The sequence below is a fragment of the Pseudomonas sp. RL genome (assembly GCF_000647775.1).
GTDB lineage: Bacteria > Pseudomonadota > Gammaproteobacteria > Pseudomonadales > Pseudomonadaceae > Serpens > Serpens flexibilis.
Window position 1 is genome coordinate 1 of the sequence record NZ_JBOY01000008.1, and the last position, 87,804, is coordinate 87,804.

At 66.7% G+C, this 87,804-nt stretch carries 77 protein-coding genes and 1 pseudogene; 35 read left to right on the forward strand and 43 right to left on the reverse strand.

Annotation, left to right across the window (positions count from 1 at the left end; genetic code table 11):
• The 4 genes and pseudogenes from AS93_RS20505 to AS93_RS0102205 all read right to left on the reverse strand — a co-directional run.
• Window positions 1–131, reverse strand: a pseudogene (locus AS93_RS20505) (acetyl-CoA C-acetyltransferase); the annotation flags it as partial.
• Between the two features lie 15 nt (window positions 132–146).
• A complete protein-coding gene (locus AS93_RS0102195; protein WP_027589057.1) occupies window positions 147–914 on the reverse strand; it encodes an SDR family NAD(P)-dependent oxidoreductase in 768 nt (255 codons plus the stop codon).
• Window positions 915–984: 70 nt separating this feature from the next.
• On the reverse strand, window positions 985–2,028 hold the full coding sequence (locus AS93_RS18585; RefSeq protein WP_051587311.1) for an AraC family transcriptional regulator: 1,044 nt from the start codon (window positions 2,026–2,028) through the stop codon (window positions 985–987).
• Window positions 2,025–2,915, reverse strand: coding sequence for a LysR family transcriptional regulator (locus AS93_RS0102205; RefSeq protein ID WP_027589058.1), 891 nt, complete (start codon window positions 2,913–2,915; stop codon window positions 2,025–2,027). Before AS93_RS0102205 ends, AS93_RS18585 begins: the two co-directional genes overlap by 4 nt.
• Before the next feature lie 116 nt (window positions 2,916–3,031).
• Here AS93_RS0102205 and AS93_RS0102210 point away from each other — a divergent pair, with 116 nt between their 5' ends.
• A complete protein-coding gene (locus AS93_RS0102210) occupies window positions 3,032–3,811 on the forward strand; it encodes an enoyl-CoA hydratase (RefSeq protein ID WP_027589059.1) in 780 nt (259 codons plus the stop codon).
• Window positions 3,812–3,855: 44 nt separating this feature from the next.
• On the opposite strand, the gene paaY is transcribed toward AS93_RS0102210, so the two are convergent.
• The 8 genes from paaY to AS93_RS0102250 form a co-directional block, all read right to left on the reverse strand.
• Complete coding sequence (gene paaY, locus AS93_RS0102215; protein WP_027589060.1) at window positions 3,856–4,455, reverse strand: phenylacetic acid degradation protein PaaY; 600 nt, start codon at window positions 4,453–4,455, stop codon at window positions 3,856–3,858.
• Window positions 4,456–4,513: 58 nt separating this feature from the next.
• Entirely contained in the window at window positions 4,514–5,524 is a 1,011-nt protein-coding gene (locus AS93_RS0102220; protein ID WP_027589061.1) for a branched-chain amino acid ABC transporter permease, read from the reverse strand.
• A 2-nt stretch (window positions 5,525–5,526) separates the two neighbouring features.
• The gene (locus AS93_RS0102225; RefSeq protein ID WP_027589062.1) at window positions 5,527–6,414 is read right to left on the reverse strand and encodes a branched-chain amino acid ABC transporter permease; all 888 of its coding nucleotides are present in this window, start codon (window positions 6,412–6,414) and stop codon (window positions 5,527–5,529) included.
• Window positions 6,415–6,490: 76 nt separating this feature from the next.
• Window positions 6,491–7,705 carry an ABC transporter substrate-binding protein gene (locus tag AS93_RS0102230; RefSeq protein WP_027589063.1) on the reverse strand — a complete coding sequence of 405 codons (1,215 nt, stop codon included), beginning with the start codon at window positions 7,703–7,705 and terminating at the stop codon, window positions 6,491–6,493.
• 86 nt (window positions 7,706–7,791) lie between these two features.
• A complete protein-coding gene (locus AS93_RS0102235) occupies window positions 7,792–8,508 on the reverse strand; it encodes an ABC transporter ATP-binding protein (RefSeq protein ID WP_027589064.1) in 717 nt (238 codons plus the stop codon).
• Window positions 8,505–9,275 carry an ABC transporter ATP-binding protein gene (locus tag AS93_RS0102240; RefSeq protein ID WP_027589065.1) on the reverse strand — a complete coding sequence of 257 codons (771 nt, stop codon included), beginning with the start codon at window positions 9,273–9,275 and terminating at the stop codon, window positions 8,505–8,507. Before AS93_RS0102240 ends, AS93_RS0102235 begins: the two co-directional genes overlap by 4 nt.
• 162 nt (window positions 9,276–9,437) lie before the next feature.
• On the reverse strand, window positions 9,438–10,031 hold the full coding sequence (locus AS93_RS0102245; protein WP_027589066.1) for a peroxidase-related enzyme: 594 nt from the start codon (window positions 10,029–10,031) through the stop codon (window positions 9,438–9,440).
• 68 nt (window positions 10,032–10,099) lie between these two features.
• On the reverse strand, window positions 10,100–11,782 hold the full coding sequence (locus tag AS93_RS0102250; protein ID WP_027589067.1) for an AMP-binding protein: 1,683 nt from the start codon (window positions 11,780–11,782) through the stop codon (window positions 10,100–10,102).
• Window positions 11,783–12,003: 221 nt separating this feature from the next.
• Between AS93_RS0102250 and AS93_RS0102255 the strand changes: the two genes are divergently transcribed.
• The 6 genes from AS93_RS0102255 (at window position 12,004) to AS93_RS0102280 (ending at window position 19,132) form a co-directional block, all read left to right on the forward strand.
• On the forward strand, window positions 12,004–13,167 hold the full coding sequence (locus tag AS93_RS0102255) for an isovaleryl-CoA dehydrogenase (protein ID WP_027589068.1): 1,164 nt from the start codon (window positions 12,004–12,006) through the stop codon (window positions 13,165–13,167).
• Between the two features lie 81 nt (window positions 13,168–13,248).
• A complete protein-coding gene (locus AS93_RS0102260) occupies window positions 13,249–14,856 on the forward strand; it encodes a carboxyl transferase domain-containing protein (RefSeq protein WP_027589069.1) in 1,608 nt (535 codons plus the stop codon).
• A 58-nt stretch (window positions 14,857–14,914) separates the two neighbouring features.
• Window positions 14,915–15,715, forward strand: a complete 801-nt coding sequence (locus AS93_RS0102265; RefSeq protein ID WP_027589070.1) for a gamma-carboxygeranoyl-CoA hydratase — start codon at window positions 14,915–14,917, stop codon at window positions 15,713–15,715.
• Window positions 15,712–17,622, forward strand: a complete 1,911-nt coding sequence (locus AS93_RS0102270; RefSeq protein ID WP_027589071.1) for an acetyl/propionyl/methylcrotonyl-CoA carboxylase subunit alpha — start codon at window positions 15,712–15,714, stop codon at window positions 17,620–17,622. Before AS93_RS0102265 ends, AS93_RS0102270 begins: the two co-directional genes overlap by 4 nt.
• Window positions 17,623–17,750: 128 nt before the next feature.
• A complete protein-coding gene (locus tag AS93_RS0102275; RefSeq protein ID WP_027589072.1) occupies window positions 17,751–18,650 on the forward strand; it encodes a hydroxymethylglutaryl-CoA lyase in 900 nt (299 codons plus the stop codon).
• A gap of 92 nt (window positions 18,651–18,742) precedes the next feature.
• Window positions 18,743–19,132 carry a MerR family DNA-binding transcriptional regulator gene (locus AS93_RS0102280; RefSeq protein ID WP_027589073.1) on the forward strand — a complete coding sequence of 130 codons (390 nt, stop codon included), beginning with the start codon at window positions 18,743–18,745 and terminating at the stop codon, window positions 19,130–19,132.
• 21 nt (window positions 19,133–19,153) lie between these two features.
• Here AS93_RS0102280 and AS93_RS0102285 read toward each other — a convergent pair whose 3' ends face one another.
• Together AS93_RS0102285 and AS93_RS0102290 are read right to left on the reverse strand one after the other, a co-directional pair.
• Window positions 19,154–19,873, reverse strand: a complete 720-nt coding sequence (locus tag AS93_RS0102285; RefSeq protein WP_027589074.1) for a ferritin-like domain-containing protein — start codon at window positions 19,871–19,873, stop codon at window positions 19,154–19,156.
• 10 nt (window positions 19,874–19,883) lie between these two features.
• Window positions 19,884–21,056, reverse strand: a complete 1,173-nt coding sequence (locus AS93_RS0102290; RefSeq protein ID WP_027589075.1) for a hypothetical protein — start codon at window positions 21,054–21,056, stop codon at window positions 19,884–19,886.
• A 189-nt stretch (window positions 21,057–21,245) separates the two neighbouring features.
• Here AS93_RS0102290 and AS93_RS0102295 point away from each other — a divergent pair, with 189 nt between their 5' ends.
• The 7 genes from AS93_RS0102295 to AS93_RS0102325 all read left to right on the forward strand — a co-directional run bounded on the left by AS93_RS0102295 (window position 21,246) and on the right by AS93_RS0102325 (window position 27,205).
• Window positions 21,246–21,755, forward strand: coding sequence for a demethoxyubiquinone hydroxylase family protein (locus tag AS93_RS0102295; protein WP_027589076.1), 510 nt, complete (start codon window positions 21,246–21,248; stop codon window positions 21,753–21,755).
• Window positions 21,756–21,853: 98 nt separating this feature from the next.
• Window positions 21,854–22,471 carry a hemolysin III family protein gene (locus AS93_RS0102300; protein WP_027589077.1) on the forward strand — a complete coding sequence of 206 codons (618 nt, stop codon included), beginning with the start codon at window positions 21,854–21,856 and terminating at the stop codon, window positions 22,469–22,471.
• 135 nt (window positions 22,472–22,606) lie between these two features.
• On the forward strand, window positions 22,607–23,620 hold the full coding sequence (locus AS93_RS0102305; protein WP_027589078.1) for an ABC transporter substrate-binding protein: 1,014 nt from the start codon (window positions 22,607–22,609) through the stop codon (window positions 23,618–23,620).
• A gap of 43 nt (window positions 23,621–23,663) precedes the next feature.
• Window positions 23,664–24,464 carry an ABC transporter permease gene (locus tag AS93_RS0102310; protein ID WP_027589079.1) on the forward strand — a complete coding sequence of 267 codons (801 nt, stop codon included), beginning with the start codon at window positions 23,664–23,666 and terminating at the stop codon, window positions 24,462–24,464.
• Window positions 24,464–25,231: an ABC transporter ATP-binding protein gene (locus AS93_RS0102315; RefSeq protein ID WP_027589080.1), complete on the forward strand. Its 768-nt coding sequence runs from the start codon at window positions 24,464–24,466 to the stop codon at window positions 25,229–25,231. Before AS93_RS0102310 ends, AS93_RS0102315 begins: the two co-directional genes overlap by 1 nt.
• Before the next feature lie 11 nt (window positions 25,232–25,242).
• The gene (locus AS93_RS0102320) at window positions 25,243–26,376 is read left to right on the forward strand and encodes a glycerate kinase (RefSeq protein WP_027589081.1); all 1,134 of its coding nucleotides are present in this window, start codon (window positions 25,243–25,245) and stop codon (window positions 26,374–26,376) included.
• Window positions 26,377–26,518: 142 nt separating this feature from the next.
• Window positions 26,519–27,205 (forward strand): cytochrome b/b6 domain-containing protein, encoded by a 687-nt coding sequence (locus AS93_RS0102325; RefSeq protein ID WP_027589082.1) that lies wholly within the window; start codon window positions 26,519–26,521, stop codon window positions 27,203–27,205.
• Between the two features lie 99 nt (window positions 27,206–27,304).
• Here the strand turns inward: AS93_RS0102325 and AS93_RS0102330 are convergent, their stop codons facing one another.
• From AS93_RS0102330 to ahpC, 3 genes are all read right to left on the reverse strand, one after another.
• Entirely contained in the window at window positions 27,305–27,772 is a 468-nt protein-coding gene (locus AS93_RS0102330; protein ID WP_027589083.1) for a cytochrome c, read from the reverse strand.
• A gap of 184 nt (window positions 27,773–27,956) precedes the next feature.
• Window positions 27,957–29,510 carry an alkyl hydroperoxide reductase subunit F gene (ahpF, locus tag AS93_RS0102335; RefSeq protein ID WP_027589084.1) on the reverse strand — a complete coding sequence of 518 codons (1,554 nt, stop codon included), beginning with the start codon at window positions 29,508–29,510 and terminating at the stop codon, window positions 27,957–27,959.
• Window positions 29,511–29,752: 242 nt separating this feature from the next.
• Window positions 29,753–30,316, reverse strand: coding sequence for an alkyl hydroperoxide reductase subunit C (ahpC, locus tag AS93_RS0102340; protein ID WP_027589085.1), 564 nt, complete (start codon window positions 30,314–30,316; stop codon window positions 29,753–29,755).
• A 230-nt stretch (window positions 30,317–30,546) separates the two neighbouring features.
• On the opposite strand from ahpC, the gene AS93_RS0102345 reads away from it, so the two are divergent.
• From AS93_RS0102345 to AS93_RS0102370, 6 genes are all read left to right on the forward strand, one after another.
• Window positions 30,547–32,361: an ATP-binding protein gene (locus AS93_RS0102345; protein ID WP_027589086.1), complete on the forward strand. Its 1,815-nt coding sequence runs from the start codon at window positions 30,547–30,549 to the stop codon at window positions 32,359–32,361.
• Window positions 32,358–33,746, forward strand: coding sequence for a sigma-54 dependent transcriptional regulator (locus tag AS93_RS0102350; RefSeq protein WP_027589087.1), 1,389 nt, complete (start codon window positions 32,358–32,360; stop codon window positions 33,744–33,746). Before AS93_RS0102345 ends, AS93_RS0102350 begins: the two co-directional genes overlap by 4 nt.
• Before the next feature lie 246 nt (window positions 33,747–33,992).
• A complete protein-coding gene (gene dctP, locus AS93_RS0102355; RefSeq protein WP_027589088.1) occupies window positions 33,993–34,985 on the forward strand; it encodes a C4-dicarboxylate TRAP substrate-binding protein DctP in 993 nt (330 codons plus the stop codon).
• A 140-nt stretch (window positions 34,986–35,125) separates the two neighbouring features.
• Window positions 35,126–35,764, forward strand: coding sequence for a TRAP transporter small permease (locus tag AS93_RS0102360; RefSeq protein ID WP_027589089.1), 639 nt, complete (start codon window positions 35,126–35,128; stop codon window positions 35,762–35,764).
• A complete protein-coding gene (dctM, locus tag AS93_RS0102365) occupies window positions 35,764–37,047 on the forward strand; it encodes a C4-dicarboxylate TRAP transporter large permease protein DctM (RefSeq protein WP_027589090.1) in 1,284 nt (427 codons plus the stop codon). The genes AS93_RS0102360 and dctM overlap by 1 nt, the downstream gene beginning before the upstream one ends.
• 261 nt (window positions 37,048–37,308) lie before the next feature.
• Entirely contained in the window at window positions 37,309–39,216 is a 1,908-nt protein-coding gene (locus AS93_RS0102370) for a beta-ketoacyl synthase (RefSeq protein WP_027589091.1), read from the forward strand.
• A 112-nt stretch (window positions 39,217–39,328) separates the two neighbouring features.
• Here AS93_RS0102370 and AS93_RS0102375 read toward each other — a convergent pair whose 3' ends face one another.
• The 3 genes from AS93_RS0102375 to AS93_RS0102385 are packed head-to-tail and all read right to left on the reverse strand — an operon-like array spanning window position 39,329 to window position 45,015.
• Window positions 39,329–40,744: an efflux transporter outer membrane subunit gene (locus tag AS93_RS0102375; RefSeq protein WP_027589092.1), complete on the reverse strand. Its 1,416-nt coding sequence runs from the start codon at window positions 40,742–40,744 to the stop codon at window positions 39,329–39,331.
• Complete coding sequence (locus AS93_RS0102380) at window positions 40,741–43,872, reverse strand: efflux RND transporter permease subunit (protein WP_027589093.1); 3,132 nt, start codon at window positions 43,870–43,872, stop codon at window positions 40,741–40,743. The genes AS93_RS0102375 and AS93_RS0102380 overlap by 4 nt, the downstream gene beginning before the upstream one ends.
• Before the next feature lie 21 nt (window positions 43,873–43,893).
• Window positions 43,894–45,015: an efflux RND transporter periplasmic adaptor subunit gene (locus AS93_RS0102385; protein ID WP_027589094.1), complete on the reverse strand. Its 1,122-nt coding sequence runs from the start codon at window positions 45,013–45,015 to the stop codon at window positions 43,894–43,896.
• A gap of 186 nt (window positions 45,016–45,201) precedes the next feature.
• Here AS93_RS0102385 and AS93_RS0102390 point away from each other — a divergent pair, with 186 nt between their 5' ends.
• A complete protein-coding gene (locus AS93_RS0102390; RefSeq protein ID WP_027589095.1) occupies window positions 45,202–45,840 on the forward strand; it encodes a TetR family transcriptional regulator in 639 nt (212 codons plus the stop codon).
• Window positions 45,841–45,888: 48 nt separating this feature from the next.
• Here AS93_RS0102390 and AS93_RS0102395 read toward each other — a convergent pair whose 3' ends face one another.
• Together AS93_RS0102395 and AS93_RS0102400 are read right to left on the reverse strand one after the other, a co-directional pair.
• Entirely contained in the window at window positions 45,889–46,464 is a 576-nt protein-coding gene (locus AS93_RS0102395) for a YceI family protein (RefSeq protein ID WP_027589096.1), read from the reverse strand.
• Window positions 46,465–46,487: 23 nt separating this feature from the next.
• Window positions 46,488–47,042 (reverse strand): cytochrome b, encoded by a 555-nt coding sequence (locus tag AS93_RS0102400; RefSeq protein ID WP_027589097.1) that lies wholly within the window; start codon window positions 47,040–47,042, stop codon window positions 46,488–46,490.
• Window positions 47,043–47,200: 158 nt separating this feature from the next.
• On the opposite strand from AS93_RS0102400, the gene AS93_RS0102405 reads away from it, so the two are divergent.
• Both AS93_RS0102405 and AS93_RS0102410 read left to right on the forward strand, forming a co-directional pair.
• Entirely contained in the window at window positions 47,201–48,607 is a 1,407-nt protein-coding gene (locus AS93_RS0102405) for an adenosylmethionine--8-amino-7-oxononanoate transaminase (RefSeq protein ID WP_027589098.1), read from the forward strand.
• 201 nt (window positions 48,608–48,808) lie between these two features.
• A complete protein-coding gene (locus AS93_RS0102410) occupies window positions 48,809–49,528 on the forward strand; it encodes a 16S rRNA (uracil(1498)-N(3))-methyltransferase (RefSeq protein WP_027589099.1) in 720 nt (239 codons plus the stop codon).
• 148 nt (window positions 49,529–49,676) lie between these two features.
• On the opposite strand, the gene AS93_RS0102415 is transcribed toward AS93_RS0102410, so the two are convergent.
• From AS93_RS0102415 to pilG, 8 genes are all read right to left on the reverse strand, one after another.
• A complete protein-coding gene (locus AS93_RS0102415; protein ID WP_027589100.1) occupies window positions 49,677–50,147 on the reverse strand; it encodes a chemotaxis protein CheW in 471 nt (156 codons plus the stop codon).
• Between the two features lie 12 nt (window positions 50,148–50,159).
• Window positions 50,160–51,161 carry a chemotaxis protein CheB gene (locus AS93_RS0102420; protein WP_027589101.1) on the reverse strand — a complete coding sequence of 334 codons (1,002 nt, stop codon included), beginning with the start codon at window positions 51,159–51,161 and terminating at the stop codon, window positions 50,160–50,162.
• Window positions 51,158–57,988 carry an Hpt domain-containing protein gene (locus AS93_RS0102425; protein ID WP_027589102.1) on the reverse strand — a complete coding sequence of 2,277 codons (6,831 nt, stop codon included), beginning with the start codon at window positions 57,986–57,988 and terminating at the stop codon, window positions 51,158–51,160. The genes AS93_RS0102420 and AS93_RS0102425 overlap by 4 nt, the downstream gene beginning before the upstream one ends.
• Before the next feature lie 11 nt (window positions 57,989–57,999).
• Entirely contained in the window at window positions 58,000–58,860 is an 861-nt protein-coding gene (locus AS93_RS0102430; RefSeq protein WP_027589103.1) for a CheR family methyltransferase, read from the reverse strand.
• Between the two features lie 57 nt (window positions 58,861–58,917).
• Entirely contained in the window at window positions 58,918–60,966 is a 2,049-nt protein-coding gene (locus AS93_RS0102435; protein ID WP_027589104.1) for a methyl-accepting chemotaxis protein, read from the reverse strand.
• 78 nt (window positions 60,967–61,044) lie between these two features.
• Window positions 61,045–61,581 (reverse strand): chemotaxis protein CheW, encoded by a 537-nt coding sequence (locus AS93_RS0102440; RefSeq protein ID WP_027589105.1) that lies wholly within the window; start codon window positions 61,579–61,581, stop codon window positions 61,045–61,047.
• A gap of 46 nt (window positions 61,582–61,627) precedes the next feature.
• A complete protein-coding gene (gene pilH / locus AS93_RS0102445) occupies window positions 61,628–61,993 on the reverse strand; it encodes a twitching motility response regulator PilH (protein WP_027589106.1) in 366 nt (121 codons plus the stop codon).
• 40 nt (window positions 61,994–62,033) lie between these two features.
• Window positions 62,034–62,441: a twitching motility response regulator PilG gene (gene pilG / locus AS93_RS0102450; protein ID WP_027589107.1), complete on the reverse strand. Its 408-nt coding sequence runs from the start codon at window positions 62,439–62,441 to the stop codon at window positions 62,034–62,036.
• A 241-nt stretch (window positions 62,442–62,682) separates the two neighbouring features.
• Here pilG and gshB point away from each other — a divergent pair, with 241 nt between their 5' ends.
• From gshB to AS93_RS0102485, 7 genes are all read left to right on the forward strand, one after another.
• The gene (gene gshB / locus AS93_RS0102455) at window positions 62,683–63,636 is read left to right on the forward strand and encodes a glutathione synthase (RefSeq protein ID WP_027589108.1); all 954 of its coding nucleotides are present in this window, start codon (window positions 62,683–62,685) and stop codon (window positions 63,634–63,636) included.
• A gap of 97 nt (window positions 63,637–63,733) precedes the next feature.
• A complete protein-coding gene (locus AS93_RS0102460; protein WP_027589109.1) occupies window positions 63,734–64,621 on the forward strand; it encodes an energy transducer TonB in 888 nt (295 codons plus the stop codon).
• 117 nt (window positions 64,622–64,738) lie between these two features.
• Window positions 64,739–65,305: a YqgE/AlgH family protein gene (locus AS93_RS0102465; RefSeq protein ID WP_027589110.1), complete on the forward strand. Its 567-nt coding sequence runs from the start codon at window positions 64,739–64,741 to the stop codon at window positions 65,303–65,305.
• Window positions 65,302–65,727 (forward strand): Holliday junction resolvase RuvX, encoded by a 426-nt coding sequence (ruvX, locus tag AS93_RS0102470; RefSeq protein WP_027589111.1) that lies wholly within the window; start codon window positions 65,302–65,304, stop codon window positions 65,725–65,727. Before AS93_RS0102465 ends, ruvX begins: the two co-directional genes overlap by 4 nt.
• 37 nt (window positions 65,728–65,764) lie before the next feature.
• A complete protein-coding gene (pyrR, locus tag AS93_RS0102475) occupies window positions 65,765–66,274 on the forward strand; it encodes a bifunctional pyr operon transcriptional regulator/uracil phosphoribosyltransferase PyrR (protein WP_027589112.1) in 510 nt (169 codons plus the stop codon).
• Window positions 66,275–66,285: 11 nt separating this feature from the next.
• The gene (locus AS93_RS0102480) at window positions 66,286–67,305 is read left to right on the forward strand and encodes an aspartate carbamoyltransferase catalytic subunit (protein ID WP_027589113.1); all 1,020 of its coding nucleotides are present in this window, start codon (window positions 66,286–66,288) and stop codon (window positions 67,303–67,305) included.
• The gene (locus AS93_RS0102485; protein ID WP_027589114.1) at window positions 67,305–68,579 is read left to right on the forward strand and encodes a dihydroorotase; all 1,275 of its coding nucleotides are present in this window, start codon (window positions 67,305–67,307) and stop codon (window positions 68,577–68,579) included. The genes AS93_RS0102480 and AS93_RS0102485 overlap by 1 nt, the downstream gene beginning before the upstream one ends.
• Before the next feature lie 100 nt (window positions 68,580–68,679).
• On the opposite strand, the gene AS93_RS0102490 is transcribed toward AS93_RS0102485, so the two are convergent.
• From AS93_RS0102490 to AS93_RS0102515, 6 genes are all read right to left on the reverse strand, one after another.
• The gene (locus tag AS93_RS0102490) at window positions 68,680–69,078 is read right to left on the reverse strand and encodes a TM2 domain-containing protein (RefSeq protein WP_027589115.1); all 399 of its coding nucleotides are present in this window, start codon (window positions 69,076–69,078) and stop codon (window positions 68,680–68,682) included.
• Window positions 69,079–69,141: 63 nt separating this feature from the next.
• Window positions 69,142–71,103, reverse strand: coding sequence for a dynamin family protein (locus AS93_RS0102495; protein WP_027589116.1), 1,962 nt, complete (start codon window positions 71,101–71,103; stop codon window positions 69,142–69,144).
• 93 nt (window positions 71,104–71,196) lie between these two features.
• A complete protein-coding gene (locus tag AS93_RS0102500; RefSeq protein ID WP_027589117.1) occupies window positions 71,197–71,487 on the reverse strand; it encodes a DUF167 domain-containing protein in 291 nt (96 codons plus the stop codon).
• Window positions 71,487–72,080, reverse strand: a complete 594-nt coding sequence (locus tag AS93_RS0102505) for a YggT family protein (RefSeq protein ID WP_027589118.1) — start codon at window positions 72,078–72,080, stop codon at window positions 71,487–71,489. Before AS93_RS0102505 ends, AS93_RS0102500 begins: the two co-directional genes overlap by 1 nt.
• 10 nt (window positions 72,081–72,090) lie before the next feature.
• Entirely contained in the window at window positions 72,091–72,909 is an 819-nt protein-coding gene (gene proC, locus AS93_RS0102510; protein WP_027589119.1) for a pyrroline-5-carboxylate reductase, read from the reverse strand.
• Window positions 72,910–72,920: 11 nt separating this feature from the next.
• Window positions 72,921–73,616 carry a YggS family pyridoxal phosphate-dependent enzyme gene (locus AS93_RS0102515; RefSeq protein ID WP_027589120.1) on the reverse strand — a complete coding sequence of 232 codons (696 nt, stop codon included), beginning with the start codon at window positions 73,614–73,616 and terminating at the stop codon, window positions 72,921–72,923.
• A 68-nt stretch (window positions 73,617–73,684) separates the two neighbouring features.
• Between AS93_RS0102515 and AS93_RS0102520 the strand changes: the two genes are divergently transcribed.
• Window positions 73,685–74,719, forward strand: a complete 1,035-nt coding sequence (locus AS93_RS0102520) for a type IV pilus twitching motility protein PilT (protein WP_027589121.1) — start codon at window positions 73,685–73,687, stop codon at window positions 74,717–74,719.
• A gap of 157 nt (window positions 74,720–74,876) precedes the next feature.
• Entirely contained in the window at window positions 74,877–76,013 is a 1,137-nt protein-coding gene (locus AS93_RS0102525) for a PilT/PilU family type 4a pilus ATPase (protein WP_027589122.1), read from the forward strand.
• Between the two features lie 118 nt (window positions 76,014–76,131).
• Here AS93_RS0102525 and sutA read toward each other — a convergent pair whose 3' ends face one another.
• The 4 genes from sutA to glnK all read right to left on the reverse strand — a co-directional run bounded on the left by sutA (window position 76,132) and on the right by glnK (window position 79,691).
• Window positions 76,132–76,446, reverse strand: a complete 315-nt coding sequence (gene sutA / locus AS93_RS0102530) for a transcriptional regulator SutA (protein WP_027589123.1) — start codon at window positions 76,444–76,446, stop codon at window positions 76,132–76,134.
• Window positions 76,447–76,641: 195 nt separating this feature from the next.
• On the reverse strand, window positions 76,642–77,895 hold the full coding sequence (locus AS93_RS0102535; protein WP_027589124.1) for an ammonium transporter: 1,254 nt from the start codon (window positions 77,893–77,895) through the stop codon (window positions 76,642–76,644).
• 95 nt (window positions 77,896–77,990) lie between these two features.
• Window positions 77,991–79,313 (reverse strand): ammonium transporter, encoded by a 1,323-nt coding sequence (locus AS93_RS0102540; protein WP_027589125.1) that lies wholly within the window; start codon window positions 79,311–79,313, stop codon window positions 77,991–77,993.
• A 39-nt stretch (window positions 79,314–79,352) separates the two neighbouring features.
• A complete protein-coding gene (gene glnK / locus AS93_RS0102545) occupies window positions 79,353–79,691 on the reverse strand; it encodes a P-II family nitrogen regulator (protein ID WP_027589126.1) in 339 nt (112 codons plus the stop codon).
• A 422-nt stretch (window positions 79,692–80,113) separates the two neighbouring features.
• Between glnK and AS93_RS0102550 the strand changes: the two genes are divergently transcribed.
• Window positions 80,114–80,368, forward strand: coding sequence for an accessory factor UbiK family protein (locus AS93_RS0102550; protein ID WP_027589127.1), 255 nt, complete (start codon window positions 80,114–80,116; stop codon window positions 80,366–80,368).
• Window positions 80,369–80,428: 60 nt separating this feature from the next.
• Window positions 80,429–81,922 carry a YifB family Mg chelatase-like AAA ATPase gene (locus tag AS93_RS0102555; RefSeq protein WP_027589128.1) on the forward strand — a complete coding sequence of 498 codons (1,494 nt, stop codon included), beginning with the start codon at window positions 80,429–80,431 and terminating at the stop codon, window positions 81,920–81,922.
• 60 nt (window positions 81,923–81,982) lie between these two features.
• Here AS93_RS0102555 and AS93_RS0102560 read toward each other — a convergent pair whose 3' ends face one another.
• On the reverse strand, window positions 81,983–82,957 hold the full coding sequence (locus AS93_RS0102560) for a cytochrome-c peroxidase (RefSeq protein ID WP_051587312.1): 975 nt from the start codon (window positions 82,955–82,957) through the stop codon (window positions 81,983–81,985).
• A 257-nt stretch (window positions 82,958–83,214) separates the two neighbouring features.
• A complete protein-coding gene (locus AS93_RS0102565) occupies window positions 83,215–84,435 on the reverse strand; it encodes an OprD family outer membrane porin (RefSeq protein WP_027589130.1) in 1,221 nt (406 codons plus the stop codon).
• Window positions 84,436–84,903: 468 nt separating this feature from the next.
• On the opposite strand from AS93_RS0102565, the gene dibA reads away from it, so the two are divergent.
• Window positions 84,904–86,841 carry a phosphodiesterase DibA gene (gene dibA / locus AS93_RS18590; RefSeq protein ID WP_037008421.1) on the forward strand — a complete coding sequence of 646 codons (1,938 nt, stop codon included), beginning with the start codon at window positions 84,904–84,906 and terminating at the stop codon, window positions 86,839–86,841.
• 237 nt (window positions 86,842–87,078) lie between these two features.
• Here the strand turns inward: dibA and AS93_RS0102575 are convergent.
• A partial coding sequence (locus tag AS93_RS0102575; protein WP_027589131.1) for an ATP-binding domain-containing protein occupies window positions 87,079–87,804 on the reverse strand: 726 nt, incomplete at its 5' end.

The following is an 87,804-nucleotide window of genomic DNA, read 5'->3' on the forward strand; positions in this document are numbered from 1 at the left end:
CCGCTGCGCTCGACCGCCGCGCGGATGGCGGCGGCGCCCAGTTGCGGGGCGCTGAGGCTGGCGAGGTCGCCCTGGAAGCCGCCCATCGGCGTGCGCGCGCTGCCAAGAATTACTACCGGATCGCTGTGCATGGGGCTCACCTCTCTTTATTTCGCGGCCATGCGCAGGGCGCCGTCCAGACGGATCACTTCGCCGTTGAGCATGTCGTTCTCGACGATCTGCCGCACCAGGGCCGCGAACTCGGCCGGACGGCCCAGGCGCGGGGGAAAGGGCACACCGGCGGCCAACGCATCGCGCACCTCCTGCGGCATGCCGGCCATCATCGGCGTCTCGAACACGCCCGGCGCGATGGTCATCACCCGGATGCCGTAACGCGCCAGTTCGCGCGCGGCGGGCAGCGTCAGGGCGACGACGCCGCCCTTGGACGCCGCATAGGCCGCCTGCCCGATTTGACCATCGAAGGCGGCGATCGATGCGGTGTTGATGATCACCCCGCGATTGCCCTGCGCGTCCGGCGCCCCCTCGGCGATCGCCTCGGCGGCCAGGCGCAGCATGTTGAAGCTGCCGATCAGGTTGAGGCCGATCACCCGGGCGAAGCTGTCCAGGCCATGCGGCCCCTGGCGACCGAGGATGCGCTCGCCGCTGGCCACCCCCGCGCAGTTGACCAGGCCGTGCAACGCGCCGAAGTGCTCCCGCGCCGCGTTCACCGCGGCCTGGGCGGCCGCCACGTCGCACACATCGGTGACCACGCCGCGCGCATGGGCGCCCAGGGCGCGCACGCGCGCATCCAGCGCCTCTGCGTTGATGTCCGCCAGCAGCACCCGGGCGCCGGCCGCCAGCAACCCTTCGGCCGCCGCTGCGCCGAGGCCCGAAGCGCCCCCGGTGATCAGGAAAACCTTGTCCTTGATGTCCATGGCACCGCCCTCGCAATCAGGTCCGCGTCATCTTCGGCAGCCCCAATGGCGCGGACAATGGTCGCTCGTCTCAATCTGCCTGACCGTTTTCGCCAATCGGCGCGCCGAGGATCAGTGCGCGGTACTGGCCCGGATTGGTGCCGGTCCACTTGCGAAACGCCCGGTAGAACGAGCTGGCCTCGGCAAAGCCCAGGCGCTCGGCGATCTGCGTGTAGGTGAGCGTCGCATCGGCCAGCCACAGCGTGGCCATCTCCTGGCGCACCAGGTCCTTGATCGCCTGGTACGGCAGGCCGGCTTCGGCGAGGCGGCGACGCAGGGTCGAGGGCGACAGGCAGCACTGGCGCGCCAGTTGCTCGCCGCTCGGCCACTGCTCGGCCGGCAGGGCGCGCAACTGCGCCTTGATGCGGCTGGCCAGGCTGGTGTTGTCGCGGTAGCGGACCAGGATGTTGGCCGGCGCCTGGGCCAGGAAGGCCTGCAGTTCCGCTTCGCTGCGACGCACCGGCAGGTCCAGTGCGGCGGCGGCGAAGATGATCCGCGTGCGGCCCTGGGCGAAGCGCAGGTTGTCGGAGAACATCACCCGATAGTCGTCGGTGTAGGCCGGTTCGGCGCAGCGCAATTCGACGGCCAGCAGCGGGATGCGCCGCCCGGTCAGCCAGCAGGCCAGACCGTGCAGGAGCATCCAGAAGGTGAAATAGCCGAACGCGCGCAGCGGCCGCTCGTCAGCCTCCAGCAGGACGACCTCCGCCAGGCTCTGGCTGCGCTGCAGGTCGGCGCGGAAGCGCTCGAAGGCCAGGGCGAAGAACTCCAGTGCCACCCGCAGCGCGCGTTCCAGGGTCGGCTGGCCCATCGCCGCGCGGCAGACGAAGGCGAAGCTGCCCGCGCGCAGCCGCCGCGCATCCATGCCGAAGAACTCGTCGTCGAAGTGCCGCGCCAGTCGGCGCCACAGCCGGCTGTACTGCGCCACCTCGACCCGCGCCTCGGCGTCGCGCAGGTCGATCGACGCCAGCCCAAGCTGGCGCAGCAGGTCCTCGGCCGACCGCTGCGGCGAGGTGAAGGCCAGCAGCGCCTGATCCACCAGCCGCACAGAAATGCTGCCCCTGCCGTCGCGGCTCATGCGCGGCCCATCATCAGCTCGTGGCTGCTGGCCGCGACGTCGCGCAGGAAGTCCCAGCACACGCGCATGCGCGCCAGGTCCTTGTTTTCCACGGGCATGAGCATCCAGAAGGTGCGGGTGAACTCGATCTCGTCGACCAGCACGCCCTTGAGCAGCGGCTCGCGGCGCGCGGCGAACGCCGGCAGGATCGCCAGCCCGGCGCCGGCGGCGACCGCCTCCTGCTGGGCGAGGATGCTGGTGCTGCGCAGCGAGTGCTGGCGCGGCCGGACGATTTCGTCGAGGTAGAACAGCTCCTTGCTGTACAGCAGGTCCTCGATGTAGCTGACGAACACGTGCTCGCCGAGGTCTTCGCGGCTGCGGATCGGCGGGTGGGACGCCAGGTAGGCTTCCGAGGCGTACAGGCGCAGCACGTAGTCGGTGAGCTTGGTGATCACGTAGGGCCCGCGTTCGGGGCGCTCCAGGGTGATGACGATGTCCGCCTCGTTGCGCGCCAGGCGCACCGAGCGCGGCACCGCCAGCAGGTCCACGCCCAGGTGCGGGTAGCTGCGCGTCAGGCTGGCCAGGTGGCCGGCGAGCATCAACGTGCCGTAGCCCTCGGTGGCGCCGATGCGCACCTGCCCGGAGAGGCGGTCGGCGCTCAGGCTCGGTTGCTCGATGGAGGCGACGGCGCTTTCCATCGCCTCGGCCTGGGCGAGCAGTTCACGTCCCGCTTCGGACAGGCGATAGCCGGCCTTGGCGCGGATGAACAGCTGGCGGTCGAGGGCCTTCTCCAGCGCCTGCACGCGCCGCGCCACCGTGGTGTGGTCGACGCCCAGGCGCCGCGCGGCCGCGGTCAGCCGGCCGGCACGCGCCAGTTCGAGGAAGTAACGCAGGTTGTCCCAATCCACAGCCGCCTCCGAATACCATCCGTGCAAAAACGCAGATTACCTCTGCGTCCAGCACCGTGGGTTTACGATTTTCCCGCTGCTAGCATCGGGCCTCGACCTCATCCCAAGGAACCGCCATGAGCCCAGCCAAGATTCAGCTCGCCATGCACGGGCACACTGCCCTGCTGACCATCGCCAACCCGCCGGCCAACACCTGGGACCGCGAATCGCTGGCCGCCCTGGAGCAACTGATCGGGCAGCTCAACGACGACCCGAATGTCTACGCGCTGGTCGTCACCGGCCAGGGCGACAAGTTCTTCTCCGCCGGGGCCGATCTCAAGCAGTTCGCCGACGGCGACAAGACCGCCGCCCGCGAGGTCGCCGAGCTGTTCGGCCGCGCCTTCACGGCGCTGAGTCAGTTCCGCGGCGTATCCATCGCCGCGATCAACGGCTACGCCATGGGCGGTGGCCTGGAATGCGCGCTGGCCTGCGACATCCGCATCGCCGAGGAGCAGGCGCAGATGGCGCTGCCGGAGGCCAGCGTCGGCCTGCTGCCGTGCGCCGGCGGCACCCAGAATCTGCCCTGGCTGGTGGGCGAAGGCTGGGCCAAGCGCATGATCCTCTGCGGCGAGCGCGTCAACGCGCAGAAGGCCGAACGCATCGGCCTGGTCGAGGAAGTGGTGCCGCGCGGCGAGGCGCTGGCGTTCGCCCTGCAACTGGCCGAGCGCGTGCACGCACAGAGTCCCTCCTCGGTCAGCCGCTGCAAGCGCCTGGTGATGAACGCACGCAGCGCGCCGCACGCCCAGGGCTGGGCCGCCGAGCGGGATCTGTTCGTCGAGCTGTTCGACACCCGCGACCAGCGCGAAGGCGTGAATGCCTTCCTGGAAAAGCGCAGCGCGCGCTGGCAGAACGCCTGAGCCCGGCGCAGCCCCGCCACCGCGGGGCTGTCTGCCCGCCGGCATCAGGGCTGCCGTTCCGCCTTCGGCCGCAACTCGCTTGACCAGACATGCCGGCGCCCCGGCTCCGGCGCGCTCAACGGCTGGCATTCCACCAGGCTCTGGCGGCAGCGCTGGGCGAGCAGCTGATACTCGCGCGTGGCGGCCTGCTTCCAGGCGACTTCCTCGTCGCCGAGCAGGCGCTTAACGCTGGCCGGCGTGCCCATCACCAGCGATTGCGGCTCGCAGGTGAAGCCCGCCTTGACGAAGGCCGCGGCCGACACGAACGAGCGGGCGCCGATCGAGGCGCGATCCATCACCACCGCGTTCATGCCGATCAACGCATCGGCGCCGATCCGGCAGCCGTGGATCACCGCGCCATGGCCGATATGGCCGTGCCGCTCGACCACCGTGTCGCTGTCCGGGAAGCCGTGCATGACGCAGGTGTCCTGCAGGTTGGCGCCCTCCTCCAGGACGATGCGCCCGAAGTCGCCGCGCAGGCTGGCCAGCGGGCCGACATAGCAACCGGCGCCGACGATCACGTCGCCGATGAGTACCGCGGTGGGGTGCACGAAGGCGCTGGGATGCACCACCGGCGTCAGGCCATCGAGGCTGTAACAGGGCATGGCGATTCTCGTCTGCCAGGGGGATCGACGAACCGCGCCGGCGCCAGCCGGCGCCGGCTCACTTGAAGTTGCGCTTCACCAGCCGCTCCAGCCAGCCGACGATGCCGGAGCGGAACAGCAGCACGCAGAGCACGAAGATCACCCCGAGGATCACGTGCACCCATTCGCCCAGCGGGCCGTTGGACAGCGAACTCTGCAGGGTGACCACCACCGTGGCGCCGACCAGCGGGCCGAGCAGCGTGCCCACGCCGCCGAGCAGGGTCATCAGGATCACCTCGCCGGACATGTGCCAGTGCGCATCGGTGAGCGAGGCCAGCTGGAACACCACGGTCTTGGTCGCCCCCGCCAGGCCGGCCAGCGCTGACGAGATGACGAAGGCCAGCAGCTTGTGCGCATCGACGTTGTAGCCGAGCGACACGGCGCGCGGCTCGTTCTCGCGGATCGCCTTGAGCACCTGGCCGTAGGGCGAATGGATGGTGCGCTGGATGACCGCGAAGCCGAACACGAACACCGCCAGCACGACGTAGTACAGCGCCAGGTTGTTCTGCATGTCGATCAGGCCGAACAGGTGGCCGCGCGGTACGCCCTGCAGGCCGTTCTCGCCGCCGGTGAACGGCGCCTGGACGAAGACGAAGAACACCATCTGCGCCAGCGCCAGGGTGATCATCGCGAAGTAGATGCCCTGCCTGCGGATCGCCAGCAGGCCGAAGATCAGCCCCAGCAGCGTCGAGGCCAGCGTGCCGGCGAGGATGCCCAGCTCGGTGCTCAACCCGCTGTACGTGCTCAGCATGTGACCGGTGATGTAGCCGCCACAGGCGAAGAACGCCGCGTGGCCGAAGGACAGCAACCCCGCGTAGCCGAGCAGCAGGTTGAAGGCGCAGGCGAACAGGGCGAAGCACAGCAGCTTCATCAGGAACACCGGGTAGATGGCCAGCGGCGCCAGCAGCGCCAGGCCCAGCAGCGCCAGGTAGAACAGCTGCCGGCGGCGCGTCGCGGCACGCCGCCGTTCGCGTTCGACATTGGCCCGTACCGCCAGCGGCACCGCTGCAACGCTTTCTTGACTCGACATGCTCACGCCTCCTTACCGAACAGGCCCGCCGGACGCACCAGCAGCACCAGCACCATGATCACGAAGATCACCGTGTTGGCGGCCTCCGGGTAGAACACCTTGGTCAGGCCTTCGATCAGGCCCATGGCCAGACCGGTGATGATCGCGCCCATGATCGAACCCATGCCGCCGATGACCACCACGGCGAACACCACGATCAGCAGGTTGGCGCCCATGCCCGGCGTCACCGCATAGATGGGCGCGGCCAGCACGCCGGCGAACGCCGCCAGGGCCACGCCGTAGCCGTAGGTGAGGGTGACCAGCAGCGGCACGTTGATGCCGAACGCCTGCATCAGCTTGGGGTTCTCGGTGCCGGCGCGCAGGTAGGAGCCCAGCCGGGTGCGCTCGATCATGTACCAGGTGGCGAAGCACACCAGCAGCGCGGCGACGATCACCCAGGCGCGGTAGGTGGGCAGGAACATGAAGCCCAGGTTGTAGCCGCCCTTGAGGGCCTCGGGCATCGGGTAGGACGAGCCGGACACGCCGAACAGCTTGACGAAGCTGCCCTCGACGATCAGCGCCAGGCCGAAGGTCAGCAGCAGGCCGTAGAGGTGATCCTCACCGGCGATGCGCCGCAGCAGGCCGCGCTCGATGGCCATGCCCAGCAGGCCGATCAGCAGCGGCGAGAGCAGCAGCGCCGCCCAGTAGTTGACGCCCAGGTAGTTCAGGCCGAGGAACGCGGCGAAGGCGCCGAGCATGTACTGCGCGCCATGGGCGAAGTTGATGATGCGCAGCAAGCCGAAGATGATCGCCAGGCCAAGGCTCAACAGCGCGTAGAACGAGCCGTTGATCAGGCCGAGCAGCAGCTGCCCGAGCAGCACGCTCAGGGGGACGCCGAAAACGAGAGTCATGATTCACCACCGTCGTGAAGTTCCGCGGCACCCGCCGGCCTCTGACGGCCGGCGGGTGGGCTGGCTCAGCGCTCGCTCAGTTCTTGGCCACCAGCTTGCACTGGCTCTCGGCGAGCGGCCGGAAGGCTTCGTCGCCCGGGATGGTGCGGACCATCTGGTACAGGTCCCATTCGCCCTTGGACTCGGCCGGGGTCTTGACCTTGACCAGGTACATGTCGTGGACCATGCGGCCGTCCTCGCGGATGCGGCCGTTCTTGGCGAACATGTCGTTCACCGGGGTCTTGGCCATCTGCGCGCGCACGGTCGCGGTGTCGTCGCTGCCGGTCTGCTTCACCGCGTTCAGGTAATGGGTGGTGGCCGAGTAGATGCCGGCGTGCACCATGGTCGGCTTGCTGCCGACGCGCTTCTGATAGCGCTCGGCCCAGGCGCGGGTTTCCTCGTTCATGTCCCAGTACCAGCCGGTGGTCAGCATCAGGCCCTGGGTCACGTCCAGGCCCATGGCGTGGATGTCGTTGAGGAACACCACCATGCCGGCGAGCCGCTGGCCGGATTGCGTCACGCCGAATTCGCTGGCGGTTTTCAGCGAGTTGACGGTGTCGGCGCCGGCGTTGGCCAGGGCGACCACGTCGGCGCCGGAACCCTGCGCCTGCAGGATGTAGGAGGAAAAGTCGCTGCTCGGGAACGGGTGGCGCACGGCGCCGACCACGCTGCCACCCTCGGCCTGGACCACCTTCTTGATGTCGGTTTCCATCGAGTGGCCGAAGGCGTAGTCGGCGGTCAGGATGTACCAGCTCTTGCCGCCGTCCTTGAGCACCGCGTTGGCGGTGCCGTTGGCCAGGGCGAAGGTGTCGTAGGTCCAGTGGATATGGTTGGGCGAGCAGTGCTCGTTGGTCAGGCTGGAGGCCGCCGCGCCGGAGATCAGCGCCAGCTTGCCGCCCTGCTCCACCACCTTGCTCGCCGCCAGCACCACGGAGCTGGCGACCAGGCCGGTCACCATGTCGACGTTGCGCTCGTCGATCCACTGGCGAACGGTGTTGGCGCCGACGTCCGGCTTGTTCAGGTCGTCGGCGTTGAACAGCACGATCTTCTTGCCGTCGACCGTGCCGCCGAAGTCTTCCACCGCCATCTTCAGCGCCTCCAGGCCGCCGGGGCCGGAGAGGTCGCGGTAGGTGCCGGACATGTCGGCGAGGTAGCCGATGCGGATTTCGTTGTTGCTGATCTGCGCCTGGGCGGCTGCGGCGATCAGGCTGGAAGCCAGGATGGCGCTGGCGCTGTTGCGGACAAAGTTCATGGCTCAAATCCCTCACGATTGTTTTTATTGTTTTACCGGCCGCATCCCGTGCGGCCGCTTGCTGCCTGCCTCGTCGAAAGCAGGGTTCACACCCCCAGACAACTGTTGAGAAAGTCCTTTCTGGCGTCCAGGTCCGCCGCCTTGATCTCCTCGATGATGCGGCCGTGTTCCATTACGTAGTGCCGGTCGGCCAGCGGCGCGGCGAAGCGGAAGTTCTGCTCCACCAGCACGATGGTCAGCCCGCGCTGCTTGAGCTTGATCAGCACCTCGCCGAGCTTCTGCACGATCACCGGCGCCAGGCCCTCGGTGATTTCGTCGAGCAGCAGCAGGTTGGCGCCGGTGCGCAGGATGCGCGCCATGGCGAGCATCTGCTGTTCGCCGCCGGACAGCCGCGTGCCCTGGCTGAAGCGGCGCTCGTAGAGGTTGGGAAACATCTCGTAGAGCTCGTCCAGGCCCATGCCGCCGCTGCGCACGGTGGGCGGCAGCAGGAGGTTTTCCTCGACGCTGAGGCTGGCGAAGATGCCGCGTTCCTCCGGACAGTAGCCGACCCCCAGGCGCGGGATCTGGTGCGCCGGCATGCCGATGGTCTCGTTGCCATTGACCAGGATCGAGCCGGTACGCCGGCCGACCAGGTTCATGATGGCGCGCAGGGTCGTGGTGCGCCCGGCGCCGTTGCGCCCGAGCAGCGTGACCAGCTCGCCGCGTCCGACCACCAGATCGACGCCGTGCAGGATGTGCGACTCGCCGTAGAAGGCGTGCAGGTCGCTGACCTGCAGTTGATGACGCTCGGCCGTCGGCTTCATGGCTGGGCCTCCACGGCGGCTTCGCTGCCCAGGTAGGCCTCGCGCACCTGCGGGTTGGCCGAAACGCTGTCGTAGTCGCCCTCGGCGAGCACCGCGCCGCGCGCCAGCACGGTGATGCGGTCGCACAGGCGGCTGACCACGCTGAGGTTGTGCTCGACCATCAGCACCGTGCGGTTGACGGCCGCGCGACGCACCAGGGCGACCACCATGTCGACGTCTTCGCTGCCCATGCCCTGGGTCGGCTCGTCGAGCAGCAGCACGACGGGGTCCAGCGCCAGGGTGGTGGCCAGCTCCAGCGCGCGCTTGCGGCCGTAGGGCAGCTCGATGGCCAAGGTATCGGCGAAGGATTCCAGGTCCACCTCGGCGAGCAGCTGCATGGCCTGCTCGTCGAGGGCGTGCAGGCTGCGCTCGGATTTCCAGAACTGGTAGGAATTGCCCAGCTTCTGCTGCAGGGCGACGCGCACGTTCTCCAGCACGCTCAGGTGGCCGAACACCGCGGAGATCTGGAACGAGCGCACCAGGCCGAGCCGGGCGATCTCGCTCGCTTTCATCGCGGTGATGTTCTTGCCGCGATAGAGGATCTCGCCACGGGTCGGCGTGAGGAACTTGGTAAGCAGGTTGAACACGGTGGTCTTGCCGGCCCCGTTCGGGCCGATCAATGCATGGATGTGCCCCTGACGGACTTGCAGATCCACGGCGTCCACGGCGGTGAAGCCGCGAAACTCCTTGGTCAGGCCGCGCGTTTCCAGCACGAACTGCGATTCCATGGGATGCCCTCTAACCTTGATTGTTGTTGTTGGTTATGGCGCAGCCAGATACCCTTTACGTAAACGATAACAACCGGTTTCCGCGGCCAGCAAGCGGCATTTTCAAACGCTCGACTGATTGGTCAAGAGATGACGCACCAGGTCGAGAACTGCGCCCCGCTCTCAGCGGGCGACCGTCCTGGGCACGCGGCCCAGCAGGTAGAACTCGTCGTTGGGCGGCGTGCGCGCCATGGACACCAGGCGGTTGGACAGCCCGAACAGCGCGGCGATGGCGCCGATGTCCCAGATGTCGTCGCGACTGAAACCCTGTGCTTCCAGGCGCGCCTGCCAGGGGTCGTCGAGCACGCCGCGCCCGGCGGCCAGGTGCAGGGCGAAATCCAGCATGGTGCGCTGGCGTGCGGAAATCGGCGCGGTGCGGTAGTTGACCGCGAGCTGGTCGGCCAGCTGCGCGTCCTTGGCCAGGATGCGCAGGATCGCGCCATGGGCGACCACGCAGTACAGGCAGCCGTGGTCGGCGCTGACCGCCACCACGATCATTTCCTTCTCGGCCTGGGTCAGGCTGTCGGACGCGCGCTCCATCAGCGCGTCGTGGTAGGCGAAGAAGGCGCGGAACTCCGCCGGCCGATGGGCCAGCATGAGGAACACGTTGGGGATGAAGCCGGCCTTTGCCTGCACGGCGAGGATCCGTTCGCGCAGGTCGGCGGGCAGTGCATCGAGGCTGTCGGGCAGCGGAAAACGACTGATCGGCTGAGGCATGGAGCAGCTCTCCGTGGGAGTGGATCGACGTTGAACCTGCTGGCCGGGCAGAACCCGGCCAGTGCCGGTCAGTGCTGTTCGCTGATGCCCAGTTCGACCACGCTGATCTCGCGCATGCGGAACTTCTGCACCTTGCCGCTGATGGTCATCGGGAAGTCGTCGACGAACTTGATGTGGCGTGGCGTCTTGTAGTGGGCGATGCGCCCCTTGCAGAACTCGCGCAGCGCCTCGCACTCGACCTGATGACCCGGGTGCAGCTTGACCCAGGCGACGATCTCCTCGCCGTACTTGCTGTCCGGCACGCCGATCACCTGCACGTCGGCCACCGCCGGATGGGTGAAGAGGAATTCCTCGATCTCGCGCGGATACACGTTCTCGCCGCCACGAATGATCATGTCCTTGTTGCGGCCGACGATCTTCACGTAGCCCTCGTCGTCCATCACCGCCAGGTCGCCGGTGTGCATCCAGCGCGCGCCGTCGATGGCCTCGCGGGTCGCCTCCGGGTTGTTCCAGTAGCCGAGCATCACGCTGTAGCCGCGGGTGCAGAGTTCGCCGATCTGCCCGCGCGGCACGATGGCGCCGTGCTCGTCGACGATCTTGCTTTCCAGGTGCGGCTGGGTGCGGCCGACGCTGGTCACGCGGCGCTCCAGGTCGTCGTCGGCGCTGGTCTGGGTGGACACCGGGCTGGTTTCGGTCATGCCGTAGGCGATCTGCATTTCGGCGAGGTGCATGTCGTCGATGACGCGCTTCATCACCTCGATCGGGCAGGTGGAGCCGGCCATGATGCCGGTGCGCAGGCTGCTCAGGTCCAGCGACTGGCGCTCCGGGTGGTCGAGCATGGCGATGAACATGGTCGGCACGCCGTACATGCCGGTGGCCTTTTCCTCGGCCGCGGCCTGCAGCGCCGCAAGCGGCTCGAAGGCCGCGCTCGGGTAGATCATGGTGGTGCCGTGGGTGACGCAACCGAGGTTGCCCATGACCATGCCGAAGCAGTGGTACAGCGGCACCGGGATCACCAGGCGGTCGTGCTCGGTCAGCTTGAGGCTCTCGCCGACCATGTAGCCGTTATTGAGGATGTTGTAGTGGCTGAGGGTGGCGCCCTTGGGAAAGCCCGTGGTGCCGGAGGTGTACTGGATGTTGATGGGATCGTCGAATTGCAGGCGCTCGCCGCACTGGCGCAGCTGCTCGGGGCCGACCTGCTCGGCCATCTCCATCAGCGCCGGCCAGGGCAGCATGCCGTCCAGCGGCTGGCGGCCCAGACTGATCACGCCGCGCAGCTCCGGCAGCATGTGGCTCTGCAGCGCGCCGAGCGCCGCGTTTTCCAGCTCCGGCAGCAGCTCGTGGAGCATGGCGTGGTAGTCGGAGGTCTTGAAGGCATCGGCGCAGATCAGCCAGCGGCAGCCGGACTGCTTGAGCGCGTATTCCAGTTCGCTGAGCCGGTAGGCCGGGTTGATGTTGACCAGCACCACGCCGATCTTCGCCGTGGCGAACTGGGTGATGCACCACTCGGCATTGTTCGGCGACCAGATCCCGAGCCGCTCGCCGGCCTGCAGGCCGAGCGCCAGCAAGCCGCGTGCGCAACGGTCCACCGCCTGCGCCAGCTCCGCCCATGTGTAACGCAGTTGCTGATCGCGTACCACCAGGGCCTCGCGCCGGGGAAAGCGCTCCACGGTGCGATCGAAGGCCGCGCCGATGGTCATGGGCAACAGGGGTTTGCTCTGCGGTCCGCAGGTATAACTCGGAAGACTCATGGCGAATTTCCTCAGTCTTATGTTTGTTATGAGGCGTTGCTTCCCAAGTGCCCGTGGTGTTGACAGTTGTCCAGGGGCAGGATTACGTTAACGTAAAGGTGACTACCCCGACAACCCGTTCCAAAAGTCGAAGGACAGCGGGCCGGGGTGCCGGAAAGAGTGGCGCAATCGCCGCCGCCGCAACCCGAACATAGAACAACTACAAGACAGCAGGTGGCCCCATGAACTATTCCAGCCTCAACTTTGCCCTCGGCGACACCATCGACATGCTGCGCGAACAGGTGCAGGCCTTCGTCGCCGCCGAGCTGGCACCGCGCGCCGCGACCATCGACCAGGACAACCTGTTCCCGGCCGACATGTGGAAGAAGTTCGGCGAGATGGGTCTGCTCGGCGTGACCGTCTCCGAGGAGTACGGCGGCGCCGGCCTCGGCTACCTGGCACACGTGGTGGCGATGGAAGAGATCAGCCGCGGCTCGGCCTCGGTCGCCCTGTCCTACGGCGCCCATTCGAACCTGTGCGTCAACCAAATCAACCGCAACGGCACGCCCGCGCAGAAGGCCAAGTACCTGCCCAAACTGATCAGCGGCGAGCACATCGGCGCGCTGGCGATGAGCGAGCCCAACGCCGGTTCCGACGTGGTGTCCATGAAGCTGCGTGCCGACAAGAAGGGCGACCGCTTCGTGCTCAACGGCAGCAAGACCTGGATCACCAACGGCCCGGACGCCAACACCTACGTGATCTACGCCAAGACCGACCTGGACAAGGGCCCGCACGGCATCACCGCGTTCATCGTCGAGCGCGACTGGAAGGGTTTCTCGCGCGGCAACAAGTTCGACAAGCTGGGCATGCGTGGCTCCAACACCTGCGAGCTGTTCTTCGATGACGTCGAGGTGCCCGAGGAGAACGTGCTGGGCGTGGTGAATGGCGGCGTGAAGGTGCTGATGAGCGGCCTGGACTACGAGCGCGTGGTGCTGGCCGGCGGCCCGACCGGGATCATGCAGGCCTGCCTCGACGTGGTGGTGCCCTACATCCACGACCGCAAGCAGTTCGGCCAGAGCATCGGCGAGTTCCAGTTCATCCAGGGCAAGGTGGCCGACATGTACACCCAGCTCAACGCCAGCCGCGCCTACCTCTATGCCGTCGCCCAGGCCTGCGACCGTGGCGAGACCACCCGCAAGGACGCCGCCGGGGTGATCCTCTACACCGCCGAGAACGCCACGCAGATGGCCCTGCAGGCGATCCAGATCCTCGGCGGCAACGGCTACATCAATGAGTTCCCCACCGGCCGCCTGCTGCGCGACGCCAAGCTATACGAGATCGGCGCCGGCACCAGCGAGATCCGCCGCATGCTGATCGGCCGCGAGCTGTTCAACGAATCCAAGTGAGCCTGCCCACTCGTAGGGCGGAAAACCGCGAAGCGTTTTCCACCGCAGCGCCATCCACGACGGAATGAACCGGAGCCGACCATGGCCATCCTGCACACCCAGATCAACACCCGCTCGCCGGAGTTCGCCGCCAACCGTGCGGCGATGCTCGACCAGGTGAACGAGCTGCGCGCCCTGCTCGGCCGCGTCAGTGAAGGCGGCGGCGCGACCGCCCAGCAGCGCCACGTGTCGCGCGGCAAGCTGCTGGTGCGCGCACGCATCGACACGCTGCTCGACACCGGCTCGGCCTTCCTCGAACTGGCGCCGCTGGCCGCCCACGAGGTGTACGGCGAGGACGTCGCCGCCGCCGGCGTGGTCGCCGGCATCGGCCGCGTCGAAGGCGTCGAGTGCATGATCATCGCCAACGACGCCACCGTGAAGGGCGGCAGCTACTACCCGCTGACGGTGAAGAAGCACCTGCGCGCGCAGACCGTGGCGCGCGAGAACCGCCTGCCGTGCATCTACCTGGTGGATTCCGGCGGCGCCAACCTGCCGCGCCAGGACGAGGTGTTCCCGGACCGCGAGCACTTCGGCCGCATCTTCTTCAACCAGGCGAACATGAGCGCCCTGGGCATCCCGCAGATCGCCGTGGTGATGGGCTCGTGCACCGCCGGCGGCGCCTATGTGCCGGCGATGGCCGACGAAACCATCATGGTGCGCAACCAGGCGACCATCTTCCTCGCCGGCCCGCCGCTGGTGAAGGCCGCCACCGGCGAGGTGGTGACCGCCGAGGAGCTGGGCGGCGCCGACGTGCACTGCAAGACCTCCGGGGTCGCCGACCACTACGCCGAGAATGACGAACACGCGCTGGCCCTCGCCCGCCGCTGCGTGGCCAACCTCAACTGGCGCAAGCTCGGCCAGCTGCAGAGCCGTGAGCCGCGCGCGCCGCTGTACGCGGCCGAGGAGCTGTACGGGGTGATCCCGGCGCAGGCCAAGCAGCCCTACGACGTGCGCGAGGTGATCGCGCGCCTGGTGGACGGCAGCGAGTTCGATGAATTCAAGGCGTTGTTCGGCACCACGCTGGTCTGCGGCTTCGCCCACCTGCACGGCTACCCGATCGCCATCCTCGCCAACAACGGCATCCTGTTTTCCGAGGCGGCGCAGAAGGGCGCGCACTTCATCGAGCTGGCCTGCCAGCGCGGCGTGCCGCTGCTGTTCCTGCAGAACATCACCGGCTTCATGGTCGGCCAGAAGTACGAGGCCGGCGGCATCGCCAAGCACGGCGCCAAGCTGGTCACCGCGGTGGCCTGCGCCCAGGTGCCGAAGTTCACCGTGCTGATCGGCGGCAGCTTCGGCGCCGGCAACTACGGCATGTGCGGACGCGCCTACGACCCGCGCTTCCTGTGGATGTGGCCCAACGCGCGCATCGCGGTGATGGGCGGCGAACAGGCCGCCGGGGTGCTGGCCCAGGTCAAGCAGGAGCAGAGCGAACGCGCCGGCAAGCGCCTCGGCGACGACGAGGTGGCGGCCATCAAGCAGCCGATCCTCGAGCAGTACGAGCGCCAGGGGCATCCTTATTACTCCAGCGCGCGGCTGTGGGACGACGGCGTGATCGACCCGGCGCAGACCCGCGAGGTGCTGGCGCTGGCGCTGTCCGCCGCGCTGAACGCACCGATCGAGCCGACCCGCTTCGGCGTGTTCCGCATGTAAGTCGCGCCACGCCGGCGCGACACGCGCGGGCGCCTGCAGTCGCATCGAGGATGCCGAGATGACCGCTTTCCAGACCATCGAACTGAACAAGGATGCGCGTGGCGTGGCCACCCTGTGGCTGAACCGCGCGGACAAGCACAACGCCTTCGACGCCCGGGTGATCGCCGAACTGAACGCGGCGCTGGCCGAGGTGGGGGATGACGCGAGCATCCGCTTCCTGGTGCTGCGTGGGCGCGGCAAGCACTTTTCCGCCGGCGCCGACCTGGGCTGGATGCGCGAATCGGCGCGGCTCGATTACCAGGCCAACCTGGACGACGCCCACCAGCTCGGCGAGCTGATGCAGCGCCTCCACCAGCTGCCGCAGCCGACCCTGGCCGTGGTGCAGGGCGCGGCGTTCGGCGGCGCGCTGGGGCTGATCGCCTGCTGCGACATGGCCATCGGCGCCAGCGACGCGCTGTTCTGCCTGTCGGAGGTGCGCATCGGCCTGGCCCCGGCAGTGATCAGCCCGTTCGTGGTCAAGGCCATCGGCGAGCGCGCCACCCGGCGCTACGCGCTGACCGCCGAGCGCTTCGACGGCACCCGCGCCCGCGAGCTCGGCCTGCTCGCCGAGACCTATCCGGCCGCCGAACTGGACGCCGCCCTCGAGCGCTGGGTCGACAACCTGCTGCTCAACAGCCCGCAGGCGCTCAGGGCCTGCAAGGCGCTGTTGCTGGAGGTCGGCGATGGCGATTACGACGCCGCGCTGCGCCAGACCACCGAACAGGCCATCGCCCGCCTGCGCACCAGCCCGGAAGGCCAGGAGGGCCTGAGCGCCTTCCTGGAGAAACGCACCCCCGCCTGGCAGGAGAACCAGCCATGAACCGTTCCATCGATACCCTGCTGGTGGCCAACCGTGGCGAGATCGCCTGCCGGGTGATGCGTACCGCCAAGGCCCTGGGCCTGACCACCGTCGCCGTTCACAGCGCCGTCGACGCCAGCGCCCGTCACGCCCGCGAGGCGGATATCCGCATCGACCTGGGCGGCGCCAAGCCGGCCGACAGCTACCTGCGCATCGACAAGCTGATCGACGCGGCGAAAGCCAGCGGCGCCCAGGCCATCCACCCCGGCTACGGCTTTCTCTCGGAAAATGCCGAGTTCGCCCGCGCCATCGAACAGGCCGGGCTGATCTTCCTCGGCCCGCCCGCCTCGGCCATCGACGCCATGGGCAGCAAGTCCGCGGCCAAGGCGCTGATGGAAGCCGCCGGCGTGCCGCTGGTGCCGGGCTACCACGGCGAGGCCCAGGACCTGGAAACCTTCCGCGCCGCCGCCGAGGTGATCGGCTATCCGGTGCTGCTCAAGGCCACCGCCGGTGGTGGCGGCAAGGGCATGAAGGTGGTCGAGCGCGAGGCGGACCTGGCCGAGGCGCTGGCTTCCGCACAGCGCGAGGCGCAATCCTCGTTCGGCGATTCGCGCATGCTGGTGGAGAAGTACGTGCTCAAGCCGCGCCACGTGGAGATCCAGGTATTCGCCGACATGCACGGCAACTGCCTGTACCTGAACGAGCGCGACTGCTCGATCCAGCGTCGTCACCAGAAGGTGGTCGAGGAAGCCCCGGCGCCCGGCATGACCCCGGCGCTGCGCCGCGCCATGGGCGAAGCGGCGGTGAAGGCCGCCCAGGCGATCGGCTATGTCGGCGCCGGCACCGTGGAATTCCTGCTCGATGCCCGTGGCGAGTTCTTCTTCATGGAGATGAACACCCGCCTGCAGGTGGAACACCCGGTCACCGAGGCCATCACCGGCCTCGACCTGGTGGCCTGGCAGATCCGCGTCGCCCGGGGCGAGCCGCTGCCGATCAGCCAGGAACAGGTGCCGCTGCGCGGCCACGCCATCGAGGTGCGCCTGTACGCCGAGGACCCGGACAACGATTTCCTGCCGGCCACCGGCACCCTCGACCTGTACCGCGAAGCCGCCGCCGGCCCGGGCCGCCGCGTCGACAGCGGCGTCGCCGAGGGCGACACGGTGTCGCCGTTCTACGATCCGATGCTCGGCAAGCTGATCGCCTGGGGCGAGAACCGCGAGGAAGCGCGCCAGCGCCTGCTGGCCATGCTCGACGAAACCGCGGTCGGCGGCGTGCGCACCAACCTGGCCTTCCTGCGCCGGGTGGTCGGCCACCGCGCCTTCGCCGAGGCCGAACTGGACACCGGCTTCATCCCGCGCCACGAGCGCGAGCTGCTGCGTCCGGCCGGCGAGCTGTCCGAGGCCTTCTGGCAGCAGGCGGCCGAGTGTTTCGTTCGCAGCGCGGCCGCCCGCGTGCGCGACGACGACGCGCATTCGCCGTGGTCCCGGCGCGACGGGCTGCGCTTCGGCCTGCCGGCGCAGATCAGCCTGCACCTGCAATGCAACGGCGAAAGCCGCCGGTTGACGGTCGATCCGACAGCGCAGCCGTCCGGCATCCGCGCCCCCAGGGCGATCCGCCAGGGCGAGGCGCTGTATCTGCAATGGAACGGCGAGTGGCTGGCGGTCACCGCCTTCGACCCGATCGCCGAAGCCGAGGCCAGCCACCCGCAGCACGGCGGGCTGACCGCGCCGATGAACGGCAGCATCGTGCGCGTGCTGGTCGAGGCCGGGCAGCGGGTCGAGGCCGGCACCGCGCTGATCGTGCTGGAGGCGATGAAGATGGAGCACAGCATCCGCAGCGCCCAGGCCGGCGTGGTCAAGCGCCTGTTCTGCAGCGAGGGCGAGATGGTCAGCGAAGGCGCGGTGCTGCTGGAGATGGAGGAGGCCTGAACCCAGGCGGACAAGGCTGCGCCGTTGTCCACCCTACGCCCGAACGCAACACCGTAGGGTGGAAAACTCGCGCAGCGATTTTCCACCGATACACGCAACGGCGTCGCCATTACCCCTGGAGGATTCATATGAGCCTGCCCAAACAGGTCCGTCTGGTCGAAGTCGGCCCGCGTGACGGTCTGCAGAACGAGCGCCAGCCGATTAGCGTGGCCGACAAGGTACGCCTGGTGAACGACCTGAGCGCCGCCGGCCTGTCCCATATCGAGGTCGGCAGCTTCGTGTCGCCCAAGTGGGTGCCGCAGATGGCCGGCTCGGCCGAGGTGTTCGCGCAGATCGAGCGCAAGGCCGGCGTCACCTACGCGGCGTTGACGCCGAACCTGCAGGGTCTGGAAGCGGCCATCGCGGCCGGGGTGCGGGAAGTCGCGGTGTTCGCCGCCGCGTCCGAGGCCTTCTCGCAGAAGAACATCAACTGCTCGATCGCCGAGAGCCTTGCGCGCTTCGCGCCGCTGCTGGAGGCCGCGCGCGCGCGGGACATCCGCGTGCGCGGCTACGTGTCCTGCGTGCTCGGCTGCCCCTACGAGGGCGAGGTGGCGCCGGGCAAGGTCGCCGAGGTGGCCGGCGAGCTGCATGCCATGGGCTGCTACGAGATCTCGCTGGGCGACACCATCGGCACCGGCACGCCGGGCAAGGCCCGCACGCTGTTCGACACCGTGGCCCGCGCCGTGCCTCGCGAGCGGCTGGCCGGACATTTCCACGACACCTACGGCCAGGCGCTGGCGAACATCTATGCCAGCCTGCTGGAAGGCATCGCGGTATTCGACAGCTCGGTCGCCGGGCTCGGCGGGTGTCCCTATGCCAAGGGCGCCAGCGGCAACGTGGCCAGCGAGGACGTGCTGTACCTGCTCGATGGCCTGGGCATTCACACCGGCGTGGAACTGCCGGCGCTGATCGCGGCCGGCCAGCGCATCAGCGAGGTGCTGGGCCGGCCAAATGGCTCGCGGGTGGCGCGGGCGCGTCTGGCGCAATGACACAGATGCCAACAAGGCGGCCGCATGTGCATAAAATAGCCCGCCGGCCGGGGGCTCCCTGCCAGGCACCTCCAACGAGTAGTGGAATCACCATGTCCAAACAGACCTACCGGATTTCCGACCTGGCCAATGAGCTGGATATCACCACGCGGGCCATCCGCTTCTACGAGGAACAGGGCCTGCTGTCGCCGACCCGGCGCGGCCAGGAGCGCATCTACTCGGCCAAGGATCGCGTCGCGCTCAAGCTGATCCTGCGCGGCAAGCGCATCGGCTTCTCGCTGGCCGAATGCAAGACACTGATCGAGCTGTACGACCCCCAGGCCGGCAACCAGAAGCAGCTCAATATCATGCTCGGCATGATTGCCGAGCGCCGACAGCAGCTCGAGCAGCAGTTGCTGGACATCCAGCAGATGCAGCTCGAACTGGACACCGCCGAAGAGCGCTGCCGCTCGGCCCTGCAAGCGCTGCAGGAGAAGCGCTGAGCAACAGCGCTCGCGCCGCCGCTACACCTGCCCCAATACCTCCTGGCTCAACCATTCCTTCACCGTCTGCATGTGCACCTGCTCCTGCTGGAGCGCCTTGCCGAAGGAGTTGGCGATGTCGCCCTGGCCGGAGGCGTTGGCCAGGTCGATGAGCAGTTCCCAGCCGGCGTTGTCGCTGAGCTCGGCGGTGAGCAAGGCGTTGAGGCATTGGGCGAGGCTGGTGCGCGGGTCGGCGATGGTTTCCATCACGCCCATGTTGATGCAGCCGGCCACGTCGGCGCAGGGGGTCATGGCGGTGGGGTCGGCGCCCAGTTTCTCCATGGCGGCGGTAACCAGGCCCAGGTGCTCGGCCTCTTCCTGGCGAAAGTGCTGCAGGGTCTGCAGCATCGCTTTGTCCAGCGTGTCGATGGCCTTGGCCTTGGCCAGCAGGGCGTCATAGAGGCGCACGCCGCCGCGCTCGAAGGCCAAGCGCTCGCCGAGCTTGTCGATCAGCACTTCCGGGCTGACGCCGACCAGCTTGTTGACCGCCGTTTTCAGCATGCCCTTGGCCGATCCGGGAACCGGCACCGAGCCGATGGAGTCGGCCTTCGCCGCTTCCCGGGTGCGCACCAGGGCGAGTTTTTCCGGGCCGCCCGGTACGTCTGGCGGTACCTCGCGGGTGGCCTTGAGTTGCGCTTCGCTATCCTTGGGCGACATCTGCGCGCCGGTGACGTTGTGTCCCATCTTGACTGCGGTCTGCATGGTGAGGTCCTCAGGAGGCTTTCTTCAGACTGAGTTCGGTTCCCGGCGTCCATTGGTAGCCGGCGGATACGGTTTCCGAGGCGACGCCATCGGCGTGCAGCTGCTTGCGGTAGTCCTTGCTGGCCTTGCCCTCGTCCTTGCGATCGACGAACTGGTGGCCTTTGGCGCGCAGGTCGATTTCCGCGGCCAGGGTCTTGCGCACGAACTCGCGCTGGCTCTTGAACTCGATGAGCCTGGGAACCGAGCCCTGGAGCACTTCGGCCGGGTCGCGCCCCTCGTGCTTCTTGAACAGCTCGCTGACCAGGTTCAGGTGGCCCAGCTCGTAGTCGACGAAGCGTTCCCAGATCGCCTTGATGCGCGGGTTCTCCTCCTGCTCCATGCAGCTGTGGTAGGCATAGATTTCCATGGCCTCGTGGATCAGCCATTTCTCCAGGAAGCTTTCATCCGGGTCCTGCAGCGAGCCGTACTGGGTGACGTGCTGCTCCTCCACCGAGGCGATCTCGGCGTACAGCTGGCGGGCCAGCGGATCGGAGAAGGTCGGCCCGATGGTCATGTAGTAGTCGTGGGTCTGGTATTCGGCGGCAGTGATCATCGCCGCGTGGATCTTGGTGATCAGCGCGGCGCTGTCGCGCTGGTAGGAGTCCCGCAGGTCGTCTTCCGGGGCGCGATGGTGATCGGTGGTCGGCCGGCTGGGGATAATGTCGGTGTAGCCCTGCAGGATGTTGTTGGCGTCCTTGCCCTCCAGGCGGTCGAGCATCGCCGAGTAGCGATACAGGTGGTCGAAATCCTCCAGCAGGCCGAAGCGGTAAGTCTGCGCCTGGTAAGGATCGGGCTCGGTCTGCGCCACGGCGGCGGTGACCTCGATGGCCACCTGTTCGTAGGCGACCGTGGTTTCCAGCGGGGAGTGGTCGGCCGAGAGCAGCCAGTTGACCATGGTCGCCTGGTGCTGCTCGGCGCGTCTTACCTGGGCGAGGGCTTCGCGCAGCGGGCCATGGAACCGCGCGCCGATGTTCTTCAGGCGCAACGCATCCATCTCGATGCCGTTCATGAGGATGATGCGCACCCGGGTGAAGGCATCGTCATCAAGCTTGCTGATGGGCCTGGTCGCCATTTCCCGCCAGGTGAATTTCTGTTTGGCCAGGGGCGTACCCTTGCCGTCGAACAGGCTGGTCAGGGTATCCATTCGTACCTCCGGTTTGTCAGGGAGCCGCCGTGAGGGGCACCTTTCCCTGATTCAGCCGCGGGGAGGGAGTTGCAGCCATTCGATGGGCGGCACTCGCGGCCGGCCAGGCGCTCCATCTGTCCTCTTTCCTGAACACCCCGGGGCACCACCGGCTCTCAGAAGCTCACCTGCATCGGGAGGCGCGAAGCAATGGCTACCCCACAAGAAAACCTGCTCGACTGGCTGCGCGATGCGCATGCCATGGAACAACAGGCCGAGACAATGCTCACCTCCCAGGTCGAGCGGCTGGAGCATTACCCGGAGCTGCGTGCCCGCATTCAGCAGCACCTGGAAGAAACCCACCACCAGCGGGCCCAGCTGGAAACCTGTCTGCAGCGTCTGGGCAGCAGCCCGTCCACGCTCAAGGACATTTCCGGCAAGGTCATGGCCTTCGGGCAGGGCATGGTCGGCATGATGATGAGTGACGAGGTCATCAAGGGCGCCATGAGCGGCTACGTGTTCGAGAACATGGAAATCGCCTCGTACACCGTGTTGATCGAAGCCGCGAAGGTCGCCCAGGACACCGAGACCCACCGGGTCTGCGAGGCGATCCTGCAGCAGGAAATCGCCATGTCCGACTGGCTGCGCCAGCATCTGCCGGAACTCACCCAGGCCTTCCTGCGCCGTTCCGCAGCACCGGAAACGGAGGCCAAGCGCTAGGCCGGAGGACATCGCCGTCAGGGATGACGACCGAAACCGTCACTGCCTGTTCACGGCGGCATGCTTATACTGGCGGCGCACGGACAAGGAGAAACGGCATGTATCACGGTGAACGCTTCAACGCCTGGAGCCACCTGGCCGGGGCCCTGCTGGCCCTGACCGGCTCGGTGTGGCTGATCGTGCTCAGCAGCCTGGATGGCGATCCCTGGAAGATCGTCGGGGTGTCCATCTACGGCGCCACGCTGCTGCTGCTCTACACCATCTCGACCGTCTACCACAGCGTGCGCGGACGGGCGAAGCGCATCCTGCGCAAGCTGGACCACCTGTCCATCTATCTGCTGATCGCCGGCAGCTACACGCCCTTCTGCCTGGTAACGCTGAATGGCGCCTGGGGCTGGACGCTGTTCGGCATCGTCTGGGGTCTGGCGATCATCGGCATGCTGCAGGAGATCAAGCCACGCTCGGAAGCCCGCGTCCTGTCGCTGGTGATCTACGCGGTGATGGGCTGGATCGTGCTGATTGCCATCGGCCCGCTGCTGCGCAACCTGGGCGGCGAAGGCTTCGCCTGGCTGCTGGCCGGCGGCGTGGTGTATACGGCGGGCATCGTGTTCTTCGTCTACGACACACGCTTTCGCCACTGGCACGGCATCTGGCACCTGTTCGTGGTCGGTGGCAGCTCGCTGCACTTCGTGGCCATTGGCGGATATGTGATCTAGTTCCTTGCATGAAGTGACCCGCATCGCTCCCGCCGCGATGCTCTGGCACGCTATTTCCCGCCGCTTTCCCGTAGAATGCTTCGCGCATGCGCAGCCCCCGGTGCGCATAACCTGACTTCCATTCGCGGAGCATCGATGCCCATGTCCATCCTGTCCCAGCTGCGAAACCTTGCGGCCAGCGCCAGCCTCGCCCTGCTGGCAGCGCCGGCGATTGCCGCCGCCCCGTCCGCCGATCTCAAGCCGGAGAGCGGTACCGTCAAACTCGGCATGCAACCCTGGCTGGGCTATGGCCAGTGGTATGTCGCCGACGAGCAAGGCCACTTTGCCGCCAATGGTCTGCAGGGGGTGGAGCTGATCAACTTCAACGAAGACAAGGACATGAACGCGGCGCTGGCCAGCGGGCGCATCGACGCCGGCAACCTGGCCACCCACACCGCCATGGCCATGGTCTCCGCCGGCCTGCCGGTGAAGATCGTCATGCTGCTGGACCAGAGCACCAGCGCCGATGCGCTGATCGTCGATCCGTCCATCAAGACCCTGGCCGATCTCAAGGGCAAGGCCGTGGCCTACGAGGAAGGCACCACCAGCGACATCCTGCTGCACAGCGCGCTGGCCAAGGCCGGCATGACCCTGGCGGATATCCGCCCGGTACCGATGCCCGCCTCCTCGGCCGGCAGTGCGCTGATCGCCGGCCAGGTGCCGGCCGCCGTCACCTACGAGCCGTACCTGAGCGTGGCCGCCCAGCAAAATCCGAACATCCGAACCCTGTACCAGGGCTCCGACGATCCGGGCCTGATCAGCGACGTGCTGGTGGTGCGCGACGAGATGCTGCAGAAACGTCCCGGCCAGGTACTGGCGCTGCTGCGCAGCTGGGAAGCGGCCTACCGCTTCTACCAGGCCAACCCGCAACAGGGCCAGGCGATCATCGCCCGTGGTGTCGGCGCCAGCGCCGACGAGCTGGACAGCGCGTTCGCCGGGGTGAAGTTCTACTCGCTGGCCGACAACCAGCGCGACCTGCAGGTGCAGGGCGAGTTCATCAACACCAGCATGCGCCACATCACCAAGGCCGCCGGCGACGCCGGCCTGCTGCCGCAACCGGTATCTCCTGCCCAACTGCTCGACACGCGATTCGTCGAAGCCCTGAAGTGAGCCCCCGCACCGCCCCGCCGGACTGCGGGGCGGTGTTCTCGACATGACTCAACGCTCCTCCCTGTTCACCATCGGCCAGCCCCCCGGCCGCCGCAGCTACTGGCTGATCGGGCTCGGCGTCTTCGTCCTGCTCGGACTGGCCTGGTACCTGTCCACCGCCTCGGGCCTGGTGCCCAGGCTGTTCCTGCCGGCCCCGGCGGACGTCCTGGCCCGCATGCTGTCGCTGGCAGCCGACGGCACCCTGTGGGCCGACCTGAAGGTCAGCCTGTACCGCATCGGCGTGGCCTTCCTGATCTCCTCGGCCATGAGCATCGTCATCGGCACCCTGGCCGGTTGCTACGGCTTCTGGAAGGCGGCCAGCGAGCCGCTGGTGGACTTCATCCGCTACATGCCGGTGGTGGCCTTCGTGCCGCTGACCATCCTCTGGGCCGGCACCAGCGATGTGCAGAAATTCCTGATCATCTGGATCGGCACTTTCTTCCAGCAGGTGCTGATGATCATGGACGCGGTCAAGCGCGTGCCGCCGGACTTCATCGGCCTGGGCCGCACCTTGGGCATGCGCGATCCGGCCATCCTGCTGCGCATCGTGCTGCCCAGCGCCCTGCCCGGCATCTGGGATGCCCTGCGCATCAGCCTCGGCTGGGCCTGGACCTGGCTGGTCCTGGCCGAGCTGGTGGCGGCGACTTCCGGCCTGGGCTACCGCATCACCGTCTCGCAGCGCTTCTTCCAGACCGACACCATCATCGGCTACATCCTGCTGCTGGGCCTGCTGGGGCTGGTCACCGACCAGCTGATGCGCGCCGCAGAGCGCGTGCTGTTCCGCTACAACCGGAGACGTCGCTGATGGCCACCCTGGAAATCCGTGGACTCAACAAGAGCTTCCCCCACGGCCGTGAGCAACGTCAGGTGCTGCGCGACATCGAGCTGACCCTGCACGACAACGAATTCGTCTCGCTGGTCGGCACCTCCGGCTGTGGCAAGAGCACGCTGCTGTCGATCGCAGCCGGCCTGGAAGGCTTCGACAGCGGCCAGGTGCTGGTGGATGGCGAGGCGATTCGCGGCGCCGGCCTGGACCGCGGCGTGGTGTTCCAGTCCTACACCCTGCTGCCCTGGTTGAACGCGCGGGAGAACATCGAGTTCGCCCTCAAGGCCGCGGGTCGCACCCGTGGCGAGTGCCGGCGCATCGCCGACGAGCACTTGCAACTGGTGGGCCTGAACGATTACGCCGAGGCCTACCCGAACGAGCTGTCCGGCGGCATGAAGCAGCGCGTGGCCATCGCCCGGGCGCTATCCTACCGGCCGAAGATCCTGCTGATGGACGAGCCCTTCGGCGCGCTGGACGCCATGACCCGCCATCAGATGCAGGAGTTGCTGACGCGCATCTGGGAGCATCATCGCCTGACGGTGATGTTCGTCACCCACGACATCGAGGAGGCGGTCTACCTGTCCGACCGCATCGTGGTGATGGGCCGTGGCCCGGGGCACATCAAGGCCAGCTTCCCCGTCGAACTGGGCCGCCCGCGCCACGAGGAGATGGCGACCAGCACCGCCTTCATCGCGCTGCAGCGCCAGGTCCTCAAGGCGATTCGCGAGGACGAGCGCCAGCCCTAGCGGAGTCGCCCATGAAGATCGTCATCGCCCCGGACTCGTTCAAGGAAAGCCTCGCCGCCGCACAGGTGGCCGAGGCCATCGCGCGAGGCTGGCGAGCGGTGTTCCCGGACGCCGAGTGCCTGCTGCGACCGATGGCCGACGGTGGCGAAGGCACGGTGGACGCGGTGCTGGCGGCATTGGGTGGCGAACGGCGCACCTGCACGGTCAGCGGCCCGCTGGGCACGCCCGTCGAGGCCCATTGGGGCTGGCTCGCGGACGACACCGCAGTGATCGAGATGGCGGCCGCCAGTGGTCTGCATCAGGTGCCCCCGGAGCAGCGCGACATCCTGCGTGCCTGCAGCGCGGGGACCGGTGAGCTGATTCGCCAGGCCCTGGACGCCGGCGCGCAGCGCATCATCCTCGGTCTGGGCGGCAGCGCCACCAACGATGGCGGCGCCGGCCTGCTGCGCGCCCTGGGTGTGCGTCTGCTGGACAGCGCCGGGCAGGCGCTGGCGCCCGGTGGCGCGGCGCTGGCCCAACTGGCGGAAATCGATCTGTCCGGGCTGGACCCGCGCCTTGCCCAGGTGGCGGTGCTGGTCGCGGCGGACGTGGACAACCCGCTGTGCGGCCCGCACGGTGCCTCCGCGGTGTTCGGCCCGCAGAAAGGTGCCAGCCCGGAGCAGGTTTGCCTGCTGGATGCGGCGCTCGCCCATTACGCCGCGCGGATGGCTGCCGCGCTGGGCACGGATCATTCGACCGAGCCGGGTGCGGGCGCGGCCGGCGGTTTGGGCTTTGCGGCGCGCGCCCTGCTGGGTGCCCGCTTCCGACCCGGCATCGAGGTGGTCGCCGAGCTCTGCGGCCTGGCCGACGCCATGCAGGGTGCTGCGCTGGTGATCACCGGCGAGGGTCGCCTGGATGCGCAGACCCTGCACGGCAAGACCCCGCTGGGCGTGGCCCGTATCGCCCGCGCCGCCAGCGTGCCGGTGATCGCCCTGGCCGGCAGCCTGGGCGAGGGCTACCAGCGCCTGTACACCGCCGGCATCACCGCGGCCTTCAGCCTGGTGCCCGGCCCGACCACGCTGGAGCAGGCCTGCACCGATGCGGCCGGTCTGCTGCAGGCCCGCGCCACCGATATTGCCCGACTCTGGCAGGCTGCCCGCCACTGACGCATCCGGGCCACTCCATGGCCCGCTGAGGCACTCTGTCACGCACTCGCACTGCTCCGCTCCGAGCCGAGCGGATACCATGTCGCCCGCCGGCAATCCCCATTCCAGACGCCGGCGCACGCTGGATGTCGAGGAGTCGAACATGACACAGAGGGTTTGGGACCTGCCGCTGCGGCTGTTTCACTGGTTGCTGGTGCTGAGCGTGACGGGTGCGATCGCGACAGGCTTGGCCGGCGGCAACTGGATGAGCTGGCACGCCGATCTGGGCATGCTCGTCGCCGGCCTGCTGGTGTTCCGCCTGCTCTGGGGCCTGCTGGGCTCCACCTATGCCCGCTGGAGCGCCATCGTCAGCGCGCCGCTCGCGATGGGCCGCTACCTGCGCGGCGAATGGCGCGAGCCGGGTCACAACCCGCTGGGCGCGCTGTCCGTGCTGGCCCTGATCGCGGTGCTGATCGCCCAGACGGCAACCGGTCTGCTGGCCTATGACGACATCGCCCTGCGTGGCCCGCTGGCCCGCCTGGTGGACACCGAAACCAGCCTGTGGCTGACCGACATCCACCGCCAGCTGAAGAACCTGCTGATGCTGCTGGTCGGGCTGCATATCCTGGCCATCCTGGCGTATCAGCTGCGGGGCAAGAAACTGGTGCAGGCCATGCTGCATGGCCGTGACACGGAGATGGCACCGGAACAGGCCGCCCGTGGCGGCAGCCTGGTTGCGTTCCTGTTCGCCCTGCTCATCAGCCTGGCGGCGGTCTGGGCGCTGCAGCAGGCGCCACAGTGGCTGGAACCGCCGAAACCGGCCACCCCGCCGCCGGCGTTGAGCTGGTAACGCGGTCGGCGCTTTTTCCGGCCGCCGCAACCTGCACGGGACATCCCAAACAAAAAGGCCGATCGAATGATCGGCCTTTTGCGTAACGCTGCGTTCCGCTTACTTGGCGCGGAAGTTGTCATGGCAGGCCTTGCAGCCGGCACCGACGTCACCGAAGGCCTTGCGGATGCGCGCCTGGTCGCCGCTGGCGGCTTCGCTGGCCAGGGTGTTGGCGGCCTGCACGAACTGGCCGCCGATCTGGCCGGCCTTTTCCAGGTTCTGGAAGAATTCGGGCTTCAGGCGGGTCTTCACCGGGGCCTTGCCCTGCACGCTGTCCGGGCTGTACAGCGCGCCCATGCCGGAGTTGGCCAACGCGGCGATGGCGTTGGCGGAAGCCTGCACCTGGGCGGCGTCGAACGGCACGCTGCCGTCGATGACCTGAGCCTTGATCTTGCCCATGTTCCAGGACATGAACTGGTAACCGGCCTTGCGGTACTGGATCTGGTCCTCAACGCTCAGTTGGGCGTTGGCGGTCAGGCTGGCGGCGGCGAGTACGGCACTCAGGCTGCCGATGACAAGAGCTTTCACGGTGTTCTCCTTTTGGGTAACAGCACGACCCCATGGTCGAAGCGCCAATGGTCGCCTTCCGTCGGGTTGGACACAACCTTCACCTTCGATACCCAGGGGCGTATGGAAACACCCTGCAATAAAAAACCCCGTGGCTTTCGCCACGGGGTTCGCCCGTTTGCACGCAGGCATTTTTTCTTTGTGATCAGCCCTGACGGATCAGGTGATCGAAAGCGCTTAGAGAAGCCTTGGCGCCCTCGCCGACCGCAATCACGATCTGCTTGTACGGCACGGTGGTGACGTCGCCGGCGGCGAACACACCGGGGATGTTGGTCTGGCCCTTGGCGTCGACCACGATCTCGCCGAAGCGGTTCAGCTCGACGGTGCCCTTCAGCCAGTCGCTGTTGGGCAGCAGGCCGATCTGCACGAAGATGCCTTCCAGCTCGACGGTGTGCAGCTGCTCGGTAGTGCGGTCCTTGTAGACCAGGCCGGTCACCTTCTGGCCATCGCCCAGCACCTCGGTGGTCTGCGCCAGGGTGTGGATGGTGACGTTCGGCAGGCTGCGCACCTTGGCCTGCAGCACGGCGTCGGCACGCATGCTTTCACCGAACTCCAGCAGGGTCACGTGGGACACGATGCCGGCCAGGTCGATGGCAGCTTCGACGCCGGAGTTGCCGCCGCCAATCACCGCCACGCGCTTGCCCTTGAACAGCGGGCCGTCGCAGTGCGGGCAGAAGCACACGCCCTTGGCCTTGTACTCGGCCTCGCCCGGCACGTTCATTTCGCGCCAGCGGGCACCGGTGGAGAGGATCACGGTCTTGGCCTGCAGGCGGCCGCCGTTCTCGAATTCCACGGTGTGCAGGCCGTCGGCGCCGGCCGGAATCAGCTTGCTGGCGCGCTGCAGGTTCATGATGTCCACGTCGTACTGCTTGACGTGCTCTTCCAGGGCGCGGGCCAGCTTCGGACCCTCGGTCTCCTTCACGGAGATGAAGTTCTCGATGGACATGGTGTCCAGCACCTGGCCGCCGAAGCGCTCGGCCGCCACGCCGGTACGGATGCCCTTGCGCGCCGCATACACGGCGGCGGAAGCACCCGCCGGGCCGCCACCGACCACCAGCACGTCGAAGGCGTCCTTGGCGTTCATGGTGTCGGCGGCGCGGGAGGCGGCGCCGGTGTCCAGCTTGGCGAGGATCTGCGCGACGTCCATGCGGCCCTGGCCGAACACTTCGCCGTTCAGGTAGATGCTGGGGACGGACATCACCTGGCGGCTTTCGACTTCGTCCTGGAACAGCGCGCCGTCGATGGCGACGTGGCGGATGTTCGGGTTCAGCACGGCCATCAGGTTCAGCGCCTGAACGACATCCGGGCAGTTCTGGCAGGACAGGGAGAAATAGGTCTCGAAGTTGAATTCGCCTTGCAGACCCTTGATCTGTTCGATGACGTCCTGGCTTTCCTTGGACGGATGGCCGCCGACCTGCAGCAGGGCCAGCACCAGGGACGTGAATTCGTGGCCCATCGGCAGACCGGCGAAGGTCAGGCTGATGTTGCCGTTGATGCGGTTCAGGGAGAACGAGGGCTTGCGGGCATCGTTGCCGTCGGTGCGCAGGCTGATCTTGTCGCTCAGACCGGCGATGTCCTGCAGCAGGCCCAGCATCTCCTGGGACTTCGCGCCATCATCGAGGGACGCGACGATCTCGAACGGCTGGGTGACCTTTTCGAGGTAGGCCTTCAACTGGGTTTTAAGATTGGCGTCCAACATGGTGTGCGGTACCCCGTGTAATAAATTCCGGAAACAAAACGCCCGGGCGGATCGCGCCCGGGCGTCGGGCTAGAGGGGAGCCGGTAAAAACTCCCGTAGCGTAAAACGGATGGCAAAGCAGGTCAGCGAAGCCGAGGCAAGGCGCAATCAGGCGAGGGCGCGGAGTTTACGAGCTGTAAATGAGCAGCCCGAGCCTGATTGCAACGCCGCATCGGCGATGCTGAGCGGCTTTGCCGCCGTTTTTAGATCTTGCCAACCAGATCCAGGGACGGAGCCAGAGTGGCTTCGCCTTCCTTCCACTTGGCCGGGCAGACTTCGCCCGGGTGGGAGGCGACGTACTGGGCGGCCTTGACCTTGCGCAGCAGGTCGGAAGCGTCACGGCCGATGCCTTCGGCGGTGATTTCCACGGCCTGGATGATGCCTTCCGGGTCAACGATGAAGGTACCGCGGTTGGCCAGGCCCTGGTCTTCGCGCAGGACTTCGAAGTTGCGGCTGATCTGCATGGTCGGGTCGCCGATCATGGTGTACTGGATCTTGCCGATGGTTTCGGAGCTGTCGTGCCAGGCCTTGTGGGTGAAATGGGTGTCGGTGGACACGGAGTAGATCTCGACGCCCAGCTTCTGGAACTCGGCGTAGTGGTCAGCCACGTCGCCCAGCTCGGTCGGGCAGACGAAGGTGAAGTCGGCCGGGTAGAAGAAGAAGACGGCCCACTTGCCCTTCAGGTCGGCTTCGGTGACTTCGATGAACTTGCCCTGCTTGAACGCTTGAGCTTTGAACGGCTTGATCTGGGTGTTGATAACGGACATTCACTGACTCCTTGGAGGGTGGGTTGCAACGTTTGGATGGGGGCCATCTTAGCCGATTGCCCCACAAGCACTAATTTATTAACTAAATCCTGCTAATAGACTCAGCCAATAACGGCCATCTCATAAAGGATGGGGACAGTCGTCCGACCCTTCAAGCGCTCCGTCCGTCGCGCTTGAACCGCGCCGGCGTTCCGGCGACCCTATGGCCTTGCCGAATCACACCAAGCCGCATGACCCAACCTTCCGTTTCCTCGAACAGGCCGCGCTGGCGCAACCTGGGCATCCTCGCCCTGCTGCTGGCCCTGCTGCTCTGGCCGCTGCATGAGCTTGCCGAACGCTATTACAGCGCGCGTCTGGCCGAGCAGAACCGCCAGACGCTGGACCTCTACGTCGCCAATCTGCTGGGCACGCTGCGCAGCTACGAAACCCTGCCGGGCATACTTGGCAACCTGCCGGTGCTGCGTAATGCGCTGCTGAGCCCGAGCAACAGCGCCTCGCTGGAGCTGGCGAACCACCAGTTGATGCGCCTCAAGCATCAGACCGGCGCGGACGTGATCTACCTGATGCGCGCCGACGGACTGACCATCGCCTCTTCCAACTGGGACCAGCCGGACTCGTTCGTCGGCCGCAACTTCGCCTTCCGCCCCTACTTCCTGGAAGCCATGGACGGGCGCCTGGGACGTTTCTTCGGCCTGGGCAACACCTCCGGCAAGCGCGGCTACTACTTCGGCCAGGCCATCGAGCATGGCCGCGAACGCGTCGGCGTGCTGGTGGTGAAGCTGGACCTGGACCGCACCGAAACCCTGTGGGGCAATTCACCGGAGCGCCTGCTGGTGACCGACAGCCAGGGCGTGGCGATTCTCACCTCCTACCCCGGCTGGCGCTTTCGCACCACGCGGCCGCTGCGTGCCGAGGAGCAAGAGGCCATCGCCCTGCATCGGCCCTACCCGACCCTCGACCTGCAGCAGCTCGAGCTGGACCCGGTGCTCTGGCTGCAGCAGAGCCGCCAGCTGGACGAGATCGGCTGGACGGTAAGCATCCTGACCCCCGCCAGCCAGCTGGATCGCCCGGTACAGAGCATCCTGGCCGGGGGCGGCATCGCCCTGCTGGCGATCCTCGCCCTCTACGGCCTGTGGCTGCAGCGCCAGCGTCACTACCTGGATCGCATCGCACTGAGCACCCGCGCACAGCGCGAGCTGGAGGCGCGGGTGCTGGAGCGCACCCGAGACCTGGAGAGCCTCAACAGCCGCCTCAAGCAGGAAGTGCTGGAGCGCGAGCAGGCCCAGCAGGAGTTGGTGCGCGCCCAGGACGAGCTGGTGCAGGCCGGCAAGCTGTCGGCGCTGGGCACCATGAGCGCCAGCATCAGCCATGAACTCAACCAGCCGCTGGCGGCGATCCGCAGCTACGCCGACAACGCCCGCATCCTGCTCGAGCATCAGCGCCACGACGAGGTGAATGCCAACCTGCAGCAGATCAGCGCGCTGACCGCCCGCGCCGCGTCGATCATTGCCCACCTGCGTGCCTTCGCCCGCCGCGATCGGCATGCCCCGGAGAGCATGGCGCTGCAGCCGGCGCTGGACGACGCCCTGGCCCTGCACGCCCAGCGCCGCCGCACCCTGGACGTCGAGCTGATCCGCGACCTGCCGGATGCGCCGCTGTGGGTGCAGGCCGGCGAGACCCGCCTGCGCCAGGTGCTCAGCAACCTGATTGCCAACGCCCTTGACGCCCTCGCCGAGCGACCACTGCCCCGCAAGCTGTGGATCGCCGCACGCCATGATGAACAGGGCGTGTCCCTGAGCCTGCGCGACAACGGCCGTGGTTTCAGCCAGGAGGCGCTGAATCATGCGCTGGAGCCGTTCTTCACTACCAAGACCAGCACCCAGGGCCTCGGCCTGGGCCTGGCGATCTGTGACAGCCTGATGCGCGCGTTGGGCGGCGAGCTGCAGATCGGCAATCATCCCGAGGGTGGCGCGCAGCTGATCCTGCACCTGCGCCTGGCCGAACCCGGAACCAACCCCTATCCGCCGGAGGATCTGTCCGCATGAGTCCGGAAGCCGCCATCGACAACCAGATCCAGGTCCTGCTGATCGACGACGACCCCCACCTGCGCTTGGCCCTTAGCCAGACCCTGGACCTGGCCGGCCTCAGGGTGCTGGCCCTGGACAACGCGCAAGGCGTCGCCGCGCGCCTGGGTCGCGACTGGCCGGGCGTGGTGGTCAGCGACATCCGCATGCCCGGCCTGGATGGCCTGCAGCTGCTGGCGCAGATCCACGAGCGCGACCCGGAGCTGCCGGTGCTGCTGATCACCGGCCACGGCGATGTGCCGCTGGCCGTGCAGGCCATGCGCGCCGGCGCCTACGACTTCCTGGAGAAGCCCTTCGCCAGCGAACAGCTGCTGGAGAGCGTGCGCCGCGCCCTCGACCTGCGCCGCCTGGTGCTGGACAACCGCAGCCTGCGCCTGGCCCTGGCCGACCGCCAGCAGCTGGACGTGCGACTGCTTGGCCGCTCACCGGTGATGCAGCGCCTGCGCGACCAGATCGCCGCGCTGGCCGCCACCTCCGCCGACGTGCTGATCCTCGGCGAAACCGGCGCCGGCAAGGAAGTGGTGGCGCGCGCCCTGCACGACTTGTCCGCCCGCCGCGACGGCCCGTTCGTGGCCATCAACGCCGGCGCGCTGGCCGAGTCGGTGGTGGAAAGCGAGCTGTTCGGCCACGAGGCTGGCGCCTTTACCGGCGCCGCCAAGCGGCGCATCGGCAAGTTCGAGCACGCCAGCGGCGGCACCCTGTTCCTCGATGAGATCGAGAGCATGAGCCTGGACGTACAGGTCAAGCTGCTGCGCCTGCTGCAGGAGCGTGTAGTGGAACGCATGGGCTCCAACCAACTGATTCCCCTGGATATCCGGGTCATCGCCGCCACCAAGGAAGACCTGCGCCAGGCGGCGGACCAGGGGCGCTTCCGCGCCGACCTCTATTACCGCCTGAACGTCGCGCCGCTGAAGATCGCCCCGCTGCGTGAGCGTGGCGAGGATGCCCTGCTGCTGTTCGAGCATTACGCCAGCGCCGCCAGCCAGCGCCATGGCCTGCCGGTGGTACCGCTCAGCGCCGCGCAGCGCGCCCAGCTGCTGCGCCACACCTGGCCGGGCAACGTGCGGGAGCTGCAGAACACCGCGGAGCGCTTCGCCCTCGGCCTGGGCCTGGGCCTGGAGGTCGAGACACCGGGGCCGGCGACCGGCACGCCGGGCGGCCTCAGCGAACAGGTGGAAGCCTTCGAGCGCGCGCTGATCGCGGCCGAACTGGCGCGTCCGCACAATTCTCTGCGCAGCCTGGCCGAAGCGCTGGGCATTCCACGCAAGACGCTGCACGATAAGCTTCGCAAGCACGGCCTGGCAGTTCACGACGCTGGCGGGAATCCGCCAGAAGCTCTCGACTGACCGGCGGAAACCCGCCAAAAGTCGCCTGTCATGCAGCCTGCGCCGCCTTCCCTGTAGTCCGCCCGCAGGGGCACTACAGGATTGCGGGTATTTGGCATACCAATTGCTAGTCGCCTTGTCGCCGTTTTCGGTCCAAGCTCTGCCCGTGTTCGCGTCGAGAAGTTCCAACAACCAGACGCGAGCATGGCTGACCGAGTTCAGCGTCATCGCCTAGCGATACACACAACAAAGAGGATGTACCCAACCATGTTCAAGCTAACTGCCAAGGCTGTCGCCTGCGCACTGTCCCTGAGCGTCGCCGGGCTGGTCCACGCGGCCGATCCGATCACCATCAAGTTCTCCCACGTCGTGGCGGAAAACACCCCGAAGGGTCAGGGCGCGCTGATGTTCAAGCGTCTGGCCGAAGAGCGCCTGCCGGGCAAGGTGAAGGTCGAGGTCTACCCGAACTCCTCGCTGTACGGTGACGGCAAGGAAATGGAAGCGCTGCTGCTGGGTGACGTACACATCATCGCCCCGTCGCTGGCCAAGTTCGAGCACTACTCCAAGGCCATCCAGATCTTCGACCTGCCGTTCCTGTTCGACGACATCGAAGCCGTTGACCGCTTCCAGAAGAGCGAAGGCGGCCAGAAGCTGCTGGCTTCCATGCAGGACAAGGGCATCACCGGCCTGGGCTACTGGCACAACGGCCTGAAGCAGCTGTCCGCCAACAAGAAGCTGGTCGAGCCGAAGGACGCCCGCGGCCTGAAGTTCCGCGTACAGGCTTCCGCCGTGCTGGACGAGCAGTTCAAGGCGCTGAAGGCCAACCCGCGCAAGATGAGCTTCGCCGAGGTCTACCAGGGCCTGCAGACCGGCGTGGTCAACGGTGCCGAGAACCCGTACTCGAACATCTACTCGCAGAAGATGCACGAAGTGCAGAAGTACATCACCGAGTCCAACCACGGCCTGCTGGACTACATGGTGATCACCAACACCAAGTTCTGGGAAGGCCTGCCGGCTGACGTGCGCACCGAACTGCGCAGCATCATGGACGAGGTGAGCGTCGAGGTTAACCGCCTGGCCTACGAGCTGAACGAAGGCGACAAGCAGCGCATCCTGGCTGCCGGCACCACCGAAATCATCACCCTGACTCCCGAGCAGCGTGCCAAGTGGCGTGAAGCCATGCAGCCGGTGTGGAAGAAGTTCGAAGGCGAAATCGGCGCCGACCTGATCAAGGCCGCCCAGGCCTCCAACCAGAAGTAAGCCTTCTGGCCCAGCGGGCACGCTTCGGCGTGCCCGCTCCGATGCCGCGGGACCTGCGGTAATAACAAGACTGAAAACTGCCAGGTACGGCTTCTGGTCGCTCTCGCGACGTTTGTTCAACCCATCGGGAGATGTCATCCATGAACGCCCTGCGGCGCATCTGGGACCACTTCGAGGAGATGTTCATCGCATTTCTCCTCGGCGCCATGACGCTGGTGACCTTCGTCTATGTCGCGCTCAACAACCTGTACACCATGTTCTACTGGTTCGCCGAGAAAATGCCGAGCCTGGAAGACTTTTGGTTCAATGTCGGCGACGCCATCCTGTCCATGGCCCAGGCCATGACCTGGAGCAACGCGCTGACCAAGGCGCTGTTCGCCTGGCTGATCTTCTTCGGCATCGCCTACGGCGTGCGCACCGCCGGCCATATCGGCGTCGACGCCATCGTCAAGCTGTTCAAGCACAAGACCCAGCGCGCCATCGGCATCGTTGCCTGCCTGATCTGCCTGGGCTATGCCGGCCTGCTGGCCGAGTCCAGCATGGAGTGGGTGGCCACCCTGATGAAGGCGCAGATCGGCGCCGAGGATCTGGGCCACTTCGGCATCATGCAGTGGCACATCGCACTGATCGTGCCGCTGGGTTTCACCCTGTGTTTCATCCGCTTCTTTGAAATCTTCGTGCGCATCCTGCGCGGCCAGCAGACCGGCCTGGGCCTGGCTGACGAGGCCGCCGAAGCGGCACATCTGGCACAGCACGACGACACCGAGGAGCGCAAGTAATGTCCATCCTGTTCCTGTTCGCCGTCCTCTTCGCGCTGATGTTCGTCGGCGTGCCGATCGCCGTGTCCCTCGGCCTGGCCGGCTCGCTCACCATCATGATCTTCAGCGAGGACTCGGTCCGTTCGCTGGCCATCAAACTGTTCGAAACGTCCGAGCACTACACCCTGCTGGCCATTCCGTTCTTCCTCCTGGCCGGCGCCTTCATGACCACCGGTGGCGTGGCCCGCCGCTTGATCGACTTCGCCAACGCCTGCGTCGGCCACATCCGTGGCGGCCTGGCCATCGGCGCAGTGCTGGCGTGCATGCTGTTCGCCGCACTGTCCGGCTCCTCGCCGGCCACCGTGGCCGCCGTGGGCTCCATCGCCATCGCCGGCATGGTGCGCTCCGGTTATCCACAGGCGTTCGGCGCCGGCATCGTCACCAACGCCGGCACCCTGGGCATCCTGATTCCGCCGTCGGTGGTGATGGTGGTGTACGCCGCCGCCACCGAACAGTCGGTGGGCAAGCTGTTCGTCGCCGGCGTGATCCCCGGCGCCCTGCTCGGCCTGGCGCTGATGGTGGCCATCTACATCGTCGCGGTGAAGAAGAACCTGCCGGCCATGCCTCGCGCTTCGCTGCGCCAGTGGCTGAGCACCGGCCGCAAGGCGCTGTGGGGCCTGCTGCTGATGGTGATCATCCTCGGCGGCATCTACTCCGGCATGTTCACCCCCACTGAAGCCGCCGCCGTGGCCGCCGTCTACTCGGCGTTCATCGCGATCTTCGTGTACAAGGACCTGACGATCAAACAGGTCCCGCAGGTGATCCTGGAGTCCGGCAAGCTGAGCATCATGCTGATGTTCATCATCGCCAACGCCATGCTGTTCGCCCACGTGCTGACCACCGAGCAGATTCCGCAGCAGATCACCGCCTGGGTGGTCGAGCTGGGCCTGCAGCCCTGGCAGTTCCTGCTGGTGGTTAACATCGTGCTGCTGATCGCCGGCGCCTTCATGGAGCCGTCCGCGGTGATCCTGATCCTGGCGCCCATCCTGTTCCCCATCGCCGTGGAGCTGGGCATCGATCCGATCCACCTGGGCATCATCATGGTGGTGAACATGGAGATCGGCCTGATCACGCCACCGGTGGGCCTCAACCTGTTCGTCACCTCGGCGGTGACCGGCATGACCGTACCGCAGGTGATCCGCGCCGCCATGCCCTGGCTGTGCCTGCTGCTGGTCTTCCTGGTGATCATCACCTACGTGCCGGCCGTCTCCCTGGCGCTGCCGAACTGGCTGGGCATGCCGTAAGGCGCTTCACCCTCTCCCCAGCCCCTCTCCCATCAGGGGAGAGGGGAAACCCAACCGAAAGCCCGGCCCCGCGCCGGGCTTTCGCGTTTCTGCCGCCCGGCGGGGAACTCCGACCAATGGGTGACATCCGTGACTTCATGGTCAGACACTGCGTCAAGCAAGGCAGTCCACAAGAACGTGCCTCGTCGTCTGCAGGCGCGACAAATTCCCGGTCAGCGCGTCCCACCGCGCCGACCCTTTGCGTGAGGAGTATCCCGGGTCATGTCTCGCTTACCTGTCATAGTCGGTTTCGGTGGTTACAACTCGGCCGGACGCAGCTCGTTCCATCACGGCTTCCGGCGCATGGTCATCGAATCCCTGGACAGCGAAACCCGCCAGCAGACCCTGGCAGGCCTGGCGGTGATGATGAGGCAGGTGAGCTACAGCGAAGGCGCCTACCGTGACGCCGACGGACTGATCATCACCCCGGCCGAAATCGAACAGCGCTTCGGCGCATACATCCTCGAGCACACCCTGATCCGCCGCATCGAGAAGCAGCACCTGGATGTCGACGCCGCACACTGGCAGAAGAGCCTGGTGCTGGACAGCGTCGAGGGCCAGCCGCTGAGCTTCGTCACCAGCCGCAAGCAGCTGCCCGAGCCGCTGCCGGCCAACTGGACGGTGGAACCGCTGTCCGGCAGCCAGGTGCGGGTTTTCCTGCAGGGCAGCTGCGAGGTCAAGGTGGACAGCTACCGGCCGCTGCCGGTGAAATCCGCCGGCCAGCTGCCGACCGGCTTCGAGCCGGGTGAGCTGTACAACTCCCGGTTTCACCCGCGCGGCCTGCAGATGACCATCGTTGGCATGACCGACGCATTGCGCTCGATCGGCATCGACTGGGAACGCATCACCGCCAGCGTGGCGCCGGACGAGATCGCCGTGTACGCCGGCAGCATCATGAGCCAGCTGGACGAGAACGGTTATGGCGGCCTGATGCAGGCGCGCCTGAAGGGCGGCCGGGTCACCTCCAAGCAGCTGCCGCTGGGCCTGAACACCATGCCGGCGGACTTCATCAACGCCTACGTGCTGGGCAGTGTCGGCAGCACCGGCGCCATGTCCGGCGCGTGTGCGACCTTCCTGTACAACCTGCAGAAGGGCATCGATGCCATCCAGAGCGGCCGCGCCCGCGTGGCGGTGGTCGGCAACAGCGAGGCGCCGATCACCGTCGAGTGCATCGACGGCTACGGCGCGATGAGCGCCCTGGCCACCGAGGAAGGCCTGCGCCACATCGAAGGCAGGGACGAGGTGGACTTCCGCCGCGCCAGTCGCCCGTTCGGCGAGAACTGCGGCTTCACCCTGGCCGAGTCCTGCCAGTTCGTGGTGCTGATGGACGATGCCCTGGCGCTGGAGCTGGGTGCCGACATCCACGGCGCCACGCCGGAAGTGTTCGTCAACGCGGACGGTTTCAAGCGCTCCATCTCCGCCCCCGGCCCGGGCAACTACCTGACCCTGGCCAAGGCCGTGGCCAGCGCCATGCAGCTGGTCGGCGAGGACGGCGTGCGCCAGCGCAGCTTCGTGCATGCGCACGGCTCCAGCACCCCGGCCAACCGGGTCACCGAATCCGAGCTGATCGACCGCATCGCCGCAGCCTTCGGCATCCAGGACTGGCCGGTAGCGGCCGTGAAGGCCTATGTCGGCCACTCCCTGGCCCCGGCCAGCGCCGACCAGCTGGTGGCTGCGCTGGGCACCTTCAAGTACGGCATCATCCCCGGCATCAAGACCATCGACCGCGTGGCCGATGATGTGCATCAGCAGCGCCTGCGCATCGCCACCCGCGACCTGCAGCTGGGCGAGCAGGCGATGGACGTCTGCTTCCTCAACTCCAAGGGCTTCGGCGGCAACAACGCCAGCGCCTACGTGCTGGCGCCCCACGTGGTCGAGCGCATGCTGCGCAAGCGCCACGGCGAGGCGGCCTTCGCCGCCTACCAGGAGCGCCGCGAGGCCACCCGCGCCGCCGCCAGCGCCTACGACCAGCAGGCCCTGCGCGGCCAGCTCGACGTGCTCTACCGCTTCGGCGAGGAAATGATCGACGAGCACGCCCTGCAGATCGACGACCAGGGCGTGCAGGTCCCCGGTTTCGCCTTGCCGGTGCGCTACTCCGCCAAGAATCCCTACCGGGACATGGTGGAGTAACCTGCCCGTAGGGTGGACAACGCCTTCCTTGTCCACCATGGCCCCGGCACGGGGCCCGGCACCAACAAAAACGCCGCCCCGAGGGGCGGCGTTTTGCATTGCAACGAAGCAATCAGCCCTGTGGCTCGTCGGCCAGCCAGCCGCCGCCGAGGGCCTTGTACAGGTCCACCTCGCTGACCAGCTGCGCCAGGCGGTCGCCGATCAGTTGCTGGCGCGCCGCGAACAGCTGGCGCTGGGCGACCAGCAGGTTCAGGTAGCTGTCCACCCCGCCCCGGTAGCGACGATCGGCGAGCTGGTAGTACTCCTCACTGGCTGCAAGCAGGTTGCGCTGCGCGTTTACCTGATCGCTGTAAGTGGCACGCGCGGCCAAGCCGTCGGCCACTTCGCGGAAGCCTACCTGGATGGCCTTCTCGTACTGCGCCACCTGGATGTTCTTCGCCACTTCGGCATAGTCGCGGTTGGCGCGCAGGCGGCCGGCGTTGAAGATCGGCACGCTGATGCTCGGTGTGAAGCTCCAGTAGTCCGCATCCGAGCTGAACAGATCGGACAGCTCGCCGCTGGCGAAGCCGGCCGCACCGGTCAGCCCGATGCGCGGGAAGAACGCCGCCCGCGCCGCACCGATGTTGGCATTGGCGGCGCGCAGCTGGTGTTCGGCCTGCAGGATGTCCGGGCGATTCCGCAACAGGTCCGAGGGCAGGCCGGCCGGCACTTCGGCCAGCAGGTCGCTCTCCAGGGCAGTCGCCTCCAGCAGCTCTTCGGGCACTGGGCCACCGAGCAGTTGGGTCAGGGCGTTGCGGTCCTGGGCCACCAGGCGGCTGTACACCGATACGGCACCACGGGTGCTTTCTACGGCGGTTTTGGCCTGGCTCAGGTCCAATGCCGAGGCGACGCCCACGTCGAAGCTGCGCTGGGTCAGCGCCAGGCTTTCCTCGTAGGTCTTCAGCGTGTCGCGGGCCACCTGCAGCAGGGCCTGGTCGGCCTGCAGCGCGAGCCAGGCGTTGGCCACCGAGGCCACCAGGCTGATCTTCGCGCTGCGCTGCGCCGCCTCGCTGGCGAAGTACTGCTCCAGCGCCTGGTCACGCAGGCTGCGCACCCGGCCGAACAGGTCCAGCTCCCAGGACAGCCCCAGGGTGGCGCTGTACTGGGTGCTGGTGCCAGCGGCCAGCGGATTAACCGTTTCGGGCGTATGGCTGCGGCTCATGGCGGCATCGGCGCTGACACCCGGGAACAGGTCGGCGCGCTGGACACGGTACTGGGCGCGGAACGCCTCGACGTTGAGGGTGGCGATGCGCAGGTCGCGGTTGTTCTCCAGGGCAATGCCGATCAGCTGCTGCAGACGGGCATCGCGGAAGAACCCCTGCCAGCCCAGCTCGGCGGCCGGCACGTTGGCTACCTGGCCGGCGTCGGCCTGCAGCGCGGCCGGGGTCCAGCGCTCCGGCAACCCCGATTCGGGGCGCTGGTAGTCGGGAGCCAGGGAGCAGCCTGCAAGCGCTGCCGCCAGCGCCAGTGTCAATGCGGACTTCTTCATCGTGCCTCTCCGTTGCGCTCAGTCTTGCGCGGGGTCTTGAACAGCGCGGTCACCCCGACAAAGAACAGGGGCACCCAGAAAATCACCAGCACGGTGGCGGTGAGCATCCCGCCGACCACGCCGGTCCCGATGGAATGCGCGCTGCCGGCACCCGCACCCGTGGCCAGGGCCAGCGGCACCACGCCCATGGTGAAGGCCAGCGAGGTCATGACGATCGGACGCAGACGCATGCGGCAGGCTTCCACCGCCGCGTCGACCAGGTCCATGCCCTGGTCGTAGAGGTCCTTGGCGAACTCGACGATCAGGATGGCGTTCTTGGCGGTCAGGCCGATGGTGGTCAGCAAGCCCACCTGGAAGAACACGTCGTTGGTCAGGCCGCGTCCCAGGGTGAACAGCACGGCACCGATCAGGCCCAGCGGCACCACCAGCATGACCGCGAACGGGATCGACCAGCTCTCGTACAGGGCGGCCAGGGCCAGGAACACCACCAGCAGCGCCAGGCCGAGCAGGATGGGCAGCTGGCTGCCGGACATGCGCTCTTCGAACGACAGGCCGGTCCAGCTGATGCCGATGCCGTTGGGCAACTGGGCGGCGATCTCCTCGATGGCCGCCATGGCGTCACCGGTGCTGTAGCCCGGCGCGGCGCCGCCCTGGATCTGGATGGATTCCACACCGTTGTAGCGCGACAGCTTCGGCGAGCCGTAGGTCCAGGTACCGGTGGCGAAGGCGCTGAACGGCACCATCTCGCCCTTGTTGTTGCGGATGTACCACTTGTCCAGGTCTTCCGGGTTCATGCGCGCATGCGCCTCGCCCTGCATGAACACCTTCTTCACCCGACCGCGGTCGATGAAGTCGTTCACATAGGCCGAACCCCAGGCGATGGACAGGGTGTTGTTGATGTCGTTCATCGACAGGCCAAGCACCTGCGCCTTCTCGTCGTCGATGAGGATCTGGTACTGCGGTTCGTCGTTAAGGCCGTTGGGCCGCACACCGACCAGGGCCGGGTGCTGCGCGGCCATGCCGAGCAACTGGTTACGGGCGTTCATCAGCGCCTCGTGGCCGAGACCCGCCATGTCCTGCAGGTAGACGTCGAAGCCCGAGGCGTTGCCCAGTTCGATCACCGACGGCGGGACGATGGCGAAGGCCATGGCGTCGCGGTATTGGAAGAAGCGAGCCTGGGCGCGCTGCTGCAGCGCGAACACCGCGTCCTTGGCTTCGGGACGCTTGGCCCAGTCCTTCAGACCGACGAACATCATAGCGGCGTTCTGGCCACGACCGGCGAAGCTGAAGCCTTGCACGCTCATCACGCCTTCCACCGCATCGGCTTCTTCGGTGAGCAGGTAGTCGCGCATCTGGTCGACCATCTTCTCGGTGCGCTCGAAGGACGCACCTACCGGCGCGACCACCTGGACGAACATCACGCCCTGGTCTTCCGGCGGCAGGAACGCGGCCGGCACGCGGAAGAACAGCACGCCCACGGCCACCACGATGGCGACCCAGATACCCAGGAACGACCAGCGGTTGCGCAGCACGCGCCGCACGCCACCCTCGTAGGTGTGCACGCCGTTTTCGAAGGTGCGGTTGAACCAGCCGAAGAAGCCGCGCTTCGCTTCATGATGGCCCTTGGCGATTGGCTTGAGCAGGGTCGCGCAGAGTGCCGGGGTGAAGATCAGCGCCACCAGCACCGACAGCGTCATGGCCGAGGCGATGGTGATGGCGAACTGGCGGTAGATCACGCCCACGGAACCGGCCATGAAAGCCATCGGCACGAACACGGCGGACAGCACGATGCCGATACCCACCAGCGCGCCCTGGATTTGCCCCATGGACTTGCGTGTCGCCTCGCGGGGCGGCAGGCCGTCCTCGACCATCACCCGCTCGACGTTTTCCACTACCACGATGGCGTCGTCCACCAGCAGGCCGATGGCCAGCACCATGGCGAACATGGTCAGGGTGTTGACGCTGTAGCCGAACAGATACAGCACGCCGAAGGTACCCAGCAGGACCACCGGTACCGCCAACGTGGGGATCAGCGTGGCGCGGAAGTTCTGCAGGAACAGGTACATCACCAGGAACACCAGCACGACGGCCTCGAACAGGGTCATCACCACGCTGGAGATGGACGCCGAGATCACCGGGGTGGTATCGAACGGATACACGACTTCCATGCCTTCAGGCAGGAACGGCTCCAGGCGCGAGATGGTGTCGCGCACCGCTTCGGCGGTGGCCAGGGCGTTGGCGCCGGTGGCCAGGGTAATGGCGATACCCGTGGCCGGCTTGCCGTTGTACTTGGCGGAGATATTCTCACGCATGGCGCCCATTTCGACGCGCGCCACATCGCTCAGCCGCACCTGGGAGCCATCCTGGTTCACCTTGAGCAGGATGTTGCGAAACTCTTCCGGGCTCTGCAGGCGGGTCTTGCCGATGATGGTGGCGGTCAGTTGCTGGCCGGGAACCGCCGGCAGGCCACCGAGCTGGCCGGTGGAGACCTGCACGTTCTGCGCCTTGATGGCGTTGCTGACGTCCATGGGCGTCAGCGCGAAGCTCACCAGCTTGGCCGGATCGAGCCAGATACGCATGGAGTAGGAAGAGCCGAACACGGTGAAGTCACCCACGCCCGGGGTCCGCGACAGCGGATCCTGGATGTTGGAAATCACGTAGTCGGACAGGTCGATGTTGCTGTAGCGGCCATCGCTGGACACCAGCGCCACCACCATCAGGAAGCCACCAGCCGCCTTGGTGACGCGGATACCCTGCTGCTGCACTTCCATCGGCAGCAGCGGGGTGGCCAGCTGCAGCTTGTTCTGCACCTGAACCTGGGCGATGTTCGGGTCGGTGCCCTGCTCGAAGGTAATCTTGATCGAGCCGGTGCCGTCGTTGTTGGCTTCGGCGGACATGTAACGCATGCCATCCAGGCCGCTCATCTGCTGTTCGATGACCTGAATGACGGTGTCCTGCACGGTCTGCGCCGAGGCGCCCGGGTAGACGAGACTGATGTTCACCGAGGGCGCGGCGATGCTCGGGTACTGACTGACCGGCAACTGCAGCAGCCCTAGACCGCCGGCGAGCATGACCACCAGGGCGATCACCCAGGCGAAGATTGGGCGGTCAATGAAGAAATTAGGCATGACGAATATCCCTGGGCCGACTTACTGTTGGTTGGCAGTGAGGTTACCGGCCTGCTTGGTCTGCACTGAGATACCGGGCTGGATGTACTGCAGGCCTTCAGTGATCAGCCGGTCGCCCGGCTTGAGACCGGCGCTGACCAGCCAGCGGTTGCCTACGGCACGCTCGGCCTCGACGATGCGCGCCTCGACCTTGCCTTCCATGTTCACCACCATGGCCATCGGGCGACCGCGCGGGTCGCGGGCGATGCCCTGCTGGGGGGCCAGGATGGCGTTTTCCAGCACGCCGCTGACCAGTTCAGCCTTCACGAACATGCCCGGCAGCAGCAGCTTGTCCGGGTTGGGGAACAGCGCGCGCAGGGTCACCGAACCGGTGCTGGCGTCCACGCTGACTTCGGAGAACTCCAGCTTGCCGGTGTGGGCGTAGGTGCTGCCGTCTTCCAGCTTGAGGCTGACCTGGGCAGCGTTCTCGCCGGCCTTCTGCAGGCGGCCAGCGGCCAGATCCTTGCGCAGGCGCAGCAGTTCCGAGCTGGGCTGGGTCACGTCGACGTAGATGGGGTCGAGCTGCTGGATAGTGGCCAGCGGCTGGGCCTGGCCGTTGCTGACCAGCGCGCCCTCGCTCACCGAGGAGCGACCGATGCGGCCATCGATCGGCGCCAGCACCTTGGTGTAACGCACATTGATGCGCGCTTGTTCGAGGTTGGCCTGGGCCTGCAGGTAGGCGGCACGCGCCTCGTCATGAGCCTGCTGGCTGACCGCCTTGTCCTTGACCAGCGCGGCATAGCGCTCGGCCAGCGAGCGGGTGGAAGCCAGGGTGGCTTCGGCGCTCTTCAGGGTGGCTTCGTACACGGCGGCGTCGATCTGGTACAGCTGCTGGCCGGCCTTGACCTCGCTGCCTTCCTCGAACAGACGCTTCTGGATGATGCCGTTGACCTGCGGACGCACCTCGGCGCTGCGATAGGCGGCGGTACGGCCCGGCAACTCGGTGGTCAGCGCGTAGGGCTTGGCTTCCAGAGTAACAATGCCGACCAGCGGAGCCGGAGCGGCACCGGCTCCCTGGGCGGGCGCCTGTTCCTTGCAGGCAGCCAGCATTGACGCAATGGCGAATACGGGAATCAGAGCCACATGGGCGGGCTTGATCGACATGGACAACCTCGTGAGGGTGGAAAGCGAAGACGCGGGAAGAGAACGGAGGGTCTCCCGCTCTCTGCGGCACGTTGAAATTGACGGCGCAATATACTTACATCCATGATTGTTTGTAAATAAGACTAGTCCTTTCCAAATATTGCCCCGCACGCCGCTGCGCACGCGGAAGGCAGAGCACTTGCGACCATGGCCCGACGCACCCGAGAAGAAGCCCTAGCCACCCGTCAGCAGATCCTGGATGCCGCGGAAATCTGCCTCTACGAGCGGGGGCTTTCGCGTACCTCAATGGCGGATATCGCGCAGGCGGCGAACATCAGCCGCGGCGCCGTGTATTGGCACTTCGAGAACAAGGATCAGGTCTTCCAGGCACTGCTGGAAAACCGCAGCCTGCTACTCGCCGACCTGGAGGCCACCACGCGCGACCCCGACACCCAGGATCCCCTGGGCCACATTCACCTGTTGCTGACTCGCCTGTTTCAGCTCTCGGCCCGGGACACCCAGTTCCGGCGCCTCAACGAGATCCTGCTGTTTCGCTGCGAGTACACCGATGCAGACTGCAGCCTGGGGCAGTTCCTGCCCGCCGCTGTGCGGGAATGCCACGGCATCATTGCCCAGGCGTTGGCCAATGCCGTCGACAAGGGTCAGCTACCCACCACCCTCGACCTGCCGACCGCGGCGCGTACGCTGCATGCCTGCGTTTCGGGCCTGATTCGCGAATGGCTGCTGTTGCCCGACGGCTACGACCTGCACCAGGAAGCCGAGCGCCTGGCCAGCAGTTGCCTGGACATGCTGCGCCTGAGCCCGGCGCTGCGGCTGACACCCTGAAATGCAAAACGCCGGCGCAAGGCCGGCGTTCTTTGCATCGGGCAGCGCTTACTTGCGCACGCCTTCCACGGTGAGGATCAGCTCGACGTTCTCGCTCTGCGGGCCGAGGTCCATCTTGATGCCGAAGTCTTTCATCTTGATGTTGGCGGTGCCCTCGAAGCCGGCACGGTAACCGCCCCACGGGTCCTTGCCTTCGCCAAGGAACTTGGCGGCGATCACCACCGGCTTGGTCACGCCGTTCAGGGTCAGGTCGCCGGTGATGTTGGCGGTGCCCTCGCCGGTGGATTCCACGCGGGTGGAGGTAAAGGTCGCGGTCGGGTGCTTGTCGACGTTCAGGAAGTCGCCGCTGCGCAGGTGCTTGTCACGCTCGGCATGGTTGGTGTCCACGCTGGCGGTCTTCAGGGTCACGTTCACCTTGCTGGCTTCCGGACGGGCTGCGTCGAAGCTGAAGCTACCGTCGAAGTCCTTGAAGGTGCCATAGATCCAGCTGTAGCCCAGGTGGCTGATCTTGAAATTGACGAAAGCGTGCTGGCCCTGCTTGTCGATCGCGTAGTCGGCAGCCATGGCCTGGCCGGCGAACAGGGCGGCGCCCAGGGTCAGTGCGGTGAAGGTCTTCTTCAGCATGGGAAATGCTCCTTGATGAAATATCAGTACTTGGCGCGGCCAAACATGCGCCGCAGGGTGTCGTCACGATCGATGAAGTGGTGCTTGAACGCGGCAAGGGCGTGCAACGCGGCGAGAATCACCAGCGCCCAGGCAGCGTAGAAGTGCACGTCGCCCGCCAGGTCTTCCTGGCGCGGGATACCGGTGACCAAGGCCGGCACCTCGAACCAGCCAAACACGCTGATCGGCCGGCCATCGGCCGTGGAAATCAGGTAGCCCGAGAGCATCACCACGAACAGGCCGGCATACAGGGTCAGGTGGCCGGCCGTGCTGGCCAGGCGCACCAGCGGAGTGTGGGTAGGCAGGGCCGCCGGCGGCGGGCTGAGCCAGCGCCAGACCAGTCGCAGCACCATCACCGCCAACAGGATCAGGCCGACACTCTTGTGGATGTCCGGCGCCGTGCGGTACCACTGGCTGTAATAGTTCAGCCCGCGCATCCACAGGCCGAGCGCGAACAGCCCCACCACCGTCAGGGCCACGCCCCAGTGCAGCAGGATGCTGGTCAGGCCGTAATTGCGGGATGAATTTCGCCACTGCATGGCGATCCTCCTTGTTTCTGAATGAACGTAAGACTACCGACAAACCTATCGGGGAAAAGCGAATTTTTTCGCTTCAACCCATCGAACCAGCCGATAAGAACACTGCCCCAGACTTCGTGCTAGGCTCGCCAGGTTTTTTCGCAGGGGGAACCGAACCGATGAGCCTGAACGACCACTGGATGCAACGCGACCTGGCGACCCTCTGGCATCCCTGCACGCAGATGAAGGACCACGAACAGTTGCCGCTGATCCCGATCCGTCGGGGCGAGGGCGTCTGGCTGGAAGATTTCGACGGCAAGCGTTACCTGGACGCAGTCAGCTCCTGGTGGGTCAATGTGTTCGGCCACGCCAACCCGCGCATCGGCGAGCGCATCAAGGCGCAGGTCGACACGTTGGAACACGTGATGCTCGCCGGCTTCAGCCACCAACCGGTGATCGAGCTGTCCGAGCGCCTGGTGCGCCTGGCGCCTCCCGGCCTGGCGCGGGTGTTCTACGCCGACAACGGCTCCTCGGGCATCGAGGTGGCGCTGAAGATGAGCTTCCACTACTGGCGCAACGCCGGGCAGCCGGGCAAGCAGCGCTTCGTCACCCTGACCAACAGCTACCACGGCGAGACCGTGGCGGCCATGTCGGTGGGTGACGTGGCGCTGTTCACCGAAACCTACCGGCCGCTGCTGCTCGACACCCTCAAGGTGCCCAGCCCGGACTGCTGGCATCGCGCCCCCGGGGTGGACTGGGAAACCCACTCGCGGCAGATGTTCAGTCACATGGAACGCACCCTGGCCGAGCATCACCACGAGATCGCCGCCGTGATCGTCGAGCCGCTGATCCAGGGCGCGGGCGGCATGCGCATGTATCACCCGATCTATCTGACCCTGCTGCGCGAGGCCTGTGACCGCCATGGCGTGCACCTGATCGCCGACGAGATCGCCGTCGGCTTCGGCCGCACCGGCACACTGTTCGCCTGCGAGCAGGCCGGCATCACGCCGGATTTCCTGGTGCTGTCCAAGGCGCTCACCGGTGGCTATCTGCCGATGGCCGCCGTGCTGACCACCGATACGGTGTACCAGGCCTTCTACGACGACTACCCGACCCTGCGCGCCTTCCTGCATTCGCACACCTATACCGGCAACCCGCTGGCCTGCGCCGCCGCGCTGGCCACGCTGGACATCTTTGAGCAGGACAACGTGATCGAGGCCAACCGCGCGCTGGCCGCGCACATGGGCCGCGCCTGCGCGCACCTGGCCGAGCATCCGCAGGTGGGTGAAGTGCGCCAGACCGGCATGGCCCTGGCCATCGAGCTGGTCGCGGACAAAGCCTCGAAGACCCCCTATCCGTGGCAGGAGCGACGCGGCCTGGCGGTTTACCGCCACGCCCTGCAACGCGGCGCGCTGCTGCGCCCCCTGGGCAACGTGGTGTACCTGCTGCCGCCCTATGTGATCACGCCCGAGCAGATCGATTTCCTGGCCGAGGTGGCCGGTGAAGGCATCGACCTGGCCACCCGCACCGCCGTCAGCGTGGCCGTGCCGGCCGGCGCGCCGGCGGAGTTTCGCGATCCGGGGTAGCGGGGTGCGGCGATAAAAGCTCGCGGACAAGTCCGCTCCCACGAAAAGCGGTGCGCGGCCCGGACCTGCGGGAGCGAATTCCTTCGCGAGCGTTTGGCCGGGCACACACCGCAACGGCAACCAAATACAGAGTTGTCCGCCCGATGGCTGCCCGGGTGCTTTAAGCTTGCCACCTTCCATTGGCTACCCCCGCACCTTCCCATGCGCCTTTCCCGCTTCTTCATTGATGCCCCGCTCTCCCTCGGCCGCCATGAGCTGCCCGAGGCCCAGGCCCACTACATTGGACGCGTGCTGCGCCTGGCGCCGGGCGCCGCGGTGCAGCTGTTCGACGGCAGTGGCCGGGAGTACCTCAGCGAGCTGGTCGAGGTGGGCAAGAAGAGCGTCAGTGTGGAGCTGCACGAGGCCTTCGACGGACTGGCCGAGCCCGCTCTGCGCATCCACCTGGGCCAGGGCCTTTCCCGGGGAGAGCGCATGGACTGGGCCATCCAGAAGGCCACCGAGCTTGGCGTGGCGGAGATCACCCCGCTGGTCAGCGAGCGCTGCGAGGTGCGCCTGAAGGATGAACGCGCCGACAAGCGCCTGGCCCACTGGCGCCAGATCGCCATCAGCGCCTGCGAGCAGTGCGGCCGTTCCGTGCTGCCGGTGATTCATGCGCCGGTCAGTTTGGACGATTGGCAGCGCCAGGTGCAGGCTGAGCTGAAGCTGGTACTGCACCCGGTAGCCGAGCCGCTGGCCAGCCATGCGCGGCCATCCAGCCTGGCCTTCCTCATCGGCCCCGAGGGTGGGCTGTCGGACGCCGAGGTGGAGCAGGCGAAACATCACGGCTTCCACGCCGCCCGCCTGGGGCCGCGCGTGCTGCGCACGGAAACCGCGCCGGTGGTGGCGCTGAGCGTGGCGCAGCAGCTGTGGGGGGATTTCTAACGGATCGGACCAACGATCCAATAGAGAACCTGCGGAGCCGATTGTTTGTGGGAGCTGACTCGCTCGCGAGCTTTTCGGGAGGGCGATACCAGAAGATCGCGAATGAATTCGCTCCCACAGGAGGACCGCGCCGGCGTGGCCGACCGGCTCAGATCAACCCGGCGTCCGCCAACTTCTGTTCCAGGCCTTCCAGGTCGGGGATCTTCACCAATTCGTCGCCGATGCGTACCGCCGCCAGCTCCAGCGGCGCCAGCGTGCCGACTGCTGCCGGCAGGTCGGCGTCGACCTTGAGCGAGCGCGGGATACCCTGCAGCAGCAGGGCCAGGAACGGCGTGCCGGGGCGGTCGCCGATGGCGTTCAGCACGGCGATGCGCGCGTTGCGGCCAACCTCGGTGCGCGACCCGCTGGCCACCTCGAACGACAGCAGCGGCAGCGTCAGGTTGCGCCAACCGATGTAGCCCAACAGCCAGTCCGGCATGCCGTCGCGTCGCTCCGGTGTCTGATAGGGCACCAGCTCGGCCATGGCCACGTTGGGCAGCAGCAGCGTGCGATCACGCAGCGGCATCAACAGCGCGGTCAGGCTGCTGGCGGTGTTCTGGAGGGCGGGGGTTTGGCTCATGTGCGAATTCCTTTAGGCGTCCCGGGGGCGCTCGGCCAGATGCTTCACCAGCGCCGCCGCCAGTTCGCGCGGGTTGCCGCTGAGTTCGCTGTAGCCCCCTTCGCGGAGGCTGTCGGGCATGCTGGAACAGACGCAGCTGTCGCCGCTCTGTGTCCAGATCGGCGCGCCCTGGCGACGCACATAGGCCGCCGAGGCGCTGCCGTCGCTGCCCATGCCACTGAAGGCGATCACGCCGCAGCGCGCGCCGAACTGACCGGCAAGGCTGAGCATCATCTGGTCGATGGACGGGCTGTAAGGCTCCGGCCAGCCGCGTTCGAGCAGCGTCAGACTGCCGTCGGCGGCGAAGCCCAGTTCATTGGCAATCGGCACCACCTGCACCTCGCCGTTGCACAGGGGCCTGCCGGGTTGCAGCTGGCGCACCGTCCATTGGCTATGACGGCCCACCGCCTGCGGCAGACTGGCCTCGAAACCGGCATCGATGTGCTGGGCATACAGGAAGGCCACCGGCAGGCCGGCCGGCAGCGCGTCGAGAAACGCCTTGACCGCCACCGGCCCACCCAGCGAAGCGGCCAGCAGCCAGACTTCGCGGGCCGGCTCGTCCGGCGCCTGAGCCAGGCTCGCCGGCAGGGTCAGCGGCTCGACGGTCTCGTTTTCGCTCAGCAGGCCTTGCAGGCTCGGTCCCACCGCGGCGGCCGGATCGCCTACCAGGCGCTTGAGCTTGCCGAACAGGCTGCGCTCCCAGCGTGGGTAGTGTTCGGAGCTGCGCTCCGGCGCCTTGCCCTCGCCGAACAGCACCGGGACGTCCCCTTCCAGCAGGTCATCGAGCACGGGCAGGTCTTCGCCCTGCGCCAGGTCGACCAGCCAGAGATCGGCGGCACAGTCCTGCAGCTCGTCCGGCGCCATGCCGGCGGGGTCCTGGTTGAACACCACCTGATAGCCACTGCCGGCCAGCGCACGCTGGAGAATGTGACGCTGCAGGGAAGTGTCGGCGAGAATCGCGATTCGGGCGGTCATGGGTGCTGTACCAGAGCGTGGATACGGTCGAGCAGCTGGGCCTCTTGGTAGGGCTTGCCCAGGTAGTCGTTGACGCCGATGGCCATGGCCCGCTCCCGGTGTTTCTCACCGGTGCGCGAGGTGATCATGATGATCGGCAGGTCCGCCAGTTGCGGGTCGTGACGCACCAGGGTGGCCACTTCGAAGCCGTCCATGCGCGGCATCTCGATGTCCAGCAGCATGATGTCCGGTTTGAATTCCTGCAGCTGGGTGATGGCGTCGACGCCGTCCTTGGCGGTGACCACATTCATGCCCTGGCGTTCGAGCAGGCGCGTGGTGACCTTGCGCACGGTGACCGAGTCGTCCACCACCATCACGGTCAGCGCGCGCGCTTCGGCCTCGGCCTCCGGCGCGGCGGGCTCGACGCTCAGTTGCGGCTGGGCGAAGCGGCGCGGCAGCGCCTGCAGCTGGCGCTTGCGCAGCAGGGTCATGAAGTCGAGGATCACCACCACGCGGCCATCGCCGAGGATGGTGGCACCGGAGATACCAGCCACCCGGGCGAACTGCGGGCCGAGGCTCTTCACCACGATTTCTCGCGAGCCGGCCAGGCTGTCCACCTGCACGGCGATGCTGTGGTCCGCCGAGCGCACCAGGATCACCGGCAGCGGCAGGGTCTGCCCCATCAGCTTGGGCTGCTGGCCATTGTTCAGCAGTTCGCCCAGGTAACGCAGCTCGTAGCGCTGCCCGGCGTACTCGAAGCGCGGCGCGTCCGGGCCGTAATAGGCCTCCAGCTCGTAGGGCGAAACGCGCACGATGCCTTCGATATTGCTCAGCGGCACGGCATAGAGATCTTCGCCGGAATGCACCATCAGCGCCCGGTTGACCGACACGGTGAACGGCAGGCGAATGATGAAGCGCGTGCCCTGCCCTTCGCCCGACTCGATGCTCACCGAGCCGCCGAGCTGCTTGATTTCCGAGCTGACCACGTCCAGGCCCACGCCGCGACCGGAGATCTGGGTGATCTTCTCGGCGGTGGAGAAACCGGCCGCCAGGATGAACTGCAGCACCTCGTGGTCGGTAATGTCACTGTCCGCGGCCATCAGCCCGCGTTCGATTGCCTTGCGGCGTACCGCGTCCAGGCGAATGCCGCCGCCGTCGTCCGCCAGGGTCAGCACGATCTCGCCACCCTCGCGGGCGAGGTTGAGGCTGATGGTGCCCTGGTCCGGCTTGCCGGCGGCACGCCGCACCTCGACCGGCTCGATGCCGTGGTCCACGGCATTGCGCAGCATGTGCTCCATGGGCGCGATGATGCGCTCCAGCACGCTGCGGTCCATTTCCCCCTCGGCGTTGCCGACCACCATCTCGACCTGCTTGCCCAGTTCCGCCGACACCTGGCGCACGATGCGCCGCAGACGCGGCACCAGGCGATCGAAGGGCACCATGCGGGTTCGCATCAGGCCTTCCTGCAGTTCGGTGTTGACCCGCGACTGCTGCAGCAGCAGGGTTTCCGCGTCACGGTTCTTGGCTGCCAGGGTTTCCTTGAGGTCCAGCAGGTCGGAGGCCGACTCGAACAGCGCCCGCGACAACTGCTGCAGCTGGGAATGGCGGTCCATCTCCAGTGGGTCGAAGTCCTCGTAGCCGGCACGCTCGGCCTCGGCCTGGTAGCGACTGAGGATCTGCGCCTGGGTTTCGGTGTCCAGGCGGCGCAATTGGTCGCGCACCCGTTCGATGGTGGCTTCCATCTCGCCCAGGGTGTAGCCGACATCGTTGACCTGCTGCTCGACCCGGCCGCGGAAGATGGAGGTCTCGCCCGCCAGGTTGACCAGGTCATCCAGTAGTTCCGCCGGCACCTTGACCAGCTCCTGCGGCGCGCGGCGCGCGGCGGCCGCCTCGCGGGCCTCCTCGGCCTGGCGTACGAAGGGCAGCACACGGGCGGTGGACGCGACCGGCTCGACCGGCGCCAGCACCGGTTCCTGCGGCGCGGGGACGGCCAGCGGCGCCGGCGGCGTGACAGGCGCCGGGGCGGCGGGGACCAGATCTTCCTCGCTGAGGATGGCTCGCAAGCCGTCCACTGCCGCTTGCAGGACGGCGAACTCGTTCTGCACGAGTTCGAACAGGCCCTCGGATGGCTCGCCCTGCTGCCGCGCCTCGATCAGGCGCTGCTCCAGCTCGTGACTGAGGGTACCGATGTGCGCCTGGCCGGCCAGTCGTGCCCCACCCTTGAGGGTATGCAGGATGCGCAACAAGTCGTCGAAGGGAACCGCCTCGCGCATCGCGTCCCAGTCCTGGATACAGGACTGCAGCGCCTCGATGAGCTCGTCGGCCTCTTCGCGGAAGATTTCCAGAATCTCCTCGTCCACCTCATCGCCGGGCTTCGCCTGCACCACCGGCTCGGCGGCGGCCACGACCGATGATTCCTCGACCGGCTGCAGGGTAACGCTGAGCGGCTCGCTCAACTGCTCCTCGGGGGCGGCCACGTACTCCTGCAGCGCCGCGATCAGCTCCTCGCCAGCAGGGACCGGAAGACCGTCGCGCACGGCCTCCAGCTGCGTCCTGATATGTGCGTGACTGCGTTCCAGCAGATCGAACAATGGCTCGCCGCTGCGCAGGCGCCCATCGGCCAACTGGCGATAGAGCATTTCCAGCTCATAGCCAAGATCACCGATCGGTTGCACGTCGGCCATCCGCGCGCAGCCCTTGATGGTGTGCAGGTCCCGTTGCAGGGTCTCGATTTCCAGCGCGTTCTGCGGATCGGCGCGCCAGCGCTGCAATGCCTCGCGGGCATCCTCGATGAGTCCGAAGCTCTCTTCGAGGAACAGCGCCATCAGCTCGGGGTCAGCCTGCACATCCAGCGCATCAACTTCGCCCTCGCCCGCCGCAGGCACCTGCAGCTCGATCTCTTCAAGCTCGCCGAAACCCTCCAGATCCAGTGCTTCGGCCGCCTCCAGGGCCGCCCACAGGTCGCCCTCGGGGCTGGCCGTGGTCGGCTCCGCCGCCTGCGGCTCCAGGCTGACGGCACCGGTTTCCCGATAATCCTGCACGGCGCGGATCAGCGAGCTGGCCACCGTCACCGGCTCGCGGGCCTGCAGTTGTTCGATCTGTTGGGCCAGACGGTCATGGCACTTGTGCAGCAGCCAGGCCAGGGTCGGCTCGGCAGTGAAGCGCTGCTGCATCAGGCCTTCGTAAAGGAATTCCAGTTCATGGGCCAAGTCGCCGATCGCGGTAACACCGGTCATGCGTGCACCGCCCTTGAGGGTGTGCAGATCGCGCTGCAGTCCGCCCAGCGCATCCAGGTCCTGCGTATCGGCCAGCCAGTCCTCCAGGGACTGGGCGGCGCTGTCCAGAATGTCGCCCGCTTCGTCGAGGAAGATCTCGACCATCTCCTCGTCCAGCTCGTCGACCGGCTGCGCGGCTGGGCACCCCGTCTCCGCTGCGTCGGGCGCATCCTCCAGACTGGGGGGCGCCTCCTCCGACGTATCGAACGCCAGTTCGAGCGGTTCCAGTTCGAGCAGGCTGTCGGGCAGCGCATCAATGTCGAACGCCGGCTCATCGAGCAGGGCTGGCGGCATCAACAGCGCGGCCAACGCGGCGATGCGATCCGGACGCGGGCTGACCTGCAGCGCGGCGGCCACCTGGTCGAGCATGCCAATGAGCGCCTCATGGGCCGCCAGGGCTTCCTCGAAGAAGCGCGCATCGGTGGCCAGGCCTTGGTCCGCCACGGCGGCATACACTTGCGACACCGCCTCGCAAAGCTCAGCCAGCGGCGCCAGCTTGGCCTGCCTGGCGCCCTGCCAGAGTGCTTCCACGGCGGCCCGCAGGCCACCCAGCGGGCTGGGTGCCTGCGGCTGGTCGCGCCAGCCGGCCAGCAGCTCCTCGCTGTCCAGCAGGGTGTCGATGTGGTTGCCCAGATGCCGCCCGAGCAGCTCCGACGCATGGGGTTCGCTGCTGGTGCGCTTGGCCTCGGCCTGGTTCAGGCGTTCCTTCTGCAGGCTCTGCACGGCGACCTGGAACGCCTCGGTGCCCGGCAGCGGCGCGTGCGGCGTGCTATCAAGCTGCGCCAGGCCCTGCTGCAACAGCTCGCGGGCCTGGGCGAGCAGCCCGGCCAGTTCGCGATCGACCGGAATCTGGTGGTTGTGGAATTCCTTGACCAGCCGCTCCAGCGGCATGGCGACCTCGGCCATCGGCAGGATGCCGGCCATGTGCGCGCTGCCCTTGAGGGTATGCAGCGCCCGCTGCAGACGGTCGTTGACCGGCTGCGGCAGGATCTGCGCACACTCCGCCAGGAACTGGTCGAGCGTCTCCAGGTGGCTCTCCGCCTCGTTGCGGAAGATATCCAGTAACTGCGGGTCCAGTCCGCTGGCATCGGCGGCGTCATCCACCGCCACCGCGCGAGGGAGGGACGGCGCAGGCTGCTGGCCGCGGGACAGCGCATGGGCTGCGGCAGCCAGGCGGTCGACATCATCGCGCTGACGCTGCGCCTTGGCAGCGAACTCGTCGACCAGCTCGGGCAGCAGTCCCACCACCTCGCCGACCAGCTCGTGCACCGCCGGACCAGCCTCAATGCTGCGGTCCAACAGGCGATTGAAGAGGTTCTCCACCGCCCAGGCCAGTTCGCCGATGATCAGCGCGCGCACCATGCGACCGCTGCCCTTGAGGGTGTGGAAGGCGCGCCGGACTTCGCTCAGCGCTTCACGGTTGTCGTTGTTGGCGCGCCATTGCGGCAGGAACTGGTTGATGGTGTCGAGCACCTCGCCAGCTTCCTCGATGAACACCTCGAGCAGCTCTTCGTCCACCGGCTCCTCGTCGGCAGGCGGCGGCAGGAGGCTGGGCGGAGCATCCTGGGCGGGCGGATTGATGGCCTGCACCGGCGCGGCCAGCACATCGGCCACCGTCAGCACCGGCGCGGGTTCAGGCTCGGGTTTCGCGGCCAGCGGTTCGGCCGGAGGCGTCAGGCCCTCGGCATCCAGCTCCAGCAGTTCGAACATCGACGGCGCGGGCGTGTGCGACGCGGCCTCTTGCTCAGGGGCGAACAGATCGTCGACGAAATCCGCCAGCGTGGCCGGCGCGGCAATAGCCGGCTGTTCCATCTGCGGCTCGCGCATGTCGTCGGCCAGCCAGTCCAGCACCGGCTCGGCCGGAACAGCAGCCTCCTCGGCCGGCAGCGCGCGGGGCGCATAGCCCAGGCTGCACAGGCTTTCCTCGGCCACGTCGAGAATCACTTCACCCTGGCTGGCATGGTCCTCGCTGAGGCGTTCCAGGTAGTACTCGACGCCGGTGATGGCGTCGGCCAAGGTATCCAGGTGCTGCCAGTCCGGCACTGCACGGGGCTCCAGCAGACGCTCGCAGATGTAACGCCGGCAGGCTTCAAGCAACTCGGCGGCGCGCTGCAGCGGAATCATGCCCAGTCCGCCGCGCACCTGGGTGAGCAGCTCCGGGACCCGAGCCAGATGTTCGTGGTTCCACTGCGAGGCGATGAACTCGATGATGGCGTCCTTGGCCTGTTCGAGACCGGTACGCGCCTCACGGATCACCAACTGGTGGATCTGCGTCACATCAGTGGTGGGCAGGCGGCTCTGCTCGCTCTGGCTGTCGTTATCCATGCCGGCGATGCCGGACAGGGTCGCCTCGACATACAGCAGCGCGCCGGCGATATCCATCAGCGCGCCATCATCGGCGGTCTTTTCGCCGTCGAGCAGCAGCTGCACGGTGTTCAGCTGGTCGAGAATGGCCTTGCGCGGCTGGGCGAAACCCAGCACCGCCAGGGTGTCGGCGATCTGCTTGAGAGGTGCCTGCAGGCCGCTCAGCTCGGCCAGGTTCTGCCGGTCGCTGCGCACGAACAGGTCCAGGCTGTCCTTGATACGCACAAGCTCTTCGCACAGGGCCGCCACCACCGAGCGGATCGCACCGCGGTCCGGGCCGACCAGCTGGCCGCGCTCGGCACCCGACACCGCTTCTCCCGGAAGCGCTTGGTCGAGGCGGAAACGGGCCTTCAGCTCGGCAATGCGCGGCGTTTCGAAGCTGGCCTTGGCCAGGTGGAACAGCAGGTTCTTGGTCAGCTCCAGCGGCGCGGCATGGTTGAAGCCGGCGGCCCCCTCGCTCACCAGCCGCTTGAGCTCCTTGTCCAGCTGCTGCAACAGCACATGCACGGAGGGGCCGGAGGGCACGCTGCCACTGACCAGCCCTTCGACCACGCCGGCGGCAATTTCCCACAGCGGCTCCAGGGGCGACTCGCGGCCCAGATCAGCGAGCTTCAGGTAGACCTTTTCCAGCTGGGCCAGATTCTTGGCCGACTCCTGCCCGCGCAGCAGGCCCACCATCGCCACCTGCTGCAACTGGCGCAGCTTGCGCAGCAACTGGGGGAATTCGGGGGTATTCAGCAGCGCCAGGGACTCACGCGACAAGGCCGGAATCGGCGCGGACAGGTCCGGCGCGAACAGGCTGGTTTCCGGCAGGGGCTGCTCGCCGCGCGCACTGCGCAGTTCGTTGAGCAGCGGCAACAGCAGCAGCGGCAGATCGGTGCGCGTGCTGTGCACGCGATCCAGGTACACCGGCAGCTGCAGGATGGCCTGCATGAGGATCTGCAGCGCCTCGCTCTGGTCGGCGACACGGTTCTCCAGCAGCGCCTGGGCCAGCCGCTCCATCTCCTCGGCGAGCAGGGCGGCACCATAGAACTCCACCATCTGCAGGGTGCCGTGGACCTGGTGGACATAGGTCAGGCAGAAGCTCAGGCGTGTGCTGTCCTCGCGGTTCTCGACGAACGCTTCCAGGGCCTGGCGCGCCTGGTTGAGCGTCTCGGCGATTTCGCCCTTGACCCATTCCAGGGCGACATAGTCGTGCCGATCCCCCATAGCCACTCCAGTCATTCGCGTATCCGGGTAAAGGCCAGAACCCGCTCATCGGCCACCGGCTGTAGCGCCGGATGCTGCCAGCCGGTCATCTCGCCGACACCGAGCACCAGCAGCCCACCCGGGGCAAGGCGCTCGGCCAGGCCATTGAGGATGTCGCGCCGCCGCCAGCGGCGGAAATAGATCAGCAGGTTCTGACAGAAAATCACGTCCAGGCCGCTCCACGGCGCCTTGTCCAGGTCCAGCACATTGAGCCGGGCGCAGCACACGCGCGCCGCCAGCTCCGGTGTCACGCGCCAGCCATCCGCCTCGTTGCGCAGATAGCGCTCGCGGCGTTCGGTATCCAGCGCTTCCAGCCGTCGCGCGTCATAACGCGCGTCACGGGCCTGGTTCAACGCGCCCTGGCTGATATCTGTGGCGATCACACCGAACTCCGTTCGCCGGGCAGCGCGACGCTGCACTTCGGCCGCGGAGATGGCCAGCGAATAGGCTTCCTCGCCACTGGCGCATCCCACGCTCCACAGCATCCAGGGCCGTCCTTTGTCTTCCTGCAGACGCCGGCTCAGATACCCCTCCATCACTGCGAAGGAAGGGGCATGACGGTAGAAGCGGGTTTCCTGCACGGTCAGTCGGTCCAGCAGCGTCGCCCATTCCAGGGCGCCTCGCGGCCCCTCGGCAACCCGACGCAGATAGGCCTGGTAATCCTCCAGACCCAGCTCGCGCATGCGCTGGCCAAGCCGGGTCTGCAGGAAGACGCGCCGCCGCTCGCCGAGCACCTGACCGGTGCGTTCCTCGATCAGCGCGCTCCAGGCGCGAAATTCCGCAGTAGTCATGTCGGCCAGGGGTTTCAAGGCCCAGACGCCGCTTGGCTGCATGCCGTGCCCCTCGCTCATGACTCATGATCGGCGCCCCTTGCGAAACGCCGCCCCCTGTCAGGCCTCGTCGCGCGCCGCCGGCAGCTTGAAGCCGGACACCGAGTTGCGCATCTCGTTGGCCAGCTTGGCCAGGTTGCCGATGCTGCGCGCCGTGGCGGTGGTACCGGTGGAGGTCTGCGAGGTGATCTCCTGGATCACGTTCATGGTGCTGGAGATATGGCCGGCGGAAGAGGCCTGCTGGCGCGCCGCGTTGGAGATGTTCTGGATCAGCGCGGCGAGGGTCTTGGATACCTTTTCGATCTCTTCCAGCGACACCCCGGCGTCCTGGGCCAGGCGTGCACCGCGCACCACCTCGGAGGTGGTCTGCTCCATGGAGATCACCGCTTCGTTGGTGTCGGTCTGGATCGCCTTCACCAGCGTTTCGATCTGCTTGGTCGCCGCCGAGGAACGTTCCGCCAAGCGCTGTACTTCGTCGGCTACCACCGCGAAGCCGCGGCCGGCGTCGCCGGCCATGGAGGCCTGGATGGCGGCGTTCAGGGCGAGGATGTTGGTCTGGTCGGCAATGTCGTTGATCAGGCTGACGATGTCGCCGATCTCCTGGGACGATTCACCCAGGCGTTTGATGCGCTTGGCGGTGTCCTGGATCTGCTCGCGGATGCTGTCCATGCCGGTGATGGTGTTGTGCACCACCTCGTTGCCCTTGTTGGCGATGGCCACGGAACGCTCGGCCACCGCGGTGGACTCGGCGGCGTTCGCCGACACCTGGTCAATGGACACGGCCATTTCGTTGATGGCCGCCGATGCGCCGGCGATTTCCTGGGCTTGGTGTTCGGACGCCTCGGCCAGGTGCATGGCGGTCGCCTGGGTTTCCTGGGCGGCGGCAGACACCTGCACGGCGGTCTGGTTGATCGCGCGCACCAGATCACGCATCTGGTCGATGGAGAAGTTGATCGAGTCGGCGATGGCGCCGGTGAAGTCCTCGGTCACGGTGGCGGTCACCGTCAGGTCACCGTCGGCCAGGTCGGCAATTTCGTCGAGCAGTCGCAGAATGGCGGTCTGGTTACGCTCGTTCTTCTCGGCGGTTTCCTGCAGGCGGCGGCGGGTGTCCTGCATCATCACCATGCCGATCAGGATCACGGCCGCCAGCGCCAGGGCGCCCAGCAGGTAGGTGGCCAGGGTGTTCAGATAACGACCGTTGGCGAGTTCGTCGAAGCCGGCGGCCAGGTCGGAGGCCTTGTCCAGCAGGGTCTGCGAGATGCTGAAGATGTTGCCGGCCGATTCCCGCACCTGGAACAGCTCGGGCGAGGTTTCCAGGATCTCGTCCACCGAGCCGGAAACGAACTCGAACAGCTCGGCGATCTCTGCCAGACGCTCACGGGCTTCCGGCTCGGAGACCCGGCTGATCTCCATGGCACGGTTGCCTTCCAGCATGGCGTTGAGCACGCGGCCGAACAGGCTGGCGTCGCGACCGAACATGTCGGCCGCCTGTACCGAGTCCTCGTCGCCGGCCAGCACCTTGTTGACCGCACCGAGGATCCGTTCGGCCAGCAGCGACTGCCGCTGGGCGACCGACACTTGAGCGGCGGGCGCATCGCTCTGCAGCAGGATGTCCACCACTTCCTCGTACTCGACCTGCAGCTGCGGAATGGTTTCCGACAGGGTGGCGGCCACCTGGTGCAAGGACAATACGGTCTGTTCGCTGGCCAGGATCACGTCGGTGTCGCGACGCAGGCGGTTCCAGTCCTTTTCCACCGCATCCATCTGCGGGGCGACTTCGAAGGACACCATTGGCAGGCCGGTGTCCGGGTTGCCCTTGGTCAGGTAGCCCCAGCGGCGATCGAAGTCGTTGCGGGCGTCCTTGAGCAGGGCGAACGCCTCGGCCTTGCCCGCCGCCGCTTCGGTGGCGTTCTTGGCGATACGCTGGGAGAGCACGCGCAGCTCACCCGCGTGGGTGATGTACTCGGTGTCGTAGCCAGACTGCACGTTCAGGTAGGTGAAGTTGGCGAACAGCAGCACGATGGAGACGATCAGGCCGACGAACAGGCCGGCGATCAGCGAGCTGCTGCGCATGCCCGAAAAGAGATTTCCCGCGTTGTTTTTCTTCATGAATGGCCCCCGCCTGGACCCACCGCTATTCCCATTTGAAGCCAACGGACCGGATACCGGCCCACCAATAAATTCGTGTCACACCGCGACGTCGAGGAAGTCCTCGTGCTGCGCCAGTCGCTGCGGACTGAACACCAGCCAGGGCTGCGCGCGATTGAATACGCCATAAATGAAGGGCTGGATGGCCGCTTCCAGGGGCGGCACCTGCTCGGAGAAGGTCTCGACCGGGAAGTGCTGCATGCCGAACACTTCATCCACGACCAGGCCGGAAAACACGTCCTGATGCTCCACCACCAGCACCCGGCGCTGCTTGCGCTGGGCGCTCAGTTCCTCGCCGAAGAAACCGCACAGATCGATCAGCGGCAACAGGCGCCCGCGCACGTTGGCCACTCCCCTGACCCAGGGCTTCACCCCGGGCAACTGGGTGTGGCGCGGCTCGTGCAGGATTTCCCCCACCTCACCCATGGGCGAGACGAACAACCGCTCGCCCATGCGAAAGCCGATCCCACTCCAGGTCTGCTGGGTTTCCTGCTGGGCCGGCAAGCCGGCCGCGAGCGTACGGCAGCGCTGATCGATGCCGAGAAGGAGATCGAAGGGAGTCGGTTGTCCGGACATGCCTGCCCTGCCGTGCCGGGAGTCGATGAGTTCGGTGCGGACGGCGTCAGCCGGCCAGCACCGCGTTCAGCGTCTTGAGCAGGGTTGCCTCGTCCACCGGCTTGGTCAGGTAGTCGCGCGCACCCTGGCGCTTGCCCCAGACCTTATCGGTTTCCTGATCCTTGGTGGTGACGATGATCACCGGAATGTGACTGGTTTCCTCGTCCTTGGTCAGTTGACGGGTGGCCTGGAAGCCATTGAGTCCCGGCATGACCACGTCCATCAGCACGGCATCGGGCTTTTCCTGGCGGGCCAGGGCCACGCCATCGGCGCCGTTCTCGGCCTTGAGCACCTGATGCCCATTCTTTTCGAGCATCTCGGTCAGCTTGTACATCTCGGTCGGAGAGTCATCAACAATCAGAATGCGAGCCATGGTGTTCCCCATACGAAATAACTACGGTCCGTCGCAGGACTCAGGATACCTGTTCACTCGGCACGAACTCCGGCACGTGGGCCTTGATCGCACCCAGCAACTCTTCCTTGCTGAACGGTTTGGTGAGGTATTGATCCGAGCCGACGATCCGCCCCTTCGCCTTGTCGAACAGGCCGTCCTTGGACGAGAGCATGATCACCGGCGTGGATTTGAAGGCGCTGTTGTTCTTGATCAGCGCACAGGTCTGATAGCCGTCCAGACGCGGCATCATGATGTCGACAAAGATGATGTTCGGGTGGGTGTCGGCAATCTTGGCCAGGGCATCAAAACCGTCCACAGCGGTGATGACCTCGCAACCGACCTTCTTCAGCAGGGTTTCCGCGGTGCGGCGAATCGTCTTCGAGTCGTCGATCACCATCACTTTCAAACTGCCGGAATGCTGTTCCATTATCGCCCTACCATTGCCTCGGTGAGTCGTTATCGTTGCGCTTCACCTGCGCCTGAGACCGGTCTACGACAGGGCTTCTACCCTGCCGCCGGCCTTTGTAGCACAGGACCCGGACGGCAATCCACAGAGCAGATCACCCTGCGGATTCAACCTTGACCGAGGGCAACTCCGGCGCCACCCTTGACGCCCTTGCGCCGGTCACCACGTTGGCGACCGGCCGTCACGCTGCAGAGGAACCCTAATGAGCACTCGTCTCGGGATCGTCATGGACCCCATCGCGTCCATCACCTTCAAGAAGGACAGCTCCCTGGCCATGTTGCTGGCTGCCCAGTCGCGCGGCTGGACGCTGTTCTACATGGAGCAGCAGGATCTGTATCAGCGCGGCAGCCAGGCCCGCGCCCGGGTGCGGCCACTGCGCGTGTTCAACGACCCGCAACGCTGGCACGAACTGGATGCCGAGCAGGACATCGCGCTCAACGAGCTCGATGTGATCCTGATGCGCAAGGACCCGCCCTTCAACAGCGAATACGTGTACGCCACCTACCTGCTGGAACTGGCCGAGAAAGCCGGCAGCCTGGTGGTCAACAGCCCGCGCAGCCTGCGCGACTGCAACGAGAAGTTCTTTGCCACCCAGTTCCCGCAATGCACGCCGCCGACCCTGGTGAGCCGGCGCGCGGACATTCTGCGAGAGTTCGCCCGCGAGCACCGTGACGTCATCCTCAAACCGCTGGACGAGATGGGCGGCGCCTCGATCTTCCGGCACCGCGAGGGCGACCCGAACCTGTCGGTGATCCTCGAGGTGCTCACCGAGCATGGCAGCCGGCAGATCATGGCGCAGCGCTACATTCCCGAAATCAAGGATGGCGACAAGCGCATCCTGATGATCGACGGCGAGCCGGTGCCCTATTGCCTGGCGCGCATCCCGGCGCAGGGCGAGACGCGGGGCAATCTGGCCGCCGGCGGCCGAGGCGAACCGCGTCCGCTGACCGAGCGCGACCGCGAGATTGCCGCCCTGGTCGGCCCCGAACTGCGCAAGCGCGGCCTGCTGTTCGTCGGCCTGGACGTGATCGGCGACTACCTCACAGAAATCAACGTGACCAGCCCGACCTGCATCCGCGAGATCGACGCGGCCTACGACACGCGCATCGGCGAGCGCCTGATGGACGCCATCGCCAGCCGTCTGGGTCGCGGCTGAGCGGACAACGGCCACTGACCGGAAGCGCTGCCTGGTTCATGGACTTTTGGACCATCACTGGGCAGACTTCCGGGGTTTCCACGGCGCCGCTTACTCAATGACCGCAGCCATCACCCCCACCCTCGAACCGCCTCGAGTTCGCCCCGCCGACCGACTGGGCTTCACCCTGTTCCTGGCGGTGGCGCTGCACGTCGCGCTGATCTTCGGCCTGGGCTTCACGCTGGCCAAGCCCAGCGAAGTCAGCAAATCGCTGGAAATCACCCTGTCCACCTTCAAGAGCGAGGAGGCCCCGAAACAGGCCGACTTCCTTGCCCAGGACAACCAGCAGGGCAGCGGCACGCTGGAACACAAGGCGGCGCCCAAGACCACCGAGATCGCGCCGTTCCAGGACACCGAGATCAACAAGGTCACTCCGCCGCCCGCCGCGCCGCCGGAAGTGCCGCGCGAGGCGCCCAAGGCCGCCGTGGCTACCCGCGCGCCCCAGCGGGAGCAGACCCCGGTGCAGGCCGAACTGCAGAAGACCGAGCAGCGCCGCCCGGCACCGGAATTCGACAGCTCGCAGCTGTCCGCCGAGATCGCCAGCCTGGAGGCCGACCTGGCGCTGGAACAGCAACGCTACGCCAAGCGGCCGAAAATCCACCGCCTGAACGCCGCCTCGACCATGCGCGACAAGGGCGCCTGGTACAAGGACGAGTGGCGCCGCAAGGTGGAACGCATCGGCAACCTCAACTATCCCGACGAGGCGCGCCGCCAGCAGCTGTACGGCAGCCTGCGCCTGCTGGTGTCGATCCGCCGCGACGGCTCGCTGTACGAGGTACAGGTGCTGGAATCCTCAGGCCAGCCAGTGCTCGACCAGGCCGCCATGCGCATCGTCCACCTGGCCGCCCCGTACGCACCCTTCACTGGCGATCTGGCCGAGTTCGATCGCCTGGAGATCATCCGCACCTGGCGCTTCGAACGCGGCGATCGGCTCTCCAGCCAGTAGCCCGCCCCCAGCAGGGCATCCCGCCACGCCCGCTTTCGCGGGGCGGCTCCAGCCGCGATGCCTTTTCGCTTTTCGCCATGCTTGCCGCCCCTGCCGCGAAGGCCGACACTTACGGCCATGAACACCACCGATACCTACCTGAAGAATCAGTTGCTGATCGCCATGCCGCATCTGGCCGACCCGAACTTCGCCCAGACGCTGATCTACCTGGTCGAGCACAACGAGCATGGCGCCATGGGACTGGTCATCAACCGTCCCAGCGGCCTTGAGCTGGCCGATATCATCGAGCAGCTGCGCCCCGAACAACCCCCGGCACCGGACAGTTACGAGCAGCCGGTATTCAGCGGCGGCCCGGTGCAGACCGACCGTGGTTTCGTGCTGCACGACAGCGGCTGGCAGTACCAGGCCACCCTTGATCTGGGCGAACTGGCGCTGTCCACCTCGCTGGATGTGCTCTACGCCATTGCCGATGGCCATGGCCCGCGCCGCAGCCTGATCACCCTTGGCTACGCTGGCTGGGACGCCGGCCAGCTGGAGACCGAGATCACCGAGAACGCCTGGCTGCACTGCCCGTGCGACGCGCGCCTGCTGTTCGAGCTGCCGGCCGAGCAGCGTCTTGCTGCGGCGGCCGCCTCGCTGGGCGTCGACCTCAACCTGCTGAGCAGCCAGGCGGGGCACGCATGAGCGAGAACCTGCGGCTGGTCATGGGCTTCGATTACGGCACCAAGCAGATCGGCGTGGCGGTGGGCCAGGCCATCACCGGCCAGGCCCGCGAACTCTGCGTACTCAAGGCACAGAACGGCGTGCCCGACTGGACGCGCGTCGAGGCGCTGATCAAGGAATGGCAACCCGATGCCATCGTGGTCGGCCTGCCGCTGAACATGGACGGCACGCCCAGCGACATGAGCGAACGCGCCGAGAAGTTCGCCCGCCGCCTGCACGGCCGCTTCAACCTGCCGGTACATACCCACGATGAACGCCTGACCACCTTCGAGGCCAAGGGCCAGCGCCTGCGCGAGGGCCAACGCGGTGGCTACCGGGATCGCCCGGTGGACGCCCTGGCCGCCGCCCTGCTGCTGGAAGGCTGGCTCGAAGCCCGGGGATAACTCTTCTCGGCCTGCGGGCCGCCTTCAAGGAGCGACCATGACCCTTCCGAATCCCGCCGAACTGCTGCCGCGCATGGCCCGCGACCTGCGCACCCACCTCGCCGCACGGCAGATCAGCGAACCCCGCTTCATCGGCATCCAGACCGGCGGCCTGTGGGTCGCCCAGGCGCTGCTCGACGAACTCGGCGAACCCGGCCCGCTGGGCGCGCTGAACGTGTCCTTCTACCGCGACGACTTCAGCCGCACCGGCCTGCATCCCCAGGTGGGCCCCTCCAACCTGCCGTTCGAGATAGAGGGCCAGCACCTGGTGCTGATCGACGACGTGCTGATGAGCGGCCGCACCGTGCGCGCCGCGCTCAACGAGCTGTTCGACTATGGCCGCCCGGCCAGCGTGACCCTGGTCTGCCTGCTCGACCTGGACGCCCGCGAGCTGCCGATCCGTGCGGATGTGCTCGGCGCCACCCTGTCGCTGGCCCCCGATGAGCGCGTAAAATTGCTCGGCCCCGCGCCGCTCGTCCTCGAGCGACAGATGCTTGCATCCCACTGAGACCCCGAACGATGCCGACCGCCGCTATCAAGCGCCCGCTGCAGCTCAATGACCTTGGGCAGCTGCGCCATTTCCTGTCCCTCGACGGCCTGTCCGGCGAGCTGCTCACCGAGATCCTCGACACCGCCGATTCCTTCCTGGAAGTCGGCGCCCGCGCGGTGAAGAAGGTCCCGCTGCTGCGCGGCCGCACCGTGTGCAACGTGTTCTTCGAGAACTCCACGCGCACGCGCACCACCTTCGAACTGGCTGCCCAGCGGCTGTCGGCCGACGTCATCACCCTGAACGTCTCCACCTCTTCGACCAGCAAGGGCGAGACGCTGTTCGACACCCTGCGCAACCTGGAAGCCATGGCCGCCGACATGTTCGTGGTGCGCCATGCCGATTCCGGTGCCGCGCACTTCATCGCCGAACACGTCTGCCCCGAGGTGGCGATCATCAACGGCGGCGATGGCCGCCACGCGCACCCGACCCAGGGCATGCTCGACATGCTGACCATCCGCCGCCACAAGGGCGACTTCGCCAACCTCTCGGTGGCCATCGTCGGCGACATCCTGCACTCGCGGGTGGCGCGCTCCGACATGCTCGCCCTGCGCGCCCTGGGCTGTCAGGACATCCGCGTGATCGGCCCGCGCACCCTGTTGCCCATCGGCCTGGAGGAAAACTACGGCGTGCGGGTGTTCACCAGCCTGAGCGAAGGGCTGAAGGATGTCGACGTGGTGATCATGCTGCGCCTGCAGCGCGAGCGCATGCAGGGCGGCCTGCTGCCCAGCGAGGGCGAGTTCTACCGCCTGTACGGCCTGAGCACCCAGCGTCTGGCGCTGGCCAAGCCGGATGCCATCGTCATGCACCCGGGGCCGATCAACCGCGGCGTGGAGATCGAATCCGCCGTGGCCGACGGCGCCCAGTCGGTGATCCTCAACCAGGTCACCTACGGCATCGCCATCCGCATGGCGGTCATGTCCATGGCGATGAGCGGCCAGGCCGCCCAGCGCCAGCTCGAATCCGAAACCGCTTCCGAGGAGCAGAACTGATGTCCTCCACCCGTATCCTCGGTGCTCGCGTCATCGACCCGGCCAGCGGCCTGGACCGGGTCACCGACCTCTATCTGGATGCCACCAAGATCGTCGCCATCGGCGAGGCGCCGGCCGGTTTCACAGCCAGCCAGACCCTGGATGCCAGCGGACTGATCGCCGCGCCGGGCCTGGTCGACCTGTCCGTAGCCCTGCGCGAGCCGGGCTACGGTCGCAAGGGCAACATCGCCAGCGAGACCCTGGCCGCCGCCGCCGGTGGCGTCACCAGCCTGTGCTGCCCGCCGCTGACCCGCCCGGTGATGGATACCGCCGCGGTGGTCGACCTGGTGCTGGAACGCGCCCAGGAAGCCGGTCACGCCAAGGTGTTCCCCATCGGCGCCCTGACCAAGGGCCTGGGCGGCGAGCAGCTGGCCGAGCTGGTCACCCTGCGCGACGCCGGTTGCGTGGCCTTCGGCGATGGCCTGACCGACATGCCCAACACCCGCAACCTGCGTCGGGCCATGGAATATGCCGCCACCTTCGACCTGACCCTGGTGCTGCACAGCCAGGATGCCGCGCTGGCCGAAGGCGGCCTGGCCCACGAAGGCCCGACCGCCAGCTTCCTCGGCCTGGCCGGTATTCCGGAAAGCGCCGAAACCGTTGCCCTGTCCCGCCAGTTGCTGCTGGTGGAACAGTCCGGCGTGCGCGCGCACTTCACCCAGCTGACCAGTGCCCGGGGCGTGGAAATGATCGCGCAGGCCCAGGCCCGCGGCCTGCCGGTGAGCGCCGACGTGGCGCTGTACCAGCTGATCCTTACCGACGAGGCGCTGGCCGGCTTCTCCAGCCTCTACCATGTGCAGCCGCCGCTGCGCTCGCGCGCCGACCGCGACGCCCTGCGCGAGGCGGTGAAAAGCGGTGTGGTGCAGGCGATTGCCAGTCATCACCAGTCCCACGATCTGGACGCCAAGCTGGCGCCCTTCGCCGCCACCGAGCCGGGCATCAGCAGCGTGGAATTACTGCTGCCGCTGGCCATGACGCTGGTGGAGGACGGCCTGCTGGATCTGCCGACCCTGCTGGATCGCCTGAGCTGGGGCCCGGCGCGGGCGCTGCAGCTGCCCGCCGGCCGCCTGGCTGTGGGCGCCCCGGCCGACCTGCTGCTGTTCGATCCGGCCAGCAGCACGCTGGCCGGTGAAAGCTGGTACTCCAAGGGGCAAAACTGCCCGTTCCTCGGCCACTGCCTGCCCGGCAAGGTGCGCTACACCCTGATGGACGGGCGGATCAGCTACCAGGGTTGAGTCAGGTGCCCCCCCTGTGGGAGCGAATTCATTCGCGAGCTTTCAGGCCACACCCGGAAGCTCGCGGACAAGACCGCTCCCACAGTACGGGCGTTGGGTTTCAGCCCCACAGCCGATTGCGTTCGGAAATCTGCTGGTTCAGTGTCCAGAAGTCGTAGAGCACCCCAATCAGGAAAAAGCCACCGGTCAGCAGATAGAGCAGGCCGGTGATCCACTTGCCCTGGTACATCCGGTGCACGCCGAACACGCCGAGGAAGGTCAGCAGGATCCAGGCGATGTTGTAGTCCAGCCGCCCGGAGTTGAAGCGCAGGTCCGCCTGGCGATCCATCGAAGGGATCAGGAACAGGTCGATGATCCAGCCGACGAACAGCAGGCCAAGGGTGAAGAACCAGATCGTCCCGGTGATCGGCTTGCCGTAATAGAAGCGGTGCGAGCCGAGGAAGCCAAAGATCCAGAGCAGATAACCGATGACCTTGCTGTGGGTGTCGTGATAGCGCATGGGCGTGCCCCCTGACGGAATGGATCGGGCTCAGCCTAACCCATCGGCGCGCACGTTGCGCCCTCAGCGCGCCAACGGCAGCTGGACGACATTGCCGTACTGCGGCGCCGGCGCGCAGCGCTGCAGGGAGCGCAACAGCTCCTCGACCTCCTCCCGCTGCTGCGCCAGTTGCTCGGCATAGCGGCCCAGCATCTGCCCGCGCGTGCGGGCCTGACGGCTGGCCTGGGCCAGGGCGCGCATTTCCAGCAGCTGTTGTTCGAGCAGCTGCTTGCGCTCCTGATTGAACTGCAGCAGCGGCAACAGCACCTCGGCTTCCCAGCGCTCGATGGCGCCTCGCAGGCGCCGATGCAGATCGACCACCGACTGCGCCAGGGTGCCCAGGAAGCGACGGGTCAGACTGTGCTGCTCGGTCAACAGCGTGCTGGGCCGCAGGCGAAAATGGTCGGCCCGCAGCCGCAGTTGCTGCAGCTCACGGGCAAAGGCCTCCAGTTCCAGACGCGGCGCATCCACCGCCATCAGCGGGTACGCCTCGTTATGCCGGCGATAGATGGCCGCCACGGTGCGGTCCGCCATGGCAGCCTCGTTGCGCAGGTGGTCCAGGTCGGACTCCAGCAGGCTGAAGAAGCCCACGATGCCCTGGTTGATGCCCAGTGTCGTCCAGCTGCCCAACAGGCGCTCGCGCACCGCCAGCAGATGCTGCTCCAGCCGCTCGGGACCGATGGCCTGACGCAACAGCTCGGCCTGCCGGCGCAACAGGTTCTGCTGACCGCGCAGGGCAATCAGCCCCTTGTGGTGTTCGGCATGCTCGGCGCGCGCCCGCTCACCCAGCTCGGCGAGCACCGCGTCCTGGTCACGCTCCTGCGCCGCCAGCTGCCGCTGCTGGTCAGCCACCCGTGCAATGCGCTGCGCCAGCAGCGCCTCGCTGGTCACCAGCATCTCGCGCAGCGGCGCCACCACCTGCTCGTCGACCAGCCGCCCCCGGTCGGCAACCAGGCGCTCGCCCAGCAGCGACTCCAGTTCGGCAAAGCGGCTGCGCGCCAGCAAACGGGCATCGTTGCGCACCCGGGCCAACAGTCCCTGGCGGGCGGACAGGGGCACCACCTGCTCGACGCCCAGCCCCAGTTGCTCCGCACTGTCGCGGCGCACCCGCTCCTGATTGGCGGCGATTTCCTCGGGCGCGAGCAGCTCGTCCTCCAGCACGTCGATCTTGTTGAGCAGCGCATACAGACGGCGCGGGCCGATGCGGTCCAGGCCACGCACATGGCCGTCCCAGATGGCCAGGTCGCTGGCCGTCACGCCGCTATCGGCCGCCAGCAGGAAAAACACCACCTGGGCCTCCGGCAACATCGACAAGGTGAGCTCGGGCTCGCTGCCCAGGGCGTTCAGCCCGGGGGTATCGAGGATGCGCAGCCCCTTGCGCAGCAGCGGATGGTCGACGCTGGCCAGCGCGTGCCGCCAGGCCGGGACGCGCACGCGCTCCGCTTCCCCGCTCGGCTCCAGGGTGGCGGGGTCGAAGCCCAGGCGCAGCGCCTGCTCGCGGGAAACCGACTTGACCCGCGCCACCTCGGCGAAGGCGTCGGCCATGGCGGCGGGTTCCTGCGCATCCAGGTTGAAGGTCACCCAGGCCGCCGGCCGCTGGCGCAGCTCGGCCAGCGAGACCTCTTCCAGGCGGGTCTCGATGGGCAGCAGGCGCAGGTACGGACGTGCCGCCCGTGCATCGAAGAACAGCTCGGTGGGACACATGGTGGTGCGCCCGGGCTGCGAGGGCAGGATGCGCCGGCCACAACCGGCAAAGAACAGGGCGTTGATCAGCTCGGTCTTGCCCCGCGAGAACTCGCCGACGAAGGCCAGCGTCAGTTGTTCACTGCGCAGCTGACGCAAGGCGCGCTCCAGGCGCGCCTCCAGCGCCGGCGTGGCCATTCGGTTGGCGGCCAGCCAGCTGCGATAGCGCACCAGTACGGCGGTCAACGCCCGCTTCCATTGCACGGAGGCATCGATCTGCTGGCCGAGGCGGTCCAGGCTCATGGCGGCATGTCCTTATGCGAAGAGGCATGCCGTGCATTATTGGCCAGCCGGGCGGGGCGTCCAGCGACTGGCGCACACCGTGACGGCTGTCGATCAACCCCGGGTGATCTGCAGCCCCTCCGGGAACCGCTGCGGCCTCGCGATGCGCACGCGCTTCTGGCGGTTCAGCTCGCCGCTTTCCAGACTGACCTGGTTCTTCGGCACGCCGAAGGCCTTGGCCAGGAAGGCCATGAGGTGGGCGTTGGCCTTGCCTTCCACCGGCGGGGCGGTGAGGCGGATCTTCAGGCGATCACCATGCAGGCCGGCGAATTCGTCCTTGCTGGCCTTGGGCTGCAGATGGACAGCGAGGACCAGGTCCTCGCCGTCCCAGCGGTACCCGTCCATTACATGAACGGGCTGAGGATCTGCGGCATGTGGGTCATGGCCGCCAGGTTGCGGATCACCAGCATGTCCAGCAGGTTGAGGGCGATGAAGGCGAAGATCGGCGAGATGTCCAGGCCGCCCAGGTTGGGCAGGAAGCGGCGGATGGGCGCCAGCAGCGGTTCGCAGATCTGATGCACCAGCTGCGCGGCCGGGTTGTGGCTGCCCGGGGCGACCCAGGAAAGGATCACGCTGACGATCAGGGCGAAGAAGAAGATCTTCAGGAACAACGAGGTGACGCCGATCAGCGACCAGACCAGCAGTTGCAGCAGGTTGCCGCCGAAGCCGAAGCCCAGCAGGGCCAGGGTGACGATCATCAGCAGCAGCTGCACGAGGATCGCCAGCACCAGCGAGGCCAGGTCGATGCCGCCGAACCCGGGAATCACCCGGCGCAGCGGCATCAAGAGCGGCGAGGTGGCGCGCACGATGAACTGGCTGAGCGGGTTGTAGAAGTCGGCGCGCACCAGCTGCAGCACGAAGCGCAGCAGCACGATCAGCAGGTACAGGCTGCCGAGGGTTTGAATCACATACACGGCGGCGGTGGAAAGACCGTTCATCAACAGCTCCTTATTGACCCAGTTGTTCGGCCAGCTCGGCGGAACGAGCGGCGGCGGCGTTCAATGCCTGTTGCACGAGGGATTCGAAACCACCGGCCTGGAAAGCCTTGATGGCTGCTTCGGTGGTGCCGTTCGGCGAGGTGACCCGGCGACGCAGTTCGGCGGCGTCCACATCGCTTTCAGTGGCCATGCGCGCCGCGCCAAGCGCGGTCTGCAGGGTCAGCTGCGCGGCGGTTTCGCGTGGCAGACCAAGCTGCTCGCCGGCGGCGGTCATCGCCTCGATGAGCAGGAAGAAGTAGGCCGGGCCGCTGCCGGACACGGCGGTGACTGCGTCGATCAGCTTCTCTTCATCCAGCCACAGGGCCACGCCGACCGCCGACAGCAGTTGCTCGGCCTGGGCGCGCTGCGCCGCGCTGACCTGCGCATTGGCGAACAGCCCGCTGACGCCCTGGCGCAGCAGCGCCGGCGTGTTGGGCATGCAGCGCACGATCGGTCGATCGCCCAGCCACTGTTCGAGGCTGGCGCAGGGAATGCCCGCGGCGATGGAAACGATCAAAGGACTGCCGGTCAGGCTGGGCGCCAGCGCCTGGCACACGGCTTTCATGACCTGCGGCTTGACCGCCAGCACCACCACGTCAGCGCCAGCCACCGCCTCGGCGTTGTCGGCGCACAGGAAGATACCGTGCTCGGCGCCCAGACGGGCGCGCTGTTCGGCGCTGGGATCGCTGGCGCGGATGCGTTCGGCGGGCACGCCCTGGGCGCGCAGGCCGCCGATCAGGCTGGCGGCCATGTTGCCGGCGCCGATGAAGGCGATTCGAGGTTGGTTCATAACGGATTCCTTCAGGAGGGGCGCGCGGCGGAATAGTCGCGCGCGCCGAACAGCGCCGTGCCGATGCGCACCCAGGTGGCGCCTTCGGCGATGGCGGATTCGAGGTCGTGGCTCATGCCCATGGACAGGGTATCGAGCTCATAAGGTAGCCGGGCCTGCAGTTCGCGCAGGCGGGCGAAGGCGGCGCGCTGCTCGGCGGGATCGTCAGTCGGTTCGGGGATGGTCATCAGTCCACGCAGACGCAGGTTCGGCAAGGCCGCCACGGCGGCGGCCAGCGCCGGCAGCTCCTCCGGCGCGCAGCCCGACTTGCTGGCCTCGCCGCTGACATTCACCTGCAGGCAGATGTTCAGCGCCGGCAGCCCGGCCGGGCGCTGTTCGGACAGGCGCTGGGCGATCTTCAGGCGATCCACCGAATGCACCCAGGCGAAATGCTCGGCGATGGCCTTGGTCTTGTTCGACTGGATGGGGCCGATGAAATGCCAGCACAGCGGCAGATCGGCCAGCGCCTGCTGCTTGCCCAGGGCTTCCTGCAGGTAGTTCTCGCCAAAATCGCACTGGCCGCGGGCGTATGCGGCGCGGATCGCCTCGGCCGGCTGGGTCTTGCTCACCGCCAGCAGACCGATGCCGGCCGGGTCGCGCCCGACCCCTTGCGCCGCCTCACGGATCCGCGCGCGGACCTTTGCAATCTTCTCTTCTATCGTCGACATTACTGGCGCTCTGAGCCGGGCCCCGGAGGCTTGGCATTCTACCCGCTTGCCTGTGATTGGGGAGTCCCATGGATATTACCGAGCTGCTCGCCTTCAGCGCCAAACAGGGCGCGTCGGACCTGCACCTGTCGTCCGGTTTGCCGCCGATGATCCGCGTGGACGGCGATGTCCGGCGCATCAACCTGCCGGCCATGGACCACAAACAGGTGCACGCGCTGATCTACGACATCATGAACGACAAGCAGCGCAAGGATTACGAGGAGTTCCTGGAAACCGACTTCTCCTTCGAAGTCCCCGGCGTGGCGCGCTTCCGGGTCAACGCCTTCAACCAGAACCGTGGCCCCGGCGCGGTGTTCCGCACCATTCCGTCCAAGGTGCTGACCATGGAAGACCTGTCCATGGGCGAGATCTTCAAGAAGATCGCCGACGTGCCGCGCGGCCTGGTGCTGGTCACCGGCCCCACCGGTTCGGGTAAGTCGACCACCCTGGCGGCGATGCTCGACTACATCAACAGCAACAAATACCAGCACATCCTCACCGTCGAGGACCCTATCGAATTCGTCCACGAATCCAAGAAGTGCCTGGTCAACCAGCGCGAGGTGCACCGCGACACCCTCGGCTTCAACGAAGCGCTGCGTTCGGCGCTGCGTGAGGACCCGGACATCATCCTGGTCGGCGAAATGCGCGACCTGGAAACCATCCGCCTGGCGCTGACCGCCGCGGAAACCGGTCACCTGGTGTTCGGCACCCTGCACACCACCTCGGCGGCCAAGACCATCGACCGTATCGTCGACGTGTTCCCGGCCGAGGAGAAATCCATGGTCCGCTCGATGCTCTCCGAGTCGCTGCAGGCGGTGGTCTCGCAGACCCTGCTGAAGAAGATCGGCGGCGGCCGGGTGGCGGCCCACGAGATCATGATCGGCACCCCGGCGATCCGTAACCTGATCCGCGAGGACAAGGTGGCGCAGATGTACTCGGCGATCCAGACCGGCGGCGCGCAGGGCATGCAGACCCTCGACGCCTGCCTGAAGAACCTGCTGGCCAAGGGCATGATCAGCCGCGACAGCGCCCGCGAAAAGGCCAAGTCGCCCGAGCATTTCTGAGCCAGCGGCGGCGCGATTCCGCAGGAGCGAATTCATTCGCGAGCTTCTGGCCACGGCCTGCAGCCTGGCCGACCGCCGAAAAGCTCGCGGACGAGTCCGCTCCCACGGCCCGACGCAGCTCCCGCTCGCGTAATTCTTAACGACAGGGATCATCCCCATGGAAATGGAACAACTGCTGCGCCTGATGGTGGAAAAAGGCGGCTCCGACCTGTTCATCACCGCCGGCGTGCCGCCGTCGATGAAGGTCAACGGGCGCATCCTGCCGGTGACCAAGGCCGCACTGTCCCCGGAAATGACCCGCGAGACCGTGCTCGGCACCATGAACGAGCAGCAGCGCCGCGAGTTCGCCGAGAACCACGAGTGCAATTTCGCCATCAGCGCGCGCGGCATCGGCCGTTTCCGGGTCAGCGCCTTCTACCAGCGCAATCTGGTGGGCATGGTGCTGCGGCGTATCGAGACCAACATTCCTACGCTGGACGACCTCAAGCTGCCCGAGGTGCTGAAGAAGCTGTCGCTCTCCAAGCGCGGCCTGATCCTGTTCGTCGGCGCCACCGGCACTGGCAAGTCCACCTCGCTGGCGGCGATGATCGGCCACCGCAACAAGAACTCCAGCGGCCACATCATCACCATCGAAGACCCGATCGAGTACATCCACCAGCACCAGAACTGCATCGTCACCCAGCGCGAGGTCGGCATCGACACCGAGTCCTTCGAGGTGGCACTGAAGAACACCCTGCGCCAGGCGCCGGACGTGATCCTCATCGGCGAGGTGCGCACCCGCGAGACCATGGACTACGCCGTGGCCTTCGCCGAAACCGGCCACCTGTGCCTGGCCACCCTGCACGCCAACAACGCCAACCAGGCGCTGGACCGCATCATCAACTTCTTTCCCGCCGACCGGCAGCAGCAGGTGTGGATGGACCTATCGCTCAACCTGCGCGCCATCGTCGCCCAGCAGTTGGTGCCGACCCCGGACGGCAAAGGCCGCCGCGCGGTGATCGAGGTGCTGATCAACACGCCGCTGGCCGCCGACCTGATTCGCAAGGGTGAAGTGCATGAGCTCAAGTCGCTGATGAAGCGCTCCACCGAGCAGGGCATGCAGACCTTCGACCAGGCGCTCTACCAGCTGTATACCCAGGGCGAGATCACCTACCAGGACGCGCTGGCCCATGCCGACTCGTCGAACGACCTGCGCCTGATGATCAAGCTGGGTTCGGAAACCGACGGCGAGCACCTGAGCGTCACCAGCCAGAAGCTCAGCCTGGCGCCCAGCGACGACGATCTCCGGATGTAGGACAGTCTGTAGGGTGGAAACTCGCGTAGCGATTTTCCAACAATGGGCGTGCCGCCAGGCTGCTGCGTCAAACGAAAAAACCCACCTCACGGTGGGTTTTTTCATTCACGGAACCGACTCAGATGGGGCGGCTGCCGTACTTGCTGTCCGGCTTCTTGGGCGGATCGGCGACGACGTTGGGCTCGATCTCCTGGACCCGGCCACCGCGCGCGAGGAATTCTTCCATGGCGCGGGCCAGCGCATCACGCTCCTTCTGCTTGGCCTCCACGCTGGGAAGCTCTTCAGGATCGACCGCCTGCTTGACCTTCTTGCTGGTGGGGGCAGGTGCCTCGACGTCATCGTCGCCGTCAATCTCCTCGGCGGCGCTCAGCTCCTCGCCTTCCTCCTCGTCGGTGGTTTCCAGTTCGTCCTGTTCGAGATCTTCGTCGCTCATATTCACCTCATGTCTTGCTCGAAGTCGGGTAGTTATAGCCCAGACAAAAAAAATTTCGACTTCGCCTAAAGCAGCAGTCACGCGTGCTCGCTGACGCACCCTGTGCGTGCCGGCTGGCGATTTTGGCGCGCATTCTAGCGTGGCGACGGAAAAAACAAAGGGCGCCCGAAGGCGCCCTTTGTCAGAGAGTACGACTCAGCGCGTGCTGGTGAACTCCGGGTAGGCCTCCAGGCCACATTCAGCCACGTCCACTCCCTCGTATTCCTCTTCCTCGGTGACGCGCAGGCCCATCACCGCCTTGATGATTGCCCACACGATCAGGCTGGCGAAGAACACCCAGGCGAAGATGCACACCACGCCCAGCAACTGCGCACCGAAAGCGGCGTCGGCGTTGGTGGCCGGCACGATCAGGCAACCCCAGATACCGACCACGCCGTGCACGGAAATGGCGCCGACCGGGTCATCGATCTTCAGGCGGTCCAGGCCGAGGATGCTGAACACCACCAGTACACCCCCCACGGCACCGATCAGCATGGCTTGCTCAGCGCTCGGGGTCAGCGGTTCGGCGGTGATGGCCACCAGGCCGGCCAGCGCCCCGTTGAGGATCATGGTCAGGTCGGACTTGCCAAACAGCAGGCGCGCGGTGATCAACGCGGCCACCAGGCCACCGGCGGCGGCCAGGTTGGTGTTGACGAACACCTGGGCCACGGCATTGGCATCTTCGATGGTGCTCATCTTCAGCTGCGAGCCGCCGTTGAAGCCGAACCAGCCCATCCACAGGATGAAGGTGCCGAGCGTAGCCAGCGGCAGGTTGGCGCCGGGGATGGCGTTGATCTGGCCATTGGGGCCGTACTTGCCCTTGCGGGCGCCCAGCAGCAGCACACCGGCCAGGGCAGCGGAGGCACCGGCCATGTGGACCAGGCCGGAGCCGGCGAAGTCGGAGAAGCCGGCGGCGTCCAGGAAACCGCCGCCCCACTTCCAGAAGCCCTGGATCGGGTAGATGAAGCCGGTCATCACCACCGCGAAGGCGATGAAGGCCCACAGCTTCATGCGCTCGGCCACGGCGCCGGACACCACCGACATCGCGGTGGCGGCGAACACGATCTGGAAGAAGAAGTCGGCGCGGGCAGCATAGTAGGGAGCGTCTTCCCCGCCGGCGGCGACCACGTCAACGGCGTTCTCGTCGCCGATCAGAAAGCCCAGGCTCGGCAGGATGCCGCCTTCCGGGCTGGAGTACATGATGTAGTAGCCGACCAGCAGGTACATGATGGAGGCCACGGAATACAGCACGATGTTCTTGGTGAGGATCTCGGCGGTGTTCTTGGCACGCACCAGACCCGATTCGAGCATGGCGAAACCGGCCGCCATCCACATCACCAGGGCACCGCAGATCAGGAAATAGAAGGTATCGAAGCCGTACTGGACGGGTATCAGGGCACTGCTTTCCATTGTGTTGTTCCTTGCTGTTGCGCGTCAGGCGCGCTTGAGGAAGGCGGCAGGCGGGGCCCACCGGGTGCCCGGCGCAAGGCCGGGCACCGCTCGGCTTACAGGTTGTAGCCGCGCTCGTTGTGCAGGCTGAGGTCGAGGCCGATGGTCTCTTCTTCCTCCGTCACCCGCAGGCCCATGACCAGATCGATCACCTTGAGGATCACGTAGGTCAGGACACCGGTGTACACGACGGTGAACAGCACGCTTTCGGTCTGGATCCACAGCTGGGTGGCGATGCTCTCGATCTCGCCGAAGCCGCCCAGGGACTGGGCGCCGAAGGCACCGACCAGGATCGCGCCGACGATACCGCCGACACAGTGCACGCCGAAGACGTCCAGCGAGTCGTCGTAGCCCAGCTTGCGCTTGAGGCTGGTGGCACAGAAGAAGCAGATCACACCGGAAGCCAGACCGATCACCAGGGCGCCGACCGGGCCGACCGCGCCAGCGGCGGGGGTGATGGCCACCAGGCCCGCGACCACACCGGAGGCGATGCCCAGGGCGCTGGGTTTGCGGTGGGTGATCCACTCGGCGAACATCCAGGCCAGCGCAGCGGCGGCAGTGGCGATCTGGGTGACCAGCATGGCCATGCCGGCGGTTTCGTCAGCGGCGGCGGCGGAACCGGCGTTGAAGCCGAACCAGCCGATCCACAGCATGGCGGCGCCCATCAGGGTGTAGCCCAGGTGATGCGGGGCCATCGGGGTGGTCGGGAAGCCCTTGCGCTTGCCCAGCACCAGGCAGGCCACCAGGCCAGCGATACCGGCGTTGATGTGCACCACGGTGCCGCCGGCGAAGTCGATCACGCCTTCGTCCCACAGCAGGGCGCCGTCGCCACCCCAGACCATGTGGGCCATGGGGGCATAGACGATGGTGAACCACACGGCCATGAACACCAGCATGGCGGAGAACTTCATGCGCTCGGCGAAGGCACCGACGATCAGGGCCGGAGTGATGATCGCGAAGGTCATCTGGAAGGTGACGAATACGCTTTCCGGGAAGGCGCCGACCAGGGCGTCCTTGGTCAGGTTGCTGAGGAAGGCGTTGTCCAGGCTGCCGACGATGGAGTTGATGTTGAACACACCAGCTTCCATGCCTTCCGTGCTGAAGGCCAGGCTATAGCCGTAGGCGAACCACAGGATGCTCATCAGACCAGTGATGGCGAAGCATTGCATCATCACCGAGAGCACGTTCTTGGAGCGCACCATGCCGGCGTAGAACAGCGCCAGGCCGGGGATGGTCATGAACAGCACCAGGGCGGTGGAGGTCAGCATCCAGGCGGTGTCGCCGGCATTCAGGGTGGCGGTTTCCTCCTGGGCCATGGCCAGGCTTGAGAAACCTAAAGACAACAGGGCGCCTAGCCCTGCGATTTTTCGCAGAGTCATGGTTGTTACTCCTGGGGCGGGGTGGGGTCGGAGGGGGCGTTAGATCGCGTCGGTGCCGGTTTCGCCGGTACGGATACGAATGGCCTGCTCCAGGTTCACGACGAAGATCTTGCCGTCGCCGATCTTGCCGGTATTGGCCGCCTTGCTGATGGCTTCGATGACGCGGTCGAGCTGGTCATCGTCGATGGCCACTTCGATTTTCACCTTGGGCAGGAAGTCGACGACATATTCGGCGCCACGGTACAGCTCGGTGTGGCCCTTCTGCCGTCCGAAGCCCTTGACCTCGGTGACGGTGATGCCTTGAACACCGATGTCGGACAACGACTCGCGGACGTCGTCCAGTTTGAACGGCTTGATGATGGCAGTGACTAGTTTCATGAAACTTCTCCCGTTAGGTGGACTTGCCCCAGAAGTACTTAACCCCACGGCAAGTCTAAGCTCAGTGTCTGGCCTTTGGAACGCATCGCCGGCGCTGGCGCAGTCGTTTTCTTCTGTCCTGGAGCGCTGCGGTCGAAAGGCGGGCTCAGGTTCTGCATCAGTGCACGTGACACTTGGGATATAGCGAAAAGCTTGCCAGGTGCCTGCAAGCCACGGCCCACGCGGGCCGCAGCGATGGGCGCGGGCTGCCGACCGGCGGCGACGCACCAGGATGGAGCACGACAGCCCGGCCCGGTGCGTCTTTTACGTGCACGGCCCTAGGCTTTGGTCGGAGCGGTGCCCGGCCCGTGGCCGCGGCTGCAGGATTCCCAGCCAGCCGTTCTGCGCTAAACTGCCCGCCGACTTTCCCTCAGGAGCCGCCCATGCTGCCGCCCAAAGCCTTGTTCGATGCCATCAGCAGCCAGGCTGCCCGCCTGATCGGCGAAACCTCGCTGCCGCCCGCGGAGCTGGAGTCTCGCCTCAAGGCCCTGCTGCAGAGCGCCTTCAGCAAGCTGGATCTGGTCAGTCGCGACGAGTTCGACAGCCAGATGGTCGTGCTGGCCCGTACTCGCGCCCGCCTGGAAGCCCTCGAAGCCCGCGTGGCGGAGCTGGAAGCGCAGCGCACCGAGCAGGCCTGAGCACGCAGCGCCCAATCCCCCCTGCAAGGATGCGGGGTGCCGTCAATCAAGGAGTGATGCATGTCTTTGGCCCTGGTCCATAGCCGCGCGCTGGTGGGTGTCGAGGCCCCTGCCGTCAGCGTGGAAGCCCACCTGGCCAACGGCCTGCCCTCGCTGACCCTGGTAGGCCTGCCGGAAACCAGCGTGCGCGAAAGCAAGGACCGCGTGCGCAGCGCCCTGCTCTGCTGCGGCTTCGAGTACCCGCAGCGACGCATCACGCTGTCCCTGGCGCCGGCGGACCTGCCCAAGGATGGCGGCCGCTTCGACCTGGCCATCGCCCTGGGCATTCTCGCCGCCAGCGGCCAGGTGCCCAACGAACCCCTCTGCCACTACGAATGCCTGGGCGAGCTGGCGCTGTCCGGCGAGCTGCGCCCGGTACGCGGCGTGCTGCCGGCCGCGCTGGCCGCGCGCGCGGCGGGGCGCAAGCTGATCGTCGCCGCGCAGAACGCCGAGGAAGCCAGCCTGGCCTCGGGGCTCGAGGTGTATGCGGTCGAGCACCTGCTGCAGCTGGCCGCGCACCTCACCGGCCAGGAACCGCTGGCGCCCTACCAGGCCCAGGGGCTGCTGCGCCAGACGCAACCCTATCCGGACCTCGCCGACGTGCACGGCCAGTTGGCCGCCAAGCGCGCCCTGCTGGTGGCCGCGTCTGGCGCCCACAACCTGCTGCTCAGCGGCCCGCCCGGCACCGGCAAGACGCTGCTGGCCAGCCGCCTGCCCGGGCTACTGCCGCCGCTGGAGGAGTCCGAAGCCCTGGAGGTGGCCGCCATCCATTCGGTGGCCGCCCATACACCGCTGAGCCACTGGCCGCAGCGTCCGTTTCGCAATCCACACCACAGCGCCTCCGGCCCCGCTCTGGTGGGCGGCGGCAGCCGGCCGCGCCCCGGCGAGATCACCCTCGCCCACCAGGGCGTGCTGTTTCTCGACGAGCTGCCCGAGTTCGATCGCAAGGTGCTGGAAGTGCTGCGCGAGCCGCTGGAAAGCGGCGAGATCGTCATTGCCCGCGCCACGGAGAAGCTGCGTTTTCCGGCGCGCTTCCAATTGGTCGCCGCCATGAATCCCTGTCCGTGCGGTTACCTGGGTGATGCCGGCGGGCGTTGCCGCTGCACGCCGGAACAGGTGCAGCGCTACCGCAACAAGCTGTCGGGGCCGTTGCTGGATCGCATCGACCTGCACGTCACGGTGGCCCGCGAAACCACCCAGCTCGCCCCCACGGAGACCACGCCGCAAAGCACCCCGCAGGCGGCCGACCAGGTGGCCCGCGCGCGGGCGCGCCAGCAGGCCCGCCAGGGTTGCGCGAACGCCTTCCTCGACCTGCCGGGGCTGCGCCGGCATTGCGTGCTGGCGGACGAAGACCGCCTCTGGCTGGAAAAGGCCTGCGAACGCCTGGGACTCTCGCTGCGCTCGGCCCACCGACTGCTCAAGGTGGCGCGCACCCTGGCCGACCTGGAGGAAAGCGAACACGTCGGCCGCCCGCACCTGGCCGAAGCGCTGCAGTATCGGCAGGGGCAGGGCTGAACTATCAGCAAAAAACCCCGGGGCCTTGCGGCACCGGGGTTCTTCGTCACGTCTGGCCGATCAGTTGAACGGCTGCGGACGCGGGGTCTTGGCGGTGGACGGCGGCAGGATCGGCAGCGCGAAGCTCGGCTGCTCGCCGGTCAGGGTCTTCAGGAAGGCGGTGATCTGGGCGATCTGCTTCTGCTCCAGCTTGCGACCCAACTGCAGACGGGCCATCACGTCGACCGCTTCTTCCAGGTTCCAGTAGGCACCGTCGTGGAAGTAGGGGTAGGTCAGCTCGACGTTGCGCAGGGTCGGCACCTTGAACTTCATGCGGTCGGCATCGTTGCCGGTCAGGCCGGCAACACCCTCGGCCGGATTCTGGGTGGCGTAGGGTTCGACCAGACCCATCTTCTGGAAGGAGTTGCCGCCCACGGCGCTACCGTTGTGGCAGGCGGTGCAGCCCACGTCCTTGAACAGCTGGTAGCCGGCCAGTTCGTCCTTGTTCAGGGCCTTCTTGTCGCCCTTGAGCCACTGGTCGAAGCGCGAGTTCGGGGTCACCAGGGTCTCTTCGAAGGCGGCGATGGCGTCGGTCACCTGGTCGATGTCGATGGCGTTCTTGCCGTAGACCTTCTTGAAGGATTCACGGTACTGCGGGATGGATTGCAGCACGTCCACCGCCAGGGTATGGGTGAAGCCCATTTCCATCGGGTTGGCGATCGGGCCACCGGCCTGCTCCTTCAGGTCCGCCGCACGACCGTCCCAGAACTGCGCCAGGTTCAGGCTGGAGTTCAGCACGGTCGGCGAGTTGATCGGGCCCTGCTGCCAGTTGTGACCGATGGAGGACGGCAGGTTGTCGCTGCCGCCCATGGAGAGGTTGTGGCAGGAGTTGCAGGAAATGAAGCCCGACTTGGACAGGCGCGGGTCGAAGAACAGCTGCTTGCCCAGCTCCACCTTGGCCTGGTTGGTCACCTTGGCCGGCTGGATCGGCTGAATCGGTTCGTTGCTGGGCGCAGCAAAGGCGCTGGCGCTCACAGTCAGGCTCAAGGCCAGCATCACGGGTTTGAACATGGTCGGCTCCTACTGCTCATCAGGGTTAGACCAAAGATGCCGGTGGCGGCACACGGCCATATTGATGCATATCAAGGTGCTATCGGAAAGACATCGGTAATGCACCGCATCCCGGGCGCACGGCTTTTTGCGCTCCCACAGTTGGGCGTGCCAGCGGTGCATATCACCATGGGCGAGACACAGGCAAACAAAAACCCCTGCCGCCTAAGGACGACAGGGGTTCGGTTACAGCGAAGCCGTGATTACATCAGCGGGATGCTGTAGTTCACGATGAAGCGGGTTTGGTCGATGTCGGCGGTCTTGCCGTCGCCGTCGTACATGCCGTGCATCAGACGAGCGCCCAGACCCTTGAACTGACCCTCCGGAATGGTGTAGCCCACCACAACGTCAGTTTCGGTGTGATCGCGCTCCAGCACGCCGCCGTCGCCCATCTGGTGCAGGACGCTAGCGCTCAGGCCCTTGACACCCACGGTGCCAAAGTCGAAGCCGTAGCTGACCAGGGTGACTTTCTCATCCTGGTTAGCCATCAGGCCGTTACCGATCATGCGCTCGGAGATCAGGTAGTTGCTGTTGCTCAGCTGTCCGAAGCCGGTATCACCCGACAGTTCCTGGTAGCCAACACCGAAGGTGTGGCCGGCGATGGAGTAGTTGACCAATGCACTCCACAGCTTGTTGTCGTTGCGGGGATTAGCACGACCATCGCCATCACCATCTTCCGAGGTGTTGAAGTAACGCAGGTCAGCGCCCAGCTTGCCGGCGCCCACGGCTGCGGAGTACTTCAAGCCAGCGAAGTGCTGCTTGTAGGTGTTGTGCAGTTGGCCGAAGTAGTACTGGGCGGTCAGGCCGTCCATTACCTTGTAGTCGGCGCCCAGCAGCGAGAACTCGCCACCGAAGCGGTCGTTATTGTCAGTCCACTGATCCTCGTCACGCATGGACACCTTGGTCAGGTGAGCTGCGGTCAGGGTCAGGCCAGCGACATCCTGGTTGGTCAGCATCGCGCCTTCGAACAGCTGCGGCAGCATGCGTGCATCGTTGGAGACCAGGACCGGAGTAACGGGACGCAGGGCACCGAGGTAGCCAGTGGTCTTGCCGACGCGGGCCTTCAGGGTGGCACCACCCTTGTTCAGGCGCTCGGCCGACTCGTCTGCGCTATAGCGCTCGAACAGCATGGCGGCCTGCTGGTCGCCGTGGTCAGCCAGCTTGTACGCAGCGGCACCGAACAGGTCGACACCGACACCAATCGCGCCTTCAGTGAAGCCGGACTTGTAGTTCAGCATGAAGGCCTGGCCCCACTGGCCGCCTTCAACTCCTGCTGCACCGTTGAACTCATCGGTGTCCTGAGCAAAGTAGTAGTTACGCAGGTCCAGGCTCAGCTTGCTGTCCTTGACGAAATCAGCGGCAGCGAACTGGCTCATGCCCAGGGCGCTGACGGCGACGGCTACAGCCACGGCAGTTTTTTTCATTTGTTCTTACTCCAGTTTTGGTTTTTTCGAGCCGGGTTTTTGGCCCGTCTTCGAGCGCATCGGTCGGAACACCTTTCCCCCCAGCGTTCCGACGATATTCGCGACCGACCGTCCCCAACGGTACCGCTCGGCCTTTCACCTGCCTGTTGTGCCTTCCTGTTGGCCAGGCATCGAACCTGTTACAAACCACAACAAAAGTTAGGTGCGGGCCTTTATGACAGAAAAAAATCGGGTTTTGAAGCCTACCGATGGCCAATGTTGCCGCGGAAAAGGCGAGCCGGTTCACCGTTCCGCATGCTGGAAGGTTTCCGACAGACGGTGATTCCCGCATGTTTGCGGCATTCTGGCGCCAGGGACCCGCCGTTTCGTTGCCCGGTATCAATCCGACGGTAACCTTCGGCCAGTCGTCGCGCTGAGTGAACTTCCGTATACTGCCGCGCCTATTCCCGCCGGCGCTTGCAGTTCACGATGAAAGCGTTCCCGAATGCCCTCCTGTTGACGGTGGGCTATGCCCTGGGCTCCACCCTCTGGGTTTTCCTCAGCAACCAGCTGTTGCTGCGCTGGCTTGGTCCCGGCGAGCAGTACTACGCCTGGCAGACCTACAAGGGTCTGATCTTCGTCGCGATCAGCACCCTGCTCCTGTACCTGTTCCTGCGCCTGCAGCGCCGCCTGCTCGACGATGAGCTGCAAGTACGCCGCCAGCATGAAAACCGCCTGCGGCAATCGGCTGCCGTGTTCGACAACACCCTCGAGGGGGTGGTGATCACCAACACCCAGAACCGCATCATCCACGTCAACCGGGCCTTCGAGCGCATTACCGGCTATACCGAGGCCGAGGTGCTGGGCAACACGCCGAGCCTGTTCAAATCGGGCCGCCATGACCGCAGTTTCTACAACATCGTCTGGGGCGAGCTGCAGGCCCATGGCAGCTGGAGCGGCGAGATCTGGAATCGCCGCAAGAACGGCGAGATCTTTCCACAATGGCAGCGTATCCACGCCATTCGCAACGAGTTCGGCGAACTGACCCACTACGTGGCGATCTTCTCCGACATCAGCGCGATGAAGCAGACCCAGCAGGAGCTGGACCACCTGGCTCACCACGACCCGCTGACTGGCCTGCCCAATCGCCTGCTGTTCAACGAGCGCGTGCAGCATGCCCTGGAGCGCAATGCGAAGAGCCAGCAGGGCGGCTGCGTTCTGCTGCTGGACCTGGACCTGTTCAAGGACATCAACGAGAGCCTCAGCCACAGCACCGGCGACGAAGTGCTGCGCAAGGTGGCCGAGCGTTTGTCGGCGGTTGGCAAGGGCCTGACGGTGGCGCGCCTGGGCGGCGACGAATTCGCCCTGCTTTGCGAGGACGGTGGCGACGCGCAGCGGGCGACCGCGCTGGCCGAAGCCGTGCTGCAGAGCCTGCATGCCCCCTTCCAGATCGCCGGCGCCACGCTGTTCCTGACCACCAGCATCGGCATCGCCCTGTTCCCCGAGGACGGCACCCAGCTTGACCAGTTGATCCGCAATGCCGACTCCGCGCTGTTCAAGGCCAAGCAGAGCGGCCGGCAGACCTACGCCTTCTACACCCAGGAGCTGACGCTGCAGGCACGCCAGCGCATGGAGCTGGGCGCCGCACTGCGCCAGGCCATCGAGGCCCAGCACCTGCTGCTCAATTTCCAGCCGATTCTCGACCTGAAAAGTGGCCAGGTGCGCGGGGTGGAAACACTGGTCCGCTGGCGACACCCGTCCCGCGGAATGATTCCTCCCGGCGATTTCATTCCGCTGGCCGAGGAAAACGGCCTGATCGCCGCCATCGACACCTGGGTGCTCGGCGCCGCCTGCCGACAGATGCGCGCCTGGCAGGATGCGGGCATCGACCTCGACTTCATCGCGGTGAACGTTTCCAGCCGCCTCTTCAGCCGGGGCGAGCTGGAAGAGCACGTGCGCCGCGTACTGACGGAGACCGGGCTGCGTTCCGGCTGCCTGGAGCTGGAAGTCACCGAGAGCGCGGTGATGCACGATCCGGACGCGGCCTGCGAGCAGTTGCGACGGCTGAGCAACCTCGGCGTGCGCCTGTCGATCGACGACTTCGGCACCGGCTATTCCTCGCTGCTGCGCCTGAAGAGCCTGCCGGTGGACAAGCTGAAAATCGACCAGGGCTTCATCGCCGGCCTGCCCGACGACGAGGATGACGCCGCCATCACCCGGGCGATCATCGCCCTGGCGCACAGCCTGGGCCTGGCCGTAGTGGCCGAAGGCATCGAATCGCCCGCCCAGGCCGCGCTGCTCGCCCGCTACGGCTGCGGCCTCGGCCAGGGCTACTGGTTCGGCCGCCCGCTGCCGGCCGCCGAGCTGGACTGGCGGCCCCGGCCGCTGCCGCGCGTGCAGGCGGAAACCCTCACCGTCAGGTCATAGTTTCCCCCGCCCCTGACCGGAGACAGCGCGCCAGGTACATCGCGTCCCACCGATGCACCCACGCGCCACAAGCGCGCCGTGCCGGCGCGATGGTGGACAAGAACGACGTTGTCCACCCTACGTCTTGCAGGCGGGAACCCTCTCCATCCTCGATGGGCGACAGTCACGTAGGGTGGATCGCGCTCCATCGATCCACCCTCGCGCGCCAGGTGCGGCCGGCTAGGCGCGGCCCCCCGCCTAAAGTTCCACCCCCAGCCCGCTGACCCGCCGCACGCGGCGCTGCACCGCCGCCTCGAACACCCCGGCACACGGTTCCACCAGGGTGAACCGTTCGCGGGCGCGGGTGATGGCGGTGTACAGCAGCTCCTTGGTCAGCACCGGGTTCAGCGCGTCCGGCAGCACCAGCGCGGTGTGGGCGAACTCCGAGCCCTGGGACTTGTGCACGGTCATGGCGAACACGGTCTCCACGGCGGTGAGGCGGCTGGGCAGCACGAAGCGCACGCCGCCGGAGCCGTCGTTGCGCGGGAAGGCCACCCGCAACAGCGGCGCACCGTCCTCGCCGGGCAGACGCAGGGCGATGCCGATGTCGCCGTTCATCAGGCCCAGCCCGTAATCGTTGCGGGTCACCAGCACCGGGCGGCCCTCGTACCATTCGTGGGCGGGATCGATCAGCCCCTGGCGCTGCAGCTCATCCTGCACGCGCTGATTCAGGCCCTGCACGCCCCAGTCGCCCTTGCGCAGCGCGCAGAGCAGGCGGAAGCGGTCGAAGGCGCCAAGCACAGCGTTCGCCCAGTACTGCCAAGCCGGGCCGTTGAGCGGCTCCATGTCCAGCGGGCGCCCGGCCCGCAGCTCGCGCAGGTAATGCGCATAACCCTCCGCGCCCCCGTGGCCCTGGCTGATCAGCCGCGCCAGGCCGGCCGGCACGCCGCGCAGGGCATGCACGTCCGGCGCGCCCTGCGCCAG

Coding starts and splice junctions, on each gene's coding strand:
- AS93_RS0102540 (WP_027589125.1), bottom strand. CDS start 79,313: ATGACTCTGCGAAAAATCGCAGGGCTAGGCGCCCTGTTGTCTTTAGGT.
- dibA (WP_037008421.1), top strand. CDS start 84,904: ATGAAAGCGTTCCCGAATGCCCTCCTGTTGACGGTGGGCTATGCCCTG.
- AS93_RS0102220 (WP_027589061.1), bottom strand. CDS start 5,524: ATGTCGAGTCAAGAAAGCGTTGCAGCGGTGCCGCTGGCGGTACGGGCC.
- AS93_RS0102290 (WP_027589075.1), bottom strand. CDS start 21,056: ATGGATACCCTGACCAGCCTGTTCGACGGCAAGGGTACGCCCCTGGCC.
- AS93_RS0102400 (WP_027589097.1), bottom strand. CDS start 47,042: ATGCAGTGGCGAAATTCATCCCGCAATTACGGCCTGACCAGCATCCTG.
- AS93_RS0102195 (WP_027589057.1), bottom strand. CDS start 914: ATGGACATCAAGGACAAGGTTTTCCTGATCACCGGGGGCGCTTCGGGC.
- pilG (WP_027589107.1), bottom strand. CDS start 62,441: ATGGAACAGCATTCCGGCAGTTTGAAAGTGATGGTGATCGACGACTCG.
- AS93_RS0102490 (WP_027589115.1), bottom strand. CDS start 69,078: ATGCGCTATCACGACACCCACAGCAAGGTCATCGGTTATCTGCTCTGG.
- AS93_RS0102515 (WP_027589120.1), bottom strand. CDS start 73,616: ATGTCGACGATAGAAGAGAAGATTGCAAAGGTCCGCGCGCGGATCCGT.
- AS93_RS0102435 (WP_027589104.1), bottom strand. CDS start 60,966: ATGAAGAAAAACAACGCGGGAAATCTCTTTTCGGGCATGCGCAGCAGC.
- AS93_RS0102440 (WP_027589105.1), bottom strand. CDS start 61,581: ATGTCCGGACAACCGACTCCCTTCGATCTCCTTCTCGGCATCGATCAG.
- AS93_RS0102225 (WP_027589062.1), bottom strand. CDS start 6,414: ATGACTCTCGTTTTCGGCGTCCCCCTGAGCGTGCTGCTCGGGCAGCTG.
- AS93_RS0102300 (WP_027589077.1), top strand. CDS start 21,854: ATGTATCACGGTGAACGCTTCAACGCCTGGAGCCACCTGGCCGGGGCC.
- paaY (WP_027589060.1), bottom strand. CDS start 4,455: ATGCCCTGTTACAGCCTCGATGGCCTGACGCCGGTGGTGCATCCCAGC.
- AS93_RS0102260 (WP_027589069.1), top strand. CDS start 13,249: ATGGCCATCCTGCACACCCAGATCAACACCCGCTCGCCGGAGTTCGCC.
- AS93_RS0102520 (WP_027589121.1), top strand. CDS start 73,685: ATGGATATTACCGAGCTGCTCGCCTTCAGCGCCAAACAGGGCGCGTCG.
- AS93_RS0102265 (WP_027589070.1), top strand. CDS start 14,915: ATGACCGCTTTCCAGACCATCGAACTGAACAAGGATGCGCGTGGCGTG.
- AS93_RS0102380 (WP_027589093.1), bottom strand. CDS start 43,872: ATGCCTAATTTCTTCATTGACCGCCCAATCTTCGCCTGGGTGATCGCC.
- ahpF (WP_027589084.1), bottom strand. CDS start 29,510: ATGTTGGACGCCAATCTTAAAACCCAGTTGAAGGCCTACCTCGAAAAG.
- pilH (WP_027589106.1), bottom strand. CDS start 61,993: ATGGCTCGCATTCTGATTGTTGATGACTCTCCGACCGAGATGTACAAG.
- sutA (WP_027589123.1), bottom strand. CDS start 76,446: ATGAGCGACGAAGATCTCGAACAGGACGAACTGGAAACCACCGACGAG.
- AS93_RS0102295 (WP_027589076.1), top strand. CDS start 21,246: ATGGCTACCCCACAAGAAAACCTGCTCGACTGGCTGCGCGATGCGCAT.
- AS93_RS0102250 (WP_027589067.1), bottom strand. CDS start 11,782: ATGAGTCTTCCGAGTTATACCTGCGGACCGCAGAGCAAACCCCTGTTG.
- AS93_RS0102395 (WP_027589096.1), bottom strand. CDS start 46,464: ATGCTGAAGAAGACCTTCACCGCACTGACCCTGGGCGCCGCCCTGTTC.
- AS93_RS0102360 (WP_027589089.1), top strand. CDS start 35,126: ATGAACGCCCTGCGGCGCATCTGGGACCACTTCGAGGAGATGTTCATC.
- AS93_RS0102375 (WP_027589092.1), bottom strand. CDS start 40,744: ATGAAGAAGTCCGCATTGACACTGGCGCTGGCGGCAGCGCTTGCAGGC.
- AS93_RS0102245 (WP_027589066.1), bottom strand. CDS start 10,031: ATGCCTCAGCCGATCAGTCGTTTTCCGCTGCCCGACAGCCTCGATGCA.
- AS93_RS0102270 (WP_027589071.1), top strand. CDS start 15,712: ATGAACCGTTCCATCGATACCCTGCTGGTGGCCAACCGTGGCGAGATC.
- gshB (WP_027589108.1), top strand. CDS start 62,683: ATGAGCACTCGTCTCGGGATCGTCATGGACCCCATCGCGTCCATCACC.
- AS93_RS0102320 (WP_027589081.1), top strand. CDS start 25,243: ATGAAGATCGTCATCGCCCCGGACTCGTTCAAGGAAAGCCTCGCCGCC.
- AS93_RS0102420 (WP_027589101.1), bottom strand. CDS start 51,161: ATGACCGCCCGAATCGCGATTCTCGCCGACACTTCCCTGCAGCGTCAC.
- AS93_RS0102390 (WP_027589095.1), top strand. CDS start 45,202: ATGGCCCGACGCACCCGAGAAGAAGCCCTAGCCACCCGTCAGCAGATC.
- AS93_RS0102535 (WP_027589124.1), bottom strand. CDS start 77,895: ATGGAAAGCAGTGCCCTGATACCCGTCCAGTACGGCTTCGATACCTTC.
- AS93_RS0102255 (WP_027589068.1), top strand. CDS start 12,004: ATGAACTATTCCAGCCTCAACTTTGCCCTCGGCGACACCATCGACATG.
- AS93_RS0102465 (WP_027589110.1), top strand. CDS start 64,739: ATGAACACCACCGATACCTACCTGAAGAATCAGTTGCTGATCGCCATG.
- AS93_RS0102275 (WP_027589072.1), top strand. CDS start 17,751: ATGAGCCTGCCCAAACAGGTCCGTCTGGTCGAAGTCGGCCCGCGTGAC.
- AS93_RS0102240 (WP_027589065.1), bottom strand. CDS start 9,275: ATGGAATCGCAGTTCGTGCTGGAAACGCGCGGCCTGACCAAGGAGTTT.
- AS93_RS0102405 (WP_027589098.1), top strand. CDS start 47,201: ATGAGCCTGAACGACCACTGGATGCAACGCGACCTGGCGACCCTCTGG.
- AS93_RS0102280 (WP_027589073.1), top strand. CDS start 18,743: ATGTCCAAACAGACCTACCGGATTTCCGACCTGGCCAATGAGCTGGAT.
- AS93_RS0102425 (WP_027589102.1), bottom strand. CDS start 57,988: ATGGGGGATCGGCACGACTATGTCGCCCTGGAATGGGTCAAGGGCGAA.
- AS93_RS0102500 (WP_027589117.1), bottom strand. CDS start 71,487: ATGGACGGGTACCGCTGGGACGGCGAGGACCTGGTCCTCGCTGTCCAT.
- AS93_RS0102370 (WP_027589091.1), top strand. CDS start 37,309: ATGTCTCGCTTACCTGTCATAGTCGGTTTCGGTGGTTACAACTCGGCC.
- dctM (WP_027589090.1), top strand. CDS start 35,764: ATGTCCATCCTGTTCCTGTTCGCCGTCCTCTTCGCGCTGATGTTCGTC.
- dctP (WP_027589088.1), top strand. CDS start 33,993: ATGTTCAAGCTAACTGCCAAGGCTGTCGCCTGCGCACTGTCCCTGAGC.
- AS93_RS0102315 (WP_027589080.1), top strand. CDS start 24,464: ATGGCCACCCTGGAAATCCGTGGACTCAACAAGAGCTTCCCCCACGGC.
- AS93_RS0102350 (WP_027589087.1), top strand. CDS start 32,358: ATGAGTCCGGAAGCCGCCATCGACAACCAGATCCAGGTCCTGCTGATC.
- AS93_RS0102325 (WP_027589082.1), top strand. CDS start 26,519: ATGACACAGAGGGTTTGGGACCTGCCGCTGCGGCTGTTTCACTGGTTG.
- AS93_RS0102495 (WP_027589116.1), bottom strand. CDS start 71,103: ATGAGCCTGGACCGCCTCGGCCAGCAGATCGATGCCTCCGTGCAATGG.
- AS93_RS0102555 (WP_027589128.1), top strand. CDS start 80,429: ATGTCTTTGGCCCTGGTCCATAGCCGCGCGCTGGTGGGTGTCGAGGCC.
- AS93_RS0102415 (WP_027589100.1), bottom strand. CDS start 50,147: ATGAGCCAAACCCCCGCCCTCCAGAACACCGCCAGCAGCCTGACCGCG.
- ahpC (WP_027589085.1), bottom strand. CDS start 30,316: ATGTCCGTTATCAACACCCAGATCAAGCCGTTCAAAGCTCAAGCGTTC.
- proC (WP_027589119.1), bottom strand. CDS start 72,909: ATGAACCAACCTCGAATCGCCTTCATCGGCGCCGGCAACATGGCCGCC.
- glnK (WP_027589126.1), bottom strand. CDS start 79,691: ATGAAACTAGTCACTGCCATCATCAAGCCGTTCAAACTGGACGACGTC.
- AS93_RS0102285 (WP_027589074.1), bottom strand. CDS start 19,873: ATGCAGACCGCAGTCAAGATGGGACACAACGTCACCGGCGCGCAGATG.
- AS93_RS0102505 (WP_027589118.1), bottom strand. CDS start 72,080: ATGAACGGTCTTTCCACCGCCGCCGTGTATGTGATTCAAACCCTCGGC.
- AS93_RS0102210 (WP_027589059.1), top strand. CDS start 3,032: ATGAGCCCAGCCAAGATTCAGCTCGCCATGCACGGGCACACTGCCCTG.
- AS93_RS0102410 (WP_027589099.1), top strand. CDS start 48,809: ATGCGCCTTTCCCGCTTCTTCATTGATGCCCCGCTCTCCCTCGGCCGC.
- AS93_RS0102230 (WP_027589063.1), bottom strand. CDS start 7,705: ATGAACTTTGTCCGCAACAGCGCCAGCGCCATCCTGGCTTCCAGCCTG.
- ruvX (WP_027589111.1), top strand. CDS start 65,302: ATGAGCGAGAACCTGCGGCTGGTCATGGGCTTCGATTACGGCACCAAG.
- AS93_RS0102305 (WP_027589078.1), top strand. CDS start 22,607: ATGCCCATGTCCATCCTGTCCCAGCTGCGAAACCTTGCGGCCAGCGCC.
- AS93_RS0102565 (WP_027589130.1), bottom strand. CDS start 84,435: ATGAAAAAAACTGCCGTGGCTGTAGCCGTCGCCGTCAGCGCCCTGGGC.
- AS93_RS0102345 (WP_027589086.1), top strand. CDS start 30,547: ATGACCCAACCTTCCGTTTCCTCGAACAGGCCGCGCTGGCGCAACCTG.
- AS93_RS18585 (WP_051587311.1), bottom strand. CDS start 2,028: ATGAGCCGCGACGGCAGGGGCAGCATTTCTGTGCGGCTGGTGGATCAG.
- AS93_RS0102385 (WP_027589094.1), bottom strand. CDS start 45,015: ATGTCGATCAAGCCCGCCCATGTGGCTCTGATTCCCGTATTCGCCATT.
- pyrR (WP_027589112.1), top strand. CDS start 65,765: ATGACCCTTCCGAATCCCGCCGAACTGCTGCCGCGCATGGCCCGCGAC.
- AS93_RS0102525 (WP_027589122.1), top strand. CDS start 74,877: ATGGAAATGGAACAACTGCTGCGCCTGATGGTGGAAAAAGGCGGCTCC.
- AS93_RS0102480 (WP_027589113.1), top strand. CDS start 66,286: ATGCCGACCGCCGCTATCAAGCGCCCGCTGCAGCTCAATGACCTTGGG.
- AS93_RS0102310 (WP_027589079.1), top strand. CDS start 23,664: ATGACTCAACGCTCCTCCCTGTTCACCATCGGCCAGCCCCCCGGCCGC.
- AS93_RS0102460 (WP_027589109.1), top strand. CDS start 63,734: ATGACCGCAGCCATCACCCCCACCCTCGAACCGCCTCGAGTTCGCCCC.
- AS93_RS0102560 (WP_051587312.1), bottom strand. CDS start 82,957: ATGCTGGCCTTGAGCCTGACTGTGAGCGCCAGCGCCTTTGCTGCGCCC.
- AS93_RS0102430 (WP_027589103.1), bottom strand. CDS start 58,860: ATGCAGCCAAGCGGCGTCTGGGCCTTGAAACCCCTGGCCGACATGACT.
- AS93_RS0102485 (WP_027589114.1), top strand. CDS start 67,305: ATGTCCTCCACCCGTATCCTCGGTGCTCGCGTCATCGACCCGGCCAGC.
- AS93_RS0102235 (WP_027589064.1), bottom strand. CDS start 8,508: ATGAAGCCGACGGCCGAGCGTCATCAACTGCAGGTCAGCGACCTGCAC.
- AS93_RS0102550 (WP_027589127.1), top strand. CDS start 80,114: ATGCTGCCGCCCAAAGCCTTGTTCGATGCCATCAGCAGCCAGGCTGCC.